106 protein-coding genes, 1 tRNA gene and 2 pseudogenes (2 of these 109 cut by a window edge) are annotated in these 113,479 nt (G+C 60.4%); 79 read left to right on the forward strand and 30 right to left on the reverse strand.

Annotation, left to right across the window (positions count from 1 at the left end; all coding sequences use genetic code 11):
• The 7 genes from flgG to fliP all read left to right on the forward strand — a co-directional run.
• Positions 1-18 carry the 3' portion of a flagellar basal-body rod protein FlgG gene (gene flgG / locus QN219_RS00320; RefSeq protein ID WP_283997090.1) on the forward strand. The gene continues 771 nt to the left of window position 1, outside the view, so 18 of the gene's 789 nt are visible here — the last part of the coding sequence; the start codon falls outside the window, past its left edge; the stop codon is at positions 16-18.
• Positions 19-40: 22 nt separating this feature from the next.
• Entirely contained in the window at positions 41-547 is a 507-nt protein-coding gene (gene flgA, locus QN219_RS00325) for a flagellar basal body P-ring formation chaperone FlgA (RefSeq protein WP_405052074.1), read from the forward strand.
• A complete protein-coding gene (locus QN219_RS00330; RefSeq protein ID WP_283997094.1) occupies positions 544-1,659 on the forward strand; it encodes a flagellar basal body P-ring protein FlgI in 1,116 nt (371 codons plus the stop codon). Before flgA ends, QN219_RS00330 begins: the two co-directional genes overlap by 4 nt.
• Positions 1,656-2,195: a MotE family protein gene (locus QN219_RS00335; RefSeq protein ID WP_283997095.1), complete on the forward strand. Its 540-nt coding sequence runs from the start codon at positions 1,656-1,658 to the stop codon at positions 2,193-2,195. The genes QN219_RS00330 and QN219_RS00335 overlap by 4 nt, the downstream gene beginning before the upstream one ends.
• Complete coding sequence (gene flgH / locus QN219_RS00340; RefSeq protein ID WP_173510897.1) at positions 2,192-2,902, forward strand: flagellar basal body L-ring protein FlgH; 711 nt, start codon at positions 2,192-2,194, stop codon at positions 2,900-2,902. The genes QN219_RS00335 and flgH overlap by 4 nt, the downstream gene beginning before the upstream one ends.
• A gap of 90 nt (positions 2,903-2,992) precedes the next feature.
• On the forward strand, positions 2,993-3,484 hold the full coding sequence (gene fliL, locus QN219_RS00345) for a flagellar basal body-associated FliL family protein (protein ID WP_283997096.1): 492 nt from the start codon (positions 2,993-2,995) through the stop codon (positions 3,482-3,484).
• Between the two features lie 49 nt (positions 3,485-3,533).
• Complete coding sequence (fliP, locus tag QN219_RS00350; RefSeq protein ID WP_283997098.1) at positions 3,534-4,271, forward strand: flagellar type III secretion system pore protein FliP; 738 nt, start codon at positions 3,534-3,536, stop codon at positions 4,269-4,271.
• Positions 4,272-4,442: 171 nt separating this feature from the next.
• Here the strand turns inward: fliP and QN219_RS00355 are convergent, their stop codons facing one another.
• On the reverse strand, positions 4,443-6,353 hold the full coding sequence (locus QN219_RS00355; protein ID WP_283997099.1) for a glycosyl transferase: 1,911 nt from the start codon (positions 6,351-6,353) through the stop codon (positions 4,443-4,445).
• Positions 6,354-6,763: 410 nt separating this feature from the next.
• Here QN219_RS00355 and QN219_RS00360 point away from each other — a divergent pair, with 410 nt between their 5' ends.
• The 22 genes from QN219_RS00360 to QN219_RS00465 all read left to right on the forward strand — a co-directional run bounded on the left by QN219_RS00360 (position 6,764) and on the right by QN219_RS00465 (position 27,545).
• On the forward strand, positions 6,764-7,708 hold the full coding sequence (locus tag QN219_RS00360) for a flagellin (RefSeq protein ID WP_283997101.1): 945 nt from the start codon (positions 6,764-6,766) through the stop codon (positions 7,706-7,708).
• 396 nt (positions 7,709-8,104) lie between these two features.
• Entirely contained in the window at positions 8,105-9,049 is a 945-nt protein-coding gene (locus QN219_RS00365) for a flagellin (RefSeq protein WP_173510893.1), read from the forward strand.
• A 304-nt stretch (positions 9,050-9,353) separates the two neighbouring features.
• Entirely contained in the window at positions 9,354-10,325 is a 972-nt protein-coding gene (locus QN219_RS00370; protein WP_283997102.1) for a flagellin, read from the forward strand.
• A gap of 529 nt (positions 10,326-10,854) precedes the next feature.
• A complete protein-coding gene (locus QN219_RS00375; RefSeq protein WP_283997103.1) occupies positions 10,855-11,508 on the forward strand; it encodes a hypothetical protein in 654 nt (217 codons plus the stop codon).
• Positions 11,505-12,713 (forward strand): MotB family protein, encoded by a 1,209-nt coding sequence (locus QN219_RS00380; RefSeq protein WP_283997105.1) that lies wholly within the window; start codon positions 11,505-11,507, stop codon positions 12,711-12,713. The genes QN219_RS00375 and QN219_RS00380 overlap by 4 nt, the downstream gene beginning before the upstream one ends.
• 4 nt (positions 12,714-12,717) lie before the next feature.
• Complete coding sequence (gene motC, locus QN219_RS00385) at positions 12,718-14,022, forward strand: chemotaxis protein MotC (RefSeq protein WP_283997107.1); 1,305 nt, start codon at positions 12,718-12,720, stop codon at positions 14,020-14,022.
• Positions 14,019-15,530: a flagellar hook-length control protein FliK gene (locus tag QN219_RS00390; RefSeq protein WP_283997108.1), complete on the forward strand. Its 1,512-nt coding sequence runs from the start codon at positions 14,019-14,021 to the stop codon at positions 15,528-15,530. Before motC ends, QN219_RS00390 begins: the two co-directional genes overlap by 4 nt.
• Complete coding sequence (locus tag QN219_RS00395; RefSeq protein WP_405052080.1) at positions 15,469-16,032, forward strand: transglycosylase SLT domain-containing protein; 564 nt, start codon at positions 15,469-15,471, stop codon at positions 16,030-16,032. The genes QN219_RS00390 and QN219_RS00395 overlap by 62 nt, the downstream gene beginning before the upstream one ends.
• A 270-nt stretch (positions 16,033-16,302) precedes the next feature.
• The gene (rem, locus tag QN219_RS00400) at positions 16,303-16,974 is read left to right on the forward strand and encodes a transcriptional activator Rem (protein ID WP_283997109.1); all 672 of its coding nucleotides are present in this window, start codon (positions 16,303-16,305) and stop codon (positions 16,972-16,974) included.
• Between the two features lie 90 nt (positions 16,975-17,064).
• On the forward strand, positions 17,065-18,294 hold the full coding sequence (locus QN219_RS00405; protein ID WP_283997110.1) for a flagellar hook protein FlgE: 1,230 nt from the start codon (positions 17,065-17,067) through the stop codon (positions 18,292-18,294).
• A 24-nt stretch (positions 18,295-18,318) separates the two neighbouring features.
• Positions 18,319-19,776: a flagellar hook-associated protein FlgK gene (gene flgK, locus QN219_RS00410; RefSeq protein ID WP_283997112.1), complete on the forward strand. Its 1,458-nt coding sequence runs from the start codon at positions 18,319-18,321 to the stop codon at positions 19,774-19,776.
• 2 nt (positions 19,777-19,778) lie between these two features.
• On the forward strand, positions 19,779-20,837 hold the full coding sequence (locus QN219_RS00415) for a flagellar hook-associated family protein (protein WP_283997114.1): 1,059 nt from the start codon (positions 19,779-19,781) through the stop codon (positions 20,835-20,837).
• Between the two features lie 34 nt (positions 20,838-20,871).
• A complete protein-coding gene (gene flaF / locus QN219_RS00420; protein WP_283997116.1) occupies positions 20,872-21,219 on the forward strand; it encodes a flagellar biosynthesis regulator FlaF in 348 nt (115 codons plus the stop codon).
• Positions 21,216-21,665, forward strand: a complete 450-nt coding sequence (gene flbT / locus QN219_RS00425) for a flagellar biosynthesis repressor FlbT (protein ID WP_153438395.1) — start codon at positions 21,216-21,218, stop codon at positions 21,663-21,665. Before flaF ends, flbT begins: the two co-directional genes overlap by 4 nt.
• Positions 21,656-22,072, forward strand: coding sequence for a flagellar hook assembly protein FlgD (gene flgD, locus QN219_RS00430; RefSeq protein ID WP_173510884.1), 417 nt, complete (start codon positions 21,656-21,658; stop codon positions 22,070-22,072). The genes flbT and flgD overlap by 10 nt, the downstream gene beginning before the upstream one ends.
• A gap of 6 nt (positions 22,073-22,078) precedes the next feature.
• Positions 22,079-22,345 carry a flagellar biosynthesis protein FliQ gene (gene fliQ, locus QN219_RS00435; RefSeq protein WP_136506065.1) on the forward strand — a complete coding sequence of 89 codons (267 nt, stop codon included), beginning with the start codon at positions 22,079-22,081 and terminating at the stop codon, positions 22,343-22,345.
• A gap of 199 nt (positions 22,346-22,544) precedes the next feature.
• Positions 22,545-24,632, forward strand: coding sequence for a flagellar biosynthesis protein FlhA (gene flhA / locus QN219_RS00440; protein ID WP_283997118.1), 2,088 nt, complete (start codon positions 22,545-22,547; stop codon positions 24,630-24,632).
• On the forward strand, positions 24,629-25,381 hold the full coding sequence (gene fliR, locus QN219_RS00445; protein ID WP_283997119.1) for a flagellar biosynthetic protein FliR: 753 nt from the start codon (positions 24,629-24,631) through the stop codon (positions 25,379-25,381). Before flhA ends, fliR begins: the two co-directional genes overlap by 4 nt.
• A 4-nt stretch (positions 25,382-25,385) precedes the next feature.
• Positions 25,386-25,778, forward strand: a complete 393-nt coding sequence (locus QN219_RS00450) for a hypothetical protein (protein WP_283997121.1) — start codon at positions 25,386-25,388, stop codon at positions 25,776-25,778.
• A 213-nt stretch (positions 25,779-25,991) separates the two neighbouring features.
• Positions 25,992-26,543, forward strand: coding sequence for a rod-binding protein (locus QN219_RS00455; RefSeq protein ID WP_283997122.1), 552 nt, complete (start codon positions 25,992-25,994; stop codon positions 26,541-26,543).
• Between the two features lie 64 nt (positions 26,544-26,607).
• Positions 26,608-26,976, forward strand: coding sequence for a hypothetical protein (locus QN219_RS00460; RefSeq protein ID WP_283997124.1), 369 nt, complete (start codon positions 26,608-26,610; stop codon positions 26,974-26,976).
• Positions 26,976-27,545: a hypothetical protein gene (locus QN219_RS00465; protein ID WP_283997125.1), complete on the forward strand. Its 570-nt coding sequence runs from the start codon at positions 26,976-26,978 to the stop codon at positions 27,543-27,545. The genes QN219_RS00460 and QN219_RS00465 overlap by 1 nt, the downstream gene beginning before the upstream one ends.
• 124 nt (positions 27,546-27,669) lie before the next feature.
• Here the strand turns inward: QN219_RS00465 and QN219_RS00470 are convergent, their stop codons facing one another.
• Complete coding sequence (locus QN219_RS00470) at positions 27,670-28,659, reverse strand: glycosyltransferase (protein ID WP_283997127.1); 990 nt, start codon at positions 28,657-28,659, stop codon at positions 27,670-27,672.
• A gap of 235 nt (positions 28,660-28,894) precedes the next feature.
• Here QN219_RS00470 and QN219_RS00475 point away from each other — a divergent pair, with 235 nt between their 5' ends.
• Positions 28,895-29,617 (forward strand): WecB/TagA/CpsF family glycosyltransferase, encoded by a 723-nt coding sequence (locus tag QN219_RS00475; protein WP_283997129.1) that lies wholly within the window; start codon positions 28,895-28,897, stop codon positions 29,615-29,617.
• Between the two features lie 264 nt (positions 29,618-29,881).
• The gene (gene folD / locus QN219_RS00480; protein WP_283997130.1) at positions 29,882-30,781 is read left to right on the forward strand and encodes a bifunctional methylenetetrahydrofolate dehydrogenase/methenyltetrahydrofolate cyclohydrolase FolD; all 900 of its coding nucleotides are present in this window, start codon (positions 29,882-29,884) and stop codon (positions 30,779-30,781) included.
• Positions 30,782-30,873: 92 nt separating this feature from the next.
• On the opposite strand, the gene QN219_RS00485 is transcribed toward folD, so the two are convergent.
• Positions 30,874-31,929: a substrate-binding domain-containing protein gene (locus tag QN219_RS00485; protein ID WP_283997132.1), complete on the reverse strand. Its 1,056-nt coding sequence runs from the start codon at positions 31,927-31,929 to the stop codon at positions 30,874-30,876.
• A gap of 296 nt (positions 31,930-32,225) precedes the next feature.
• On the opposite strand from QN219_RS00485, the gene QN219_RS00490 reads away from it, so the two are divergent.
• From QN219_RS00490 to QN219_RS00520, 7 genes are all read left to right on the forward strand, one after another.
• Positions 32,226-33,584 carry an ABC transporter substrate-binding protein gene (locus QN219_RS00490; RefSeq protein ID WP_283997134.1) on the forward strand — a complete coding sequence of 453 codons (1,359 nt, stop codon included), beginning with the start codon at positions 32,226-32,228 and terminating at the stop codon, positions 33,582-33,584.
• 162 nt (positions 33,585-33,746) lie between these two features.
• On the forward strand, positions 33,747-34,757 hold the full coding sequence (locus QN219_RS00495; protein WP_283997136.1) for a sugar ABC transporter permease: 1,011 nt from the start codon (positions 33,747-33,749) through the stop codon (positions 34,755-34,757).
• A 1-nt stretch (position 34,758) separates the two neighbouring features.
• Complete coding sequence (locus QN219_RS00500; protein ID WP_283997138.1) at positions 34,759-35,904, forward strand: carbohydrate ABC transporter permease; 1,146 nt, start codon at positions 34,759-34,761, stop codon at positions 35,902-35,904.
• Positions 35,905-35,933: 29 nt separating this feature from the next.
• Positions 35,934-37,589 (forward strand): alpha glucosidase, encoded by a 1,656-nt coding sequence (locus tag QN219_RS00505; protein WP_283997139.1) that lies wholly within the window; start codon positions 35,934-35,936, stop codon positions 37,587-37,589.
• A 70-nt stretch (positions 37,590-37,659) separates the two neighbouring features.
• Complete coding sequence (locus tag QN219_RS00510) at positions 37,660-38,748, forward strand: sn-glycerol-3-phosphate ABC transporter ATP-binding protein UgpC (protein ID WP_283997140.1); 1,089 nt, start codon at positions 37,660-37,662, stop codon at positions 38,746-38,748.
• 297 nt (positions 38,749-39,045) lie between these two features.
• Positions 39,046-39,456: a hypothetical protein gene (locus QN219_RS00515; RefSeq protein WP_283997142.1), complete on the forward strand. Its 411-nt coding sequence runs from the start codon at positions 39,046-39,048 to the stop codon at positions 39,454-39,456.
• 187 nt (positions 39,457-39,643) lie between these two features.
• A complete protein-coding gene (locus tag QN219_RS00520; RefSeq protein ID WP_283997144.1) occupies positions 39,644-40,009 on the forward strand; it encodes a GFA family protein in 366 nt (121 codons plus the stop codon).
• A gap of 40 nt (positions 40,010-40,049) precedes the next feature.
• Here the strand turns inward: QN219_RS00520 and edd are convergent, their stop codons facing one another.
• The 5 genes from edd to QN219_RS00545 form a co-directional block, all read right to left on the reverse strand.
• On the reverse strand, positions 40,050-41,870 hold the full coding sequence (gene edd / locus QN219_RS00525; protein ID WP_283997146.1) for a phosphogluconate dehydratase: 1,821 nt from the start codon (positions 41,868-41,870) through the stop codon (positions 40,050-40,052).
• A 250-nt stretch (positions 41,871-42,120) separates the two neighbouring features.
• On the reverse strand, positions 42,121-42,819 hold the full coding sequence (gene pgl / locus QN219_RS00530; protein WP_283997147.1) for a 6-phosphogluconolactonase: 699 nt from the start codon (positions 42,817-42,819) through the stop codon (positions 42,121-42,123).
• Positions 42,820-42,828: 9 nt separating this feature from the next.
• A complete protein-coding gene (zwf, locus tag QN219_RS00535) occupies positions 42,829-44,304 on the reverse strand; it encodes a glucose-6-phosphate dehydrogenase (protein WP_283997148.1) in 1,476 nt (491 codons plus the stop codon).
• 99 nt (positions 44,305-44,403) lie between these two features.
• On the reverse strand, positions 44,404-45,690 hold the full coding sequence (locus tag QN219_RS00540; RefSeq protein ID WP_283997150.1) for an FAD-binding oxidoreductase: 1,287 nt from the start codon (positions 45,688-45,690) through the stop codon (positions 44,404-44,406).
• A gap of 15 nt (positions 45,691-45,705) precedes the next feature.
• Positions 45,706-47,142, reverse strand: a complete 1,437-nt coding sequence (locus tag QN219_RS00545) for a glutamine synthetase family protein (protein ID WP_283997152.1) — start codon at positions 47,140-47,142, stop codon at positions 45,706-45,708.
• Positions 47,143-47,277: 135 nt separating this feature from the next.
• On the opposite strand from QN219_RS00545, the gene QN219_RS00550 reads away from it, so the two are divergent.
• The 3 genes from QN219_RS00550 (at position 47,278) to QN219_RS00560 (ending at position 51,817) form a co-directional block, all read left to right on the forward strand.
• Positions 47,278-48,462 (forward strand): NAD(P)/FAD-dependent oxidoreductase, encoded by a 1,185-nt coding sequence (locus QN219_RS00550; RefSeq protein ID WP_283997154.1) that lies wholly within the window; start codon positions 47,278-47,280, stop codon positions 48,460-48,462.
• 268 nt (positions 48,463-48,730) lie between these two features.
• A complete protein-coding gene (locus tag QN219_RS00555) occupies positions 48,731-48,871 on the forward strand; it encodes a hypothetical protein (protein ID WP_283997155.1) in 141 nt (46 codons plus the stop codon).
• A gap of 420 nt (positions 48,872-49,291) precedes the next feature.
• Positions 49,292-51,817 carry a methyl-accepting chemotaxis protein gene (locus QN219_RS00560; RefSeq protein WP_283997157.1) on the forward strand — a complete coding sequence of 842 codons (2,526 nt, stop codon included), beginning with the start codon at positions 49,292-49,294 and terminating at the stop codon, positions 51,815-51,817.
• 75 nt (positions 51,818-51,892) lie between these two features.
• Here QN219_RS00560 and QN219_RS00565 read toward each other — a convergent pair whose 3' ends face one another.
• Positions 51,893-52,066: a hypothetical protein gene (locus QN219_RS00565; protein ID WP_283997158.1), complete on the reverse strand. Its 174-nt coding sequence runs from the start codon at positions 52,064-52,066 to the stop codon at positions 51,893-51,895.
• An 88-nt stretch (positions 52,067-52,154) separates the two neighbouring features.
• Here QN219_RS00565 and QN219_RS00570 point away from each other — a divergent pair, with 88 nt between their 5' ends.
• Positions 52,155-53,036 carry a LysR family transcriptional regulator gene (locus tag QN219_RS00570; protein ID WP_283997160.1) on the forward strand — a complete coding sequence of 294 codons (882 nt, stop codon included), beginning with the start codon at positions 52,155-52,157 and terminating at the stop codon, positions 53,034-53,036.
• Between the two features lie 183 nt (positions 53,037-53,219).
• Here the strand turns inward: QN219_RS00570 and QN219_RS00575 are convergent, their stop codons facing one another.
• Together QN219_RS00575 and aceA are read right to left on the reverse strand one after the other, a co-directional pair.
• Positions 53,220-53,459 carry a hypothetical protein gene (locus QN219_RS00575; RefSeq protein ID WP_180940222.1) on the reverse strand — a complete coding sequence of 80 codons (240 nt, stop codon included), beginning with the start codon at positions 53,457-53,459 and terminating at the stop codon, positions 53,220-53,222.
• Positions 53,460-53,583: 124 nt separating this feature from the next.
• Positions 53,584-54,873, reverse strand: coding sequence for an isocitrate lyase (gene aceA / locus QN219_RS00580; RefSeq protein WP_283997161.1), 1,290 nt, complete (start codon positions 54,871-54,873; stop codon positions 53,584-53,586).
• A 230-nt stretch (positions 54,874-55,103) separates the two neighbouring features.
• Between aceA and QN219_RS00585 the strand changes: the two genes are divergently transcribed.
• A complete protein-coding gene (locus QN219_RS00585; RefSeq protein WP_283997162.1) occupies positions 55,104-56,513 on the forward strand; it encodes a helix-turn-helix domain-containing protein in 1,410 nt (469 codons plus the stop codon).
• On the opposite strand, the gene QN219_RS00590 is transcribed toward QN219_RS00585, so the two are convergent.
• Complete coding sequence (locus tag QN219_RS00590) at positions 56,507-57,460, reverse strand: fatty acid desaturase family protein (protein ID WP_283997163.1); 954 nt, start codon at positions 57,458-57,460, stop codon at positions 56,507-56,509. The two genes, QN219_RS00585 and QN219_RS00590, sit on opposite strands and share 7 nt — an antisense overlap.
• 340 nt (positions 57,461-57,800) lie before the next feature.
• Between QN219_RS00590 and QN219_RS00595 the strand changes: the two genes are divergently transcribed.
• The 4 genes from QN219_RS00595 (at position 57,801) to QN219_RS00610 (ending at position 62,043) form a co-directional block, all read left to right on the forward strand.
• Complete coding sequence (locus tag QN219_RS00595; protein WP_283997164.1) at positions 57,801-58,895, forward strand: polyamine ABC transporter substrate-binding protein; 1,095 nt, start codon at positions 57,801-57,803, stop codon at positions 58,893-58,895.
• Positions 58,896-59,159: 264 nt separating this feature from the next.
• Complete coding sequence (locus QN219_RS00600) at positions 59,160-60,302, forward strand: ABC transporter ATP-binding protein (RefSeq protein ID WP_283997165.1); 1,143 nt, start codon at positions 59,160-59,162, stop codon at positions 60,300-60,302.
• A gap of 4 nt (positions 60,303-60,306) precedes the next feature.
• Positions 60,307-61,218, forward strand: coding sequence for an ABC transporter permease subunit (locus QN219_RS00605; RefSeq protein ID WP_283997167.1), 912 nt, complete (start codon positions 60,307-60,309; stop codon positions 61,216-61,218).
• Between the two features lie 3 nt (positions 61,219-61,221).
• On the forward strand, positions 61,222-62,043 hold the full coding sequence (locus QN219_RS00610; RefSeq protein ID WP_283997169.1) for an ABC transporter permease subunit: 822 nt from the start codon (positions 61,222-61,224) through the stop codon (positions 62,041-62,043).
• A 31-nt stretch (positions 62,044-62,074) separates the two neighbouring features.
• On the opposite strand, the gene QN219_RS00615 is transcribed toward QN219_RS00610, so the two are convergent.
• On the reverse strand, positions 62,075-63,898 hold the full coding sequence (locus QN219_RS00615; RefSeq protein WP_283997172.1) for an AsmA family protein: 1,824 nt from the start codon (positions 63,896-63,898) through the stop codon (positions 62,075-62,077).
• A 174-nt stretch (positions 63,899-64,072) separates the two neighbouring features.
• On the opposite strand from QN219_RS00615, the gene QN219_RS00620 reads away from it, so the two are divergent.
• Entirely contained in the window at positions 64,073-66,025 is a 1,953-nt protein-coding gene (locus QN219_RS00620) for an acetoacetate--CoA ligase (RefSeq protein ID WP_283997174.1), read from the forward strand.
• Between the two features lie 343 nt (positions 66,026-66,368).
• On the opposite strand, the gene QN219_RS00625 is transcribed toward QN219_RS00620, so the two are convergent.
• Together QN219_RS00625 and QN219_RS00630 are read right to left on the reverse strand one after the other, a co-directional pair.
• A complete protein-coding gene (locus QN219_RS00625) occupies positions 66,369-68,051 on the reverse strand; it encodes an iron ABC transporter permease (RefSeq protein WP_283997176.1) in 1,683 nt (560 codons plus the stop codon).
• Between the two features lie 93 nt (positions 68,052-68,144).
• Positions 68,145-71,570: a PAS domain S-box protein gene (locus tag QN219_RS00630; RefSeq protein WP_283997177.1), complete on the reverse strand. Its 3,426-nt coding sequence runs from the start codon at positions 71,568-71,570 to the stop codon at positions 68,145-68,147.
• A gap of 230 nt (positions 71,571-71,800) precedes the next feature.
• Here QN219_RS00630 and QN219_RS00635 point away from each other — a divergent pair, with 230 nt between their 5' ends.
• Both QN219_RS00635 and QN219_RS00640 read left to right on the forward strand, forming a co-directional pair.
• On the forward strand, positions 71,801-72,250 hold the full coding sequence (locus QN219_RS00635; protein WP_283997179.1) for a phasin: 450 nt from the start codon (positions 71,801-71,803) through the stop codon (positions 72,248-72,250).
• 248 nt (positions 72,251-72,498) lie between these two features.
• Positions 72,499-72,575 (forward strand) — tRNA-His (locus QN219_RS00640).
• A gap of 83 nt (positions 72,576-72,658) precedes the next feature.
• Here QN219_RS00640 and QN219_RS00645 read toward each other — a convergent pair.
• A complete protein-coding gene (locus tag QN219_RS00645; RefSeq protein WP_283997181.1) occupies positions 72,659-74,263 on the reverse strand; it encodes a calcium-binding protein in 1,605 nt (534 codons plus the stop codon).
• A 167-nt stretch (positions 74,264-74,430) separates the two neighbouring features.
• Positions 74,431-75,312: a LysR family transcriptional regulator gene (locus QN219_RS00650; RefSeq protein ID WP_283997182.1), complete on the reverse strand. Its 882-nt coding sequence runs from the start codon at positions 75,310-75,312 to the stop codon at positions 74,431-74,433.
• A 114-nt stretch (positions 75,313-75,426) separates the two neighbouring features.
• Here QN219_RS00650 and QN219_RS00655 point away from each other — a divergent pair, with 114 nt between their 5' ends.
• From QN219_RS00655 to QN219_RS00665, 3 genes are all read left to right on the forward strand, one after another.
• Positions 75,427-76,923, forward strand: coding sequence for a CoA-acylating methylmalonate-semialdehyde dehydrogenase (locus QN219_RS00655; RefSeq protein WP_283997184.1), 1,497 nt, complete (start codon positions 75,427-75,429; stop codon positions 76,921-76,923).
• A 223-nt stretch (positions 76,924-77,146) separates the two neighbouring features.
• The gene (locus QN219_RS00660) at positions 77,147-78,271 is read left to right on the forward strand and encodes a YjgN family protein (protein ID WP_283997186.1); all 1,125 of its coding nucleotides are present in this window, start codon (positions 77,147-77,149) and stop codon (positions 78,269-78,271) included.
• Positions 78,261-79,322, forward strand: a complete 1,062-nt coding sequence (locus QN219_RS00665; protein ID WP_283997188.1) for a M48 family metallopeptidase — start codon at positions 78,261-78,263, stop codon at positions 79,320-79,322. Before QN219_RS00660 ends, QN219_RS00665 begins: the two co-directional genes overlap by 11 nt.
• Before the next feature lie 161 nt (positions 79,323-79,483).
• On the opposite strand, the gene QN219_RS00670 is transcribed toward QN219_RS00665, so the two are convergent.
• Positions 79,484-80,509 (reverse strand): Fe(3+) ABC transporter substrate-binding protein, encoded by a 1,026-nt coding sequence (locus QN219_RS00670; protein WP_405052081.1) that lies wholly within the window; start codon positions 80,507-80,509, stop codon positions 79,484-79,486.
• Positions 80,510-80,719: 210 nt separating this feature from the next.
• On the opposite strand from QN219_RS00670, the gene rirA reads away from it, so the two are divergent.
• A complete protein-coding gene (rirA, locus tag QN219_RS00675; protein ID WP_173510837.1) occupies positions 80,720-81,184 on the forward strand; it encodes an iron-responsive transcriptional regulator RirA in 465 nt (154 codons plus the stop codon).
• Positions 81,185-81,220: 36 nt separating this feature from the next.
• Here the strand turns inward: rirA and QN219_RS00680 are convergent, their stop codons facing one another.
• The 3 genes from QN219_RS00680 to QN219_RS00690 all read right to left on the reverse strand — a co-directional run bounded on the left by QN219_RS00680 (position 81,221) and on the right by QN219_RS00690 (position 82,296).
• Complete coding sequence (locus tag QN219_RS00680) at positions 81,221-81,424, reverse strand: hypothetical protein (RefSeq protein WP_283997191.1); 204 nt, start codon at positions 81,422-81,424, stop codon at positions 81,221-81,223.
• 171 nt (positions 81,425-81,595) lie between these two features.
• A complete protein-coding gene (locus QN219_RS00685; protein ID WP_283997193.1) occupies positions 81,596-81,934 on the reverse strand; it encodes a helix-turn-helix transcriptional regulator in 339 nt (112 codons plus the stop codon).
• A gap of 182 nt (positions 81,935-82,116) precedes the next feature.
• Positions 82,117-82,296 carry a hypothetical protein gene (locus tag QN219_RS00690; RefSeq protein WP_283997195.1) on the reverse strand — a complete coding sequence of 60 codons (180 nt, stop codon included), beginning with the start codon at positions 82,294-82,296 and terminating at the stop codon, positions 82,117-82,119.
• A gap of 539 nt (positions 82,297-82,835) precedes the next feature.
• Between QN219_RS00690 and QN219_RS00695 the strand changes: the two genes are divergently transcribed.
• The 8 genes from QN219_RS00695 to QN219_RS00730 all read left to right on the forward strand — a co-directional run bounded on the left by QN219_RS00695 (position 82,836) and on the right by QN219_RS00730 (position 90,381).
• On the forward strand, positions 82,836-84,431 hold the full coding sequence (locus QN219_RS00695) for an ABC transporter substrate-binding protein (RefSeq protein ID WP_283997197.1): 1,596 nt from the start codon (positions 82,836-82,838) through the stop codon (positions 84,429-84,431).
• Between the two features lie 113 nt (positions 84,432-84,544).
• On the forward strand, positions 84,545-85,549 hold the full coding sequence (locus tag QN219_RS00700) for an ABC transporter permease subunit (protein WP_283997199.1): 1,005 nt from the start codon (positions 84,545-84,547) through the stop codon (positions 85,547-85,549).
• 10 nt (positions 85,550-85,559) lie between these two features.
• Positions 85,560-86,468, forward strand: coding sequence for an ABC transporter permease subunit (locus QN219_RS00705; RefSeq protein ID WP_283997201.1), 909 nt, complete (start codon positions 85,560-85,562; stop codon positions 86,466-86,468).
• A 1-nt stretch (position 86,469) separates the two neighbouring features.
• A complete protein-coding gene (locus QN219_RS00710; protein WP_283997203.1) occupies positions 86,470-87,324 on the forward strand; it encodes an ABC transporter ATP-binding protein in 855 nt (284 codons plus the stop codon).
• Positions 87,321-88,145 (forward strand): ABC transporter ATP-binding protein, encoded by an 825-nt coding sequence (locus tag QN219_RS00715; RefSeq protein WP_173510830.1) that lies wholly within the window; start codon positions 87,321-87,323, stop codon positions 88,143-88,145. Before QN219_RS00710 ends, QN219_RS00715 begins: the two co-directional genes overlap by 4 nt.
• A 193-nt stretch (positions 88,146-88,338) precedes the next feature.
• Positions 88,339-88,683 carry a RidA family protein gene (locus QN219_RS00720; protein ID WP_283997205.1) on the forward strand — a complete coding sequence of 115 codons (345 nt, stop codon included), beginning with the start codon at positions 88,339-88,341 and terminating at the stop codon, positions 88,681-88,683.
• Between the two features lie 260 nt (positions 88,684-88,943).
• The gene (locus QN219_RS00725; protein ID WP_173510829.1) at positions 88,944-89,114 is read left to right on the forward strand and encodes a hypothetical protein; all 171 of its coding nucleotides are present in this window, start codon (positions 88,944-88,946) and stop codon (positions 89,112-89,114) included.
• A 139-nt stretch (positions 89,115-89,253) separates the two neighbouring features.
• On the forward strand, positions 89,254-90,381 hold the full coding sequence (locus tag QN219_RS00730) for an AI-2E family transporter (RefSeq protein ID WP_283997207.1): 1,128 nt from the start codon (positions 89,254-89,256) through the stop codon (positions 90,379-90,381).
• A 42-nt stretch (positions 90,382-90,423) separates the two neighbouring features.
• Here the strand turns inward: QN219_RS00730 and QN219_RS00735 are convergent, their stop codons facing one another.
• Complete coding sequence (locus QN219_RS00735; RefSeq protein ID WP_283997209.1) at positions 90,424-91,221, reverse strand: response regulator; 798 nt, start codon at positions 91,219-91,221, stop codon at positions 90,424-90,426.
• Positions 91,222-91,454: 233 nt separating this feature from the next.
• On the opposite strand from QN219_RS00735, the gene QN219_RS00740 reads away from it, so the two are divergent.
• Positions 91,455-91,592: a NepR family anti-sigma factor gene (locus tag QN219_RS00740; protein WP_283998218.1), complete on the forward strand. Its 138-nt coding sequence runs from the start codon at positions 91,455-91,457 to the stop codon at positions 91,590-91,592.
• A 226-nt stretch (positions 91,593-91,818) separates the two neighbouring features.
• Here QN219_RS00740 and QN219_RS00745 read toward each other — a convergent pair whose 3' ends face one another.
• Both QN219_RS00745 and QN219_RS00750 read right to left on the reverse strand, forming a co-directional pair.
• Positions 91,819-92,067, reverse strand: a complete 249-nt coding sequence (locus QN219_RS00745; protein WP_136506008.1) for a glycine zipper domain-containing protein — start codon at positions 92,065-92,067, stop codon at positions 91,819-91,821.
• 80 nt (positions 92,068-92,147) lie between these two features.
• A complete protein-coding gene (locus QN219_RS00750; protein WP_283997212.1) occupies positions 92,148-92,396 on the reverse strand; it encodes a glycine zipper domain-containing protein in 249 nt (82 codons plus the stop codon).
• A 466-nt stretch (positions 92,397-92,862) separates the two neighbouring features.
• On the opposite strand from QN219_RS00750, the gene QN219_RS00755 reads away from it, so the two are divergent.
• From QN219_RS00755 to QN219_RS00785, 7 genes are all read left to right on the forward strand, one after another.
• Positions 92,863-93,183, forward strand: a complete 321-nt coding sequence (locus tag QN219_RS00755; protein ID WP_283997213.1) for a hypothetical protein — start codon at positions 92,863-92,865, stop codon at positions 93,181-93,183.
• 31 nt (positions 93,184-93,214) lie between these two features.
• Entirely contained in the window at positions 93,215-93,412 is a 198-nt protein-coding gene (locus QN219_RS00760; protein WP_269277887.1) for a CsbD family protein, read from the forward strand.
• Positions 93,413-93,429: 17 nt separating this feature from the next.
• A complete protein-coding gene (locus QN219_RS00765; protein ID WP_283997215.1) occupies positions 93,430-93,639 on the forward strand; it encodes a hypothetical protein in 210 nt (69 codons plus the stop codon).
• A gap of 261 nt (positions 93,640-93,900) precedes the next feature.
• Positions 93,901-94,065 (forward strand): DUF1328 domain-containing protein, encoded by a 165-nt coding sequence (locus QN219_RS00770; protein ID WP_153438296.1) that lies wholly within the window; start codon positions 93,901-93,903, stop codon positions 94,063-94,065.
• A 151-nt stretch (positions 94,066-94,216) separates the two neighbouring features.
• Positions 94,217-94,717 (forward strand): TIGR00645 family protein, encoded by a 501-nt coding sequence (locus QN219_RS00775; protein ID WP_173510823.1) that lies wholly within the window; start codon positions 94,217-94,219, stop codon positions 94,715-94,717.
• 70 nt (positions 94,718-94,787) lie between these two features.
• Complete coding sequence (locus tag QN219_RS00780) at positions 94,788-96,041, forward strand: FAD-binding oxidoreductase (protein WP_283975531.1); 1,254 nt, start codon at positions 94,788-94,790, stop codon at positions 96,039-96,041.
• Between the two features lie 284 nt (positions 96,042-96,325).
• On the forward strand, positions 96,326-96,589 hold the full coding sequence (locus QN219_RS00785) for a hypothetical protein (protein WP_283997217.1): 264 nt from the start codon (positions 96,326-96,328) through the stop codon (positions 96,587-96,589).
• On the opposite strand, the gene QN219_RS00790 is transcribed toward QN219_RS00785, so the two are convergent.
• The gene (locus QN219_RS00790) at positions 96,586-97,143 is read right to left on the reverse strand and encodes an MgtC/SapB family protein (protein WP_283997218.1); all 558 of its coding nucleotides are present in this window, start codon (positions 97,141-97,143) and stop codon (positions 96,586-96,588) included. The two genes, QN219_RS00785 and QN219_RS00790, sit on opposite strands and share 4 nt — an antisense overlap.
• Positions 97,144-97,248: 105 nt before the next feature.
• Positions 97,249-97,659 (reverse strand): hypothetical protein, encoded by a 411-nt coding sequence (locus QN219_RS00795; RefSeq protein ID WP_283997219.1) that lies wholly within the window; start codon positions 97,657-97,659, stop codon positions 97,249-97,251.
• 292 nt (positions 97,660-97,951) lie between these two features.
• On the opposite strand from QN219_RS00795, the gene QN219_RS00800 reads away from it, so the two are divergent.
• Positions 97,952-98,146, forward strand: coding sequence for a hypothetical protein (locus QN219_RS00800; RefSeq protein WP_283997221.1), 195 nt, complete (start codon positions 97,952-97,954; stop codon positions 98,144-98,146).
• Entirely contained in the window at positions 98,143-98,508 is a 366-nt protein-coding gene (locus tag QN219_RS00805; protein ID WP_283997223.1) for a hypothetical protein, read from the forward strand. Before QN219_RS00800 ends, QN219_RS00805 begins: the two co-directional genes overlap by 4 nt.
• A gap of 159 nt (positions 98,509-98,667) precedes the next feature.
• Here the strand turns inward: QN219_RS00805 and QN219_RS00810 are convergent.
• Together QN219_RS00810 and QN219_RS00815 are read right to left on the reverse strand one after the other, a co-directional pair.
• A pseudogene (locus tag QN219_RS00810) lies at positions 98,668-100,211 on the reverse strand (calcium-binding protein).
• A 352-nt stretch (positions 100,212-100,563) separates the two neighbouring features.
• The gene (locus QN219_RS00815) at positions 100,564-101,493 is read right to left on the reverse strand and encodes a helix-turn-helix domain-containing protein (protein WP_309486536.1); all 930 of its coding nucleotides are present in this window, start codon (positions 101,491-101,493) and stop codon (positions 100,564-100,566) included.
• Positions 101,494-101,657: 164 nt separating this feature from the next.
• Between QN219_RS00815 and QN219_RS00820 the strand changes: the two genes are divergently transcribed.
• From QN219_RS00820 to QN219_RS00850, 7 genes and pseudogenes are all read left to right on the forward strand, one after another.
• Positions 101,658-102,506 (forward strand): DUF2092 domain-containing protein, encoded by an 849-nt coding sequence (locus tag QN219_RS00820; RefSeq protein ID WP_283997227.1) that lies wholly within the window; start codon positions 101,658-101,660, stop codon positions 102,504-102,506.
• Positions 102,503-102,823: a hypothetical protein gene (locus QN219_RS00825; RefSeq protein ID WP_283997229.1), complete on the forward strand. Its 321-nt coding sequence runs from the start codon at positions 102,503-102,505 to the stop codon at positions 102,821-102,823. Before QN219_RS00820 ends, QN219_RS00825 begins: the two co-directional genes overlap by 4 nt.
• A 46-nt stretch (positions 102,824-102,869) precedes the next feature.
• Positions 102,870-104,312, forward strand: coding sequence for a DUF1254 domain-containing protein (locus QN219_RS00830; protein WP_283997230.1), 1,443 nt, complete (start codon positions 102,870-102,872; stop codon positions 104,310-104,312).
• Positions 104,313-104,824: 512 nt separating this feature from the next.
• Positions 104,825-105,757 (forward strand): formylglycine-generating enzyme family protein, encoded by a 933-nt coding sequence (locus tag QN219_RS00835; RefSeq protein WP_283998220.1) that lies wholly within the window; start codon positions 104,825-104,827, stop codon positions 105,755-105,757.
• A pseudogene (locus QN219_RS00840) lies at positions 105,744-108,121 on the forward strand (arylsulfatase). Before QN219_RS00835 ends, QN219_RS00840 begins: the two are co-directional and overlap by 14 nt.
• A gap of 99 nt (positions 108,122-108,220) precedes the next feature.
• Positions 108,221-109,543 carry an alpha/beta hydrolase gene (locus tag QN219_RS00845; protein WP_283997232.1) on the forward strand — a complete coding sequence of 441 codons (1,323 nt, stop codon included), beginning with the start codon at positions 108,221-108,223 and terminating at the stop codon, positions 109,541-109,543.
• 111 nt (positions 109,544-109,654) lie between these two features.
• Positions 109,655-110,446 carry a hypothetical protein gene (locus QN219_RS00850; RefSeq protein WP_283997234.1) on the forward strand — a complete coding sequence of 264 codons (792 nt, stop codon included), beginning with the start codon at positions 109,655-109,657 and terminating at the stop codon, positions 110,444-110,446.
• Positions 110,447-110,884: 438 nt separating this feature from the next.
• Here the strand turns inward: QN219_RS00850 and QN219_RS00855 are convergent, their stop codons facing one another.
• The gene (locus QN219_RS00855; RefSeq protein ID WP_283997236.1) at positions 110,885-112,489 is read right to left on the reverse strand and encodes a calcium-binding protein; all 1,605 of its coding nucleotides are present in this window, start codon (positions 112,487-112,489) and stop codon (positions 110,885-110,887) included.
• 350 nt (positions 112,490-112,839) lie between these two features.
• On the reverse strand, positions 112,840-113,479 hold the 3' portion of the coding sequence (locus tag QN219_RS00860; RefSeq protein WP_283997238.1) for a hypothetical protein. The gene runs 221 nt beyond the window's last position; only the last 640 of its 861 coding nucleotides appear in the window; its start codon lies off the right edge, out of view; the stop codon is at positions 112,840-112,842.

Below are 113,479 nucleotides of genomic sequence, written 5' to 3' on the forward strand. Positions count from 1 at the left end.
AGCAAGAACCTCAGGTAAACGCAAAACAGGGGCAAACATGATGTTTCGCCGATCCGCCGCAAGGACAGCATCGCCAGTTCATTCCCCGTTCCGGGTGCGAATCGTCGCGTTCGTCGTGGTTGCCGCGGCCTTCCTGTCGCCGGCTGCCGTTTTGGCGGAGCGGCCGACCGCTGTCATCCCCAAGCAGACGATCTATCCCGGCGAAACCCTCGATGAGAGCCTGGTCGAGGTCGTCGACGTGACCAATCCCAATCTCATGGACGGCTATGTCCAATCTATCGAGGAGATCGAGGGCAAGGTTACGAAACGGACCCTCCTTCCAGGGCGTGTGATCCTCGCCTCGGCATTGCGCGAGCAATACGCGGTCGAGCGCGGTTCGACGGTTCGGCTCATCTTCAACAATGGTGCCCTGACGATCACGGCGGCGGGTTCGCCCTTGCAGGACGCCGCGGTCGGCGATCTGATCCGCGCGCGTAACGTCGATACCGGCGTCATCGTCTCCGGCACTGTGATGGCGGACGGCACGATCCATGTGGTGGCGAAATGAAGCGGCATGTCTGTAAGTGGTTCCTGACGCTTGCCGTGGCCTTTGCCGCGACGCTGACGCTTGCCCATGGTGCCTCCCGCATCAAGGACGTGGCAGCGCTGCAGGCGGGGCGGGATAACCAGCTGATCGGCTATGGTCTGGTGGTCGGCCTGCAGGGCACCGGCGACAGCCTGCGCTCCTCACCCTTCACCGATCAGTCGATCCGCGCCATGTTGCAGAACCTCGGTATCTCCACGCAGGGCGGCGAGTCGCGTACGCGCAACGTCGCGGCGGTGCTGGTCACGGCAACGCTGCCGCCCTTTGCAAGCCCGGGCAGCCGCGTCGACGTGACTGTCGGTTCTCTCGGCGATGCGACGTCGCTGCGCGGCGGCACGCTGGTCATGACCTCGCTTTCCGGCGCCGACGGCCAGATCTACGCGGTGGCGCAAGGTTCGGTGGTCGTGACCGGTTTCAGTGCGCAAGGGGACGCCGCCACCCTCAGTCAGGGTGTGACCACGGCCGGACGTGTGCCGAACGGTGCCATCATCGAGCGGGAACTACCGGCAAGATTCAAGGACGGCGTCAATCTCGTGCTGCAACTGCGCAATCCGGATTTTTCCACGGCCGTCGGCATGGCGGCTGCGATCAACAAATATGCCGCTGCGCAGTTCGGCGGGCGCATCGCCGAAGCCAAGGATTCGCAATCCGTGCTGGTCGAGAAGCCGAAGATGGCCGATCTCGCGCGCCTGATGGCGGACGTCGAAAATCTGGTGATCGAAACCGATGTGCCGGCGCGCGTCGTCATCAACGAAAGGACGGGCACGATCGTCATCGGCCAGGATGTGCGTGTCGCCGAGGTCGCGGTCAGCTACGGCACGCTGACGGTGCAGGTGACCGAGACGCCGACTGTCGTGCAGCCGGCGCCGTTCTCCCGCGGCGAGACCGCCATGGAGCCGAACACCACGATCGAGGCGCAATCGGATGGCGGCACGGTCGCGATCCTGAATGGATCGAGCCTTCGCTCTCTGGTCGCAGGCCTCAACAGCATCGGCGTCAAGCCTGATGGGATCATTGCGATCCTCCAGAGCATCAAAACGGCGGGAGCCCTTCAGGCGGAGCTCGTTCTGCAATGACCGGACACTTGGACAGACTTCTCGGGAAATCGCCGCGCATCCTCATGGTCGCGGCCGCCTGCGCATTGATGCTGGCGCTCCCGGGCGCTTTCGCGCAGGACGTGACGGCGCCGCCGGCGGAAAGCGGGAGCGTCAACGAAATCCAGCAATTCTGCACCAACATCGCCGATGCCGCGCGCGACCAGCGCTATCTGCTGCAACGCAAGGAACTGGAAAATCTTCAGGCCAGTGTCGACGAGCGTATCGCGACGCTGGAGAAACGCCGCGCCGAATACGAGGACTGGCTGAAGCGCCGCAACGACTTCCTGAAACAGGCGGAACTCGGTCTCGTCGACATCTACAAGACGATGAAACCGGACGCCGCCGCCGGCAAGCTCGAGATGGTACGACCGGAGATCGCCGCTGCGATCGTCATGCGGTTGCCGCCGCGCCAGTCCTCGCTGATTCTCAGCGAGATGAGCGACGACAAGGCGGCTGTGCTCACCAACATCATTTCGAGCGCGAGCGATCCCAACACCTCGAAGGAGCCATCATGAGAAAGCATTTTACGGCCGTTTTGGCCGCGGGCCTCCTTGCGGGATGTCAGAGCCAGGCGTTCAAGGAGATCGGTCAGGCGCCGTCCATGAGCCCGATCGGCAGCGGCCTGCAATATACGCAGACGCCGCAGCTCGCTGCATATCCGAAGCAGCCGCATCAGGTCACGAACGGATATTCGCTTTGGAACGACCAGCAGGCAGCGCTCTTCAAGGATGCGCGCGCGATCAATGTCGGCGACATTCTCACGGTCGATATCAGGATCGACGACAAGGCATCCTTCGACAACAAGACGGATCGCAGCCGCAAGAATTCCAGCGGCTTTAATCTCGGCGCCAGCGGGGCATCGCAGACCAGCGATTTCGAATGGTCGGGCGATCTGGAATATGGCTCCAACACCAAGACCGAGGGCGATGGCAAAACCGAGCGCTCCGAAAAGCTGCGCCTGCTCGTCGCCGCCGTCGTGACCGGGGTGCTGGAGAACGGTAACCTCCTGATCAGCGGTTCCCAGGAAGTTCGTGTCAACCATGAATTGCGCATTCTCAACGTCGCGGGGATCGTCCGGCCGCGGGATGTCGACGCCGACAACATCATCTCCTACGACCGCATCGCCGAGGCTCGCATCTCCTATGGCGGCCGTGGCCGCCTGACCGAAGTGCAGCAGCCGCCTTGGGGTCAGCAAGTCGTAGACCTGCTCTCGCCGATCTGATCGAGGGCAGATTGCAAATCAAAGTGCCACGACGTCGCCTGTCTCCTCGACGAGGCGTAGCGCCGTGGCCAACCGGCACGGAATGGCACGATGGAAGAAATCGATAGCGCGCAATCCTCCAAATCCAAAGTGATGACGATTGCCGCCCTGGCCGTGCTGACCGTCATCGCCGGCGGCGGCGGGTGGCTCGTCGGCCGCTTGCTGGCGCCGCCGCCCGCAGCGGAGAAGATCGAGGCCGTTGCCGAAGTTGCGCCGAACGCCACCGGTGCCGAGGGGGTTCCGAAAATCGCCACTGAGGCCAATGGTGTCGTGCAGCTGGAGCCGATCACGACGAACCTCGCTTACCCTTCCGAAAACTGGGTCCGCCTGGAAGTCGCGCTGCAGTTCAAGGGCATCCCGGACGTTGCCTTGGCCGAGCAGATACACCAGGACATTGCAGCCTATCTCAAGACCGTATCGCTGCAGCAGATCCAGGGGCCGCGCGGCTTTCAATATCTCCGGGATGACATTCAGGAGCGGGTTGACCTGCGCTCCGACGGACGCGTAACGAATGTGATGTTCCGAACCTTCGTCATCCAATGATTCGGCAGGGTCGGGACCTAGTAATTCATCCATTCTGTTCAGGCCCTCAATGCTCCGGATTGCTGCCTTCATAATCGCCATGATGGCGATGTCGGGAATTGCCGGGGCGCAAAGCTTTCCCGCCGATATTCTGAACACGCCGGTCGACGGTTCCGTCGCATCATGGATCATCCGCACCTTCGGACTGATCACCGTTCTGTCGGTGGCACCCGGCATTCTGATCATGGTGACGAGCTTTCCGCGCTTCGTCATCGCCTTTGCGATCCTGCGGTCGGGAATGGGGCTGGCGACCACGCCGTCCAACATGATCATGGTGTCGCTGGCACTGTTCATGACCTTCTATGTGATGGCGCCGACCTTCGACCGCGCCTGGCGGGAGGGTATCGACCCGCTCCTGAAGAATGAAATCTCGGAAACCGAGGCCATGCCGCGCATGGCGGAGCCGTTCCGCGAATTCATGCTGGCCAATACGCGCGACAAGGACCTGCAGCTCTTCATCGACATCGCCAAGGAGAAGGGCCAGACGGTCGTGGTCGACGACAAGGTCGATCTCCGCGCCGTGGTGCCGGCCTTCATGATCTCGGAGATCCGGCGCGGCTTCGAAATCGGCTTCCTGATCATGTTGCCGTTTCTGGTAATCGACCTGATCGTTGCGACGATCACTATGGCGATGGGTATGATGATGCTGCCACCAACGGCGATCTCGCTGCCCTTCAAGATACTCTTCTTCGTGCTGATCGACGGCTGGAACCTGCTCGTCGGCAGTCTGGTACGGTCCTTCACCTGAGCGGGTGAAACATTCCCTGCTGATTCTCGACAATCGATCGACGCATCGCGAGCCGCGCGTGCGGGCTGCTGCACCGCCAGGCGCGATCGTAGACGAGCGAACCTTTGCAATGAAAAAGAGGCAGTGGTTCCACTGCCTCTTCACCATTGGCCTTTCCGTGCCGCCGGCGATCTATCGTTTGAAGGACCCATCGCGCGGCGGAAGCGCCGGAACGTCGATGTGATCCGGTGCCAGTTTCTGCTTGGCGCGATCCACCATCATCTCGTAACCGCGCTCGAGATGACGGCAGAAGCGCTCCGCATCGAACAGCGGCATGCGGAAGCGGTTTTCCTCAAGCGCCTTCCTGTACTCGGCGATCTTTTCACGATTCTCATAGAGTGCGACAGCTTCTGCCACATAGGCTTCGGGATCGGCAGCCACGAGCTGCGGCAGCCCGATCGCGTTGAGAAGGCTTTCGCTTACGCGCGAGGCAAAGTTGGTGCCCTTGAACGTGAGCACCGGCAGGCCGGCCCAAAGCTGTTCCGAGGTGGTCGTGTGGCCGTTATAGGGATAGGTGTCGAGGCCGAGGTCGGCGGCGGGCAGGCGGTTGATGTGCTCTGCATAGGCCGTCTTGCTGCAGAGGATGATGCGTTTCGACGCGATACCGCCGCTCTGGAACTTACGCAGAATGTTGGCCTGCGCGTCCCGCTTGCACATGAGCCACAGAATGCTGTCGGGGGTTCGGCGCAGGATCTCGATCCAGAGATTGATGGTCTGGAGCGAGATCTTTCTGCTGGCGTTGAACGATGCGAAGATGAACGCTTCCTCCGGAAGGCCGAGGTCCTTGCGGCCGATGCCGTATGGCTGCGGGCGATGGTAGGGATCGTTCGGCTGGTAGGTTTCCGGCAGGCGGCAGAACTTTTCGTAATAGTGTTCCTGGCTTCCATCCGGCAGGACATACGGATCGCCGATGACATAGTCGACATCGACGTTTGCCGTGGTTCCGGGGAAGCCCAGCCAGGACACCTGAACGGGTGCAGCCTGATGGTTAAGTATCTTCAGCCGGTTGTCGAGCGTGTGTCCCTTCAGGTCCACCAGGATATCGATGCCTTCTGCACGAACGACGCGGGTGGCCTCCTCATCGGACATATCGTTGATGCGGATAATTCGGCCCCAATTGATGCGATTGCCCCGGTCGCGAGCCAGATTGCTTTCTTTGGTATGGCAGAAGAGCGTGACTTCAAATTTTTCCGGGTCGTGCAGCTCCAAAACAGCTTGCAGAAGCTTCATCGTTGCATGCTGGTCCCAGAAGTCCGCTGAAAGATAACCGATGCGGATTTTCTTCGCCCATTGATGCGGCATGTTGCGCCGCGCCTCGGTAATTGCGGAGGCAAAGGGCCGGTTCCGCGCACCAGCCCATCGATTGAGCTTTTCATCCCCGCACCAGGTGACGTGGTAGTAGGGGGACTCGGCGGTGAGAATTTCGTACCGGCCGGCATCCAGGGCTTTCTGGATATCCGGATAGTGTTTTTCAATCTCGGCGTAGTCGTTGGCCTCACGCGCAAAGACGAGATAGGCCGCCCGCAACACAGTGCTCTTCGGATTTTTCCGGAACAGATTCACGACCGCATCGCGGTCCTGCGCATCATCGATATCGGCCGTCAGAAGTTTGAAGGCGAGTGACTGATGTTGAATATTCGTACTCGTGGAAAGCGGTGCCTTGAACAGGCCGAGAATTTCCTTCTGGTCCCGCTTGAGGAAAATGGATGCGATGATGAACGCGATCTCCGGATCGGTCTTCGCCTTTTCCAGAAGAGGAAGGCCGATGCTGAGCGCCTCGTCCTCGTTGCCGCATGAAAAATACAGCTTCATCGCTTCGGTCAAATAATGTTCCGAACGCGAGCCCTTTTCCTCTCCTGCCAGCTGATAGGCGCGCGCGGCGTCCGTCTTGAAGCCGAGTTTCAAAAGAATCTTTGCCAGCAGGACGTATGTCTTCGCCTCCCTGCTGATGTTCATCAGGTGGTTAAGCTGGTTGAGCGCCTCGGTATACTGGCCTTTCTGATATTGCCGGGAGGCGGTCGTGAAGAGGGCATGCGCGTTCAAGTGCGGCTCCGTCGGATAGGTGACCGCGGCCGGCGTTCAGCCGCTCCGGTCCTGATTCGATCGACATGTTTCACGCAACAGTGTCGTCGTTGGACCTTGCCTCAGGCGTGACTCCGACAATGGTTGGGGAGGTCTGCGGCCGCCGCTGTCGAGGAGAGGCCGTGGAAAAAAAGCTACATGTGCTCAACCATTTAATCGTGCGTTAAGCATAAATCGAGCCATCCGGAGTGGGCACCTGCATTTAATGAATTCGCAAGCATTGGCCTCGATATTCGTCTCCACATGACGGGTTTGGTTTCTTCCAAAGGATGTTTGTTGGAACCGAGTGGCATGAAGCCGGTCCGTCATCACCGGTAGTGTACGCAGTCCGGTATGTCCCCACGGTATTCAGTAAAAAAGGGACAACTCAAATGACCAGCATCATGACGAACTCCTCGGCAATGGCCGCAATCGCGACCCTGCGCTCGATCAATTCCTCGATGGAAACGACCCAGGACCGGATTTCCTCCGGCTATCGTGTTGGTTCGGCCTCTGACAACGCCGCTTACTGGTCGATCGCGACCACCATGCGTTCCGACAACAAGGCGCTTTCGACGGTTCAGGACGCCCTCGGCCTCGGCGCCGCCAAGACCGACGTCGCCTACACGGCGATGAAGTCCTCGATCGACGTCGTCGACGAAATCAAGGCGAAGCTCGTTGCCGCCAGCGAGCCGGGCGTGGACAAGGGCAAGATCCAGAAGGAAATCAAGGAACTCCAGAACCAGCTCGTCAGCATCGCGAAGTCCGCTTCGTTCTCCGGCGAAAACTGGGTCTATAACGACAACAACAACGCCGCCGGCACCAAGTCGATCGTCGGTTCGTTCAACCGCGACGCGAGCGGCAATGTCAGCCTCACCACGCTTCAGTTCGATACGACGAAGAGCTCGCTCATCGAAGTCGACTCGGCTGGCGATTATGTCACCAACGGTTCGGGCCTGCTTTCGAGCGACCTCGAATACACCGACACGGACGGCACGACCACTGTCACGCTGAGCTATAACCTGCTCGAGATGGACATCAGCAGCATGACGACCGGCGATCTGGCCGAAGCCATCTCCGGTGTCGACGCAGCCCTGCAGACCATGACCGACGCAGCTTCCGATCTCGGCGCGCTCAACAGCCGCGTCGACATGCAGAAGGACTTCGTCGCCGACCTGATGGACTCGATCGAGAAGGGTGTCGGCAAGCTTGTCGATGCCGACATGAACGAGGAATCGACGCGCCTCAAGGCCCTGCAGACACAGCAGCAGCTCGGCATCCAGTCGCTGTCGATCGCCAACAGCAACTCGCAGAACATCCTGTCGCTGTTCCGCTAAGCGAAATTCTTCCAAGCGCGGAAGACTTCCCGCGCTTGGTCGCAAGTCGATCGAAGCCGCGTTTCGCAAGGGACGCGGCTTTCATTTTGGGTTCGACGTCCTACTGCATGATTCCTCAAATCGGAATCGATTTGAGGACAAAATCATGCAGCGATTCAAAGCGCTGCGGCGACCTTGCGCGTCTGTGCGGACGCGCGGCGCTGCGATCGAAGAAAAATCTGCGCGAGCCGTGCGCCGGCTTTAGCCTTCGTTAACTATGTTGGTGTTTGCTGTGGCCATCGAAACAGCGGGTTAACCAACAAATTTAACGCGTTAGCAGGCATGAAGCTGACCGCCGTTTCCCGGTAATCCCGGAATGTCCCTTCCATCTCAACTGTCACAAGGGGCACTCAGCCAATGACAAGCATCATGACGAACACCGCCGCAATGACGGCGCTCGCAACGCTGCGCTCGATCAACTCTTCCATGGAAACGACGCAGGACCGGGTTTCCTCCGGTTATCGCGTGGGCGCCGCTCAGGACAACGCCGCTTACTGGTCGATCGCGACCACCATGCGTTCCGACAACAAGGCGCTTTCGACGGTTCAGGACGCTCTCGGCCTCGGCGCCGCCAAGACCGACGTCGCCTATACCGCGATGGAATCCTCGATCGACGTTGTTGACGAAATCAAGGCGAAGCTCGTCGCCGCCAGCGAGCCGGGCGTCGACAAAAGCAAGATCCAGAAGGAAATCACCGAACTTCAGAACCAGCTGATCAGCATCGCGAAGTCCGCTTCGTTCTCGGGCGAAAACTGGGTTTATAACGACAACAACAACGCTGCCGGTACCAAGTCGATCGTCGGCTCGTTCAACCGCGACGCCAACGGTAATGTCAGCCTGACCACGCTTCAGTTCGACACGAACAAAAGCTCGCTTATCGAAGTCGACTCGGCTGGCGCCTATGTCACCAACGGCTCGGGCCTGCTTTCGAGCGATCTCGAATACACCGACACGGATGGCACGACCACGGTCACGCTGAGCTACAACCTGCTCGAGATGGACATCACCAGCATGACTGTTGGCGATCTGGCCCAGGCGATCTCCGGCGTCGACGCAGCGCTGCTGACCATGACCGATGCCGCTTCCGATCTCGGTGCGCTCAATAGCCGCGTCACGATGCAGAACGACTTCGTCGCCGATCTGATGGACTCGATCGAGAAGGGTGTCGGGCGCCTTGTCGATGCCGACATGAACGAGGAATCGACGCGCTTGAAAGCCCTGCAGACGCAGCAGCAGCTCGGCATCCAGTCGCTGTCGATCGCCAACACCAACTCGCAGAACATCCTGTCGCTGTTCCGCTAATAGGAACCGGTTACAGTCCAATCCGACAAGAAAGCCGCGCTGCTCGTCGAGCAGCGCGGCTTTCGGCTGTCTGCCTGCCGAGCGTTCGGTAAGCTTTTATCCATCTTTGTTTATTTTCGTTCATTTTTGTTACTCGCGCGTAACGCGCATTAACCATTTATTAACCATCAAATCGTTACATCTTCGTTAAGAGCGAAGGGCTGCCTCCCAGGGCAAAATCGGAGGCGGTTCGCATGACGCTGGTCCCGTCGCTGCCGGTGCACTCCGGAATGTTTTTTGCAAAATCACTCAGGGCAAACGATCCATGACCAGTATCATGACCAATGCCGCCGCCATGGCGGCGCTCCAGACATTGCGCTCGATCAACAGCAACATGGCCGAGGTGCAGAACCGAATTTCGTCCGGCTATCGCGTCCAGACGGCGGGCGACAACGCGGCCTACTGGTCGATCGCGACGACCATGCGCTCCGACAATGCGGCCCTTTCGACGGTTCAGGACGCACTCGGTCTCGGCGCCGCCAAGGTCGATACGGCATACGCAGCTATGGACACGTCGATCGAGGTGATCAGCGAGATCAAGGCGAAGCTCGTTGCCGCGCGCGAGCCTGGCGTGGACAAGTTGAAGATCGACAAGGAAATCAACGAGCTCAAGAACCAGCTCGTATCCGCAGCGCAGTCAGCATCGTTCTCCGGCGAGAACTGGCTCTACAATTCCAACGCCGCGGCGGTCGGAACCAAGTCGATCGTCGCGTCCTTCAACCGCAGCGGCAACGGAAATGTTTCCGTGACGACGCTCGACTTCGATACTGCGCAGTCGATGCTAATCGACACGGCGGACGCCACGCGGGGCCTGCTGACCAACAGCTATGACGCCGACCAATTGCAGGCGACGCCGTCGGGTACGGCGCGGCTCTATCACCTCATCGTCGCGCCTCCGGCAACGCCTGTCGCCGGCAGCACCGAGGTCAAGCTGACGACCGCGACGACCAGCGCGCAACTGGACGACATGATCCGCGTTGTCGACAAGATGTTGAGCAAGCTCACCGATTCCGCCTCCACGCTCGGGGCGATCACCACTCGCATCGACATGCAGGAAAGCTTTGTCGCGAACCTGATGGACGTGATCGACAAAGGTGTCGGACGCCTGGTCGATGCGGACATGAACGAGGAATCGACGCGGCTCAAGGCTCTGCAGACGCAGCAGCAGCTCGGCATCCAGGCGTTGTCGATCGCCAACACCAACTCCGAGAATATCCTGCGCCTCTTCCAGCAGTAACGCGCTGATACCATTCGGGCGACCGGGCAATTCCGTCGCTCCTACAGCGCCGCGCGTCTTATCAGACGCGCAAAGGACGCTGTAGCACTTTGAATTGCTGCATGTTTTTATCCCTAAATCGGCTACGATTTAAGGAAACATGCAGCAGCCGCTTGCATGGAAAGCAAGCGGCGTCGCCTTCCGCCGTGCCGCCGGTCATCGGCATCTGGTGGAAACCGTTGGACCGCGCTTTTTGCCCTGGCGCGGTCCAACCATTTTCGCGCAAGTTTGACCGAATAACCTCCCATCACAGTCTTGTCGGACTGTCGGCCAAGATGAGTTTTGTGCCGCCGCTTGCATCGGCTCTACCAAATCCGCGAACAGCCGTTGCGCATCGAGAATGTTGGGTCCTGCCGCTGTCTCGGGCTGTCTGGACCGAGGGAGACATTGCAAACGTGTCAGGCTCTTTGGATTTCCGGGCCGTGCGGCAGCGTGCGAGCGACAGGCAAAGCATGCCGACGCCATCCGTGCGACTGTCGGAGGGGCGTCGATGACGGCGTCGCTTTCTCGATACCTCAAGGATTTCAGCGCGCCGAAGATCGAGTTGTCGAGAATGCCGCCGAAATATTTCCCGGACATCGACACCGAGCTTCCAAACACGGATCTTCCGGGTGCGAGGCGCGCCATGCCGGAGATAGATATCGATGCCGAGCGTCGCGACGCCTTTGCCCAAGGTCGCGCAGAAGCCAGCGCCGAGCTCGTATTCGAGCATGAAAAAGAGATCGCCGAACTCAAGGCGCGGCACGCGGAGCAAATGGAAGCGTTGGCGCTACGCCTCGAAGAGGAAGTCGCAGCCAGACTGGCAGCCAAGATCGCGGAAATGACTGATCGGCTTGCTCTCGGCCTCGGCGACCAGACGGCGCGGGTGCTTGCGCCGGTCATGCAAGAGGCGCTGCTCAAGCGCGCCATCGAGGATCTGGCGCGGATGGTCCGGGAGGGTGTCGCAGCCGGTGAGGGCTGCGTGATCGCGGTCAAGGGACCGCTGTCTCTTTTCGATGCGCTGAAGCGGCATTTGCCGAACGACGCGACGCTGTTCCGTCATATCGAAACCAACGACATCGATCTCGCGGTCGAAATGGGTGACGCCGTACTGGTGACCAGAATGGCCGCCTGGTCCGATACCGTCCGGAAAGTTCTGGCATGAGTGACGAAAGCCATCATAACGGCAAGAACGAAATCATCATCGTCAAGCGTTCCTCGGAGGGGCATGGCGAGCATCACGGCGGCTCGTGGAAGATCGCCTATGCCGATTTCATGACGGCAATGATGGCCTTCTTTCTTGTGATGTGGCTGATCAATGCCGCGAACGAAGAGACGAAGGCGGCCATCGCTTCCTATTTCAACCCGGTGCAACTCACCGACCAGAAGCCCTCCGAGAAGGGATTGAAGGATCCCGCCAAAGACGCTCAGGGCGAGCAGACGCAGCAGCGGTCGAAGACCGACGGCGAACAATCGAAATCCGGTGGTACCGCCAAGAAGGGCGACCAGTTGACCGCGACCTCGGGCGAGGAAACCAAATACTCCGACGCCGATTTCTTCGAGAATCCCTATTCCGTCCTTTCCGAGATCGCCAAGGAAGTCGGTCAGCAGGCTAATATCAGCGTCAAGGGCGATGGCGGCGCGGCGGAGTCGGGGCCGGCAACCGGTGCCGAAGGTGGCGAAGCCTACCGGGATCCCTTTGACCCGGACTTCTGGACCAAGCAGGTCGAGATCAAGGAGGCCGGCAATACCGCAGCAAACGACGTGGCGGCCGTGTCGAACCCCGCGTCGGAGGGAACCGCCGAGTTGAAGCCGGCGGATGGCCGGGCGCCGGCCAACGTCGAAGACCGGACGGTGAAGAGCGTAGAGAACGCACTCGAGGCCGAAACGGACGGAAAGGACCGGCAGCACGAGGCAGATGCGCTCAAGGCCGAAATCGAAAAGGAGCTCGGCGGAAATGCCGGGCGGCTCATCGAAGGGCTGATGGTGACACCCGCCGAGGGCGGCCTCCTGGTGACGATCAGCGAGCAGACGGACGCGCCGATGTTTGCGGTCGGCTCCGCCGTGCCGCAGAAGGAACTCGTGCTCGCCATGGAAAAGATCGGGCGGCTGCTCGCGGCACGCGAGGGTGCCGTCGCGATCCGCGGCCACACGGACGGGCGGCCGTTCAAGGATGGAACCTACGACAACTGGCGCCTCTCGGCGGCGCGCGCGCAGAGTGCCTATTACATGCTCGTCCGCGGCGGCCTGAAGGAAGACCGTGTCAGCCAGATCAGCGGCTTCGCGGATCGCCGCCTGCAGGTGCCGGGCGATCCGTACGCGCCCGGCAACCGGCGCATCGAGATCCTGTTGCAATCGGGACAGGGTTGATCGGATGCTGAAGCGGCTGCACGCCATCCTCCTGACGTCGGTCCTGGCCATCCCGCTTGCGGCCGGGCTTGCGCGCGCGGACGAGACGGAAGAGCTCGCGCCTTTCAAGATGGTAAGATCGCTGCAATATGTTCAGGATTCGGTCGTCCTCGGGGATCATTCCGCAATCGAGATGCAGCGCTTCATGCTGGGAGCGATCGACAAGCGGCTAAGGGCGGCCGAACAATCGGCGTTCCGCGATCCGCGCAACGTCGATGCGGCGCTCGTCTACGTCATGAGCGGCGGCAATCCCGATACGCTCGACTACCTCGCCGACCGCGACATCGAGGGCAATTTCGATACCAGGGTGACCGAAGCGTTGCGGCAGTATCTGCGCGGCAAGGGTGCGCTGATCGTCGAAACGCTCTCCAAGGCCGCGCCGGAATACAAGAACGCCCGCATCGGCCCTTATCTTTTCCTGATCCTCGGCAATGCGAGCTCGCAGCAGAACCCTTTGGCGGCGATGAAGTATTACGACTGGGCCCGTCTGACTGCGCCGGGCACCATCATCGAGGAGGCGGCGCTGCGCCGCTCCGTCTTTCTGGCAGCGAAGGCGAACGAACCGGATAAGGGATTTCGTTATGCTTTGAGCTATGCGCGACGCTATCTGACGTCGCCTTATGCAAGCCAGTTCGCGGACGTGTTCGTCGAACTGGCCGTTGCGCATTTCAACCAGGCCGCCGAGCAAAAGGTCTCCGAAGTCCTCGCTTTCATGGATAGGCCGCGTCAGCGCGAGGTCTATCTTCGCGTGGCCCGTCGCGCGGCGATCGGCGGCAACCAGGCGCTCGCACGCCTTGCCTCGAAACGGGCTGAAGGTCTCGCTGACAGCGGCGCTTCGCAGGCGCAGGTACTCGCAAGCTTTTACGAGGGGGTTGCCGCGGTGCCTTCGGCGGACGTGTTTGCGGCCACCGAAACCATCAGTGCAATTCCTGATGAAAAACTGTCCGCGCGCGATCGGGCACTCCGCGACGCGGCCAAGGCGGTTGCGGACGCGATGGTGCGGCTACCACAGGATGAAAGCTCCGCGCAAGCGTCCGCGCCTACACCAGACAGGATCGCCTTGGAAGAAAGTCAGGCTTCGTCCGAGGAGACGGGAAGTGGGATGAGCCCATTCGACGAGGCGGCTGAGATGTCGGATCGGTCGAGCAATGGTGGCAAGCCCGGTGCAGGAACGGCCCAGCCCATGGACCCGGCACTCGATGGATTTCTCAGCAACGGGCGCTCGAAGATCGCCGAGATCGATGCTCTCCTGAAGGAGGAAGGACCATGAAGCCTCTTGACGAGAGTTTGCGCAGCCCGATTCCGGCGGCCACGGGCAAGGCCGGCTCGAGGCAGGGTGGACGGGAAGAGATCGGGGAAGCACCGCGTGCCTTCCAGGACGTCATTGCTGACACCGGCCGCCAGAAAGCACAGGGACAAGGCCCTGCCATCAGCGATGCAAACCGGCCAATCGACAATTCATCGGCGAACGGTTTGCAGGGACTCCTCGGCGATGACACGGCAACCGGCGGCCGTGACCGACGTGGCTCGATCGGACGCAACGGGATGGAAGGCACGTGGGACGCGGCGTCGTTGCAAGATCTCGGCAATAGTGTCGCGGAAGATGCAATCGCGGCGGACAAAGACCGGTCATCCGACAGCCTCTCCGTCCGCGAGCACGCGCTGAAGCGGCTCCGCCGCGTAGGCCTTGGCAAGGAACATGCGCCAGTGCGCAGTGATCCAGCCGCTGGCAGCGAGCAGCATGCGGATGCGCTACCGCAAAAGGCTGACGCCGTCGCGCGTGGGCAGGTAAGGGCAGCGGGTGGGGTGCCGGACGAGGTGCGCACAGAGGCCGGGCAAGAAGATCCTTCCGGACCGGCCGACCCGAAGGGGACCGTCGACGATCTACTCACGCTGCTCGGCGCGGCCGCCGCGGTAACCGCCGCGCTGCAGCAGCCGGAAGACGAGGCAGACCGCTCGTCGGGCGGTCGCCCGGTACCGGGCAATGCGGTCGGAATTGAAGGCGGCGAAGCCGTGACCGATATTGTTCCGGACGAAAGCTTGCATGCCGAGAAAGACGCATCCGAGTCCGATCAGCTCTTCCGCTTTGCTCGAGCCGACGGCAAGGGCCAGGCTATGTCGATGACCATTTCCGCCGATGGGGAGAAGGCCGTCGTCGACACCGGCAAGCCGGCCGCCGCATCCAAGGCGGAAAACGTCACGGTTCTGGAAGCGCGCCGTTATCTCGGTCTGGCCATGAACGCCAACGCCGCATCGGTTACCAGCGCGATCGCCGGCGACAGTGACTGGGCGCAGCTAATGCATTCGAGCGCGACCTTGGGACAACCCGAAGCCTCCGCTCAGGTCGGCAAAACGCTCAACACGCTCAAGATCCAGCTGCATCCGATCGATCTCGGTACTGTGACCGCCACCTTGCGGCTGAAGGACGACGAGTTGCAGGTGGACCTGAAGGTGGAGTCGGGCGAGGCGTTCCGCCAATTGCGCGACGACCAGGGCGAGATGGTGAAAGCGTTGCGCGCACAAGGCTTCGCGGTCGACCAGGTCAATATCGTGTTCAATGCCGGCGGCGACGCTTCAGGTGGCGGCGGTCAGCAGCAACAGGCGCAAACCGGCCCTGATCAGCAGGGGCGCGAGCACGCCGGCGAGGGGAGCGGGCAGGGGCGCCAGCGACAGAATGATGCGCAGGGTTCGGCAGCAGGAAGGTGGGCGGGCAATGATGGACTGGATGGTGCGCCGGTTGACGCTGAGCATCCTCGTGCTGGCTACGTCTACATGTAGCGCCTGGGCAAGCGCCGGTCTCTGCGAGCGCGAGATCATTTCCGCGGCTTCGAAATATGGCATCCCGACCGGAATTCTCTATTCCGTCGGTTTGACCGAGACCGGCCGCAAAGGGTCTCTCCAGCCTTATGCGATGAACATCGAGGGCAAGGCCTATTTCGGCACCAGCACGCGAGACGTCCTGGCGCGCTTCGGGACCGCCCGGGCAGAAGGGGCGAAACTCATCGATCTCGGCTGCATGCAGATCAACTATTACTTCCACGGAGAGAATTTCGGTTCGCCGGAGGAAATGCTTGATCCGCGCAAGAACGTCGAATATGCCGCCCGCTTCCTGTCCAATCTGCGCGCCAAGCACGAGAGCTGGACGATGGCTGTCGCGCGTTATCATGCCGGGCCGAACAACGATCCGGCGCAGAAGAAATACGTCTGCCGTGTGATCGCGAATCTCGTCGCGACCGGCTACGGCAAGTGGACGCCGAACGCGACGCAGTTCTGTCGGTAATCAACCTGAAGTTGTTTTCAAGGGGCAATCCCGCATTGTGGCGACAATGCGGGCAGAATGTGATCGCAAGCAGATTTGTCGCGCGCCGTTAACTTTTCCACACGATTTTAGTGTCATGACTAACGAGTACCCACTAGATATAGACCAAATCGGCACGCAATTCCTAATCAATTATTAAAATCCCCCATTAACTTCCTCTAGTTGTTCGTGAATCCCTCGATTCGTACCTCTTTATCAACGAGGCACCCATATTGATTCGGAGGCGGACGAATGATCGTGGTGGTTGACGATAGAGAGCTCGTAAAGGATGGCTACACGTCCTTGTTCGGGCGCGAAGGTATTCCCTCGACGGGCTTTGATCCCAGAGAATTCGGCGAGTGGGTAAACACGGCTGCAGACTCGGATATCGATGCGGTCGAGGCGTTCCTGATCGGGCAGGGCGACAGCGCGTTCAGCCTGCCGCGCGCGATCCGTGACCGCTCGATGGCGCCGGTCATCGCGATGAGCGACACGCCTTCGCTCGAAAACACCCTGGCGCTGTTCGACTGCGGCGTTGACGATGTCGTGCGCAAGCCGGTGCACCCGCGGGAAATCCTCGCCCGTGTTGCCGCGATCCGCCGACGCCTCAAGGCCATTACCAATTATACCGACATCGGACCGATCCGCGTTTTCGCCGACGGCCGCGATCCCGAGCTCAATGGCGAGGTTTTCGCACTGCCGCGCCGCGAACGGCGCATCCTCGAATATCTGGTCGCCAATCGTGGCCGTCGCGTATCGAAGTCCCAGATCTTCAACGCGATCTACGGCATCTTCGATGAAGACGTCGAGGAGAACGTCGTCGAAAGCCACATCAGCAAGCTGCGCAAGAAATTGCGCAAGAAGCTCGGCTTCGACCCGATCGATTCCAAGCGCTTCCTTGGCTACTGCATCGACTGGAATTGAGCGCGCGGTAGCGGGCCGGGGCCGGCTCAAGACAGGTTCACGCAAGGCCCGGCTCCTAGTGTCGCCGCAACGAGGAATTGAGGATCCGATATGAGTCTCTACGGTACCATGAGAACCGGCGTGTCCGGCATGAACGCCCAATCGAACCGGCTCAGCACAGTCGCCGAGAACATCGCGAACGCCAACACGACCGGCTACAAACGCGCCTCGACGGAATTCTCCTCGATGATCCTGCCGTCGAGCAACGGTGCTTACAACTCCGGCGGCGTGCAGACCCAGGTTCGCTACAGCATCTCCGAGCAGGGCGCGACGACTTACACCACTTCCGGCAGCGATCTTGCCATCGACGGCGGTGGCTTCTTCATCGTTGAAGGTGCCAATGGGCAGGAATACCTGACACGCGCCGGCGCCTTCGTCCCGGACAAGGAAGGCAATCTCGTCAATGCCGCCGGCTTCACGCTGATGGGCTACGAGTACCAGGCTGGCGCCGATCCGACGGTTGTCGTCAACGGCTTCGACGGTCTGACCAAGGTGAATCTCAGCTCGGAGGGCTTGGTCGCCCAGGGGTCGACGAGGGGTTCGATGGGCGCCAATCTTCCGTCGGGGGCGGCCGTGGGCGATACATCCACGACGTCGCTCGTGGTCTATGACAGCCAGGGCAACACGCGCATTCTCGATTTTGTGTACGAAAAGACCGCAGCAAACAATTGGTCGGTCGAAATCCGCGACCGTGCGACCTATACCGCCGGTCCACCAGCCACCGGCGTGCTCGGCACTGCGGCCTTGGCCTTTGATGCGAGTGGCGCGCTCACGACTTCCCCGGCAACGCTTACCACCACAGCGATAACGGGCCTACCCGGGACCGGCGCAAACCTTGCCGCAATCACGGTCGACCTGACCAAGACCACCCAGCTCGGCTACGCCTTCAACTCCGACGGAGGTACGATTGACGGCAATGCGCCGAGCAAGGTTGCCGGTTTTCAGATCGATTCCGACGGCATCGTCTACGTCAAATACGAAAACGGCAAACTCGATCCGCGCTACCGCATTGCGCTCGCCAATGTGCAGAGCCCGGACAAGCTGCTGCCGGAGTCCGGCAACGTCTATTCGCAAGGCGTCGATTCCGGCGTCATCATCACCGGCTTTGCCGGTGCCGGCAGCTTCGGCGAAATCCTTTCCGGCGCACTTGAAAGCTCGAACGTCGATATCGCCGAAGAACTGACGGCGATGATCGAATCCCAGCGCAACTACACGGCTAACTCCAAGGTCTTCCAGACCGGCGCCGAACTGCTCGACGTGCTGGTCAACCTGAAACGGTAATCGAAAAGAGAGACGGTCCGCGTCATGTCGCTGTCCACCGCAATCACGATCGCGCAATCGGCCTTCAACACCACGGCGGCCCAGACAGCCGTCGTGTCGAAGAACATCGCGAATGCGGGCAACGCCGACTATTCGCGCCGGATGGCGCTGTTGGGCTCCACCCCCAACGGAGCGCAAGTCGTCTCGATCTATCGGGCGCAGAACGAGGCGCTGCTGAAGCAGAGCATCGCCAGCATCGGTCAGTCGTCCGGCCAGAGCCGTCTCCTCTCGGGTCTGGAGCTCCTGAAATCCTCGCTCGGCGGCAACGACTACGAAACGTCGCCGGCGACATTCCTGGCGGCGTTCCGGGACAGCCTGCAGACATTCGCGTCGACACCCGGAAACCCGGCGATGGCCGCTTCCGCGGTATCGGACGCAGGCGATCTGGCCAATGCTATCAGCACGACGGCAAATGCAGTTCAAAGCCTTCGCGCCGATGCCGACAAGGAAATCGCGATCGAGGTCGAGAAGCTCAACAGCCTGCTTGCCGATTTCGAGAATGCGAACAACGCGGTCAAATCGGCGACGGCTCAGGGGCAGGACCCGAGCGAAGCCCTCGACCAACGCGACAAGATCCTGAAGCAGGTTTCGGAGATCATCGGCATCTCGACAGTCACGAGAGCCAACAACGACACCGTGATCTACACTGCGGATGGCACCGTGCTCTTCGAGACCATGCCGCGAACCGTGACGTTTGCTCCGAAAGCGGCCTATGACGCGACGATCACGGGCAACAAGATCTACGTCGATGGTGTTCCGGTGGCGGCCGGTGCCGGCGCCAACACGACGGCTGAAGGCAAGCTGGCGAGCTTGCTTCAACTGCGCGACGACGTCGCGCCGAAATTTCAGTCGCAGCTCGACGAAATCGCCCGCGGTCTGGTGACCCTCTTCCAGGAGGGCAATCCGTCCGGCGTGCCGCCGATCCCCTATGCCCCCGGGCTCTTTACCTGGTCAGGCGGTACCGTGCCGCCGGCAGGCACGGTCGTTCCCGGCCTTGCTGCAACGCTTGCCGTCAATCCTCTGGCAAAGGCCAATCCCATGCTGCTGCGTGACGGCGGCTTCAATGGTGTCGTGTCCAATCCGGGCGGGGCTGCAACGCCCGATGCGGGCTACACCGCCCTGCTTGAAGGTTTCATCGCGGCCATGGGCGAGGGCATGGCCTTCGACCCCGCAACGGGCCTCGACGGAAGCAGCTCGATCCTCGATTTCGCGACATCCTCCATTGGTTGGCTGGAGCAGTTGCGCAGCACCGCTTCGACCGCCAGCGACAACAAATCCGCGCTGCTCGCTCGCACCCAGGAAGCCCTGAGCAAAGAGACGGGCGTCAGCATCGACGAGGAATTGTCGCTGCTGCTCGACCTGGAGCAATCCTACAAAGCATCGGCCAAGCTGGTCAGTACGGTGGACGCCATGATGGCGGCCCTTCTCGAAGCCGTGAGGTAATCATGAAGACGTCCTTCGTTTCGAATCTGGCGATACAAAACGCCATGCGGCTGACGATCCAGCAGCAGCAGGCGGAAATGCTCGACCTTCAAAAGGCATTGACGACCGGCCGCCATGCCGATGTCGGCGTCACGCTCGGAGCGTCGACCTCGCGCTCGCTCAACCTGCAACGCGAACTGGCGCGCATGAATGCGCTGACAAGCACCAACTCGATCGTCAACCAGCGGCTCTCTGCCTCTCAGGAGGCGCTCGAAACGATGGCGAGCGCCGCCCAAAAGGTTCGCGACACCTTGATGACTTTCAAGGGCAACGATTCCGCCGACAAGCTTGCGATCCAGAAGACCGAAATCGACAGCGCTCTCTCGCTTTTCACGGCAGCGGCGAACACCTCGTTCAATGGCGAGTTCCTGTTCTCCGGCATCAATTCGGACGTAAAGCCGCTCGCGGATTACAATTCCGCTGCAACCTCGGCTGCCAAGACTGCGTTCAACACGGCCCTGTCGACATACATGGCCGCTCAGGTCCCGCCGCTGACGGCGATGGACCAGTTCTCCGTCACGCAGATGCAAGGTTTCATAACCACGGTCGTGGAGCCGATGTACACCGGCGCCCAATGGGACGCCGATTGGTCCGATGCGTCGAACCAGAACATGACCAGCCGCATCAGCACGTCGGAGATCATTGAAAGCTCGACGAATGTCAACACGACCGGCGTCCGGATGTTCGCGCTCGCAAGCATCATCGCGTCGGAGCTGATGGACAAGGGTGTCACGTCGGAGGTCCGCAGCGCCATCGGTGAAGCAGCCCTTGTTTACGTCGAACAGGGGATCACCGGCATCGACGCCGAACGCAGTGCCCTCGGTGTCGCCGAGGCTCGCGTGAAGAAGGCGAATGATTCACTGGCGGCGCAGATCAAACTCGTCACCACGCATGTCGGCGATATCGAGGGGATCGACGAGGAGGCGGTGTCGACACGGATAAACCTGCTGAAAACGCAACTTGAGACATCTTATACGCTCACGTCACGGATCCAGCAGTTGAGCTTGCTCAATTTCCTCTGACGAGAGGAACCGGACAAACATGAAGGATGTCTGAATGTATCAATTTTCGTATGCCGAGATCATGGAGGACGGCGTCGCCGATTCCAAGGATCGCGAACGGCAGGTACTCGATCGCTCGATCGCGCTCCTGGAGGCGGCGAAACAGCAGAAAGGGTACTCACGGGAGGCTATTGAGGCGATCTATTTTACCCGGCGCGTCTGGATCCGCTTCATCGAGGATTTGCGCACGCCGGATAACCAGCTCAACGAAGAGCTGCGCGCCAATCTGATTTCGATCGCCATCTGGGTCTTGAATGAGACGGAGAAGATCCGCAAACGCGAATCTTCCAACTTCCAGGGCATTATAGACATTACCACCATCATCAGGGATGGACTGAAATGAAGAGCACACTGCGTATCTCGCTGAAATCGGGCGAAAGAATTTTTGTAAACGGCGCGGTGCTTCGTGTTGACCGCAAGGTCGCGGTCGAGTTCCTGAACGACGTCACCTTCCTCCTGGAAAACCATGTGCTGCAGCCTGAAGATGCGACGACGCCGCTGAAGCAGCTCTACTTCATTGCCCAGATGATCCTGATCAATCCGGAAGGCGCCGAGCAGTCGACGGCGATGTTCCGCAAATCGATCGTCATGCTCCTGAACTGCTTCAAGAACGAAGAGGTTCTGGCCGAGCTGAAGCGCATCGATGGTCTCGTCACGCAGGGCCGCGCTTTCGAAGCGCTGAAGGCGATCCGGGCGCTCTATCCGATCGAAGATCGCATTCTTAATGCGCAGGAAATCACGCCGGCAACGGTCGAGCAGATTCGCAAGGAGATTGCCCCATGGCGGTAAGTGGTGTCAGCAATACCTCGAGCAGCTACACGCCGACCGTATCCGGCCTGGAGTCCGGGGCGGATCAGACCGCTGCAACGCTGAACTACGAGAGCTTCCTGAAGCTGCTCGTGGCGCAGATGAAGAACCAGGATCCGACCAGCCCGATGGACGCGACGCAGCAGATCGCCCAACTCGCGACCTTCTCGCAGGTGGAGCAGACGATCAAGACCAACAAGAACCTCGAAAGCCTGCTCCAGCGCACGTCACTCAGCGAAGCGGACGCGGTCATCGGCAAGACGGTCACCAGCGCCGACGGCAAGACGACTGGTGTCGTCAAGGAAGTGAAACTATACTCCGACGGAATCATCGCCGTCCTGGATACGGGCAAGGAGCTCGTCATTGGACCCGGCGTCAAAGTGAAGTGATGCCGTATGAACGAGGCGGACGCCCTTGATATTGTGCAGGCTGCGATCTGGACGGTGATCGTGGCCTCGGGCCCGGCCGTTCTCGCCGCGATGGTGGTCGGCGTCGTCATCGCCTTCATCCAGGCTCTGACTCAGGTGCAGGAAATGACGCTGACCTTCGTGCCGAAGATCCTGGCCGTCATGATTACCGTCGCCGTCTCCGCGCCCTTCGTCGGTGCGCAAATCTCCATCTTCACGGACATAATCTTCTCTCGGATCCAGTCCGGATTCTAGAGTGAGGTCCGATCCGAATTAGGCGCAGCGGCTTTCCCCGCGCGCTGCCTCTTCGAGCGCTCAGCGAAGCACCCCCCCTGCCCTGCCGGGCAGAGGGGGTATACCACCTTCACGCAAGCTTGGGCCTGTAGATCTCCGGCGACAGCTTGGGCAGCTTTCGCGGATCGCTGCCCGCCTCTCATGAAGAGACGGAAGAGACATGGCACAACAGGCAGCGCTGACTATCCCGAAACTCGCACCCAAGAGCCGGGACATCGGCTTTGCGCTCGGGATCGTGACGATCCTGTCGATTCTCTTCCTGCCGATTCCTCCGTTCCTGATCGACCTCGGGTTGGCGTTCTCGATCGCCTTCTCGGTGCTGATCCTGATGGTCGCGCTGTGGATCCAGCGGCCGCTGGACTTCTCGTCCTTTCCGACCATCCTGCTGATTTCGACGATGACCCGCCTGTCGCTGAATATCGCGACGACGCGCGTCATCCTTTCACATGGTCACGAGGGCCACGGCGCTGCGGGCGGCGTCATTTCCGGTTTCGCCAGCCTCGTCATGTCTGGCGATTTCGTGATCGGCCTGATCGTCTTCCTCATCCTGATCACGGTGAACTTCATCGTGATCACCAAGGGTGCGACCCGTATTGCCGAAGTCGGCGCCCGATTCACTCTCGATGCAATCCCCGGCAAGCAGATGTCGATCGATGCCGATCTTTCGGCCGGCCTGATCGACGAGAAGGAGGCACAGCGCCGCCGCCGCGAGCTGGAAGAGGAGAGTTCCTTCTACGGCGCGATGGACGGTGCCTCGAAATTCGTTCGCGGTGACGCGATCGCCGGCCTGATCATTACCGCGATCAATATCTTCGGTGGCATCATCATCGGCTATCTCCGCCACGACATGCCGATCGGCGAGGCGGCCGATGTCTTCGTCAAGCTCTCCGTCGGCGATGGTCTTGTCTCGCAGATCCCTGCGCTGATCGTCTCGCTTGCCGCCGGCCTGCTCGTCTCGCGCGGGGGGACCGCCGGCTCCACCGACCAGGCGGTTGTCGGGCAGCTCAGCGGCTACCCGCGGGCGCTGACGGTCGCCGCCGGTCTCATCATCCTGCTTTCGGTGATGCCGGGCCTGCCGTTCCTTCCCTTCGCGACTCTCGGTGGCGGCATGGCCTTCCTCGGCTGGGTCATTCCGAGGCAGCTCGCTGCTGCCGATGCGGAGAAGCGGGCACAGGAAGCGACGAAGGCCCAACAGGCGAAGGATAGCGACAAGGATTCCGTCAAATCGGTGCTGAAGACGGCGGAGATCGAACTCCTGCTCGGCAAGCAGGTCTCGACGCGGCTTCTCGGAGCCCATCAGGAACTCGCTTTCCGTGTCGGCAAGATGCGCCGCAAGTTTGCCGGCCAATACGGCCTCGTCGTTCCGGAGATCAAGGTCTCGGACGATATCTCGATTCCGGACAAGGCCTATCATATCCGCATTCATGGCACGACGATCGCCTCCAACACGGTGCGCGTCGGCGAGGTGCTGGTCGTGACCGGTGGCGGACGCCGACCGAGCGTGCCTGGCGACGAGATCAGGGAGCCCGCCTTCGGCATGCCGGCCGTCTCGATCCTGGAGACCTTCACGGAAGACCTTAAACGCGAAGGATTCCACCCGATCGACAACGTCTCGGTGGTGCTCACTCACCTCAGTGAGGTCATCCGCAACAATCTTCCGCAGCTTCTGTCCTACAAGGACGTGAAGGTGCTGATCGAACGGCTCGATCCGGAGTACCGGAAGCTCGCCGACGAGATCTGCACATCGCACATGTCCTATTCGGGGCTGCAGGCGGTGTTGAAGCTGCTGCTTGCCGAACGTGTGTCGATCCGAAACCTGCATCTCATTCTGGAAGCCGTGGCGGAGCTTGCGCCGCATGTGCGCAAGACCGAGCAGATCGTAGAGCACGTGCGCGTACGTATGTCGCAACAGCTCTGCGGCGACCTCGCCGATAACGGCATCCTCCGCGTTCTCCGGCTCGGCAACAAATGGGACATGGTCTTCCATCAGGCGCTGAAGCGCGACGCCAAGGGCGAGATCTTCGAGTTCGACATCGATCCCCGGCACCTGGAGGAATTCAGCGAACAGGCGACGAAGGTTATCCGTGAACATCTCGATCGCGGCATGCCCTTCGTGCTGGTAAGTTCCCCCGAATCCCGCTCTTATGTACGCATGATCATCGAACGCCTCTTCGCCACCCTTCCCGTGCTCTCCCATGTCGAGCTCGCCAAGGGTCTTGAGATCAAGATCATCGGCTCGATTTCATGATCTCCGATCCCGAGGGAACGGTGCTGGCGCTGTTTGCGGCCTTCTGCCGGATTGGCGCCTGCATCATGATCATGCCGGGGTTCTCCACGGCGCGCGTTCCCGTCCAGATCCGGCTGTTCCTTGCGGTTGCAATCTCCATGGCCATCTTGCCGATTATGTGGGACGACATCTACCCGCAGGTCACCGGGAAGGGTCACACCTACATTTATCTTATCGCGACCGAGACGATCGTCGGCGCCGTCATTGGTCTTGTCGCCCGTTACTATGTGCTCGGCCTGCAGTTTGCGGCCACGGCGGCGACCATGCTGATGGGGTTCAGCCCGCCGCCGTCGGCGGACGTTCTCGAAGACACGGCCGAAAACCAGGTCACTAGCTTGATCACCTTCGCCGGGCTGATGATCCTGTTCATGCTGGACTTCCACCATGTGATCATCGAGGCCGTCGCGCAATCCTACCGCGTGATGCCGATCAGCAGCGGCTTTGATCCGCAGGGCGTGTTGATCACGCTCGCCAATTCGCTGGGGCAGACCTTCATGATCATGCTGCGCCTCGCAAGCCCGTTCCTGATCTATGGCCTGCTCTTCAACGTCGCCATCGGAATGGTGAACAAGCTTGCCCCGCAGATTCCGATCTATTTCATCTCACAGCCCTATCTGATCATGGGCGGCATGTTCCTGCTCTATCTCGGGATCGCCGCAATGCTGCGACTCTTCGCCGACGGCTTCGCGCCGGTCATGCAGGGAGGCTAGGGGCGTGAAGACGCGGTCGGAAAAATTGAAGCGCCTGGTTGCCGTCCAGCGGCATCTTGAGCGGATGGCGGAAAGCGAACTTGCCGAGACCGCGCGCCAGCGCGCCGTCCTTGCAGAAACGATCGATGTGGTCGCCGATGCAATGGGTTCGGCTCACCCGATGCATCGCATTTTCTCGGGTCATTACGCCTCCCAGCTCGGGCGTCTCGCCCAGAAGGATCAGATGCTGCTCGGCATCCAGCAGGTGCACGAGGCCCGCATGCTGAGGGAGCGCGCAAAAGGCGATCGCTTCGAGGAAAACATGAAGGATGCACGCCTCGCGGAGGATCGCGAAGCGGCCGACAACTCGATCCTCGATCTGATCGACCAGCATCTCTCTACAGCGCCGCGCGTCTGATCAGACGCGCAAAGGTCGCTGTAGAACTTTGAGTTCTGCATGATTTTGTTCTTGAATCGATTCCGATTTAAGGAATCACGCAGTAGCGCTCCGCCAGCTTCCGGTAAGGTTGAAGGACGATAGTGCGCCATCGGGGCGTCCTTCCAAGGGGACAAGCCCGGTTCGGAATATTTGCGACCGCGCGCGACTGCGGGCGCTTCGAGAGGATGTGACATGGCAATTTCCCCGCCCAGCGATCTTGTGATGGACGTCGTCCGCGCGGCCGATCCGGCGGAAATCCAGGAGGCTCAGGCAAAGCTCAAGGCCAACCGCGCTGCTTTCCAGGCAACGAGCCTTGCGGAAAACGGCAATGGGTTTGCCGCGGCCGTTTCGGTTCTCAACCCGTCCGAGGGATCGACCGGACTGGGCGACATCAATAACCGTGTCGAGCAGAAGAAGATTCCCGAGACCTATCGGAAGTTCGAGGCGATGGTGCTGCAGAATTTCGTGAAGTCCATGCTGCCGAGCGAAAGCGAGAACGTCTACGGCAAGGGCACCTCCGGCGACGTCTGGAAAAGCATGATGGCGGAACAGATCGGCGACGTTCTCGCTGCGGGCGGCGGTATCGGCATTGCCGATCGCATGGTCGGGGACGACGCGACCGATCGGGTGAATGCGTCGGTCGACGGCAACAGCCACAACCTCGCGACGAGCATGGTCCAGGAGTACGAGCGCAAGGCTCTCTCCGGCTTTTTGACCAACGATGAAAAGAAAAAGCAAGCCTAGCGGATAAGCACACTCGGCGGGTTTCCGTCTGCATCGCGCTTTTGGATTATTTGGGAGTTGATTTATGGAAGCTGTGGCATCGAATGACGTACGAATTCGGAACGTTCTCGGCCGCCTGGAAATGATCATCGACAACGAGAACAGCCGTATCGGCGTGGACCCTGATTTCGATATCAGGACGTCGAACGCACACAAGAGCCGCTGCCTCTACGAACTGACGATGCTCCACCGCGATGCCGTTCCCGGCGAGATCTCGCCGGCCTTCGTTTCGCAGACGCGCCATCTGCGCAACAAGCTGCAGGTCAACTCCCAGAAGGTCGAGGCACATCTCGAAGCGGTGCGGTCCGTGGTCGATATTCTGAAGACGGCTGCCCAGGACGCGGATGCGGATGGCATCTACACCGAAGCGCAGTTCCGCTATAGCGATTTCTGATGCTGAAGCTCGTTCTCACCGGGGTCTGGGTCTGCGCCGTTACGCTCGGATCCGTCTACTTTTCGATGCAGTATGCTTCGGCGCCCGTCATATCGGAGGCCGAGGCGGATAGACGTGCATCCGAGGAATACATACCGGGAGAAATCATCACCGTCCCGGTCATCAAGGAAGGGGCGGTGCAGGGATATTTTCTTGCCAAACTGTCCTTCTCCGCAACGAAAGAAGGCATCGCGAAGCTGCACGCACCGCTCCGGCAGGTCGCGACGGATGAGCTTTACGACATGCTCGTCGGTTCGAAGTTCGTCGATCTCGCCGACACCGGGACATTCGACCTGCCGACCTTCAAGGTCGCGGTGAAGGACGGATTGAACAAGAAACTCGGCAGTGAAGTGATCACCGAGGTTCTGGTCGAACAGCTCGAATATCTCACCAAGGACGACGTCGAGCGCGTCGCCAACAGCCAGAACAGGCCATATCAAAAGCCGGTCCCTGTCGTCGACAAGAACGGCAACGTTGCTGCGGACAAGATTCCGGAAGGGGCGGTGAAGGCGAACAGCAGCGCCCATTGACCGGCTCTACAGCGCCGCGCGACCGGAGGCGCAGATTGCTGTAGCACTTTGAAAGTGCTGCATGACTTCGTCCCTTAAAATCGATTTAAGGAAACATGCAGTAGCGGCGTTTGCGAGCCGGCATTCAGGTGACGTTGTGCGTTCGGTCTTGCGCCTCTGCGGAGCCGATCTTCGCCGTCAGCCGGCCGACCGCGACATAGAGTGGATAGAGACTTGCCGCGGCGAGCCCGGTCTCTGCCCAAAGTTTGAGGCCGACCGGCAGAGAGGTGGCGATGAGCGCAAGGGATTTGCCGAGCGCTCTCAACCGACCGGAGAATGTCGGGTCGCGCTGATGCTCCAGGAGTGCCGAGATTGCGCCGTTCTCGAGACTGCGGGTACGGATCCACGACCTGGTGGTGTGATAAACAGGAACTGTTTCCGCGACCCAGGCTTCCGTTGCCCAGGCAAACGTGAACCCCTTCGCCCTGCATCGATCGAAGAAATCCGCTTCGCCGACGCCGACCACATTGAGCGCCGGATCCAGAAACGGCTGGGCCATCCCGTCGAGCGCCGCCCGGGCTATAAGGACGTTGCCTGCCGAATAGAGGATCGGTACCGGTCCGCTCTCATTGTAAGGAGGCGTGAAAACGGGGTGCCGCTTCCATTTCTGTTCGTGCGGATCCTCGAAGACGGGGAGTTGCGGCCCGCCGACGATATCCGCCCCATGGGTCTCCTGGACGGCAAGGAGGCGATCGAGCCACTCCGGAGCGGCAACTTCATCGTCATAGATGACCGCGAGCGCCCGGAGGTTGGGATAGAGATCGAGCGCTGTCGCCCATCCGGCATTGCACGCATGGGCGTGTCCGCGGCGGCGAACGACGACGATGGCGGAATCGGACGGGTGTCCGAGAAAGAAGCTTTTCGCCGGCTGGGCGCCAGCCAGCCCGTCCGCGTCGTTTTCGACGACCACAGTCGCCAAAGGAACGTCAGGCCGTTGGGAAACAATGGTTTTCAGCGTTTTGACGAGGTGATCCGGGCGGCGGAACGTCGGCACGACGACCACGAGTTCGATGTCGGCCGCATCTTCCCGTTCGGTCTGGAAATAGACGGTGATGTCCTGACCGTTCGGCGTCATCGTAAGACCTGTGCGCGCAGATAGCCGGCAAGCACTACAGCAAAATTTCCTAAACAGATGTTGAAGCCGGAAAACGGCTTTTGAATGAGAGCCTTAAACGGTGTTTTAGAGCAAGCAACTAAAGTGAGAAAAAATCGTCTCTCATCCCGTGCGGCAACATGTTTCCGATGCCCGTCTTTTTTGCGCCGATGGAAAGTCCTGCCTCGATCTTCGATACGGCGGGCCGGACCTGTCAATGGTTCGCCGCTTCGGCCGCCAGTACCGGAGGCAGGTCGCGATGAACGCCTTGTCGCGCATTGTCGCAACCGCGCCCAAGCGGATCGAATCTCGAGTGCCGAGTCGCGATTTCGGCTGGGCCGATGCTTTGGCCTTCGCCGATACAGTCGCCTCCCAGCCCACATGGCATGCGGTCGTGACCGAGCGTATGTTTCCGACCAGTCAGGATGCGGCGGCCTTCGTGCCCGCGCTGCTGACCTATATCGAGAAGCCGATGCGTGTTGCGCTGATCGGCTCGCATCATGACGTTGTGGAGCGCGCTGCCGAGAATTTCCGAAGCCACGCGCCCTGGCACGAATTCATAGCCGCCTGCGCCTTTTCCGGTCAGGGAAACGTTCTCGATGACGTACGCGCGCTCGAGCCCCACATTCTCCTCGTGGCGATCGAAAGCTCGAAACAGGAGAAATGGGTCGATCGAAACATTGCTCCCGAGCACGGCTGGCTCGTCATCGCCATCGACGACTTTGTGGTTGGAGAATTCTCCCCCACGCCCGCTCTCTTTCGTCTGCTGCGGCTCGATTGGCTCCATCGGCTCGCTGCCGAGGCAGGGCGGTGTCGCGCGTATCACGCCTTTCGGTGGAAACCGATCAAGCGCGGTCTCGATCTTGCCGGCGTTTCCGAACAGAAGCATTTCGAACCGCCGCAGGCGCACCGTGGTGCTAGCCGCATCTCGCGGGAATGATTCCGAGCGCTGCCGGTGATGTCTTGCTTGCGTCAAACACTGTCTTCGCCGGAGCAGTGGGGTGTCTCTGACACGACATTGCAAGTGGCGGACCCGGATCTTTCAGCGATGCAAGGAAATGCTGCTGACGTCGACGGAATGCTGTTCCGGTCCCGTCAGCTCTTGCATTTATGCGTTTGGAACAGCATAGGGCGCATGCAGGCAATCGCTTAATGCCGCGCGAACTAGAGTGTGCGGCGCGAAGGACAAACCGGGAGATACGCCGTGACGACTGTGATTGATGGCAAGGCCGTTGCCGCTTCGGTCATCGAAACCGTGAAATCCGCCACAAAGACGCTGGAGGCGGAAACCGGCGTCCGCGCCGGGCTCGCCGTGGTTATCGTCGGAGACGATCCGGCAAGCCACGCCTACGTATCGGCGAAGAGCAAGATGGCCAAGGAATGCGGTTTCCTTTCGGTCCAGCATACGCTGCCGCAGGAGACGTCGCAGGAGGAGCTGGCGGCGCTTGTCGCGGACCTTAACGCGGACGCCTCCATTCACGGCATTCTCGTGCAACTGCCGCTGCCGAAGCATCTTCAGTCAGAGCCGATCATCCAGTCGATCCTGCCCGAGAAAGATGTCGACGGTCTGCACGTCGTCAATGCCGGCAGGGTCGCGACCGGAGATCTCGAGAACGGGCTCATTTCCTGCACGCCTGCCGGGGCCATGGTATTCGTGCGCCGCACGCATGGGGAGGACCTTTCGGGGCTCAACGCCGTCGTCATCGGCCGCTCGAACCTCTTCGGCAAGCCGATGTCGGCGCTGCTTCTTGCCGCCAACGCAACAGTGACGACGGCACATTCCCGCACGAAGGATCTTCCCGCCGTCTGCCGCAACGCCGACATTCTGGTTGCCGCCGTCGGTCGCCCGGAAATGGTCAAGGCCGACTGGGTGAAGCCCGGCGCGACGGTCATCGACGTCGGCATCAATCGCGTGCCGGCGCCGGAACGCGGCGAGGGCAAGACGAAGCTCGTCGGCGACGTCGCTTTCGAGGAAAGCGCCAAGGTTGCAAGCGTGATCACGCCGGTTCCTGGCGGTGTCGGGCCGATGACCATTGCCATGCTGATGGCGAACACGATCATTGCAGCCTACCGCACGGCCGGTCGCAAGCCGCCGAAATTCTGACGAAGGCTCCAAAGATGTGAAATGGATGCGGGCGGAGGGCCAAACGCCTTTCCGTCCGTTTCAGCGTCCACGCGATTCCAGGCGGAAAACCGTCACACTCTTTTCCTGGAATTGATCTTTTTGGCGGACGCCGGTCCGGTCGACGCGCGAACGATCAGTTCCGCGCGCCAAAGTTCCTGATCCGGGTAGGCGCCGCGGTCCAGGATGCCGCCGATCAGCCGGCTTGCGACGCGCGCGCCGGCGGCCCTCAGCGACGAGCGCGTCGTCGTCAGCGGTACGCTGAAATTTTCCGGCTTCAGCATCGGCAAGACATCGTCATGAGCGATGATCGAGATATCCGTGCCGACCGTGAGACCGGCCTGATTGATCGCGCGCACGGCTCCGAGTGCGAGAGCCGTACTCGAGCAGAGAACGGCGGTAGGCGGATCCGGCTGCTTCAGAAAGCGCTGCATGCTGCGATAACCGTATTCATCGGTCATCACCGAGTGGTGGACCAATGTTTCGTCGAGTTCGAGGTCCCACTCCTTGAGGGCGCGCGTCACGCCCTTTTTCCGGCGAATGGCGAAGGCCAGGTGTTCCTGTCCGTTGATGAGAGCGATCCGCCGATGGCCGAGTTGGATGAGAAGCCTCGTCGCGTCGTAGAAGGCGCCCGTGTTGTCTATGTCGAGGAACGGGTAGTCTTTCGGGCCTCCGATCGATCGGCCATGCACGACAAAGGGGATAGACAGCGACTTGAGTATGGCGATGCGCGGGTCATTGGAGCGCATATGGGCAAGAAAGAGGGCGTCGACATTGCCGCTTGCCGCCAGGCGCCGGAACGTTGCTTCCTCGTCTTCGGGCGCACTTGGGTTCAGCACGAAATGAAAGTCGTGCTTGACGGCCTCTTCGGCGAGACCGGCAAGAAATTCGCCGAAATGAATGTCCGAACCGATGCCCGATGCAATCGGCATGACAAGGCCGATGGAGTAGGCCTTGCCCGTCGCCAGCCGTTGGGCGGCGCGGTTCGGCCGATAGCCGGTCTCGCGCACCGCTTTCAGGACCCGTTGCCGGGTCTTGGCGTTGACTTCCGGGTAGCCGTTGAGCGCTCGGCTGACCGTCGTCTGCGATAGGCCGAGCAACTCCGCTAGCTGCTTAAGATTGACCGGCATGGTCGGCATTCCTCCCAAAGCGCTTTGGATACCCTGTCCATTTAGGGTGTTCCGGCGAGCGCCCCCAAAATCCTGTACCACTCGCACTGCGCAGGAAAAAGCAAAAAGCCCTGTTTTCGCGCTGCAAAATGTTGATGCACGGCAATATCCACGCCAGTTTGAGACGGTCAGGAGGAAAGCGCTTGACTCTTCGTCCGCGGCGATGATTTCTTAGCAAACTCAAAGCGCTTTGAATTTTGCGCGTTGATGATCCGCCCGCGGCGCAACGTCCGGGTTCATGTTGGGAGGACAATAGCGTGAAGAGATCATTCCTGATGGGCGTGGCTGCGCTCGCCCTGGTAACGGGGGCTGCCGATGCTGCCGAGCTGAAATTCAAGCCCGGCGAGGATTCCAAATTCAATTGGGCGAGTTTCGAGGAATTCAAAAAGGGCCACGACCTCAAGGGACAAACGCTAACCATCTTCGGTCCATGGCGCGGCGAGGACGAGGCCTTGTTCAAGAGCGTTTATGCTTACTTCGTCGAAGCGACGGGCGCCGAGATCAAATATTCGTCCTCCGAAAACTATGAACAGCAGATCGTCATCGACACTCAAGCTGGCAGCCCGCCGGATGTCGCGATCTTGCCGCAGCCGGGTCTCATCGCCGATCTTGCTTCGAAGGGGTACCTGACGCCGCTTGGCGACGAAACCAAGCAATGGTTGCTCGACAACTACGCAGCCGGTCAATCCTGGGTCGATCTCTCCACTTACAACGGCAAGGACGGCGCACCGGCGCTCTACGCATTCCCTTACAAGATCGATGTGAAGTCGCTCGTCTGGTACGTGCCGGAAAACTTCGAGGACGCCGGCTACGAAGTGCCGAAGACCATGGAAGAACTGAAGGCGCTGACCGAGAAGATCGCCGCTGATGGTGAGAAGCCGTGGTGCATCGGCCTCGGTTCGGGCGGCGCGACCGGCTGGCCGGCGACGGACTGGGTCGAGGATCTGATGCTGCGCACGCAGCCGGCAGATGTCTACGACAAGTGGGTCAAGAACGAGATTCCGTTCACCGATCCGGCGATCACCGGCGCATTGGACGAATTCGGCTGGTTCGCACGTAACGACAAGTTCGTGGATGGCGGCGCCGCGGCCGTGGCCTCTGCCGACTTCCGTGACAGCCCGAAGGGTCTCTTCTCCTCGCCGCCGAAGTGCTACCTGCACCATCAGGCTTCGTTCATCCCGTCCTTCTTCCCGGAAGGCACCGTGATCGGCGAGGATGCCGATTTCTTCTACATGCCTCCCTATGAGAGCAAGAAGGATCTCGGCAATCCGGTGCTGGGTGCCGGTACGCTTGCGATGATCACCAAGGACACGCCGGCCGCACGCGCCTTCATCGAGTTTCTGAAGACGCCGATCGCGCATGAGGTCTGGATGGCCCAGACGAGTTTCCTGACGCCCTACAAGAGCGTCAACGTCGAGACCTATGGCAATCCGCCGCTGAAGAAGCAGGGCGAGATCCTGCTCAATGCGACGACCTTCCGTTTCGATGGTTCCGACCTGATGCCGGGCAAGATCGGCGCAGGCGCCTTCTGGACGGGTATGGTCGATTTCGTGGGCGGCAAGTCGTCTGCCGACGTCGCAGCCGGCGTGCAGAAGGCATGGGACTCCATCAAGTAAGACTAAAACAAAGACGGCGGACGATGCTAACCTCGTCCGCCGCTCCTTCGTTTCCGGATTGCCTTGGCAATCGGGGTAATCCCAATCAAGAGCGGTAGCCGCCATCACACGATGCGCCCGGAGCATCCTGCTTCGGAGCGCGTTTAAGGGGAGGGATGTGTCATGCAGCAGCTACTCGCTGCCATTCTGACGATGATTGCCGGTGTCCTGGCTTGTGCAGCATATTTCTGGGGCACAAATTTCATTCTCGACCGGATTTTCCCGTCGAAAGGTCTCTCCGGTAAGGCTGCGTCCCGCAACCTGCGCATCACCAACGCCATCCGGCCCTGGCTATTTCTGGCGCCCGCACTGTTCGCGCTGACGATCTACCTCATCTATCCGGTAATCGAATCCGTGTGGCTGAGCTTCCATGACCGCGGCGGCCAGAATTTCGTCGGCGCGCGCAACTACGGCTGGATGATTAACGACGGGGAATTCCGTCAGTCGATCTTCAACAATTTTCTCTGGCTGCTCGTCGTGCCTGCGCTGTCCACCTTCTTCGGCCTGGTCATTGCCGCACTCACCGATCGCATCTGGTGGGGCAACATCGCCAAGACGCTGATCTTCATGCCGATGGCGATCTCCTTCGTCGGCGCGGCCGTCATCTGGAAGTTCATCTACGATTATCGTGCGGAGGGAACAGAGCAGATCGGCCTCTTGAATGCCATCGTCGTCGCCTTCGGCGGCGTACCGCAGGCCTGGATCACGCTGCCTTTCTGGAACAATTTCTTCCTCATGGTCATCCTCATCTGGATCCAGACCGGATTTGCGATGGTCATTCTCTCCGCGGCTCTGCGCGGCATACCCGAAGAGACCATCGAGGCCGCGGTGATCGACGGCGCCAACGGCTGGCAGATCTTCTTCAAGATCATGGTGCCGCAGATCTGGGGCACGATCGCTGTCGTCTGGACCACCATCACGATCCTGGTGCTCAAGGTTTTCGACATCGTTCTGGCGATGACGAACGGGCAATGGCAGAGCCAGGTGCTCGCCAATCTCATGTTCGACTGGATGTTCCGCGGTGGCGGGGACTTCGGCCGCGGCGCGTCGATTGCCGTGGTGATCATGATTCTCGTCGTCCCGATCATGATCTGGAACATCCGCAACGCGGCCAAGGAAATGAGGAGCCACTGAGATGACCCCAGCCACGCGCTCCCCGCTGATGTGGGCCGTCCATCTCTCGGTGCTTCTCATCGTTGCGCTCTGGACGATGCCGACCGCCGGCCTGTTGATCTCGTCGCTGCGCGACAAGGATCAGCTCGCCGTTTCCGGATGGTGGACAGCGCTTGCCACTTCGTCGCGCAACGCCGTCGCGCGCGCTCCGTCGGCCGACAGCCAGGTCGAACGGAACGGCAAGTTCGTCATCTCCGGCAACGTTCTCGATGGTCAGGCCGGACAGGTTTCGGCCTTCGGCTTCTCCAGTCGTGAACCGGCGGCGTTCAAGGCCGGCGAAACCGCGGAACTGAACGACGGCGAGAAGCTGACGGTGCAGGCGGACGGCAGCTTCGAGATCGTTTCCGACACGAGGATGGAAGGCTCGCGCGGCCAGCGCATCTTTTTCACCGCCGCGGCACCGCCGCGTTTCACGCTCGACAACTATAGAGAGGTGCTGAGTGCGGAGGGCATTGGCGCGTCCTTCATCAACTCGCTGACGGTGGCCGTCCCATCGACGGTCATCCCGATTCTGATCGCGGCTTTTGCAGCCTATGCTCTGGCCTGGATGCCTTTTCCCGGGCGTGCAATCCTGATCGCCGTGGTCGTCGGCCTGCTGGTCGTGCCGCTGCAGATGTCGCTTATTCCGCTCTTGAAGCTCTATAACGGCGTCGGTGCTTTCCTCGGCGTGCCCGCCAAGACCTATATGGGCATCTGGCTCGCCCATACCGGCTTCGGCCTGCCACTCGCGATCTATCTCTTGCGCAATTACATGGCCGGTCTGCCGCGCGAGATCATGGAATCCGCACGCGTCGACGGCGCCAGCGATTTTGACATCTTCGTCAAGATCATCCTGCCATTGTCGTTCCCGGCGCTCGCCTCCTTTGCGATCTTCCAGTTCCTCTGGACCTGGAACGATCTTCTGGTCGCCATCGTCTTCCTCGGCACGGGCCAGGATCAGCTCGTCCTGACGGGGCGCCTGGTCAACCTCCTCGGCTCTCGCGGCGGCAACTGGGAAATCCTGACCGCTTCCGCCTTCATCACCATCGTCGTTCCTCTGATCGTCTTCTTCGCTCTGCAGCGCTATCTCGTGCGCGGCCTGCTCGCGGGGTCGGTCAAGGGCGGCTGACAGATTCAAGACAAGGACCTTTTACGCGAATGCACATGACAGAAACGACCGGCTCCATTCTGCAGCCCCACAAGGACTGGTGGCGTGGAGCGGTGATCTACCAGATCTATCCGCGCTCCTATCAGGATACGAACGGCGATGGCATCGGCGACCTTAAGGGAATCACCGCCCGGTTGGCGCATATTGCGGCGCTCGGCGTAGATGCTATCTGGATCTCGCCCTTTTTCACGTCGCCGATGAAGGATTTTGGCTACGACGTCTCCGACTACCGGGACGTCGATCCGATTTTCGGCAAGCTCGAGGATTTCGATGAGCTGATCACAGAGGCGCACCGGCTCGGCGTGCGGGTTATGATCGATCTCGTTCTGTCGCATACGTCCGACCAGCATCCATGGTTCGTCGAGAGCCGGTCGAGCCGTAACAACGGCAAGGCGGATTGGTATGTCTGGGCCGATTCCAAACCCGACGGAAGCCCGCCCAACAACTGGCTGTCGATCTTCGGCGGCTCGGCCTGGGCCTGGGATCCGACGCGGTTGCAGTATTATCTGCACAACTTCTTGACGTCTCAGCCGGATCTCAACCTGCACAACCCGCAAGTGCAGGAGGCACTGCTCGCCGTCGAACGCTTCTGGCTAGAGCGCGGCGTCGACGGCTTCCGTCTCGACACCATCAACTTCTATTTTCATGACAAGCAGCTGCGCGACAACCCGGCTTTGGCACCGGAGCGGCGCAATGCCTCGACGGCGCCGGCGGTCAATCCCTACAATTATCAGGAACACCTTTACGACAAGAACCAGCCGGAAAACCTCGAATTCCTCAGGCGTTTCCGAGCGGTGATGGACGAGTTTCCGGCGATCGCCGCCGTCGGCGAGGTTGGCGACAGCCAGCGCGGGCTTGAGATCGCCGGTGAATATACGTCCGGCGGTGACAAGATGCACATGTGCTATGCCTTCGAATTCCTGGCGCCGGAAGCCCTGACGCCGGACCGGGTGGCCGAAGTGCTGTTTGATTTCCAGAAGGCGGCACCAGAAGGCTGGGCCTGCTGGGCCTTTTCCAATCATGATGTCGTTCGGCACGCCAGCCGCTGGGCCGACGGCGTCAGCGACTACGGTGCGCACGCCAAGCTGCTGGCGAGCCTTTTGATGTCGCTGCGCGGTTCCGTTTGCCTGTATCAGGGCGAGGAACTGGGGCTGACGGAGGCGGAACTCGCCTATGAGGATCTGCGGGATCCCTACGGCATCCAGTTCTGGCCGGATTTCAAGGGGCGCGACGGCTGCCGCACGCCCATGGTTTGGGAGAGCATGCCGGACGGCGGATTCAGCGACGCTAAACCATGGCTGCCGGTTTCCGAGACCCACCTTGCCCACGCAGTTGCCATTCAGGAGGCCGACCCGGCCTCTATCATGCAGCATTACCGCCGCTTCCTGAGATTCAGGAAGGCGTATCCGGCATTTGCCAAGGGCGAGATCGAGTTTTTCGAGGCGCGGGCACCGCTCCTCGGCTTTCTGCGCACCTGTGGCAACGAGAAATTGCTTTGCGTGTTCAACATGAGCGAAGGACGCGCGACCGCCGAGTTGCCGAGCGAACGACTGGAACCACTCGAGGGCCACGGTTTCGTTTCGGAGATCAAGGACAACAAGGTTAATCTTCCTGCCTGGGGCGCATTCTTCGCGCGCCTCGGCTAAGCGTTTTCCGGCGAAGGACAACGGTTCGCATGAAGAGCGCCTTATGGAGAAATGGAGAGGGGAGGATGCGATGACAGGTCTGTTGCTTAAAGATATCCGCAAGTCCTATGGGGCGGTTGATGTCATTCACGGCATCAACCTCGACATCAAGCAGGGTGAGTTCATCGTCTTCGTTGGGCCGTCGGGCTGCGGGAAGTCGACGCTGCTCAGGATGATCGCCGGCCTTGAAGAGATAACCGGCGGCGACATGTTCATCGATGGCGAACGGGTCAACGACGTGCCGCCGTCCAAGCGCGGCATCGCCATGGTGTTCCAGTCCTACGCGCTCTATCCGCACATGACAGTCTATGACAACATGGCTTTCGGCATGCGGATCGCCAAGGAGCCGAAGGAGGAGATCGACCGCCGTGTACGCGCGGCGGCGGAAATCCTCCAGCTCACCAAATATCTGGACCGGCTGCCAAAGGCGCTTTCGGGGGGGCAGCGCCAGCGCGTGGCGATCGGACGCGCGATTTGCCGAGACCCAAAGGTCTTTCTCTTCGATGAGCCGCTTTCCAATCTTGATGCCGCCTTGCGCGTCGCCACCCGGATCGAGATCGCCAAGCTCAACGAGCAGATGGCCGATACGACGATGATCTATGTCACCCATGACCAAGTGGAGGCGATGACGCTCGCCGACCGCATCGTCGTGCTTTCCGCCGGTCATATCGAGCAGGTCGGTGCCCCACTCGAACTCTACGAGCGCCCGGCGAACCTTTTTGTCGCCCGCTTCATAGGCTCGCCGGCGATGAACATCATCCCGTCGACAATCTCCGCAATCGGCGCGCAGACCACCGTGACGCTCGCAGGCGGCAAGTCGGTGACGCTTGATATCTCCACGAACGCTTCCGAAAGCGGTAAGAAGGCGAGCTTCGGAGTGCGGCCGGAAGATCTGCAGGCGACGCAGAGCGAAGACTTCCTTTTCGAAGGAACGGTCTCGATCGTCGAGGCGCTTGGCGAAGTGACACTGCTCTACATCGAGGGACTCGTCGAAAACGAGCCGATCATCGCGAAGATCCCCGGCATCTCGCAGGTCAACAGGGGAGACACGGTGCGCTTTACTGCCGACAAGGCAAAGCTTCACCTTTTTGACGAAGCCGGGCGCAGCTATCGCGCCTAATGGAATTCCAGGAACAGAGTGTACCGGTTCTCCGTCCGGAATGCTCAGTTTCAAAGTGCTGCAGCGTCCTTTGCGCGTCTGATAAGGCGCGCGGCGCTGTAGTCCATGTCGCTGTGGTGCGGCGCAAGCGGAGGAACAACGCGCGCTTTCGCCTCGCATTCAGTCAGATGGATTTAACCATATCGGACTCGTCCGGCGCTGCCGCACGAGTTTTCCACACGTGCTTGGAAAGCCAAACTCTCTGTTAAATTTCATGAGTTAGCGTCGCCGCAGATAGAAATGCGAAAGGCGAATTCGATGAGCGGCGCGGCCCCCGTGGTGCACGAGCACTTCCTCAACAAGGAAGAATCCTTCATGTACGATCGGGAAACGAACTTCCCAATGGAGGAGACACGCAACGAGGCGCGCATCGAATTCACCGAGAAAGGCGTACAGAATCTTTCATCGCGTCGCTGCGAGATCATCAAGCTCTCCAAGAGCGGCGCCGTCATCGGTATCCTGACGAAGTTCAAGCTGCCGCAGAACTTCTATCTCGACATCCCGAGCGCGCGCATTCCCTTGATCGGGTGCCTGCTCAAGCGCGTCCATGCCAACAATATCATCGAGGCCCGCTTCCTGCGGCTTTTGACCGATCGCGACTTGAACCGGATTTTCGTCTACAGCACGCACCCGAACCATCGCAATCGCACGCTCGATATCTACCGCTGAAAATCGGAAGTGCGCCGTCTTGCAGCTATGCGTCTGCAGTTGTCATCTCTCTTGACGGGATTACCTTCGTCGTCGAAATTTGACCTGTAACTCAACGGCGCTGCGCGTCTTTTCTGGCGTGTCGCCCTTAATCGGCTCCGATAAGGAAGTGCAGCAGATCGACTGCGCTTGAAGCGAGAGAACCGCTATGCAGCGACCCTATCGTCTTTCCTGTCATTGCGGTGACATTTGTGTCGAGGTCGATGCTGACCTCTCAGGATTGATCGAATGCAATTGTTCGACGTGCCGGCGGTCGGGTTTCCTTCATTGGAAGGTGGATTCCGCCAGTGTCAGGCTCATCACCGAAAAGCGCCGTTTGTCGAGCTACATCTGGCGCGGCATTACCGAAGGCCATCACTTCTGCCCCACATGTGGCACCGCGATCATGCGAAGCGGCTATCCGGAGAACCGCGTTTCACTCAATGCCCGCTGCATCGAGGGAGTGGACGTGTTCACACTTGAAATCGAACATTATGATGGGCGAAACGATATGTATCCCGGGCCGCTCCCGTAGCTGGAGCGTCCCGGAACGGTGCGCCGGTGCTTCCGCCGCGTTACTGGAAAAGGACGCTTGCCCCGTGATCGGCCGTACCCGCGATCTTGCGAAACGGAGCGAAGAGCTCACGGCCCATGCCGAATTCGTTGTCGGAGAGGTCGATATGTGCCGGCACGCGCGTTCTCAGCGCAATGTCTTCGACCAGCACCTCGATCGTCCCGGCAACGGCGTCGATGCGGACGATATCGCCCTCCTGGATGCGCGCGATCGGTCCGCCATCCTTTGCTTCCGGTGTGACGTGGATTGCCGCCGGCACCTTTCCGGACGCACCCGACATGCGGCCATCGGTCAAGATCGCGACTTTCTGACCGCGGTCTTGGAGAATGCCGAGCACGGTCGTCAGCTTGTGCAGTTCCGGCATGCCATTGGCCTTCGGCCCTTGGAAGCGGACCACCGCGACGAAATCGCCTTCGAGCTTCCCCGCCTTGAATGCGGCGTTGAGTTCCGCTTGGTCGTGAAAGATCTTCGCCGGAGCCTCAATGACATGGCGCTCCGGTTTGACGGCCGAAATCTTGATCACGGCCTTGCCGAGATTGCCCGAGAGCATCTTTAGCCCGCCGGTGTGTTGGAACGGTTGGTCAATCGTCGACAGTACTTTCGGGTCGGCACTCTCTTGCGACGCCGGCTCGCGGTGGACGCCGCCGTTGGCGCCGAGCTTGACGTCGATCGCATAGGCGTCGAGGCCTTGGCCGAACACCGTCCTGACATCGTCGTGCAGCAATCCGTTCTTGAGCAGCTGGCTGATCAGGAAGCCCATGCCGCCGGCGGCGTGGAAATGGTTCACGTCCGCGAGTCCGTTCGGATAGACACGCGCGAGAAGCGGCACGATGTCGGAAAGTTCCGAGATATCCTGCCAGGTAAGCAGGATGCCCGCCGCGCGCGCCATGGCAACAAGATGCATGGTGTGGTTGGTCGAGCCGCCCGTCGCGTGCAGGCCGACGACACCGTTGACGATCGATCGTTCATCGATCATTTCGCCGGCGGGCGTGAACTCGTTGCCCATGGCGGTGATGGCGAGCGCCCGCTTCGCCGCTTCCTTCGTCAGCGCGTCACGCAGCGGCGTGCCGGGATTGATGAAGGAGGCGCCGGGCAGGTGGAAGCCCATGATTTCCATCAGCATCTGGTTGGAGTTGGCGGTGCCGTAGAAGGTGCAGGTACCCGGGCCGTGATAGGACTTGGATTCCGCCTCGAGCAGTTCGTCGCGACCGACCTTGCCTTCGGCGAAGAGCTGGCGGACGCGGGCCTTTTCGTCGTTAGGCAGACCCGACGTCATCGGTCCGGCGGGAATGAAGACCGCCGGCAAGTGGCCGAAAGTCAGCGCTGCGATGACAAGGCCCGGGACGATCTTGTCGCAGACGCCGAGATAGACCGCGGAATCGAACATGTTGTGCGACAGGCCGACGCCGGCAGCCATCGCGATCAGGTCGCGCGAGAAGAGGGAAAGCTCCATGCCGGGCTGCCCTTGGGTGACGCCGTCGCACATCGCAGGCACGCCACCGGCGACTTGCGCCACGCCGCCCGCCTCGCGAGCCGCCTCCCGGATCAGTGCCGGATAGGTCTCGAAGGGCTGATGCGCCGAGAGCATGTCGTTGTAGGAGGTGATGATGCCGAGGTTGGGGACGCGGTCACCCGCGAGCGCCGTCTTCTCGGCGGGGGAACAGACGGCAAACCCGTGCGCGAGGTTGCCGCAGCCGAGCACGCTACGGTGCGGCCCGTTTGCCGCCGCGCTACGGACGCGATCGAGATAGACTTCGCGCTGGGATTTCGAGCGCTCGACGATGCGGGCGGTGATTGTGGCAACGCGGGAATCGGCGGACATGATACATCCTGTTCCGGAGCTTGGGGCTCCTGTCTTCATCCTGTTATCGGTCTACAGCGGCCGCGCTCTTCGCATCGGCGGCTGCAACAGTTTGAATTGCTGTTGTAATTTACCCTCAATCCGATCGCGAAATAAGGACAAATCACCCAGCATGACCTTGCGCATTCGAGTGAGCGCGCAGGGAATGCTCCAGTTCGGAGCGCTTTCTATCCCCTCGGCGGATTGCCCGAACGGGTCACGCTCCGCCGTGTTACGGCGCCCAGTAGATCTGCAGCGGCGAGGCGGCCCGCCGCAACATGGCGCGGATCGGCATCTCCGCCTCGTCGCCGGGCGCCTCCGCTCGGGCAAGAACCTCCTTCTTGCCGTCGCCTTCGATATGCAGGACGAGCAGCCCGGCGTCCTGAAGACTGGAAAAGGTGAAAGTCAGGCGGATCTCGCCCGCACCTTCCGCTTCCATGGTGATCACGCCACGTGGCGTCGCAGGATCGATCGCCTCCTTGAGGCGCGTCCCACCCGGGAAGAACGACGCGGTATGCCCGTCCGTTCCCATTCCGAGAACGACCACATCGAAGGGCGTGCCGATGGCCGCCACCGATTGGCTCGCCATGGTCGCCGCCTCCTCGGCGGTCGCCGCGGCGTGATAGAGCGGCACGAAATTGGCCTCGGCCGCCTTGTTTTGCAGGAGGTTCTGAGCGACGAGGCCATGGTTGGAGCGTTCGTTTTCCTGCGGCACGAAGCGTTCGTCGACGAGGGTGACGGTCACTTTCGCCCAGTCGAGTTCGCGCTGGGACAGCACCTGGAAGAACGCTTTCGGCGTCGATCCGCCGGAGACCGCGATGCTCGCCGAGCCGCGCGCATCGATCGCCGCGGCGAGCCTGGCGCGGACGGCGTCCGCGAGCCCTTCCGCCAGTGCAGTTCCATTCTCGAATGTGTGCAGGATGGTGTTCATGAGCCGGTCCTAGATCGTATCGTTCCAGGTGCGGCCGTCGCGCTCGATCAGCGCGATCGACTGGCTCGGCCCCCAGGTGCCGGCCGTATAGCCCTGCACCTGCTGCCCGGTCGTTTCCCACGCCTTGAGGATAGGGTCGATCCATTGCCAGGCGGCTTCCACTTCGTCGCGGCGCACGAACAGCGTCTGGTTGTTGCGGACGACATCGAGCAGCAGACGCTCATAGGCGTCGGCGTTGCGCACGTCGAAGGCTTCGGCGAAGCTCATGTCCAGGGGCACGTTCCTGAGGCGCATGCCGCCCGGCCCCGGATCCTTGATCATCAGCGACTGCTTGACGCCTTCGTTCGGCTGGAGGCGGATCATCAGCTGGTTGGCCGAGATGCGTCCGGCACTGTGGTCGAAGATCGAGTGGGGGATCTGCTTGAACGTGATGACGATCTCCGACATGCGGCCGGCCATGCGCTTGCCGGTGCGGATATAGAAGGGCACGCCGGCCCAGCGCCAGTTGCTGACCTCGGCCTTGAGTGCGACGAAGGTTTCGGTGTTGGAAACGCCGCCTTCGAGTTCCTCCAGATAGCCCTTCACCGGGCCGCCCGCAGATGCGCCCGCGCGATACTGGCCGCGAACCGTCACCTGCTCGACATTGGCCGCGGTGATCGGTTTCAGCGCGCGAAGCACCTTGAGCTTTTCGTCGCGCACCGCCTCGGCGTCCATCGATGTCGGCGCTTCCATGGCGACGAAGCAGACGAGTTGCAGAATGTGGTTCTGCACCATGTCGCGGAGCGCGCCCGCCTTGTCGTAATAGCCGGCGCGATTTTCGAGGCCGACGGATTCCGAAACGGTGATCTGCACATGGTCGATGTGCGCCGAGTTCCATAGCGGCTCGTAAAGCGCATTGGCAAAGCGCAGAGCCATGAGGTTCTGCACCGTCTCCTTGCCGAGATAGTGATCGATGCGGAAGATCTGCTCTTCGCGAAACACCCGGCCGATCGTGTCGTTAAGTTCCGTCGCAGATGCGAGGTCGCGCCCGATCGGCTTTTCGACGACGATCCGGGTGTTCTTGGTGATGAGCTTATGGTCGCGAATCTTTTCCGAGATATCGCTGAAGATCGCCGGACCGACGGCCAGATAGAAGGCGCGGATGCGATCCTTTCCTTCTTCAAGGATCTTCTTCAGCGAGTCCCAGCCTTGGTCGGACTTGGCGTCGACCGAGACGTAGTAGAGCCGCGACGTGAACTTCTCCACTTCCGCTTCGTTGAATTCGCCCTGTTTCAGATGCTCTTTCAGGGCCTCGGTCGCAAATCCCCGGTATTCCTCATGGGTGAGTGCCGCGCGCGACGCACCGATGATACGTGTAGGCTCAGTGAATTGACCTTCGATCTGTCGGTGGTAGAGCGCGGGCAGAAGCTTGCGCTCCGCAAGATCGCCGGTGCCCCCGAACACGACGTAGTCAAACGGTTCGACGGGAATGATCTGGCTGCTCATGGGATATCTCGATCTCGTTCAGGTCAGGGGCACGTATAATCTAATCGATTTAAAAACGCTAGGGTGCGGCGCAACAAAATGAGGCCGCACCCGGCTTTTTTAGAACCGGTCGCGCAGGGCGTACCAGCTGAGCGCGAGGAACAGGAGCGCCGAGCGGAACCGCATTCCGCCCGGGAAAGCGGGTATTTTCAAGGCCTTGAGAAGGTCCAGTTCCGTCGTTTTACCCAAAGCCAGGTCAGCATAGAGCTTGCCGCAGTAGTTGGACAGCATGACGCCGTGACCGGAATAACCACCGATGCTTGTGACACCGGGCATGACCTCTCTGCAGAAGGGCTGGCGCGGCATGGTGATGCCGACCGACCCGCCCCAGGCGTGGGTGATCTCGATATTGGCGAGGGCCGGATAGATCTCGCTGATCTGTCGACGGATATGGCTGGAAATGTCGCGTGGGTTGTCGGCCGTATAGGCTTCGCGCCCGCCGAATAGCAGCCGTCCGTCCTTCGATTTGCGGAAATAGCGCACCACGAAACGAGAATCGTCGACGGATTCCCCGCCGGGCAGCACATTCGGATGGCCGGACAAGACCTTTGTCGCGCCGATGAACGAACGGATCGGCATGACGCGGCTGGCGGTTACCGGCTCGAGGTTGCCGATATGGGCGTTGCAGGCGATCAGGGCCCGGTCGGCTATTATCGTGCCCCGATCGGTATCGATGACGATCGCGCCCCCCTTTTTCTCGATCTTCAGTGCCTTTGTGTGTTCGTGGAGCTTGGCGCCGGCTCGCGATGCCTGCTTCGCGAGGCCGACGAGCAGCTTCATCGGGTGGATGTGCCCGGTGCCGGTGTCGCGTATGCCGAATTGATAATGATGCGACCCGAGCCGGCTTGCCGTCTCATCCCGTTCCATGAAGGAAAGATGCGGATAGCCGAACCGCTCCGCCATCGCTTCGACGTGTCTGCGGTAGTATTTCTCGAGGCTCTGCTTGTGGCTGACGGAGAGCTGGCCAGGGACGAACTCGATGTCGATTCCGTGTTCGCCGGCGAAGTCCAGCAGGTAGCGCTTGGCGTTTTCCGCCATCTCGAAAAGCAGCTTGGCGCGCTCGTAGCCGAGCGCTTCCTCCGCCTCGTCCGCCCAGGCACGCTGGCCGGTGCCGAACTGACCGCCGTTCCGGCCCGAGGCGCCGTCGCCAAAACGGCAGGCGTCGATCATCGCGACGTCGGCACCGTTCTTGGCGAGGTTGTAGGCGGCCTGAAGGCCGGTATAGCCGCCGCCGATGATCGCAACGTCAGTTTTGCACGAGCCTGCCAGCGCCGGGTAGTCCGGACGCTCCAGTACCGTCGCCTCGTACCAGGAAATTCCGGGCGAGATCGGACTTTGCCAGGACATAGAGGTGCCTTTCGGTCAGACGTTCAGAAGCAGGAACTCGCGTTCCCACGGACTGATCACCTGCATGAAGGTCTCGAATTCGCCACGCTTCACGCCGGCATAGATGGCGATGAACTCGGGCGTGAAGACGTCGGCGAGCGAGGGCGCCGATTCGAGCAGCGAAACCGCCTCGAGCAGGCCGCGCGGCAAATCGATTTCGCCTTCGTTGGCCGTGTCCTCGGTCGGTGGCGAGGGCTGCAGGTCTTCGATGATGCCGAGATAGCCGCAGCCGAGCGAGGCTGCGAGCGCCAGATAAGGGTTGGCATCCGAACTCGGCAGGCGGTTCTCGATGCGTCTCGCCGCCGCGTCCGAGACGGGGATGCGGAATGCCGTCGTTCGGTTGTCGTAACCCCAGGCGGTATTCACCGGCGCCGACATGTCGGGTGTCAGCCGACGGTAGGAGTTCACATATGGCGCCATCATCGCCAGCGTCCTCGGCACGTAATGCTGCATGCCGCCGATGAAGGAGAAGAATTCCTTCGATGGCGATCCGTCCGCATTCGAGAACAGATTGCGACCGGTATTGATCTCTACGACCGACTGGTGAATGTGCATCGCCGAGCCGGGCTGGCCCTGCATCGGCTTCGCCATGAAGGTCGCGTAGATGCCGTGCTTCAGTGCCGCCTCGCGAATCGTGCGCTTGAACAGGAAAACCTGGTCGGCAAGCTCGATAGGGTCGCCGTGCCGGAGGTTGATTTCGAGCTGAGCCGGACCCTCTTCATGAATGAGAGTGTCGATCTCGAGGCCCTGCTTTTCGGAGAAGTGGTAGATATCGTCGATCAGTTCGTCGAACTCGTTGATGCCGGCGATCGAATAGCCCTGGCCGCCGAGGATCGAGCGGCCGGAGCGCCCCTTCGGCGGACGCAGCGGATAGTCCGGATCGTCATTCTGGGCGACGAGATAGAACTCGATCTCGGGCGCGACGACCGGTTTCCATCCTTTCTGGCGATAGAGATCGACCACGCGTTTCAGGACGTTGCGCGGCGTATAGTTGATCTGCTCGCCCTGCGAGCCGACGATGTCGCAGATCACCTGCGCCGTCGGGTCGGTCTCCCAGGGAACAATAGAAAGGGTCGAAAGATCGGGCATCAGCTTGATGTCGCTGTCGCGCGAATCGTAGCGGAACTGTTCGGTTTCGTCGGGGTATTCGCCGGAAATCGTATGACGGTAGATCGCCGAAGGCAGAGCGAGCGAGGTGTTCGACGTGAACTTGGAGGTCGGCATCATCTTGCCGCGCGGTACGCCGGCAAGGTCGGGCGTGATGCACTCGATGTCTTCGATGCCGCGGATCTTGAGCCAGTCGACTGCTTCCTTCCAGGTCTTCACGCCTCGGAGCGAATGCAGGGCGACGGGTATTTTCGAACTCTTGCTGATCTTTGCTGCTTGTTGGGCGACACTTCTCTTGGAGGGCATAAATCACCGGTTTTGGCTTCGGATAGCGCATCATAGCCGGAGTTTGGCGATTGGCTAGAGCGGCTTCGGCGGTTCACGATTGACTTTTGGTTCTGCGGTCGGAAAGGAAGACGCAAACGCAAAAAAGGGTCTTCCGTGGTAGAAAAACACGATGTGGTAGTCATTGGAGCGGGCGCCGCGGGCATGATGTGCGCGATCGAAGCGGGAAAACGCGGACGCCGCGTGCTCGTGCTCGACCACGCCAAGGCGCCCGGCGAGAAGATTCGCATCTCCGGCGGCGGCCGCTGCAACTTTACCAACGTCCATGCCGGTCCGAAGAACTTCCTTTCCGATAATCCGCATTTCTGCAAGTCGGCGCTCGCGCGCTATCGGCCGCAGGACTTCGTCGCACTCGTCGAGCGGCATGGCATCGCATGGCACGAGAAGACCCTCGGCCAGCTCTTCTGCGATCACTCGGCGAAGGACATCATCCGCATGCTGCTCGCCGAAATGCAGGAGGCAGCCGTGGCACTTCGGCTTGCAACTGCGATCTCGACGGTCGAGAAGATTGCATCCGGCTTCCGCGTGATCACCAATGATGGTGCGGTCGAGGCTGCGTCACTGGTGGTGGCGAGCGGCGGTAAGTCGATCCCGAAAATGGGCGCGACGGGCTTTGCATACAGGATCGCGGAACAGTTCGGTCTGCCGATCGTCGAAACGCGGCCGGCATTGGTTCCCTTGACCCTCGATCCGGCACAGCTTGGAAAGATCGGCGAACTGGCCGGCGTCGCCGCCGATGCCGAGGCGCGCTGCGGCAAGGCCGCTTTTCGCGAAGCGGTGTTGCTCACTCACCGCGGCTTGAGCGGACCCGCCATCCTGCAGATATCGTCCTATTGGCGCGAAGGCGCGGAGATCGTCCTGCGCCTGATGCCGGACATTGACATTGCCTCCATTCTCAAGGGGATGCGTCGAACGAACGGTCGCCAGGCGACGCACACGGCCTTGGCCGACATCCTGCCGCGGCGGCTGGCCCAGTTTTTCACGGAGGAAGCAAAATTGACGGGACGGATGCTTGCCGACCTTTCCGACAAGGCCATCGATACATTGTCGGCCTCCATCCAGAGCTGGGCACTGAAGCCCGCCGGATCGGAGGGCTACAGGACCGCGGAGGTAACGCTCGGCGGCGTCGACACCCGTGCGCTGGACTCGCGGACGATGCAGGCGAGAGAGGTTCCCGGGCTTTATTTCATCGGGGAATGCGTCGACGTCACCGGGTGGCTCGGCGGCTACAATTTCCAATGGGCCTGGGCCTCCGGTTTCGCCGCCGGTCAAGAGGTGTGACCATCCGGAAAAATTGGTGATTTGCCTTTTCAGCCATTGTTAACGGAAATGGCTGAACCTGATTTTTGGCTGCACTGCCCGCGGAGGACTTGGGGGTGGTCCCTAAACGGAAACCACACTGTTTCCATTTCATGGACTTTCCTTGGCCGCAGGATGAAGGCACCATGATCAGCATGGTAGCCGGGTTGGCTGCCGGAAACTCAGACGGTTACAGCGGCCTTTGCGCGTCTGAAAGATGCGCGTCGCTGTAGGACAAGGACAGGATGCCATGACCCACTCACGCCGCCGTCCCCGCGCTGTTGCGGTTGCCCGCAGGGAGCAGAGCCACTTGCCCCATGAATTGATTGCCTTCGGTGCGGTCATCGCGCTCTTTCTCGTCGTGACCTTCACGGCATTCGCGCCCCTCTGAATCTGGGGGCGAGACAGGAAGGCGGCAAGCGCCTTCCCAGGTGAAGCCGACCAAGTGAAGGCGAGTTCGCGTTGCTTAATTTTGCGGTGCCTGTGATCCGGCCGAAGCCGATGGCCGCAAAATCGTCTCGGCCGCCACCGCCGCTCCAAAACTGCCGGCCGCTTATACAAATTTTAATCGTTCAAATCGACTATGGCGTCCAAGTGAGTTCCGTCAGGGCCTCGCTGCCTTAAGAGGTGGCGCGGGTCCCGCAATGATTGCCGGCGGACTGGCGGCGTGCGCCGCATGATTTCCCGAAAAACATCAGCCTGTTTGCGCATCGGGTGGCTTCCGGGCGTTTCTCCGCAAGTGATCACTTGGCGCGGGTACGTCCAGCCATCGGGGGAAGCGAAACGCGAGCTGCGAGCCAAGGTGTTTTCCATGTTCATTGATAGGATTCTCGCCCGCTTCAAGATTCAGACGAAGGTTCTGTTCTTCATCCTGCCGTTTGTCGTCAGCATCTCGGCTGTCGGCATCACCGGCCTCTACGCGTCGGGCCTGCTGCAGGGCCGCATGGAGATTTCAAACAGCGTCCTGCAGACGCTGAGCGGCTTCAAGGACGTCTATGCGGGCATGAACAATTTCCTGCACAAGACGACCGAGGAGAACCGCGATGCGGTTCGCGGCACGATCGCTGCGCAGAAGGATATCCTCACGCAGACCGCCGCACAGGTCGCCGGGCAGAACGGCCAGGAAGAACTGACCGCCGCGATCGCTGCGACCAGCGACATCGAAGCACGCATTGAGGGCCTTTGGACGCTGCACGTCGGCGAGAAGGAGCTGCGTGCGGCCATGACGGCCAATCTGGAGCGCCTGGTGGCCGAGCAGGCGAAGATCAACGAGGAGACGAACCGCCTGCAATACGCGGTGCGAAAGGACGAGAACGCGGCGAAGACGATGCTGAGGAACGCCGAAAAGCTCTTGCGCGCCAGCCGCTTCTTTGCGGAATTCGGCACCGAGGTCAGCAAGGCGACAACGGTCGAAGAGAAGATGAAACAGGTGCAGGACCGCTTCCCGAAGATCGGCCGCACGCAGCGCGAGATCTTCACTTTGCTGCCGAAGGGCGAAAAGTCTCTCGCCGATACCGTCAATTCCGCGGCAAGCGAGATCGGTGCCTTGATCAAGGCTCCCGTCGGACCTGAAACGCTTGCCGGCATTTCGAAATATGTCGATCGCTTCCGCACCGCGAGCTTCCGTCTGGAGGCCGCCTCCGTTGGGAAGATGCGCGAAGCCACGCAGATCTTCAGTGAACTCGATGAAAAGATCGCAAGCACCGAATCCGTGCTGACTGCGACACGCAGGCTCTCCACATCGATCACCGACATTCAGATCGCCGCGGCCGCCTTCCTGGGCAGTACGACCGAGGAAAATCGCAAGCGGCTCCTGGACAAGTTCCTTGCCGTTCAGGCCAATTTGACCACGCTGCGCGGCGTCGCCACCGGAATGAGCTTCTTCGACACGACGGCGGATGCGCTTCTGCCGATCATCAACGTGATGAAGAAGGATAGCGTGGCGCTGGTCACGAGCTCCGAGAAGCGAACGGCCGAGTTCAATGCTGCCGGTGAAACGATCAACGAAATCTGGGGAGACCTGACCCAGTTCGCCGAGCAGCAGAAGGTTGCTGCCGGTACCGAACGGGACGAAGCCAACCAGATCTCCGTCGCCGCGACCGTCGCCGGCGTCATCATCGCGCTGCTTGCCGGCATCGCGTTGACGCTGACGCTGAAGAAGCCGATAGGCCAGATCACCGCCGCGATGCGGCGGCTCGCCGACGGCGTGCTCGACACGGCGATCGACGGTGGCGCGCGGCGCGACGAGATCGGCGACATGGCGCGTGCGCTCGGCGTGTTCAAGGAAAACGCCCTTTCCAAGGTGCGCATCGAGGCCGAAAGCGAAGAGCAACGCGCTCGCGCCGAGGCTGAACGCAGCCGCAACGATGCCGAGAAGCGCGAGCTGGACCGGCAAATCGATCTTGCGGTCAGCGAGCTTGCTGCTGGCCTCGGACGCCTGGCGCAAGGCGATCTGTCGCGCCAGATCGAGGTCCCCTTCCACGGTCGGCTCGAGCAGCTGCGCACGGATTTCAACGGATCGCTCATCCGGCTTCAGGATACGCTGGCCCAGATCCGGATGAACGCCCAGGCGATCCAGCAGAGTGGCGCGGACATGCACCATTCCGCCGACTCGCTCTCCAAGCGAACGGAAGCCCAGGCGGCTTCGCTCGAGGAGACCGCGGCCGCTGTCGACCAGATCACGGCCACCGTGCGTTCCTCGGCAGAGCGTGCACATGAGGCAAACCTCGCCGTGTCGCAGACCAAGAAGAGCGCGGACAGCTCGGCGACGGTCGTCACCAATGCGATTGCCGCGATGGGGCGCATCGAAGAGGCTTCGCGCCAGATCGAACAGATCATCGAGGTCATCGACGACATCGCCTTCCAGACCAACTTGCTGGCCTTGAACGCCGGCATCGAAGCGGCACGGGCCGGAGAGGCGGGCAAGGGCTTTGCCGTGGTCGCGCAGGAGGTCCGGGAGCTGGCGCAACGGTCGGCCGAGGCGGCTCGGGAGATCAAGGGGCTCATCAACAAGTCGACCGACGAGGTCAATTCCGGCTCGCATCTCGTCAAGGAGACGGGTGCGGTGCTCGCCTCGATCAGTGCCCAGATTGTATCCGTCAGCCAGCATGTCGAGATGATCGCGACGGCAAGCCGCGACCAGGCGACGGCTCTGAACGAGGTCAACGGCTCCGTCAACCAGATGGATCAGATGACCCAACAGAATGCTTCGATGGTCGAAGAGGCGACGGCAACCAGCCGCGCGCTTGCAAACCAGGCGGATACGCTGATGATGCTCGTCGAGCAATTCCGGCTGGAGCCGGAAGTGGCGACCGGCCAAACCTATCGCGCCGCCTGAGACAACTACAGGAAACTCGACGCCGCGCGCTCAACGGAGCGCGCGGCGTCGTCTATTTGGCAGGAGGGCGAAGGCTCAGACCCTGCCACAATCTTCGCGGCATTTCTCCGGCGGCAGCTTGCGGGTGATCGTGGAAATCAGGCGGCCCATCAGGGCCCTGCGCCGCGGCTGGCGGGGTTCGAAGGACTCCTCCCAGCGGCGGTTCTTGGAAAGCATGTCGAATAGATAGGCCATTGCCATCATGTCCATGGTGATGCTCCTCGTTTTCGGGCATCAGCTTTTTTATGCATTTAAAACTGTTTTACATACAGTCGATTTCCCCATATGTTTTTCACACATGAAAAGCATGGACTGGGACATCTACCGTTGTTTCATGACCGTGGCCCGCGCCGGTGGCCTGACCGGTGCGGCTCAGGCGACCGGCTTGAGCCCGGCAACCATCGGCCGCCGGATGCTGGAGATCGAGGAGCGTACCGGGCGCTCGCTTTTCGTGCGCAGCCAGACCGGATATGTGCTCACCGCCGACGGACGCTTCCTCTTCGAGCAGTTGCAGGAGATGGAAGCGGCGGCGCGCAAGGTCGAGAGCTGGCAGAAGGAAGGCGAGGGCACGCCGGTCGTCCGCATTGCGGCCGGAACCTGGAATTCGTGGCTGATTGCGGAGAATTTCCCGGCGATCTGCACCGAGCGCGACGCCTTTGCCATATCGCTTTCGATCGGGGAGGCGCGGGCAAATCTTGCTTATCGGGAGAGCGATATTGGCATTCGCGCCTTCGAGCCGGAAGAGACCTATCTGGCCTCACGGCTGATTGGCGAAGTGGCCTATGCCGCCTATCGCCAGAAAAATGCGCCCGGCGGCGGGCCGGAGCGTTGGGTTGCGGTCGCGGAGGAGGAGGCGATCTCGGCCTATCTGCGCTGGCCGCACGATCAGGCGGCTGGGCGCATCGTTGCGATGGTCGGCCGCCCCCGGTCGTTACTCGATCTCGCGCGCGCCGGGGCGGGAAGGGCGGTTTTGCCCTGCTTCGTCGGCGATCTCGATCCGCTGCTGGAGCGGACGGGCGAGGAGATCGAGCCGCTGCGACATCGGCAATGGATCGTCATGAACAACGAGGACCGGCACAGGCGGGAAATCCGCACGGTTGTTGACCGGATGACGCGACTGCTGCGCAGCCACGTGGACCTGTTTGCCGGCAAGCGTCCACGGCGGACCTCCTCTGCATAAGACCGCAAACGATCACCGGCCGACTTGCGGTCGGCCGGTGACCTTGTTCTCTGGATGGAAGGCTATCTTTTCAGCCCCTGTCGCGAGTGACGGCCACGGGAACCCACCGTCTGCGGGACAGGGCATCGCGCCAGTACATGCCAGAGAGCGTCAGGACGAGCGCGACAGCCGCCAGCGCGAACATCACGACCGTCCTTGCGTGACGATGACCGGTATCAGAAGATCGCCCCAGTTCCCTTCGCCGCCATGATGGCGTGCCGAGCGAACGAGCTCGACGGATACGCCGGCGTCGACAGCCTTCATGACCGACTGGTTGAGGCGATGCAGGTCGTTTGCGACCATGCGAATTGCTGCTTGCTGGTCCGGGGTCATGGCCGACGACTGTTCCTCGGCCCGTTCCTTGACGCGTGTCTGTACTGTCATTGGCGTTGCTCCTTCGGAGGTTAGAGCCGGATGCGGGGGGTGTTTCGCATTCCATCCCGCTCGGTTCGAGGTTCCATGGCTTCCCGGGCGCGCGGCGGGCAGGGATGCCGCGCGCCCGGACCCTTTATTCTGCGGCCGGGCGGAACTGATCGTGCTCGGTCGATTCCTTCATGGCAGTAGTCGACGATTGGCCGCCGGTGATCGCCAGCGACACGACATCGAAGTAGCCGGTGCCGACCTCGCGCTGGTGCTTGGTCGCTGTGTAGCCATTCGCTTCGGCGGCAAATTCCGCTTCCTGCAACTCCGAATAGGCGGCCATCTGCCGGTCCTTGTAGCCGCGCGCCAGTTCGAACATGCCAAAGTTCAGCTGGTGGAAGCCGGCGAGCGTGATGAACTGGAACTTGTAGCCCATCGCACCGAGTTCACGCTGGAACTTGGCGATCGTTGCGTCGTCGAGGTTCTTCTTCCAGTTGAACGACGGCGAGCAATTATAGGCGAGCAGCTTGCCGGGATGCGCCTTGTGCACGCCTTCGGCGAATTTGCGTGCCTGCTCCAGATCCGGCTTCGAGGTCTCGCACCAGATGAGGTCGCAGTGCGGCGCATAGGCGATAGCGCGGGCGATGCAGGGCTCGAGCCCGTTCTTCACCTGATAGAAACCTTCGACGGTGCGGCCGGCATCATAGTCGACGAAGGGACGGTCGCGCTCGTCGATGTCGGAGGTCAGGAGTTTTGCTGCTTCCGCGTCGGTGCGTGCGATGACAAGGGTCGGCGTGCCCATGACATCGGCGGCAAGCCGCGCGGCATTCAGGTTGCGGATATGCGCGGCGGTCGGAATCAACACCTTGCCGCCGAGATGGCCGCATTTCTTTTCCGACGCGAGCTGATCCTCATAGTGAACGCCAGCCCCACCCGCCTCGATGAAGGCCTTCATGATCTCGAAGGCGTTGAGCGGCCCGCCGAAGCCCGCTTCGGCATCGGCAACGATCGGCGCGAACCAGGTCTCCACCGAAAGCCCCTTGCCTTCCGCGGTTTCGATCTGATCGGCGCGCTGCAGCGTGCGGTTGATGCGTTTCGCCAGCTCGGGCGCCGCATTGGCCGGATAGAGTGACTGGTCCGGATACATTGCTGAGGCCGTGTTGGCGTCGGCGGCGACTTGCCAGCCGGAAAGATAGATCGCCTTCAGCCCCGCACGAACCATCTGCATTGCCTGGTTGCCGGAAAGCGCCCCGAGCGCGTTGACGAAATCCTCCTCGTGGATGAGTTTCCACAGACGGTTGGCGCCCATTTCAGCCAGCGAATACCGGATCTCGACCGAGCCCCTGAGCCGCTTCACGTCTTCGGCGGTATACGGCCGCTCGACGCCATCGAAACGTCCCTGCGGCGCACTCGGAACGAGATTGTAAAAATCAGTCATTCTTTTCTCCTCGTCAAATCTGATCGCTCTTCGACTTTTGGTCTGTGCCAAGTTCAGGCCGTAAGATCATGTGACAGTTTTTACATTGCACCGCATAAACCCGCCACGAAAATCAAAGTTCCGACTGAATCAAAAGGGTTATCTTGTCTTGTGTTTGACAAGGCGAAGCAGTAAAGTTGTAAATGTTGTTAATACGACCCGCGGGCTTCGGTTTGTAAAGGGAGTTACAGATGGCGGAAAACAAGATCTTTGCCGGGCCGCGCGTCAGACGTATCCGCAACGGTCTTCAACTGACGCAGACGGCGATGGCAGAGGCGCTCGGCATCTCTCCGTCCTATCTCAATCTGATCGAGCGCAACCAGCGGCCGCTGACAGTACAGCTTCTTCTCAAGCTCGCCTCCGTCTACAAGGTGGACCTTGACGAGTTGCAGGGCGAAACCGGTAGCGGCCTGGCGCAGTTGCGCGAGGTTTTCGCCGATCCGCTCCTGGCCGGCGAACTGCCCGGGGATCAGGAGCTGATCGAAGTCACCGAGGCGGCGCCAAACGCCTCGGGGGGCATCGTCAAGCTCTACCGCGCCTATCGCGAGCAGGCATCGCGCCTGAAGGACCTCGCCGATCTCCTGGCGGGGCAGGGGCACATGGCGGCTCTTTCGGACACTCGACTGCCGATCGACGAGGTCCGCGAGGCATTCGAGGCCCGGCCCAACCATTTCGCTCGGATCGAGGAGGCGATGGAGGCCTTTCACGCCGCGCTCTCGCCCGGTGACGACCTTGCCGGAGCGCTGAAGGCCTGGCTCAAGAAGGAGCATGGCCTCGTCGTCAGGACACTGCCGGTGCATGCCATGCCGAACCTGCGCCGCCGTTTCGACCGACACTCGATGCGGCTCTTTATTTCCGAACGCCTGTCACCTTTCGACCAGGCGCGGGAAATCGCGATGGAAGTGGCCTCGATTGCCTGCCACGAGCCAATCGACGCCGAGTTGGAGCAATTCCGCTTCGCGACTGCCGAGGCGCGCCGTATCGGTCGCTTCGAACTCGCGCGCTATGCCGCTCATGCCGTCATGATGCCTTATCAGGCGTTCCTGGCCGCTGCGCAGCGCGCGAAATACGACATCGACGTCTTGAGATCCCGCTTTCAGGTATCATTTGAACAGGCGGCCAATCGACTGACGATGTTGCAGCGTCCCGGGGCCGCGGGCATCCCGTTTTTCCTGATGGAGATCGACAATGCCGGCCACCGGCTGCGTCGAGCGGGCGCGCTCGGCTTTCCAAATGCGCGCTTCGGCGGCGCCTGTCCGAAGCTCAACATCCATGCCGCCTTCGCCGTGCCGGGGCAGATTCTCGTCGATCGCGTCGAAATGCCGGAGGGCAGCGAATTCCTGGTCGTTTCGCGCACGCTCGACGGACCGCAGGCCGGCTTTCAGGAAAGGGTGAGGCGCACGGCGCTGCTCATCGGCTGTGACGTCGGCTTCGCGGAGGAGGTCGTCTACGGCGCTTCGAGGATGCCGGCGGTGCCGGTCGGTGCAGCCTGCCGCCTCTGCGAGCGGCAAGGCTGTCTGGCACGCGCCGAACCGCCCGTTACCCGCCCGCTTGGCCTGGACGAGATGGCGACGGGCCTCAGCGTTTTCGATTTTCAGTAACTGGCCGGGTGCTGATTGGGCAACAGCGGCGCCTCGGGCGCGAAGCATTCCGCGGGAAGCCCCGTGCTGTAGCCGCGGGTGATGTGGGCCTTGTCCGCATAGGCCTTGTTTCGCATCAGGATCGCATGCAGTTCCGGCAAATTGTAATAGGGCACGCCGGGATAGAGATGGTGCTCGAGGTGGTAGTTGATGTTGTGCGGCGCGAAAAAGAGCTTTTCCCACGCATGCGGGTAGACGGTCCGTGAGCTCGTCAACTCGTCGCTGTAGTCCATGCTGCCGAAATGTTCGGCGACGCTGCGCACGTAGAGAAAGAGGCAGAAGAACGTGAAGAATGGCACGAGCCAGTAGAGCACGAATTCGCGCCAGATACCGAGCATCGTAAAAATGGCAGCCGCCGCCAGATAGAAGCCGAGCCGCAGCGCCTTGTAGCCCCGCGTCGAACGGTCGCTTTTCGAGATCCTCTTGGCCATGTGAAGGAGGTCGCGGATCGAATTGACGGCGACGAGATAGCCGAGCAGCTGCGCGATACCGCGCGCCAGTTTTTGCGGGAAGGTGAACTGTGCCAGGTCGCGCTTTGCGGTCCAGTCCGGGTCGTCATCGGTATTGGCGTGCTGGTGGTGGGCGAGGTGGTTCTGGCGATAGCCGTCGACGGTCGCCAGTACCGGCCAGGCCAGCAGAATGTCGCTCATCCAGTCGCTAAGCTTGCGATTGCGGATGATGCGGTAATGGGCCGCCTCGTGAACCATGCAACCGAAAGCATGCATTCGCCCGGCGATCACAGCGACGGCGATCAGGTAGACGAGCATATTGTCGGCATATTCGCTGACGGCGATCGCCGCCGCGATGATGGCCCAGTCCGCGGCGATTGCCGTTAGTGATTTTCTGGGCTGCAGAACCGAGAGGCGCTTCAGTTCCCTCGGGTCGATCCTGCGGTTTCGCTCGCTCATAACGTGGTCCGGACGCTGATACACAACCGCCGGCAAAGTCGCACTTCCACTAAGGTTAATCAATCGTAAACAAAGCCGCGAATCCGCATCTTGGCACTATGGTTAACGCGCGTGAGCGTTCCGTATCGGGACGGAGGACCCCGGCGCGCTGCGCCATAAGTGCCCGTTTTTGCTTGCGCTTGCCAAAATGCGTGCAATCCGAGATGGTGCCTTTATCCGGCGCGAAAGCGCTTGAGGTTGGCAAGAAACATGCCTAACCTCGGCTGCGGACCGATCAAGACTGCGCTGGATCGCACGGATCAGCGGCTCTTGCCGAGAACCGATAATAATGAGGGAACTGATGTCCAAAATCATAATCGCAACACTGGCAGCCGCGACGCTCGCGGGATCGACCATGCTCGCGTCGGCACAGGAGCGGGTCGTCAACGTCTACAACTGGTCGGATTATATCGACAGCAGCATTCTCGAGGACTTTACCAAGGAGACCGGCATCAAGGTGGTCTACGACGTCTTCGATTCCAACGAAATTCTGGAAACGAAGCTGCTCGCCGGCGGGTCCGGCTATGACGTCGTGGTGCCGACCGCCACCTTCCTCCAGCGCCAGATCGCTGCGGGCGTCTTCCAGAAGCTCGACAAGTCGAAGCTGCCGAACCTGCCCAACATGTGGGACGTGATCATGGAGCGTACGGCGAAGTACGATCCGGGCAACGAGTATGCCGTCGATTACATGTGGGGCACCACCGGCATCGGCTACAACGTCGACAAGATGAAGGAAATCCTGGGCACGGACGAAAAGCCGAACTGGGACGTCATCTTCAAGCCCGAACTGGCCGCGAAATTCAAGGATTGCGGCATCCACCTTCTCGATTCCCCGACCGACATCGTTCCCTCGGCGCTCGCCTATCTCGGCCTCAATCCCGACAGTCACGAGCAGGCGGACCTCGAAAAAGCCGGCGAACTGCTGACGAGCATCCGCCCCTATGTCCGCAAATTCCACTCGTCGGAATACATCAATGCACTCGCAAACGGCGACATCTGCCTGGCCGTCGGCTTCTCGGGCGACGTCTTCCAGGCGCGTGACCGTGCGGCAGAGGCGAAAGCCGGTGTGACGGTCGATTATTCGATACCGGCACAAGGCGCGCAGATGTGGTTCGACATGCTGGCAATCCCGGCCGACGCGCCCCATGTTGCCGAAGCGCATGAGTTCATCAACTACATGATGAAACCGGAAGTCATTGCCAAGGCCTCGAACTATGTCTTCTACGCCAACGGCAACAAGGCCTCGCAGCAGTTCCTGGACAAGGAAGTCCTGGAAGACACGGCAATCTATCCGTCGGACGAGGTGATGCAAAAGCTGTTCACCGTCACGCCGTTTGAGGCCAAGGAGCAGCGGGTCTTGACCCGGCTCTGGACCAAGGTCGTCACCGGCCAGTAAGAGCGGAAGCGAATTGCCCGGCCTCAAAATCCGGGCAATTTTTTTGGAGCGGGGCGAGTGAAACGTGTCGTCGTTTTTCGCCCGTCTTCCGCTCGGCGTAAGATTGAATGGGCGCTACTGCATGTTTCCTTAAATCGCAGCCGATTCAAGAATAGAAACATGCAGCAATTCACGGTGCTACAGCGTCATTTGCGCGTCTGATAAGAAGCGCGGCTGTAGGGTCAGGACGACGCGCCCATCGGCTGTGTCATTCGGGGATAGATGATGAAGTCTCTCGGCAGTATCCGGCGGTCCTTCGCTCCATGGGCGGACCCGGCCTCCAAACCATTCATTTCCTTCAAAAACGTGACCAAGAAATTCGGGGACTTCACGGCGGTCGACGATCTCTCGCTGAACATCTATACCCGGGAATTCTTCGCTCTCCTGGGCGCCTCGGGCTGCGGGAAATCGACCTTGCTGCGCATGCTTGCCGGCTTCGAGCAGCCGACGTCGGGCGAGATCATTCTCGATGGCCAGAGCCTCGCCGGCATTCCGCCATATCGGCGGCCGGTCAACATGATGTTCCAATCCTATGCGCTGTTTCCGCACATGACGGTCGAAAACAACATCGCCTTCGGCCTGAAGCAGGACGGCATGCCGAAGACCGACATTGCCGAGCGCGTCGCGCAGATGCTGAAGCTCGTCAAGCTCGAGAAATTCGCCAAGCGAAAACCTCACCAGCTTTCCGGCGGCCAGCGCCAGCGCGTGGCGCTCGCCCGCTCGCTTGCCAAGCGCCCGAAGGTGCTCCTGCTCGATGAGCCGCTCGGCGCACTCGACAAGAAGCTGCGCGAGGAAACCCAGTTCGAACTGATGGACCTGCAGCAGGAACTCGGCCTGACCTTTGTCATCGTCACGCATGACCAGGAAGAGGCGATGACCATGGCCGACCGCATCGCCGTTATGAGCCACGGCAAGGTCATTCAGGTGGCGACGCCGGCGGAAATCTACGAGGCGCCGAATTCACGCTTCGTCGCGGACTTCATCGGCGATGTGAACATTTTCGATGGCACCGTCGCCGCCGCGGAAGACGGCCGCGTCCGGGTCGAGACGGCGAGTGGCGTGCCGATCCGCATGGCCTCGTCGGAGAAAGTCTCCACGGGAGCCAAGGCTGCGGTCGCCGTTCGGCCGGAAAAGATCCGGGTCAGCCGGCAGGCGCCCGCGCATGCGCCGCTCAACGCGGCCGAAGGCGAGATCTGGGACATCGGCTATCTCGGCGACATGACCGTCTTCCACATTCGCCTGAAGGACGGCAAGGTCATCAAGGCGTCGTCGCTGAATGCCGTGCGCGCGGTGGAGGATCCGCTTGGCTATGACCAGCAGGTGTGGATCTCGTTCGGTGAAGACGCTGGCGTGGTATTGAAGGATTGAAGCCATGGCAAGAATTGCGTCAGCCTTCGTCAGCCGCCTGGTCATCATCATTCCTTATGCCTGGCTGCTTTTCTTCTTTCTGATCCCCTTCTTTATCGTGTTCCGCATCTCGCTCTCGCAGACAGCGGTTGCTATGCCGCCCTACACGCCGGTCTTCGATCTTGCTGGTGGCCTTTCGGGCATCCTCGAGAAAATGCGCGAGTTCTCCGCCGACAATTATGTCTGGCTGACCGAGGACGTACTCTATTTCAATGCCTATGTTTCGAGTGTCATCATTGCGGCCGTTTCCACTTTCTTGACGCTCTTGATCGGTTATCCGATTGCCTATGGAATGGCGCAGGCGCCGCGTTCTGTCCGCCCGACGCTGTTGATGCTGGTGATCCTGCCCTTCTGGACGAGCTTCCTGATCCGTGTCTATGCCTGGATCGCCATCCTGAAACCCGAGGGCTTGCTCAATCAGCTCCTGATGTCGATTCATGTGATCGATCAGCCGCTGATCATCCTCAACACCAACTGGGCGATCTATATCGGTATCGTCTATTCCTATCTCCCTTTCATGGTGTTGCCGATCTATTCGGCGCTCGAGAAGATGGACCACACGCTGACGGAGGCTGCCCAGGACCTCGGCTGCACGCCGATCACCGCGTTCTGGCGGGTAACCTTTCCGCTATCCCTCGCGGGCGTCGTGGCCGGCTGCCTGCTGGTCTTCATTCCGGCGGTCGGCGAGTTCGTCATCCCGGATCTACTCGGCGGTTCGGAAACGCTCATGATCGGCAAGACGCTGTGGAACGAATTCAATGCCAACCGCGATTGGCCGGTGTCCTCGGCGGTGGCAACGATCCTCCTGCTAATCCTGGTGCTCCCGATCGTCTATTTCCAGAATGTGCAGGCGAAAGCCGATGGTGAGGGGAGATAGACGATGGCAAAATGGTCGCGCTTCAACATTGTCTCCGTCGTCCTCGGCTTTGGCTTCCTTTACCTGCCGATCGTGCTGCTCGTGATCTTCTCGTTCAACGAGTCGAAGCTCGTGACCGTCTGGGCCGGCTTTTCGACGCGGTGGTATGGTCAGCTCTGGCACAATCAGGGGCTGCTCGATGCGGCCTGGGTCACCATTCGCCTCGCGCTGCTGTCGGCGACCTGCGCGACGGTGCTTGGTACGCTGGCGGCGCTTGCGCTCGTACGTTACACGCGCTTTCGCGGCCGCGTGCTCTTCTCCGGCATGGTCTATGCACCGCTCGTGATGCCGGAGGTGATCACCGGCCTGTCGCTGCTGCTGCTCTTCGTTGCCATCGGGCTCGATCGCGGTTTCTGGACGATCACGCTCGCCCATATCACCTTCACCATGTGTTTCGTCGCCGTCGTGGTGCAGTCGCGTCTTCTGAGCTTCGACCAGTCGATCGAAGAGGCGGCGCTCGATCTCGGCGCGACGCCGGTCAGGACGTTCTTCGCAATTACCCTGCCGGTGATTGCGCCGGCAGTCTTTTCCGGGTGGGTGCTCGCCTTCACGCTGTCGCTCGATGATCTCGTGATTTCGAGCTTCACCACGGGGCCGGGCGCCACGACGCTGCCGCTGAAGATCTACAGCCAGGTCCGTCTCGGCGTGACGCCCGAAATCAACGCGATCTGCACGATCCTGATCGGTGTCGTTGCACTCGGCGTGCTCGTCGCGTCGATCGTGACGAAGCGGCGGGAGGTCCAACGGGAGAGAGACGAGCGCGCCGCATTTGCCGCGATAGGCTGACCCGCCGAGGGCAGGGGTTGACGCCTGCCGTCTATTGCGGCTCCACAAGCACGGAGAGCGGCGAGATAACCGCGTTTGGCCAGGTTCCACCGACGAAGAAGCGCAGCGGCTGATTGACCGTCGTCGGATTTTCGAGTGTTCCGGCGAGCGCGAGGCTGCCCGTGCGGTAAGGGATGACGCCGGTGATCGCCATGCCGCCCGACGGCCCGGTAAAATTCGCCCGGTTCAGTCGCGCCACGCCGGCGCCGAAGATCGCCTCGATATCGGCTGCCTGGAAGTCGAACGCCCCGGCGCTCGCCTCGGAAAGAGAGAAGAATTCTCCCCTTCGGACGAGGTCGATGAAGGCGTTCGCATCGAACCCGGCGAGGCTGCCATTCGCCAGCGAAAACGTCAGGCGACCTGAAAGATCGGACGCGCTGCTCGCCCAGACAGGATGGTCGGTCGCAAGATCGAGATTGAGGGTGCCCCTGCCGCTTGGTGTCGGGCCCTTCAGACCGAAACTGTCGAGTACGGCGGCAAAGTCGGCATCTTTCAGACTCATCTGAAGCTTGCCGCCATGTTCCAGCCCCTTCTCCGAGAGCACCGCGCGGCCGCTGAGAATGCCGTTTGCATAGGTGCTGTCACCGATATCGAGCGACACCCGGTTGCCATTGATCATGACGCCGGCTGCCACCTCTGTGAGATGCAGCGGACCGACGAGCACTTCCTGCGATGAAAGCCGCACGTCTGCACGCCAGGCGCCGAAGAGGGTTTCCGCCATTTGCCATTCGGGGTCGCTGGTGCCTGCGGACTTTGCATTCGGGGGAGTGATGCCGTTGAGATCGATGCGATCGAAGGCGAGCGTTCCTTCGACACGCGGCGTCTCGCCGGCCGGAAACGCGATGTCCAAGACACCAGTCGCCGTGGCGCCGCCCATCACCAGTTGCAGATCGTCGAGCTTGAGCGTCTTTTCGCCAGTTGCCACCATGGCATCGATGCTGAAAGCACCTGCAGGAAGCGTGCCCGACGAAGTGCCCCGATACCAGGCGAGAAGAGTAGACAGCGACGGCGCCGATGCCTGCAGATGACCGGAGGCAAAGGGATACATCGAAAGATTGCCGATGCCTTCGAAGGAGAAGGTCAATGGGGCCGAGGTCAGCGACGTCCTGAGCGACGCATTGCGACCGGCAAAGAGGGCGAGCGGTTCGTCGCAGATCAATGCCCAGTCAATCGCCTGCCCACCGATGGTCGTTGAAAGCTGGGCGCTCATGCGCTCAGCAAAGGATGGCCATTTGACGGTTCCGGAGATCGCCGGAAGGTCGATGTCCAGGGCGCCGTCGGCCATCCGGTCGAGGATGCGGATCCGGCCGTTTTCGATCGTTATGTCGCCGAAGGGTGTGTCCTCCCGGGTCGTCGTCTCAGGCAAGCTCAGCCAGCGCGGCCGTTTCCAGTTGACGGTTCCGTCGGCGGCGCGCTCGATGGTGACGACCGGATCGACGAAGCGGATATCGTCCAGCGCCGGTTCGCCGCGAAGCGCCGCAAGCAAGCTGAAGGATGCGGTAATGCGGCCGATATGCGCAAGCGGGCGCGGGGTTGCCTCGTCGGTTTCGATCGTCGCCGAGGACAGCGTCAGCTCAGGCTCCGGCCAGAAGTGGATTTCCGGTTCGCCGCCAATCCTGCTCTTGCCGCCCGACCAGCCGTCGAGCATCCGTTCCATCGTCGCGCGCGCATCGGTCGTGGAAATAACCAGCGGCAGCGCGGCGTTGTACGCGATGGCGAGGCCGATGCCGATCCCGGCGGACCAAACGACGTGACGCCGGCCGATCCGCGACCGAAGGCTGGAACTGAGCCATATATGCAGGAACTGTCTCGTCATTTCGGTCGGATTTTCGCTTGCTCTCGGGTCAAGCCGTCTGGATAGGCCTTCGGTTTTGATAAAGCAAATACGGCTGACAGGGAAATGTCGTCATCGCGACGCCGAACCTAGCCGCATGCTGTTTATTTTGCGTTGCAGCATGGTATAGAAACACGCAGAGGAGTGGAGGAAAGCATGCAAGCAGATCGACCTTTGTGGGTTCCTGGTGCCGAGATTCTCGAGCAAAGCCCAATGGCTCAATTCATGTCGTGGTGCGGGCAACGGTTCGGCCGGAATTTTGCCGACTATGACGCCTTCCATGCGTGGTCCGTGGCCGAGCGCGGCGACTTTTGGACCGCGGTCTGGGACTTTTGCGGGGTTGTCGGTGATCGCGGGGAGCGAGCGCTCATCAACGGCGATCGCATGCTTGATGCCCGCTTCTTTCCGGACGCCACGCTGAATTTCGCGGAAAATCTGCTGCGCAACAGCGGCGCTGGCGATGCGCTGGTCTTTCGTGGCGAGGACACGGTCAGCTATCGCCTTTCCTGGGATGATTTGCATGCCCTGGTATCGCGCCTCCAGCAGGCAATGAAAGCGCAGGGCATCGGTAAAGGCGACCGTGTCGCCGCGATGATGCCGAACATGCCCGAGACGATTGCGCTGATGCTTGCGACGGCGTCGATCGGCGCTATCTGGTCGTCCTGCTCGCCCGACTTCGGCGAGCAAGGTATTCTCGACCGCTTCGGCCAGATCGCCCCGAAACTGTTTATCGCCTGCGACGGCTATTGGTACAACGGCAAGCGGCAGGACGTCGCCGGCAAGGTGCGCGCCTCCGCATCTACCTTGGGCGCGCCGACCGTCATTGTTCCTTACGCCGGTGACAGCACCGCGCTGGCAGCGGCGATCGAAGGCGGCGTTACGCTGGCCGATTTCATCGCTCCCTTCGACGTGAAACCGCTGGCGTTCGAGCGGCTGCCATTCGGCCACCCGCTCTACATTCTGTTTTCGTCCGGTACGACCGGCGTGCCGAAATGCATCGTGCATTCTGCAGGTGGGACGTTGCTGCAGCACCTTAAGGAACACCGTTTCCACTGCGGCCTGAAGGAAGGCGAGAGGCTCTTCTATTTTACCACCTGCGGCTGGATGATGTGGAACTGGCTGGCATCGGGTCTGGCGGCAGGAGCCACGCTCTGCCTCTTCGACGGCTCGCCCTTTTATCCGGACGGTAACGTCCTCTTCGACTATGCGGCGGAGGAACGGTTCGCGATTTTCGGCACGTCGGCAAAATATATCGACGCCGTGCGCAAGGGTGGCTTCACGCCGATCAGCACGCATGACCTGTCCGCGCTTCGTCTGTTGACGTCGACCGGTTCGCCGCTTTCTCCGGAAGGTTTTTCGTTCGTCTACGAGGGCATCAAGTCGGACATCCAACTCGCCTCGATCTCCGGCGGCACCGACATCGTGTCCTGCTTCGTGCTCGGCAATCCCCTGAAGCCGGTATGGCGCGGCGAAATCCAAGGACCCGGCCTGGGGCTCGCGATGGACGTCTGGAACGACGAAGGCCAACCCGTGCGCGGCGAGAAAGGCGAACTCGTTTGCACAAAGGCGTTTCCGTCGATGCCGGTCATGTTCTGGAACGACCCCGAGGGCACCAGGTACCGCGCAGCCTATTTCGAGCGCTTCGACAATGTTTGGTGCCATGGTGATTTTGCCGAGTGGACGCCTCATGGCGGCATCATCATTCATGGCCGTTCCGATGCGACGCTCAATCCGGGCGGCGTGCGGATCGGCACGGCGGAGATCTACAATCAGGTCGAGCAGATGGAAGAGGTCGCCGAGGCCCTCTGCATCGGGCAGGACTGGGAGGATGACGTGCGGGTGATCCTCTTCGTCCGGCTGGCGCCGGGTGTCGAATTGACGGACGAACTGACGAAGGCCATCAAGAACCGAATCCGCACTGGCGCCTCGCCGCGTCACGTGCCGGCGAAGATCATTGCCGTCGCGGATATTCCGCGGACCAAATCGGGCAAGGTCGTCGAGCTTGCGGTTCGCGACGTCGTGCATGGCCGCCCGGTCAAGAATAAGGAAGCGCTGGCAAATCCCGAGGCGCTCGACCTCTTTGCGGGGCTCGACGCATTGAAAAACTGATCCTCGGAGCGGGATTGCGGCTTCTGCGCTATCCCGCTGCTTCCCGCCTGTTCCACCCCATGGATCACGTGCTCGCGCGTTAACCAGTCCGCGTCCGGCGAATTAACCAAATCGTCGGAGTTGCGCGCGATTGCTTAAGATTGTTGGGTCGAAAAGTAAGATCCTGTTTACATCTGGCGGTGCATGGTCGAACCAACTTGAGGCCGACCAGTCAAGGGCCGGTGCCGCAGCAGCGATGTTGCCGCAGACATGATGTCACCTTTTCTCGAGCATTTGTTGGTTAGCATTGACTCCAGAGGCGGCTTTCGGCTGCCTCTTTTTTTCGCGCAGCGGATTCGTACGGTCAGGGACGACGTTCAAGTGATCTCGACACCAGGATCACCGGGATCATGCCCGCGAGGACGATGATCATCGCCGCGACGGAGGCGTCCTCGACCTTGGCGCGCGAGGCATCCTCGTAGACCAGAGTGGCAAGCGTGTTGAAGTTGAAGGGCCTCAGCATGATGGTTGCCGAGAGCTCCTTCATCGTCTCGATGAAGACGAGCAGTGCCGCCGTCAGCACCGCAGGTCGCATCATCGGCAGAAGCACGGTCCGCAGCGTCTGGCCGCTCGTGCGTCCGAGCGCGCGCGCCGCCATGTCGAGATGCGGCGACAATTTCTGGAAGCCGGCCTCGAGCGTGCCTTCCGCCATGGTGAGGAAGCGGACGGCGCAGGCATAGACGATGGCAAAGCCGGTGCCGCTCATCAGGAGCCCGGTCGAAATTCCGAACAGATCTCTCGCCTGCGCATCGACGGCATTGTCGAGTGCTGCAAGCGGAAAGAGCACGCCGATCGCGAGAACCGTACCCGGCACGCCATAGCCAAAGGAGGCCAGGCGGCCGGCGGCATCCGTGATGCGGGAGCGCCCCGTCCGCGCGGCGTAGGCGAGGACAAATCCCAGAAGCACCGCGACAAGCGCGGTCAGGCCGGAAACCAGGATGCTATGCAACAGCGCATTCAGAAGGCGTGGCGCCAGAAACTGATCGAGACGTTTCAGCGCGTAGTTCCCCAGAACAAAGAAGGGAACGGCAAAGCCCGACAGCATCGGGAGCAGGCAGACGATCGTCGCCGCCCATTTTTTCCAGCCCGACAGCGTAAGCCTGGCAAGATCGTGCACGGCGGCCGTCGTCTTCTGACTGGCGAAGCGCTGCCGGCGGCGGGCGGCGCGCTCGACCATCATCAGTGCGACGACGAAGAGCAGCATGATGCAAGCGATCTGCGCGGCGCCGGCCAGGCTGCCGCGGTTGAGCCAGGTGTCGAAAATCGAGAAGGTCAATGTCTGAACGCCCAGAAACTCCACCGCTCCGATGTCGTTCAGCGTTTCCATGGCGACAAGCGTCAGGCCGATCATGATGGCCGGCCGCGCCATCGGGATCTGGATCCGGAAAAAGACCTTGAGCGGACCGGCGCCGAGGGTGCGCGCCACATCCGCGGCTGCGCGCCCCTGCATCAGGAACATCGAGCGGCAGGCGAGATAGATATAAGGATAGAGCACCGAACTCAGAACGAGCACCGCGCCGCCAAGGGAGCGTACATCCGGGAACCAGTAGTCCCGGCTCGTCTGGAAACCGAAGACCACCCGGATCAGCCCCTGGACCGGACCGGTGAAGGTGAGAAGTTCGCCGAACGCGTACGCGGCGAGATAGGCGGGTATCGCAAGCGGCAGCACTAGCGCGGCGGAAAGAAAACGGCGTAGCGGAAATTCGCAACTCGCCACCAGCCACGCAGTCAGAATGCCGATAAGGGCCGTTGTCGCACCCGTCAGCACAACGAGCAGCAGTGTTCGTCCCGTGGCGCGGGGGATGACGTTTTCGATGAGATGCGGCCAGTCCGCGCTGCCGCCGGAAACGGCAAGCCAAGCGATGGCGGTCATCGGCATCAGGACAATCGCCGAGGCGACTATGGCCCAGATCGCGAGCAGCGGGTGGCCAAGACCCGTTCCCGAGCGGGCAAAGCGTCTTCTGAGGCTCCTGGATGTGGACGGCAAGCGATCGGTTCCGAGGCGAAGCGGCAAGGTGAAGGCTGGCGGGAGCCGGCAAACTGGCTCCCGCGAGTCAACATTTCCTTACAGCATTCGTCCTCAGTTCGCCAAGACGCGTTGCGATGGGAAGGAAATTTCGACGAGCGTGCCCTCGTTCGGCGTGGAACTGATCGAGAACTGCGCACGGTTCGCCTCGGTCATGGCCTTGGTCAACGGCAGGCCGAGGCCGGTGCCGTCGCCACGCTTGCGCCCGCCTGTCGTTACCTGACGGAAGGGTTTCATCGCCTGATCGAGCTCGCTGCGCGTCATGCCGATCCCGGTGTCGCGGATCCGCAGGATCACGCTTCCATTCGCCTCATAGGATGTCGACACGACGATCTGGCCGCCGGACGGGGTGAAACGGATGGCATTCGCCAGGATATTGAGCGCGATCTGCTTGATGGATCGGCCGTCTGCTACGACCGTCGGAACAGACGCCGACAGCGACGTGCGGATGATCACGCGCTGACTGTTGGCCTGCGGCTGCACCAGCGAGACCGCCTCGGACACCGCGTCGTTGATATCCACGGCGCTGAAATCGAGGTCCATCTCACCGGCCTCGATCTTCGAGATGTCGAGCAGGTCGTTGACGATGTCGAGCACGTGCCTGCCGGATCGGCCGATATCTCCGGCATATTCGATGTAACGGGGATGGCCGACCGGGCCGAAATGCTCGCTCGCCATCATGTCGGAAAAACCGATGATGGCGTTCAGCGGCGTGCGGATCTCGTGGCTCACCCTCGCCAGGAACTCCGTCTTGTGGGCATTGGCCGTTTCGGCGGCGCGCTTCGCATTCCGCAATTCCTCCTCGGTCCGCTTCCACTGCGTGATGTCGCGGATGACGGCACAGTAGCCATTGGACGAAGAAAGCCGTCCAATGGTCATGAACAACGGGATGAAGCCTCCGTTTGCCTCGCGGCCGATGACTTCGCGGCCGTCATTGAGCACGCTTGCAACGCCATGGCCGGAGAGACCCTGCAGATAGTCGAGCACCGCCCTCTGGCTTTCATGGGCGAAGAGTGCGGCAAAGGGCTTCCCCCGGATCTCGTCTTCGTCGTAGTTGAAGAGCGCGCTCGCCGAGCGGTTCATCGTCCGCACGTCGCCTTCCTGCCCGAGGATAACGACGCCGTCGGTCGCGGTCTCCAGAATGGAACGAAGTTCCTCGATTTCCATCCGCAGGCGGCTTGCTTCGCTTGCCGCCATATCGTCGTCACGCGTTGTTTGTGCGTCTTCGCTTCCGCTCACCGGCGCCAGCGCGAGCATGAGCGCGCTTTTGCCCTCCCATCGGATCGAATGAAGATGCGCGTTGACCGATGCAAGCTGGCCGTTCCGGCGGATCAGCGTCATCGTCCCGTCGGGCTGCTTCTCCGGCTGCCCCTCCGGCTGCTTGTCGACCAAGTCGTCGGCGTGGGCGAAGAGCGCGTCGATGCCGCCCTCCCGCGACAGGCTCGCGAGGTCATCGTATCCCGTTAGTTGCAGGAATTCCGGATTGGCATGCAGCAGCTCGTCGCCATAGTGGACGAGAAGGCCGAGAGGCAGGCGGTCAAGAATCTCGCTGCTCATGCCGACGGGCATGCGCGAGGTCGAAGGCGCTTCATCGTCGGCTGAAGGCGCCGCCTCGTTCTGCTCGACGGTCGCTTCCGTCTCGTTCGCGTCGCCGGTACCGGATGCGACGACGACGGGAGAGGGCGTTTCCTTGGCCGGTGCGGATGTGGAGGCCGGTTCCTCGATTTCCCCGTTCTCTCCGTGCGCGCCGAAATGTTCGCCGAGTTGTCTCGCGATTTCGCGAAAGGCGGCCTGTTCGCCTCGCGTCAGCGTTCCGGCCGTTCCCGACCGGCGCTCATCGAGATCCACGATCTTGCTGGACGAGGGGCGCTCCGGTGCTTCGGCGACGTGCAGTGCCGGACGCTCGCCACGGAAGGGATCTTCCGGGCCGGGCGAATCCGTTGCTGCGGCGTCGGAGTCTGCCCATTTCTCATCGCGGCCGGACGGCTCGTCAGGGGCCGCGACGTCTGAACCGGATTCTGCTCCGGTCGCGACCGTCTCCTCGGCGGCCTCGCTCTCTTGGGCCGGGGCAGTCGGCCGAGGTTCGGCAGTGCGGCCGAGCGTCAACCCGCTTGCCTTGTCGTCGCTGATCGCGTCCGCGACCCTGACGATACCGAACCCGCGAAAGCCGTCGAATTCACGAGACCGCGAATAGGTGGGGAGGGCGGCAAGGTCAACGGGCACCTTGAGGCTCGTTCCCTCGATCGGCCAGAGGATCGTCTTGCCCGACCAGGTGTCGCGCCGGCGCAGGAGTTCGTTGATCCGGTTGTCGGGATCGAGATCATAGCGCGTGGCGAGGTCGGCAAACGTCTCGCCTATCACATCGGCGGCGCTCGGGCCGACGGCCGACGCAAACTCCTCCGAGATCTCGCTGAAACGTCCCTGCGCGTCTATTTTCCACACGAAGCGAACGGCTCGGCCGCCGGGTGTGAATACGAACCCGGGAGCGTCAGCCCCGCCGGCGTTGTCTTGCTTCCCGGGTACGGCGGCTGGCTCGCGCACTGCGGGAGGCTCGTCTTGATCGGCAGGCTCGGCCGACGCCGATATCGCTTCGTCGGACTCCAGGGCCAATACGCCTTGTTCACCCGAAAGGCTCGCGCCCTCGGGCGCATCTTGCTCTGCGTCCGCAGGCATCGATGCTGTGTCCGGAGCTTCCGGCAGCGATTGCTCCTGCATCGCCGGCAGATCACCGGCGTTCGGCTCGTCGACGCTTTCCATCGACGACGGCACATCGTCGTCCGCTACGTCCGGTGCCGCATCGGAGTCGATATCCTCGAGGACGGCTTCCACGGCAAACAGGAGATGCAGAGCCGGGTGGTCGGAGACCTTGCCGATGGCAGCGGGCAGTTCGCCCTTCTTTGTCGTGACCGGGCGCTTGATCAGCCGGTCCCTGTCGCGCCCGACATCGGAAACGAGTGTGCGGCGAACCTCTTCCGACAAACCCAACTCATCGAACCCGGAAGATTGCGCAAGGATCGCGCCGTCACTGTCGAGCACGGCCATGTGCGTGTCTGGCCCATCGAGCCCCGCGATCATCCGGGCGGCCCGCTCCTCCGTCGTCAGTGCCTTTCCGTTATGCGGTGTGGTGAAGAGGACCGCGTCTTCGCCCGGCCGGATGCGGATCAATTCCACGGACGCATTCAAAGGCAGGCGCCGGAATCCGGAGGACATTCGGATCAGCAGTTGCCGCCGGTCGCCGACGGCTGAGAGCTGCGTTGCCGCCGCCCGCAACTGGCGAAGCGAGAGATCGTTTTGATCGAGGGCGGCATCGATGAAATCGTAGACGGATGCCACGCCGAACAGGCTCGCACCCTGGTCATTGGCCCACAATACCCCGCCGAGATCCTTCGAAAACAGGACAGAGGCATCCCCCTTGGCAAAATGATCCCGCACCCGTGCATGCACGGCAATGTCGATGAAAGGATACTGTCTCTCGGGCATGGGCAGGCCTATTGACGGATCGCTTGCGCGTTAACACTCTATTAATACCCGGCCCATCTGCGAGGGTCCAGTTAAGGCGCGGGGTCGACAACGCCTTTCGCCGCGCAAGGTTAATAGTAGTTGGATTGTGCAATGCACAATTTTTGTTGCAATGCACAATGAACTCGATTATACGAGGGGCAGTAACAAACCGGCGCCTCTTAAGAGGGCCACACCAAGGAGCGCTTACCATGGCTACCAAGAAGACCGACGACGCATTTTCCCTTTCCTCCTTCGATCCGGCCAAGCTTACCGACAGCTTCCGCGAGTTCGCCGAAAAGGGCGCCGCGCAGTCGAAGGAAGCTTACGCCAAGATGAAGACCGCTGCCGAAGAAGCGACGAAAACCGTCGAAGCGACGTTTGAAAGCGCTCAGACCGGCACCGTCGAACTCGGTCTCAAGGCCATCGATGCGCTCCGCACCAATGCGGAAAATTCCCTTACGCACATGGAAGCGCTGCTCGGCGTGAAGTCGCTTTCGGAACTGGTCGAACTCCAGACCACCTTCATCCGCAAGCAGGCCGAGCTGGCCGTAGAGCAGGCGAAGACCATGCAGGAAGCGACCAAGAAGGTCGCGGAAAACGTTGCGAAGCCGGGCAAGGAAGCGGCCGAAAAGGCAATGTCGAGCTTCAAGAAGGCCTGATCCGGTAGATCGCCGCGCCTACGGCGCCGTGCGTCTCTTCAGACGCACAAAGCTCGCTGTCGCACTTTAGGTTGCTGCATGTTTTCATCCTTCAATCGGTTCCGATTTGAGGAAACATGCAGGAGCACCATCGGAAGACCGGATGGCTTGCCATCCGGTCTTTTTGCAGGATAATCACAAGTTAAGGCTTGCAAATCAGCGGGAGTGCCCGTATGTGAGCCGCCAAGCGACACATGTCGCATCCGCGTGCGGTTGTAGCTCAGTTGGTTAGAGCGCAGGTTTGTGGCACCTGAGGTCGGTGGTTCGAGACCACCCAACCGTACCATTCTTGCTCATCTCCATTCGTCACCCTTCAGATTGCAGGCCTTTGGCCGATCGCGAAACCGTTGAACCGCGCGAACGTCCGTCTCAGATGATAAAGAAATCGGCTGCCGTAAGCGCAAGATTGGTTCCTGTCGTCGCAAAATGAACGGATCCACCAGTTGCATTTCCGTTGCTGTCGTAGAGCAGCTTTCCGGTATCGCTCTCGTAGATGATGCGGTCGTTGGCGTCAGCGGCCAAACCCGTCGTGTTCTTGACGAACTGTGCCGCTGTCAGCGTGCCAGTGCCGAGGATTGCGGAGAAGATCGCGTTTTCCAGCCGGATTGTGTCGTCCGCGACGATAAAGCTGTTGATCGTGTCGACATTCGTCGTGGCGCTGAGCGCAGTATTGAAGAAAAACGTGTCCAGACCGGTAGAGCCCGTCAGGCTATCGTTGCCGAGGCCACCGTTGATGAGGTCGTTGCCGGCGGCGCCATTGAGACCATTGTTGCCTGAGTTCCCGCTCAAGACATTGTTCAAGCTGTTCCCGGTGCCGCTGATGTTGCTGGTGCCGAGCAGGGCGAGGTGCTCGACGCTGCCACGGACGACGGTGGCAATGCTGAGATTGAACGATATGAACGAGCGAACCGTGTCCGCGCCTGCGCCGCTATCGGCGCTTTCGTCAACGATGTCGCCGGTGCTGTCTACGAAGTAGGTGTCATTCCCTTGACCGCCTCGCATTTCATCGGAACCGCCGGCGCCGTTGATCGAGTCATTGCCAGCGCCGCCTCTGAGAAAGTTTGCAGCGGAACTGCCGACGATCGTGTCGGCGAAAATGGTGCCGCGCACGTCCTCGATACTTGTCAGCGTGTCCTGACTGCCAAAGCCGTCCTTTGCAACGCCAGTGGTGAGATTGACGTTGACGCCGGCATTTCCGCCGCGATCAACGTCTCTGTCGTATCTCACGGCGTCGATGCCGCCGCCGCCGTTGATCGTGTCTCTTCCTCCAAGGCCCATGAACTCTTCGTCCACGGCCGAGCCCGTCAAAATGTCAGCGAACTGCGTGCCGCGAAACTGTTCGAAACTCGTGAAAGTTTCGGAGAAACCGTAAGGGTCGCTCACGATCCCGGTGGTGGCGTTGAGATTGACGCCGCGAAACGCTTCTGGAGTGTAGTAGGCGTCCTGGAAGCTGAGCACGTCGAAGCCGGCGCCGCCGTTGTAAGTGTCGTCCCCTTCGCCTCCGGTAATGAAGTCGTCGCCGCCGTTGCCGTTCAGGATGTCATTGCCGTTGCGGCCTTCCATCGAGTCATCACCGGCGGATCCGTTGAAAGTATCTGCTCTGTTGAAAAGCCAATCCTCCAGGCCCCAGTTATCGAACCCGATGGCCGCATCCTGAAACAGCTCGAGAGACACGCTCAGACCGCTTATTGCCTGGACCAACGTCGTTCCATTGTTTTGAAGAATCTGGATGGAGGAGATCATGCCGCCAACAGCATGTCCGTTGGCGTCGAACGCGAATCCGGTGCCGACCAGCTTCAATTTCAAGCCGTTGCCAAGTCCGAAGACGACCTGCGTCGTGCTTGTGCTCAAGCGCGTGGCCGTACTCATGTCGACCAGCTCGCCGAACGAGGCGTTGTAGTCGATGTCGACGAGCGGCGGGTTGTATTGGTTGGGATATACTCCCCCAGGGAAGCTGTAGGTAACAGTGGCCATGTGTGCCCCCATGCCGGGGGCGATCCCCGGCTCAACGTTGAGTTTGCGGGTGAAGGATGGAATTTCTCATATGCGGGTGGTCAATTTTAGGTTGTTCTAAATAGCAGATCGGGATTGTTCTGTCACATCGCCCATTTGGGTAACGCACCCGCGTGCACCAGCTGCATCTATACGAAGATCTGGTGCTCCGCCGTCACAAGCTCCTGAAGAAAAGAAACGACCGTGCGCACGCGCACGAGATCACGCGCGCTTTCGTGATAAGTCGTCCAATAGGCGCGCCGGATGGTCGTTTCCGGCAGGATGCGTTCGAGCTCCGGCACCTGGCGGGCAATGTAGTTGTGCAGAATGCCGACGCCGGCGCTGGAGCGGACCGCCTCCGTCTGCCCCGTCGCGCTGGAAATCTCGAAAGAAGCGTCCCAGCTTCGCATGATTTCGGCGGAGAAATTGAGCGAAGGCGTGAAGATCAGGTCTTCGACATAGCCGATCCGGCGATGGTCCTTGAGGTCGTCGATCGTTCGCGGCGTGCCATGGCGAGCAAGATAATCTGCCGATGCGTAGAGCCCGAGTGTATAATCGGTCAGCTTGGATGAAACGAGACGCCCCTGTTCCGGTCGCTCGATGGTGATCGCGATGTCGGCCTCGCGCTGTGACAACGAGAAGGAACGCGGGACCGGAACGAGCTGGAGTTTCAGTTCCGAATAGCGCGCGGTCAGCGCCCCGAGGCGCGGCGCAAGAAAGGAGACGCCGAAACCGTCCGGGGCGCCGATGCGAACTGTGCCGGCGATCGCCGTATCGATCCGGCCGATCTGCGATTGCGCCGCGAGCATTTCGGTTTCCATGCGCTCGGCGGCGGCAAGGAAGACCTCCCCCTCGGCGGTCAACTCGCAGCCGTTCGGACTCCGGATGAGAAGTCTCGTCTTCAGGGTTTCCTCAAGCGCCGTCACCCGGCGGCTGAGGGTGGCGTGATTGATGCCGAGCCTCTTCGAGGCAGCGAGGATCTGGCCTGTTCGCGCCACCGCGAGAAACACTCTGACATCGTCCCAGTCCATGCTGTAGCTCCAGGGGCTTTAATTTTTGCACAACGGTTCCTGAATATCGGAAATTGAATTGTCTAAATCGTAGTGCGATCATGCAGCCACAATCAAGATCAGGAGGAGCATCCAATGTACGAAATCGGACATTTCATCGATGGCAAGCGCGTTGCCGGCAAAAGCGGCCGCACGAGCAACATCTTCAATCCTGCGACCGGTGAAGCTCAGGGGACCGTGGCGCTCGCAAGCGAGGCGGAACTCGCAGTAGCGGTGGAAAGCGCAAAGGCCGCACAGCCGAAGTGGGCGGCCACCAATCCCCAGCGCCGCGCTCGCGTTTTCATGAAATTCGTCCAGCTTCTCAACGAACATATGAACGAGCTGGCGGAGATCCTTTCGCGTGAGCACGGCAAGACGATCGAAGACGCCAAGGGCGACATCGTTCGCGGTCTTGAGGTTTGCGAATTCGTTATCGGCGTTCCGCACCTGCAGAAGAGCGAATTCACCGAAGGCGCCGGCCCGGGCATCGACATGTACTCGATCCGTCAGGCGGTCGGCGTCGGCGCCGGCATCACCCCGTTCAACTTCCCGGCCATGATCCCGATGTGGATGTTCGCCCCGGCGATCGCCTGCGGCAACGCCTTCATCCTGAAGCCGTCGGAGCGTGATCCGTCCGTGCCGATTCGTCTGGCTGAACTGATGATCGAGGCCGGTCTGCCGGCCGGTGTGCTCAATGTCGTCAACGGCGACAAGGGCGCGGTCGACGCAATCCTGACGCACCCGGATATTGCAGCCGTTTCCTTCGTAGGCTCGACGCCGATTGCCCGCTACGTCTATGGCACCGCCGCGATGAACGGTAAGCGTGCCCAGTGCTTCGGCGGCGCCAAGAACCACATGATCATCATGCCGGATGCCGATCTCGACCAGGCTGCCAATGCGCTTATCGGTGCCGGCTATGGCTCCGCCGGCGAGCGCTGCATGGCGATCTCGGTCGCCGTTCCGGTCGGCGAGGAAACCGCAAACCGGCTGATCGACAAGCTGGTTCCGATGGTCGAAAGTCTGCGAGTTGGTCCCTACACGGACGAAAAGGCCGACATGGGCCCGGTTGTCACAAAGGAAGCCGAGCAGCGCATCAGGAGCCTGATCGACAGCGGCATCGAGCAGGGCGCGAAGCTCGTCGTCGATGGACGCGACTTCAAGCTGCAGGGTTATGAGAACGGCCACTTCATTGGCGGCTGCCTGTTCGACCACGTGACGCCGGACATGGACATCTACAAAACCGAAATCTTCGGACCGGTTCTCTCGGTCGTCCGTGCGAAGAACTACGAAGAGGCGCTGTCCCTGCCGATGAAGCATGAATACGGCAACGGTGTCGCGATCTACACCCGCGACGGCGATGCGGCGCGCGACTTCGCGTCCCGCGTCAACATCGGCATGGTCGGCGTCAACGTGCCGATCCCGGTTCCGCTCGCCTATCACTCGTTCGGCGGCTGGAAGTCCTCTTCCTTCGGCGATCTTAACCAGCACGGAACGGATTCGTTCAAGTTCTGGACCAAGACCAAGACCATCACCTCCCGTTGGCCGTCCGGCATCAAGGATGGTGCCGAGTTCTCCATCCCGACGATGAAGTGAGGAAACAAGAAAGATCCTCCCGTCTGGGCCTCCTTCCGGAGGCCCTTTTTTGTTGCATCTCGCGCGGTGGTACAACTAACGTGCCAATGCGCATCGTCCGAAGATTCGCGGCTCGGGGGACTCTCGGGGGATAGTGGGTCGCTCCCGGACCTATGCATTCTGTTGTGCCAGGCGCTGCCAATGTCTCTGCGCTGGCGTTTCGAGCTTGATACGGGGGAAGATCATGGCCTTGAGCGAGCCACCAACGGCGCCGGCATTTCGTGACGGCCGCAACAATTTCGGGCGTTCGGCCGCTGGCGATTTCCAGCGCCTGTCCTTTCGCGGCAGCGCCAGCGAATATTTCGGGATCTGGATCGTCAATATCCTGCTGACGATTGTCACTCTTGGCATTTATTCGGCCTGGGCGAAGGTTCGCCGCAACCGTTATTTCTACGGCAACACCGTCCTGCTCGGCCGTGGCTTCGAGTACCACGCAAAGGGTGGCCAAATCCTCATTGGCCGCTTGATCGTGCTTGCGTATCTCGCTTTTTACAACGTGATGCTGACTGTCATGCCGCTCGCCGGCATCGTGCTCGGCCTGTTGTTCTTCCTTTTCGTGCCGTGGCTTCTAGCCCGAGGTCTGCGTTTCAGCGCCCGGGTTACGAGCTACCGCAACGTGCGCTTCGACTTCGCAGGACGGGCCGGCGGGGCGTTTGTGGCCTTCATTGTCGGGCCGGTGCTTGCGGCGCTGACGCTCGGCCTCCTTGCGCCACTAGCCAGCCGCTGGTCCTACCGGTACATCGGCAACAACCTGCGCTATGGAGGGAAAGCCTTTGCGACCGATCCGTCCGTAGGTGCGATCTACAAGACGTGGCTGCTCTCGGCGGCGATGATACTGCTGGGATTGTTGATCATCGGAGTTATCTTCGCAATCAACATTACCGCAATGGCGCCCTTGATCGACGACCCCGATTCGATTTCGGGTGAGCTTCAAGCCTCAATCGGCATGCTGGCGGTGCTCATCTACGTTTTTATGCTTGCCGTCTTCGGGACAGCGGCGCTCTTCTACCGTGCCGGGGTGCGCAATGTCGCCTGGTCCGCCACGACCTTCGATGGCAAGCATCGCTTGATGAGCGATCTCTCGCGGGTTCGCTACACTTGGATTGCGGTGTCGAACTTCGTCATCACGCTGGTAACCCTTGGGTTGATGCGGCCATGGGCCGCGGTTCGCATGGCCACCTACGTCAACGAGCACACGGCTATCCGTTTTGCGGGCGACGTCGGCGAGATTTTCTCGGCCATCCAGCAGGAGGGATCACCGGTCGGCGCGGAGTTCATGGATATAGAAGGCTTCGACTTTGGCTTCTGACAATTCGGCAATTGCGCTTGGCGAGTGGCATCCGGGCGGTTCTAGCCGTTCGGTGCCCTCAACGCTCGCCGAGACTGGGGAGCGCTTGGTCGTGCACGACGAAACAGGCGCGGCACTCAGCAGCGGCAAATCGTCGGCTGTCGAGATTTCGCCGCGGGTCGGCGCTGTCCCGCGTCGGATCATCTTCCCCGATGGATCGCTTTTCGAGACAAGCGACAACGATGCGATCGATCGGTTCCTCGCGCGGAAAGGGCGGGGCAGGGAAGGGATCATCTACCGGATGGAGCGGTTTCATCCGCGGCTGATCGCCTTCGTCGCGGCTGCCATCCTCCTTGGCGCGTTGATCTATCGTTTCGCCCTGCCCGCCCTCGTCGAAGTCGCCGTAGCCGTCACCCCGCCCGTCGTGCCTCGCATTATGTCGGCGAGCACGCTGGAGGCCCTGGACAGGACAGTGCTGAGCGACTCGGAGCTGGACGAGGCACGGCGCGGCAGGATTCTCGAGGGCTTCCGGGCTATAGCGGCGCTCTCCGGCGGAGGGGAAAAGGACTACACGCTCAACTTCCGCAAGGGTGGCGCGATCGGCGCCAACGCCTTTGCCTTGCCGGACGGTACCCTGATCCTCACGGACGAACTGGTCGAACTCGCCGAAAACGACACGGAGATGATCGTCGGTGTGCTCGCCCATGAAATCGGGCACGTCGAACTCAAGCACGGTCTCCGGCAGATTTACCGCGCCGCGGGCGTTGCCGCGCTCATCATGCTGATCGCCGGCGATATCGGCTCCGGCGCCGAGGACGTGCTCGTGCAAGGCGGCGGCCTCCTGTCACTTTCCCACTCGCGCTCAGCGGAGGCTGCGGCCGACCGGCATTCGGTCGAACTGATGATGAAGGCTGGCCGCGATCCGGCGGCGATCGCTCGTTTCTTCCAACTGCTTGAAACGAAGCTCGAAGATCACTCGGAAACCAGCATGTTTTCAACGCATCCCGGCACGCCGGAGCGGCGCGAGGCGATTCTGGATCTGATAGCCGAATTGCGGGCGCAGCCGCGATAGTCGCGCAAATGAAAACAGCGGGCGTTCAGGCCCGCTGTTGTGTCACCGTCTGCTGCGTGTTTCCTTGAATCGTGGTCGATTTAAGGAAACATGCAGCAATTCAAAGAGCTACAGCGCCGCGCGTCTGACTGACACGCGCGGCGCTGTAGAGGTTCCTCCGCTCAATCCTGCGGCCCGTCGTTGTAACCGACCTTGTCGACCAGTTCCGACGCTTTCTTGCGGTTGGCCGCGATGTCGGCGAGCGGCAGCGTATCCGGCTTGATCGTTCCGAAGGACTTGACGATTTCGGATGGCTCGGCGCCGGCGAGCACCGGGTATTCGAACACCTGCTCGGCATAGATCTTCTGCGCTTCGCCTTCGGACAGGAACTCCATCAGCTTGATGGCGTTGTCCTTGTTCGGCGAGTTCTTGGCGAGGGCCATGCCGGAGATGTTGACATGGGTGCCGCGGTTCTTGCTGTTCGGGAACAGGACCTTGATGGCCGCTGCCCATTCCTTCTGCTCCGGCTCCTTTTCGTTGGTCATCATGAGACCGACGTAGTAGCTGTTGCCGAGGGCGAGGTCGCATTCGCCCGCGAGAATGGCCTTCGCCTGGTCGCGGTCGCCGCCGTCCGGCTTCTTGGCGAGGTTGTTCCTGAGACCCGTCAGCCATTTCTCCGCTTCCGCTTCGCCGTGATGGGCGACCATCGAGGCGAAGAGGCCGACATTGTAGGAATGCTGGCCGTCTCGCGTGCAGATCTTGCCCTTCCACTTCGGATCGGCGAGTTCTTCGTAGGTGATGTCGTTCTCGGCGACGCGCTCCTTCGAGGCGTAGACGACGCGGCCGCGCGTCGTCAGGCCGAACCAGTTGCCCTCGGGATCGCGGAAATGTGCCGGAATGTCCTTGTTGATCGTCTCGTTCGTTACAGGCTGGGTGATGCCGGCGTCCTTCGCCTCGGTGAGGCGGCTGATATCGACAGTCAGGATGACGTCGGCAGGGGAGTTTGCCCCTTCCGCCTGGATGCGCTCGACAAGACCCTTGTCAAGGAAGAGCACGTTGGTGGTGATGCCGGTTTCCTTGGTGAAGGCATCCAGCAGGGGCTGGATGAGATCCGGCTGGCGATAGGAATAGATGTTGACCTCGCCGTCTGCCCAGACGGGCGCCGTCGAAGCAAATAGTGTCGCCGTTACCGACAGCGCCCCGATCATCAATCTTGACATGCGCATGTTGCCCTCCGCTTTCGCTTTGCATGTAACTTAACAAAATCGGTCATCTTTCTGACGCTGCGCGCACGGACAGTCAACAGCGAAACGGTGGCCGTCAACCAGAAGTGATTTTTTGCTGTTTTTTGGAATTGTTCCAAACTGTGATCCGTCCTATATGATGAAAAGATGAATTTCTCGATCCCGGAGTGAATTATGCGTCTGACGAAGCAAACGAACTACGCTGTTCGCATGCTGATGTACTGTGCAGCGAACGGCGAGAAGCTCAGCCGCATCCCTGAGATCGCCAAGGCCTATGGCGTCTCCGAGTTGTTCCTGTTCAAGATTTTGCAGCCCTTGACCAAAGCGGGTCTGGTGGAAACGGTGCGTGGCCGCAATGGCGGTGTACGACTGCCGAAGCCGGCATCGGAAATCAGCCTCTTCGACGTCGTCAAGGTCACCGAGGACAGCTTTGCCATGGCGGAATGCTTCGAGGCTGGTGAAATCGACTGCCCGTTGGTGGATAGTTGCGGCCTCAATTCGGCTCTGCGCAAGGCGTTGAATGCTTTTTTCGAAGTGCTTCAGGGCTATTCGATCGACGATCTGGTCAAGGCCAGACCGCAGATCAACTTCCTTCTGGGCCTTGACGAAACGGCACAGGTGCGGACCACGGCGGCCTGATTGGCGCGTCATGGCGGCCGTGCCTTGCGGCCGCGATTAGTCCGGCAAGTATTCCCTTAGAATGAACTCGATAGCCGTGGGATCGATTTCCGATTTGTCGATGCGGAAGTCCGCGCCGTATTCTTCCAGGCTCTGGAAGTAAGGGTCGCCCGGCGACGACGATATGACGCCGATCGGGCCAATGAAGCCCTGATGCCTCAGCGCGGGAACGGTCTCGCGGAAGTCGCCCCGAGGATGCACGAGATTGTTTGCTGATCAGTCCGCTGAGGATCAGGTTCGCCGCAGGGTCATCGTCAACGAGCAAGATGTGCGCTTTCATGGCCGTTCACATCCCTGATTGATCGGCTGCGCATGCGGGGAGCATGTGCGCCAGGATCTACCGGCGGCGCGCCGGCAACTTCACTGGATAATTTATTCTCGTATCGCTTTCGCGACCATTTGTGTCCGGTTGACCACGTCGAGCTTCTTGAGGATCGTCGCGGTATGGGAATTCACGGTGTGTTCCGGGACCGAGACGATCAAGGCGATTTCACTGGCCGTTTTTCCGTGGGAAATCCACTTGAGTATCTCAGTCTCGCTGGGGGTCAGGCCGATGCCAGCCTTGTTGGTGAGTGTTGCCCGATAGAAATGGTCGAAGGCCGATGCCGCGCTGTAGCATAGCTCGTAGTGCGCGGCCTGCCCGACGTCCTTGCCATCCCCAAGGAAGAGCACAGCGTAGCGCGCTCCGGTCGTTGCCGTGCTGACAGGCACGCAAAGCAAAAGCTCGAAACCGAGTTGGGCAAGCAGATTCTGGCCTGACCCGAGGACCGGATCATCGGCCCGCCATACCGACGAGATATTCGAGGCATGCAAGGCCTTGTAGACTATGGAATCGCTGAAACGGTGACGTTTGTCGTATTCCTCGGCGAGGCCGGAGGGAAGGTCGTGGAGGATCAGTCGAGCGGAAAGTATGCAGGATCGTTCTCGTTGCCGAGTTGCAGGACGCCGAAATGCCCGAAGCCGAAACGCAGCGCCAATGTATGGAAAATACGGAAGAAATCCACGCGGTTGAGAGCCCTCTCCAGCTCCTCGTGAAGATCGTATCGTCTGTGATTTTTCTCCAAGTCCGCCACGCGCCGGCTATCTCCCCATGGCCGTGCGGCAGCTTGCCAGCCAACATGACATGGACAGCAGTTCCATGTCGGCGGCGAAGCCCTCTCTACGGAATTCATCCACGCCGAATATCCCTCCGGTATCCGTGTGCATTCTATTGCACGCCGGGCGCTGCGTTTCTACCGCACTATTTTGGGGAGGCTGCACGCGATGTCGAACCGCGACAAGCGCTTGCCCGGAAGGCCGAATAGCCCGCGCCACGGTGCGTCTTTCTGGCGCGCCAGGTGCATCGTTGCCGGAAAGCGCTGTCAATTCTTGGGCACAGGCAGTAAATGCCCGCGCAAGATGCCACCGCGGGAGGGGTACCGAGGTCGTGTTCGAAAGTCGTGGACAGTCGCGCAGGCTCTGTTTGCGGAAGAATTTTTCGCATAGACAAATTTCTGCAGTGACTTATTGCATTGCGACGCCAAATGTCGTTCCATCCGCCCTTGACCGGGTGTAAAACGCACTCCGCGTCAGGCAAATACGAGAACAAAAAACAAATCTGGGAAGCAAGCTCATGAAAAAGCTCACTACTCTCTTCGCAGCGACGGCGCTTGCCACGCTGATGGCCGGCTCCGCCTGGTCGAAGACGTTCGTTTACTGCTCTGAAGGTTCACCGGAAGGCTTTGATCCCGGCCTCTACACGGCCGGTACGACATTCGATGCTGCCGCGCATACCGTTTACAACCGCCTTCTCGAATTCAAGAAGGGCACGACGGAGACCGAGCCGGGGCTTGCTGAGAGCTGGACGATTTCCGACGATGGCCTCGAATACACGTTCAAGCTGCGTCCGGGTGTCAAGTTCCAGACGACCGAGTTCTTCACTCCGAGCCGTGAACTGAACGCCGACGACGTGATCTTCTCGCTCGAGCGTCAGTGGAAGTCCGACCATCCGTGGCATGGCTACGTGACCGGCGGTTCCTGGGAATATTTCGCGGGCATGGGTCTGCCGGATGTGCTCGAGTCGATCGAGAAGGTCGACGACATGACCGTGAAGATCAAGCTGAAGCGCAAGGAGGCACCGTTCCTCGCCAACCTGGCGATGCCTTTCGCTTCGATCATGTCGAAGGAATATGCCGACAAGCTGCAGGCTGAAGGCAAGATGAACCAGCTTAACCAGATGCCGCTCGGCACCGGTCCGTTCGCCTTCGTCGGCTATCAGCAGGATGCGGTCATTCGTTACAAGGCCCATCCGGACTATTGGGGCGGAAAACAGAAGATCGACGATCTGGTATTCGCGATCACTACGGATGCAGCCGTTCGCTTCCAGAAGCTGCAGGCCGGCGAATGCCACCTGATGCCCTATCCGAACGCGGCCGATGTCGAAGCCATGAAGGCCGATCCGAACCTCAAGGTGATGGAGCAGGCCGGCCTCAACGTCGCCTATCTCGCCTACAACACGACGCAGCCCCCCTTCGACAAGGTTGAAGTCCGCAAGGCGCTGAATAAAGCGATCAATAAGCAGGCGATCGTCGACGCCGTCTTCCAGGGTCAGGCCACCCCGGCGACGAACCCGATTCCGCCGACGATGTGGTCCTATGACGACACCATCGAAGACGATACCTACGAGCCGGAAGTCGCCAAGAAGATGCTTGAGGATGCCGGCGTCAAGGATCTCTCGATGAAGGTCTGGGCGATGCCAGTTGCGCGGCCGTACATGCTGAACGCACGCCGCGCTGCGGAACTGATGCAGGCCGACTTCGCCAAGGTCGGCGTCAAGGTCGAGATCGTCTCCTATGAGTGGGCCGAATATCTCGAAAAGTCCAAGGCGAAGGATCGCGACGGTGCGGTGATTCTCGGCTGGACCGGTGACAATGGTGATCCGGACAACTTCCTCGACACCCTGCTTGGCTGCGACGCTGTGGGCGGCAACAACCGCGCTCAGTGGTGCAACAAGGAGTTCGATGACTTGGTGACCAAGGCCAAGGAAGCAACTGACGTTGCAGAGCGCACCAAGCTCTACGAACAGGCTCAGGCCGTCTTCAAGAAGGAAGCGCCCTGGGCAACGCTCGACCACTCGCTCTCCATCGTCCCGATGCGCAAGAACGTCGAAGGCTTCGTGCAGAGCCCGCTCGGCGACTTTGCTTTCGACGGCGTTGATATTGTAGAGTAATCTTACCGACTGACCCGAAGGGGGCGTTTGCCGTTGGGCGAGCGCCCCTCTTCCTTTTTGCCAGTGCCGCCGCTTAAGCGAGTCCGCGGGCACGAGTGGCATGAGGTTTGACTATGTTCCGATTCCTCCTGGGGCGCTTGGCAGTGCTGATTCCGACATTCATCGGGGTCTCTATCATCGCCTTTTCCTTCATTCGTCTGCTTCCTGGTGACCCGGTTGCGCTGCTTTCCGGCGAACGGGTGATGTCGCCGGAGCGACACGCCGAAATTTCTCACCAATTGGGCTTCGACCGCCACATCGTCGTGCAGTACCTGGATTATCTCTGGGGCGTTCTTCGCGGTGATTTCGGACTGTCGATCGTCACCAAGAAACCCGTGATCGATCAGTTCCTGGAACTCTTCCCGGCGACGGTCGAGCTATCGCTCTGCGCTATCATCTTCGCCGTCGTCGTCGGCATCCCGGCGGGTGTCATTGCGGCGATCAAGCGCGGGTCCATCTTCGACCAGATCATCATGGGCACTGCGCTCGTCGGCTTCTCGATGCCGATTTTCTGGTGGGGCCTGCTTTTGATCATCGTCGTCTCCGGCATGTTGCAGTGGACTCCGGTGTCCGGACGTATCTCGCTGATGTTCTTCTTTCCGTCGGTGACCGGCTTCATGCTGATCGATTCGCTGTTGTCGGGGCAGGAGGGAGCGTTCCAGTCGGCCTTCAATCACCTCATTCTGCCGACGATTGTGCTCGGCACCATTCCGCTCGCCGTGATCGCGCGCCAGACCCGCTCGGCGATGCTCGAGGTGCTTTCCGAGGACTATGTGCGCACGGCACGGGCCAAGGGACTTTCCACGTTCCGGGTGGTCGGCATCCACGCCTTGCGCAACGCGATGATTCCGGTGGTAACCACCATCGGCCTGCAGATCGGTGTGATGCTGGCGGGCGCGATCCTGACGGAGACGATCTTCTCCTGGCCCGGTATCGGCAAATGGATGGTCGATTCGGTGTTCCGGCGCGACTATGCCGTCATCCAGGGCGGCCTCCTGATCATCGCCGGCGTCATCATGCTGGTAAACCTTGCCGTGGATCTGCTCTACGGCCTGATCAACCCTCGTATCCGGCATTGAGGAGGGCGATATGACCGAAGTTACCGTAACAACCGCTATATCGACCGATCCGTCCCGTCGGGCGAGGCTCGCCGAATTCTGGTACTATTTTTCCGAAAACCGCGGGGCCGTCATCGGCCTAGTCTTCTTCGTGTTCCTGGTGCTGCTTGCGCTATGTGCTCCGCTAATCGCGCCGCATGATCCGACCATTCAGTACCGCGAGTCCGTCCTGCTTCCGCCCTTCTGGGAGGAGGGCGGTCGCGCTGCTTTCCTTCTCGGAACCGACGCGGTCGGCCGTGACATGCTCTCCCGTCTCATCTACGGCACGCGCTTCTCGCTGTTCGTCGGCGTTATCGTGACGACATTGTCCCTTGTCGGCGGCATCCTCGTAGGCGTCATTGCCGGCTACTTCCGCGGCTGGGTCGACACCGTGATCATGCGCATCATGGACATCATTCTGGCCTTCCCGTCCCTGCTGCTTGCGCTCGTTCTGGTGGCGGTGCTCGGGCCGGGTCTCACCAATGCGATGATAGCCATTGCCCTTGTCTTCCAGCCTCACTTCGTTCGCCTGACGCGAGCAGCCGTGATGACGGAGAAGACCCGGGATTACGTCGTGGCGGCAAAGGTCGCCGGCGCGGGCCACTTGAGACTGATGTTCAAGACCATCCTGCCGAACTGCATGGCGCCGCTCATCGTCCAGGCGACGCTCTCCTTTTCGAGCGCGATCCTCGACGCGGCGGCACTCGGCTTTCTCGGCATGGGTGCGCAGCCGCCGACGCCGGAATGGGGAACGATGCTCGCGGAAGCGCGCGAGTTCATTCTACGTGCCTGGTGGGTCGTCACGCTCCCCGGTCTCGCTATCCTCGCGACCGTGCTCGCAATCAATCTGATGGGCGATGGCCTGCGTGATGCTCTCGACCCCAAGCTGAAGAGGTCCTGACATGGCGCTTCTCGAAATTGAAAATCTCGTCGTTGAATTCCAGACGGCCACCGGGCCGTTCAGGGCCGTCGACGGCGTTTCGCTCAAGGTTCATGAGAGCGAAGTCCTGGCGATCGTCGGAGAATCGGGCTCGGGCAAATCCGTGTCCATGCTTGCCGCAATGGGGCTTCTGCCTTGGACCGCGAAGGTCACGGCGGACAAACTTGCCTTCAATGGACGGGATCTCCTGAAAATGTCGGCGGCGGACCGTCGCAGGATCGTCGGCAAGGACATTGCAATGATCTTCCAGGAGCCGATCGCCAGCCTCAATCCGTGCTTCACGGTCGGCTTCCAGATCGAGGAAGTGCTGCGCATCCATATGGGGCTCGACCGTAAGGCGCGACGCAAGCGCGCAATCGAGCTCTTCGAGGCCGTCGGTATTCCTGAGCCGGCCGAACGCCTCGGCCATTTTCCGCATCAGATGTCGGGCGGGCAGTGCCAGCGCGTGATGATCGCCATAGCCCTTGCCTGCAATCCGAAGCTTCTCATCGCGGATGAGCCGACGACCGCACTGGATGTCACGATCCAGAAGCAGATCCTCGACCTTCTGATGAGACTGCAGCAGGAATACCGCATGGGCCTCATCATGATCACCCATAACATGGGCGTGGTCGCGGAAACGGCGGATCGCGTCGTCGTTCAGTACAAGGGCCGCAAGATCGAAGAGGCAGATGTGCTGTCGCTGTTCGAATCGCCGAAGAGCAACTACACGCGTGCGCTGCTTGCTGCCCTGCCGGAGAACGCGACGGGAGACCGGTTGCCGACGATCTCGGAGCTCTTCAATGAACAGCAGATGCTGGAGGGAGCCACTCGATGACCCATGTTCTCGAAGCTCGCAACCTGGTGCGCGACTATCACATTCCCGGCAACCTGTTCCGCAAGGCGCGCACCGTTCATGCACTGAAAGGCGTAAGCTTCACGGTGGACGAAGGAAAGACGCTGGCGATCGTTGGCGAAAGCGGCTGCGGCAAGTCGACGCTTGGCCGCATCATCACGCTGATCGATCCAGCGACCGCTGGCGAATTGCTGATCGACGGAAAGAAGGTCGATATCGCCAGAGACGGCCTGACCTCGGAAATGCGCCGCAAGGTGCAGATCGTTTTCCAGAATCCGTATGGTTCTCTCAACCCCCGGCAGAAGATCGGCGACATTCTCGCGGAGCCGCTGGTCATCAACACCAAGGCGCCGGCCGACGAGCGGCGCGACCGCGCCATGACGATGCTGAAGAAGGTGGGTCTCGACGAGAAACACTACAACCGCTATCCGCACATGTTCTCGGGCGGCCAGCGTCAACGTATCGCCATTGCGCGCGCGTTGATGCTCAATCCCAGTCTCCTCGTGCTGGATGAGCCCGTCTCCGCGCTCGATCTGTCGGTCCAGGCCCAGGTGCTCAACCTGCTCGCGGATCTGCAGGACGAGTTCCATCTGACCTACGTCTTCATCAGCCATGATCTGTCGGTCGTGCGCTATATCGCCGACGACGTGATGGTGATGTATTACGGCGAGGCGGTGGAATACGGCAGTCGGGACGAGGTCTTTGCGGATCCCAAGCACAGCTATACCAAGACCCTGTTTGCAGCCACGCCGCGCGCAGATGTCGCCAGCATCCGGGCGCGTCTCGCACGGAAAGCCGCTTAGGATATTCGCCCTGTCCCTTATCCGGGGCAGGGCGCAGCCGCCCTTCAATTTTCCATCTCTCGGGTCGAGCGCGGCTCCTTGGTCTTCACTTCCCTTTCGTGTAGAGCTTCATCGCCGCCATCATCACTCACCTTCAGCGGCGGACGCCATCGGCCGGACGGTAAGGTCCGGCCCAAACTTCAGGATGACGACAATGGAAATCAAGCGCTTTGAAACCGGCCCGCGGATGAGCCAGGCCGTGGTTTACAACAACACGGTTTATCTGGCCGGTCAGGTCGGCAACGCCGGCGACGACGTCGTCACCCAGACGAAGCAGGCCCTCGCCGAAGTCGATCGTCTTCTCGCCCTCGCAGGCACAGACAAAACGCGCATCCTGTCGGCAACGATCTGGCTCTCGGACATGGCGGATTTTGCCAAGATGAACTCCGTTTGGGATGCCTGGGTTCCGCAGGGCCATACCCCCGCTCGCGCAACCGGCGAAGCCAAGCTCGCAACGCCGGAATACCTCGTCGAAGTCATCGTCACCGCGGCCGTCTAAGCTTCTTCCTTTTTTGAGCTTTTGTTGGCCACATTGAAGCGCGCCGTCGTGCCCTGTGCACGGCGGCGTTCTGCTTCGGCCTCTCGCGCTCCGGCCCGACTGCATGTTTCCTTAAAGCGGAGCCGATTTAGGGATAAAAACATGCAGCAATTCAAGGTGCTGCAGCGACCTTTGTGCGTCTGGGAAGACGCATGGCGCTTTAGGAACCAAGCACTCGCTCGGACGTTTATCGGTCGTTCCGCAGTTGGAAGGAATGACCAATGCTCTACTGGCTGCCGAGGCTTTGTGTGCTGGCGCTCGCCGGGATCCTTATCGGTTTCGGCCTCATTCCGCAGACAACGGATGAAGTGGCGCGCACGCTGCTGATGATCGTTCTGGGGCTGGGCCTGCTCTCCCTGACGCTCCACATATTTCCACCCGGGCAATATTGAGCGCACCATGGGCGGAAGGCTGGTGTGCCGAGTGCGCGGGGCGACGGTGTACGGTTCCGGATTTGCTTCACGGCAGCGGCATCGCCCGGTCGATGGCCGTGGCAATGTTGCGAACCGGTAGCGAAAGCGAAGGACGCCGATGGAGACAGCGAGGCATGTCACGACCGATCGCAAACGGAAGCGTCGCGCGGAGGAAATCGTCCTGATCGCATCGCCGACGGCCGCCGCGCCAAAGCGCAACGGCATCGAGCTGCTGGTTGCCTTGAGCACGATCGGGCTCTTCATCATCGCCTGTTCGGCCGCGGTCTATTCCATGGAAGCGATACTGATGCCGATCACGCTGGCGATTATCGTCGGCATCGTGCTCGGCAGGGCGGCCGACGAATTGGAGAGGTTCGGCCTGCCGCCGATCTTCGGCGGCCTGTTGCTGGCGCTTCTCTTCGTGCTCGGGCTGTCCTCGTTGGTGAATGCGCTTCTTGCCCCGATCACCGACGTCGCGCGTGAGGCGCCCCGGCTTGCCGAGGGCGTCGTGGAGCGCATATTGCCGTTCATCGAGCGGTTCACCTGGTTGAGGATGGCCCTGCTGCGCAACGCCGACGAGGCGGCCCTGGCCGACACTTTCGTGAAGAACGCGGGGCCGTTGCTTGGAGCCGTTGCGGCGGGCTTGACGCCGGCACTCGTCCAGACACTGATTTTTCTGGCGGCCCTTGTTCTTTTCCTTCTCGGCCGCCTTCAACTGCGCAGCACAATCATCCTTGCCTTTGCCGCCAGAGAGCATCGCTTGAGCGCGATCCGGGTCATGAATGCGACCGAGGATGCCCTCGCTCAATATTTTTCGACAGCGAGCCTCATCTATCTGGCGCTCGGCATGATGACGATGGTGATCGCGCTTGTCGGCGGATTGACCATGGCGCCTTTGTGGGGGCTCTTCGCCTTCGTATCGAGCTTCATTCCCTATCTGGGCGTGACCTTCATGACGCTGTCGCTGCTCGTTGGCGGATTGATGACGCATGACGCGCTGCTTCTGGGAATTGCGCCCGCTGCTGCCTTCTTCCTCGTGCATCTGGTCATGGAAAATCTTGTCGCTCCGGCGATCCTGGGCCGCCGGTTCGAGGTCAATCCGTTTCTGATTTTCGTCGCGATCATCTTCTGGACATGGATGTGGGGCGCCGTCGGGGCGATTCTGGCGCTGCCCCTTTCGCTTATCGCGATGACCATTTTCGAGCAGGTGCGCGAACTGCCGCCGGAGCGACAATTGCCGGATTGATTTCGGATCCGTACCCGATCACCGGTGATGGAAGCCTCGAGTTTACGAGCGTCCGGCCCGTGCCTGTTCTTCGAAGAACAGAGCCTGGCTGATCAATGCCTTCACCATTTCCGGATTGAAGGGCTTCGTTACCAGAAAAGCCGGCTCCGGCTTCTTGCCCGTCAGGAGCCGTTCGGGGAAGGCAGTAATGAAGATCACCGGAACGGCAGTTTCGGCCAGGATATCGTTGACGGCGTCAATACCGGAACTGCCGTCGGCGAGTTGGATGTCCGCAAGAACCATTTTTGGCGATGTCGTCCGATAGAGTTCGAGCGCCTCGCGATAGGTTCGGGCGATGCCGGTGACGCGATGTCCAAGGCTCGTCACCATGTCCTCGATATCCATGGCAATCAGCGGTTCGTCTTCGATGATCATGACGTCGGTCGCCACCTGCCGCGAGATCTCCTGTGACGCCGCGGCGAGGAGGTTGGCGAAGGCGCCTGTGTCGAGATTCATGATCTCGGCCGCTTCCGCTGTGGAAAAGCCTTCGACGGCGATCAGCAGGAATGCCTGGCGCGGCGCCGGTGCGATCAGCGACAGGTTGGCCGCAGCCTTGCGCTCCCAGGCGAAGGGTGACGTCAATTGCGTGCGATCGATGTCCAGCTTGTCGAACAGGGAGCAGAACAGCTTGTAGAGAGCGATCCGGTCGTGGGAGGTGGTCGGGAAGAGGCTGACGTCCTCGATCAGCGCCTCGAGAACGGCGGCCACATATGCGTCCCCCGCGGCTTGCGAGCCCGTCATGGCGCGAGCGTAGCGTCGCAGATAGGGAAGATGTGGCGCAATCCTGGTCGAAAGTGACATTTAGGTTTTCCTAAACTATTGTGCCGGTATGGTCCCGGTCTTGCGGACAATGGGCGTGCAGCAAGATACGTCAATGTTTTGAGCACGTCTTTCGGATTATGGAAAGCCTAGAGTGAGCAGATGACGGGCATATGGGACAGGAATGGCCGGAACAGGGGGAAAAGGCTTTCGGCGCGTGGAAGCGGCAAATGAATGAGCCTTCCGGACGGCGCAGGGCGCCGGGCGCTGCCTCGATGACCGATCCGAGTGCACAGATCGCATCGAAATTGAGGGCGCGTTACCAAGCTTTGGAAAACGAACCAGTTCCGCGGCAATTTATTGATTTACTCGAGCGTCTTGACGCGGCCGAGAGAGCGCAGTCGCGGCGCTGATGCCGCCCTTGGATGGGCGGCATCGCATGGGTACGTCACGATAGGCGCGGGCGTGCAGGGGCCTGCGTGGCAACCCGGTGGCATTGGTCCCTACAGCGCCGCGCGTCCAATCGCACGCGCATAAATCGCTGTAGGGCCTCGAGTTGCTGCATGATTCTGTCCTCAATCGATTCCGATTTAAGGCGTCATGCAATAGCCGGCCGGATTTTGCTCTGGGCTATCCCAATCAGCAACGCGCGGTATAGCGGCGACCGTACTGGTCGCGATAGTAGCAATAGCCGGGTTCATTCGCACGTCCGATAAGTGCGCCGGCAACACCACCGACTGCTGCACCGACGGCGGCTCCTCTGACATCGTTCGTTACGGCCCCGCCAATAATACCGCCGGAAGCGGCACCGATTGCAGTACCCCTCTCAGTTGCCGTGCAGGCTGCAAGGGGAAGGATCAGGCTTGCGACAAGAAGTATCTTTTTCATGATGGTTCCTATCCGGGTTTGAGGTCTTGTGGAACAGGGAGTTGCCTGAACATGAGTTTTGGGCAATCGCGCTTGTCCCATCAGCAACGCGCGGTGTAACGCCGCCCGTAGCGGTCACGATAGATGCAGCGCCCAGGTTCGTTTGCCCTACCGATCAGTGCGCCGGCGACGCCACCAACAGCCGCGCCGACCGCAGCACCCCCCACATCGTCGGTGATTGCTCCGCCGATGATCCCGCCGCTAACGGCGCCAATTGCCGCACCTTTTTCCGTCTGCGTACAGGCCGTCAGGGGAAGGATCAGGGCTGCTGCAACAAGTATCTTCTTCATGACACGTTTTCCCTATCCAAGGTTGGTTTACCAACAGCGGGAGATGCTAAGCGGGTCTTTTCCGATCGAAAGACGGGGGGCCGATAAGAATGCCGTTCACGAGGCGAAGTCACCCGTAGGCGATTGCTGGTGCGGCCACGATCATAGCATGTTTCTGACTTTGCTTGGCTGGTCGCTGCAGGCGCAGTTGGATCACGCATACGTCGCTCCCTTGAACCCGGCCGCCGCCTGCCGCGCTTTGTTATTGTTGCCAAAACGCTGACTGCCGCCATTTGTTCCGCGTGCTCAAGCGCCGTTGCGCCCGACAGTTGTCCCCCGTCCGCATCCTGATCGCAAAAGCCGCTGATTAATCGGGTACGTCTCCAAATCTCCTCAAGTATTCCCTAAAACAATCGTCGCGCGAGCGAGGAACCTGCGACGCGTCTGTTTCGTTTGTTTCTCGCCTCAGCGTCGAAGGAGCGCGAAAATGGAACACGTTGCCGCCATCATGGTTCTTGTCGGTTGTATGCAGAGTACGGCAGCGTGCCGCGAGGTGCCGTCGCCGGTCGTTGCATTCGAAACCGCGGAGGAATGCGAAACGTTGCTTCCTCCGGCGATGGAGGAGGTCGGCAAGGTCTTCAAGGCGGCATACGGAAAGTGCGCCGCGATCGACCCTGCGCTACTCGTCGAGAGTGCCGCAATCGAATGGACGGTCACGCCCGCGAAGAAGCTTGAAGTGACGGTCACGCCGGATGAGGAGCCTTATGAGGTTGCGGGTGGTATCCGTCCTCCGTCCGGCAAGGAGTGATTTCCGCATCACTGAGTGAAAGGAGCGTTTCATGAACTGGGACATGATTGAAGGCCGTTGGACCGAATTCAAGGGCAAGGCGCAGGTGCAGTGGGGAAAGCTCACCAAGGATGATCTTGACGTCATCAACGGCAACCGGAAGGAGCTCGCCGGGCGCATTCAGGCGCGCTACGGAATTGCCAAGGAAGAGGCGGAGCGCCAGATCGACGAATGGGCATCTCGTCATTGACGGGACGGGAAAATTCGTTGGACGCGAAGGGCGTGTATCTTGCGATGCACGCCCTTCTTTCATTGTCAGTGGGTATCGCGTTCGGCTCTTTCCAGAGCCTCAAGCAGGGTCTTGAGCCGTTTGTTGCGCTTCTCTTCCGTGTGCATGTGAAGGTCGCGAATGGTTCTGCCGATATGCAGATTGTGGTTGCGCAAGGCCGCTTTGTGCCGGGCGAGCTCGGTCACTGATTTCCATATATGTCGCGACGGGATCTTCATTGCATTCCCAAGAGCTTTCGTTACCGGGACAACGCCAAGCCCTATCGAAGGTTCCTGGCAAATTTTGTCCAGGTGTGCCGATCTTGGACTGTTTCCCGTTCTTTGGTTAATGAAAGGTTTTCTTTCGTCTCAAAAGTCTTTCGAGGTAGCGCCAACAGAAACCATCGAAATGGGAACAAAGGCGACGAGCTGGGCGTTTCAGTTTCACTAACGCAGACATGGAGATAATAGATGCTCTACTATGCTCTCGTCTTTCTGATCGTTGCCATCATCGCCGGGATTCTCGGTTTTGGTGGTATTGCCGGCGCTTCGGCGGGCATTGCCCAGGTCTTGTTCTTCCTGTTCCTCGTATTCTTGGTGATTTCGCTTATTGCCGGACTGATGCGTAGGACCTGACACAACAAGTCTGCGGGCTCGTGGGTGAGATAAGGGCGAAGCACGATGCTTCGCCCTTTCCGTTGTGCGCAATGTTCTGTCGCTTGCTCTGGCCAATGCGCTTGGCTATTCATGCGGGGTATCCGCCATTGGTCAGGAACAACACGATCCCATGAAGTCCCTGGAACTTATCGTTGAGCGCATCATTCTCTCGAGCCGCTGGCTACTGGTCGTCTTTTATCTGGGGCTGGTTGCAGCGCTTGCTCTCTACGGCGTTTCCTTCATTTACAAGTTCCTGAAGGTTGCAGGCCTGGTCTTCTCCTACGACGATGCCGAGATGATTCTCGCAATGCTCGGCCTGATCGACGCCGCGCTTGTCGCGAGCCTGATCGTCATGGTGATGATTTCCGGATATGAAAATTTCGTCAGCCGCTTCGACGAGGGGGAGGGCGAGGTCTCTTTCCTGGGCAAGCTCGATGCCGGCAGCCTGAAGATCAAGGTCGCCTCCTCCATCGTGGCGATCTCGTCGATCCATCTGCTGCAGATCTTCCTCAATGCGCAGCAGTTCACGAGCGACAAGCTGATGTGGGCGACGATCATGCATCTGGCCTTTGTCGTTTCGGCTCTGCTCCTTGGTTCCCTGGAGCAGATTATGAGCAAGTTGAAAAAGTAGCGGCGCAGATGCCGTGGCCGGCTTCCGGCGGCCGCGGCGGATTCCGAGTGAGTAAGCGGGGCATCGGCATATGAAGACTGACGTAGTGGTTCTGGGCGCCGGCATCGTCGGCATTTCCGCGGCCATCCACCTGGCGCGACGCGGGAAATCGGTGGTGCTTCTCGATCGGCGCGGCCCCGGAGAAGAGACGTCCTACGGCAACGCCGGCCTGATCCAGCGCGAAGGCGTTTTTCCCTACGGTTTTCCGCATGATTTCGGTGCGCTCTTCCGCTATGCGCTGAACAACACCATCGACGCGAGCTATCATTTCCGTGCGCTGCCGGGGCTGGTGCCTTTTCTGGCGCGCTATTGGTGGCACTCCGGCTTCACCCAGCACCAGAGGATCGCGCATCTCTATGCGCCGCTGATCGAGAATTCGATTGCCGAACACAAGGACCTGATCGACGCCTCCGGTGCCGGCGACCTCATCCGCAAGGACGGCTGGATGAAGGTGTTTCGCACGGAAAAGGAGCGCGATGCCGCCTACAAGGACGCGGAGAAGCTCTCCGCCGGTTTTGGCGTCAACCATCAGAAGCTTTCGACGAGCGAGCTCAAGACGATCGAGCCCTCCATCCGCGTCGAACTCGCCGGCGGTCTGCGCTGGACCGACCCCTGGTCGATCCGCGATCCGCATAGCCTGAACAAGGCCTATCTCGGCTATTTCCAGTCGCTCGGCGGCCGGCTCGTCTCGGGCGATGCCGCGACGTTGGAGCACATCCTCGAGGGTGCCGGCTGGCGGGTCGCCACGCCGGAAGGTCCGCTGGAGACCCGCGAGGTCGTCGTGGCGCTCGGGCCTTGGGCCGATACGGTGACGCGCAAGCTCGGCTATCATTTTCCGCTCGCGGTCAAGCGCGGCTACCATATGCATTATGGCGTCCAGGAAGGGGCGGCGCTCAACAACTGGGTGCTCGACGCCGAAAAGGGCTATTTCCTGGCGCCGATGCTGCGCGGCATTCGCTTGACGACTGGTGCCGAATTCGCGCTTCGCGATGCGCCAAAAACGCCGGTGCAGTTGACTCGGGCCGAAAGGGTTGCACGCGAGTTCTTCCCGCTGGCCGAGCGACGCGACGAGGAGCCGTGGCTGGGCGCGCGGCCCTGCACGCCGGATATGATGCCGATCATCGGCAAGGCCCCCCGGCACGAAGGTCTCTGGTTCGCCTTCGGTCATGCGCATCACGGTATGACCCTCGGCCCGGTCACCGGCCGTGCGTTGGCGGAGGCCATGACGGGCGAGAAGACTGTGATCGATATCGCGCCCTATCGGCCAGAGCGCTTTCTGGCCTAGACCCTTTCATCGTTCACCTGAAGCGGTCATAACGCTTTGAAATACGCCTTTATTGGCCTTAGCCAGCGCATACGAGGTTCGTCCCTCCTGGAGCTGTCTTTGCGCCTGGAAGCTGCGCGATGGTTTCTCCCGTCGCGGATAGCGCGCTGCCGTTTTGTCCCTTGTGGAACCAAAGACCCGCTCATGTGTTTCGCTGATGGCTGAAGGCGAGGGTTCGGTCCGCTAGCGCGTGCGGCGAAGAATGCCCGTCGCTCCGCGACCCGCCTCGAGGGAGTTTCACACCTATGAGCAAGCAGACGATAGAATTCGCAGGCGAGGCGGTCGGCGCACTGATGCCTGACAACGGGCAATTGCGTTTTGTCGCTGTTAAATACAGCGTCTGGCCGCTCGACGGCCGGGTATTCGAAACGCCTGAGGATGCTCGCAGGGCGGTCGCCATGCTGCAGGCACTTCGACAGCCGGCTGTGCGGAGGGATCCGCGTGCAGGCGCAACATCTTTCGCAGGTCGCTCTGAAGCAAGAAATTCATCAGTTGTTTCCAGCAGTTAAGGCTCTTTCGAAACGGCCGCGGCATCGTGCGGGACGGCGGCGTGTTCATTGCCGCCCTCGCTTTCGGACGGCTCCGGCGGCTTCCATTGGAGCGCGACCTCCAACCGCCAGAGGATGAAAAGCACGGCAAGGCTGGCGCAGGCGGCGAAGGCGGCGATAAACCAGAAGCCGAAGCCGACAGAAAGCCCCACCGCCCCGGCGAGCCACATGCCGGCGCCGGTCGTCAGCCCTTTGACCTCTCCCTTCGAGAACACGATCATGCCGGCGGCGAGAAAGGCGACGCCGGCGGTGACGGCCTCCACGACTCGAATCGGATCGATCCGCACTTCGGGCCCCGAAAGGCTCATCATGTGCACGCTTTCGACAGCGATCACGGCGAAAATTGATGAGGCGAGACTGACGAGAATATGCGTCCTGAGCCCTGCCGGCCGCTGCCGCTTTTCCCGCTCGATGCCGATGAGCGCACCGAACAGGATAGCGCCGCAGAACCGGGCGAAGATCACAGGATAGGGGATCTGCGTTGCGACGAGAATGTCGGCGAGAATCTGTTCCATGAGCAGCAAAGGCTAAGCGAGATTTCGCTCATCTCCCCCTTCGGTCGTCGCCGAAAAACGAGGAGAGCTGGCTCTCCCCGTATTTGCTAGCGCGCTTCGCCAAGCTTATTGCGCTGGTTGTGCCGGCGCGGTCTGCGGCTGCGGGGCCGGGGTTGCCGGTGGTGTAGCCGGGGCTGCCGGGGTTTCCGGTGCGGGTGGCGTCCCGGGGGTCGCTTCTCCGGCCGGAGGCGTTGCCTGGTCGGTCGGTGCCGGCTGCGTCGTCGACTGATCGGAGGTTGCCGGTGGCGGCGTCGCCTCCTCCGTATCTCTGGTCAATTCCGCAGGCAGCCAGGCAATCAACGCCAGCACCAGACCCGCGAGCAGAATGATCAGCAACGGCCAACTGCTGCGGCCCGACCATCTGCCGCGCGTCTCAGGTTCCCGGCTTACCTCGGGGTCCCGGGGTGTCGGCTGGCCCGTCACGGGATCGATGAGCGGCTTGTCCTTCAATTCTTCACGCTGATTCATCGCATTCACATCCTTTCTGGACGTCATCCATCGCCGGCCGGTAAGAAATTGCCGGCATATGGCTCCCTAAATCAGCGGTGACTTAAGGAGGGACTCCGTACCATCGCAAGTATAGTTGCGACCCTGCCGTGGCCGGGTGGACCGACGGTAAAATATTAAACGCTCCAGATCTTGCCAGGTTCCGTTGCGGGCCGGCCAAGCTACAATTTGTCTCGCAAAGGTGCTTTACAGATACGTATCGTAACTGCAAAAAAGCTCGTCTGGATGCGGCAAAGACGCTGCATGCATCGGGAATGGGGAAATGACTGCTGCATATGAAACGGGAACCTTCTTCGGCCGGGTTTGGTGTGCGAACATCGGCAGGCCAAATCTTGTGACCCTCGGAGAGGGACAACTCGTCGACATCACTTCGAAGGCCGTGCCGACGATGCGCGATCTCCTCGATCTCGATGATCCCGTGGCCCATCTCCGCTCCGCGCAGGGTTGGGTGATATGAACGCTATCGTCAGAACGGCTCTTGCCGGAGCGCTTCTCCTTTCCGCAACGGATCAGGTCCGGGCGGAACCACTGAATTCCGTGGAAGACCTGGGCGCAGCACTCAGCAAATGCTGGACGCCACCGGCCGGTATCAGGAATTCATTCGTCACACTGAGGTTCGGCTTCAGGGGCGACGGAACGCTGATGGGCCCCCCGCAACCGACCGCCATCAACGTCACCGGCGACGCAACCCAACGAAAGGCCTTCGTCGCCGCGGCGACCGATGCGCTGCAAGGCTGCACGCCGCTGGAGTTTTCCAAGACACTCGCCGACGAGATCGCCGGGAATGTGTTCACGCTGGAATACAGGTCTGCCGAGTAGCGGGGCTCACGTACGGCAATGCGCATTGCTGCCCCGTCGTGTGTCACCAAATGTTTGAACATTCCTTGACTTTGGGGCGCGAAGGGCTGGGGAGCCTATTTTCCGCGCCTCGCAATGTTCTCAGTCTTTCTACGGGCGCGGCCGAAGCCACGCCCGATATTAGATTATGAAGAAGTCCGCAGCGGTGAGCGCAAGATTTGTTCCTACAGTCGCGAAATGAACAGATCCTCCGGCGGCATTTCCATTGCTGTCGTAGAACAGCTTGCCGGTATCGCTTTCGTAAATAATTCGGTCGTTGATGTCGGCGGCCAGCCCGGTCGTGTTCTTGACGAACTGCGCCGCGGTCAACGTTCCTGTGCCCACAACCGCGGTGAAGACAGCGTTCTCCAGTCGGATCGTATCATTGACGACGCTGAAGTCGGTAATCGTATCGACGTTGGTAGAAGCATTCGGCGTGGAGTTGAAGAAGAACGTATCGTTTCCAAGGCCGCCCGTCAGCTTATCTTTTCCGGTGCCGCCATTCAGAATGTTGTTTGCGCTGTTGCCGACCAGCGCGTTTGCGAGGGCGTTGCCTACGGCGTTCGTGTTTCCAGTCCCAACTAGCGTCAGATTCTCGACGGCTCCCACGAGCCTTGCGCCAGAGACGAGGCTGAAAGAAATAGAAGATCGAACGGTGTCGATGCCGCTTCCTCCCTGGGCGATTTCATCGATTACATCTCCTGCTTCATTCACCACGTATGTGTCGTTGCCGCTGCCGCCGTTCATGGTGTCGGCGCCGAGGCCGCCATCAATATAGTCATTGCCGGCTTCAGCCCGGAAGAAGTTGTTGCCGGCGTTCCCGGTCAGTTTGTCGGCGAAGCTTGTGCTGTGAACTGCTTCGATGTTTGCAAACTTGTCGGTCTTTCCAAACCCATCGATGGCGACGCCGGTTGCAAGATTGACGGTGACACCGAGCGCGCCGCCATTATCGGCGTCACGATGGAAACGGATCACGTCAAAGCCGCCCCGACCGTCGATATAGTCTCGGCCTCCGATCCCGTCGAACTCTTCATCCGCGGCTGAGCCCCGCATCGTGTCCGCGAACTGTGTTCCACGGAACGATTCCATGCTCGTGAATGTCTCGGCATTCCCATAAGGGTCGGTCACGGTTCCAGCCGCTGCGTCGAGAACAATGCCCTGGAATGCGGCGGGGTCATCGCTGAAGCTCAAGTAGTCGTAACCCGTACCCCCGTTATAGGTGTCTTTTCCTTGTCCTCCGACCATATAGTCGTCGCCCGAGCCTCCGGAGAACGTGTCGTTCCCACCCCAACCAAAAATATCGTCGTCGCCGGCGGAGCCAACAAGCGTATCGCTTCGGTTCATCAGCCATTGTTCCAGCTGGTACGGGTTGTAGGTCGCCGCGTTTTCGAAGGCGATCAGCGACAAATTCAGGCTTTCGAGCCTCTGGACGAGCGTCGTTCCGTTGTTTTGGAGTAGGTCGATTCTGGCAATCGTGCCGCCCGTGGCTCCATCCGAGTCGAACGAGAAGCCCGTGCCCACGATCCGAAGTTTGAGCCCGTTGTCGAGCTCGGTGTCCCGACCAGGGTGGCGGTTTCGAGATTGATTAAGTCCGCAAACATTGGGTTGAAATCGAAGCCGTCAACGGATGGCGTGTAGTCCATCGGATATTGTCCGCCCGGAAAGAAATACGTCAGCTTGGCCATGGTCCCCTCAAGTGCGCCCCACGCGACTCGCCTATAACGAGTGCGGCTAGAAGTTGTGCACCCGGTGAATTAGACCAGATCCGGAGGCGAGTCATTCACCCAAGCGGGGTATCGCGTGGTGAAAAAGGAGTTTTCAACACGAACGCTTCTTCCTGGCGCGTGAAGACACGTTCTCGTTTCACAAAGTTGTCTAATGGATCGCCTGGAACGGATGCTTCAGGCGCGGATTCAAAGGTCAGCAGTTCGAGCCCGTTGACGCGAGGGATGGGGCTGCAGTTGCGCTTGGGACAAGGTTTGGTTGTTCAAAACCCCGCAGCCTCTGCACGACCGTGTCGCTGGAGGGAGCCGCCTGTCATTCCCGATCCGTCTGAAAGCGTGATGGCGCTACTCCCGTCCAGCGTTTGAACGCGCGTGTGAAATGCGCGGAATCGCTGTAGCCCACCTTAAAGGCGATGTCGGTCATGCTGTGAACGCCTTCGCAGATCAGCCGGATGGCCTCGTTGCGGCGCGTGTCATCAAGCAACTCCTCGAAATCAACACCGCAAAACTTCAGGCGCCGCTGCAGGGTCCGAGCCGACATGCCAAGACGTCTCGCTACGGCCTCCAATCCAAGCTCATGACCGTCGGACAGCCTTTCGCTGAGCATCTTCGCCGCCTCTGTCGCGGCAGCCAGTGCCTCCGTCACCTTCGAGGGCCGATTTCCGGGGGTTTTCAGAGGAAGGTCGAGCAACTCCCGATCGAACTCGATCACATCGTGGTCGCATCCCGTTTCGATGTTGGGCCCAAAGCACTCCTCCAGCGCCTCGCTTCCACGCGTCCTCGAAGCTGTCAGCCGAACCCTTATTGCGGAGGGCTCACCCGCCAGAAGCGGCACCTTCCGCAGTACAGCGAGGCTGCCGAAGATGAAATGCCGGGGATCGAACTCGAAACGATCAGCGAAGCGGAAGATGATGCGAGCGGTTCCGCCTTCCACCGAGAAGCGTATATCCGATCCGTGGTGGATCGATGACACATTGGCTGCCGCGAGCATACATGCATCAGCCACATTCTCTGCTGCGAGGACCGACTGTCCCCATGGGCCGAGATCACGCAGTTCGGTCAAGCGCCCGACACGCGCGCCGGCGAATGGGTCCCCCAGGAGGGCGGCCATCTCGTTGGCCATGTGGAAGCATCGGGCGCGCGGAAGCCAGCCGTCCGCGTTCTGGAACACGTTTGGCGAGATGCCGAGACGCGCGCAGAACTCGATGGCCGAAACATCGTTCTTGGCGAGGTAGGGCGCCATCGTCAGGAAGGCCCTAACCCTGATCGAGGGTGCAGAATGTAACATCCGAGCAGCAAAGTTGGCATGAAAAGGCAAGACGTAAGTTGAGTACTATAGCAGTATGCAACCGACTGGGAAGAGCTTCGCGGGAAGTTGATCGGAGCGGGCCGGAACTGTCCTCCGTCTTGGGCGGCGAGCGAAGTCAGAAAGAAACGAGTCCTCTAGGTGAGCAAATGAATCGACGCATGATGAGATGGCCTCGCGCGGCATGGCGCTCGTGCACACTGATATCGATGCTCGCAGTCGGCGCGGTTGCATGGCCCGTCTCGGCACGAGATGGGATAGACCCGGAGGCCGATCGAATCCTCGCTGCGGCAAGCGAAAATCTCAAGTCGATGCCCACCCTTAGTGTCGACTACGACGCGGATCAGGAAATCCTCACTCTGGATGGCCAGAAGATCCAGTACAGCGCATCCGGCTCCATCGCGCTCGATCGCGCGAAGGGTTTCCGGATGAAGCGTATGGGCCCCTTTGCCCGGGCGGAGGTGATATTCGACGGCAACACGATATCGCTTCACGACCAGATCACAAACGCTTACGCACAACTGCAAAGTCCTGGCCGCAGCGTTGAAGATGCGACAGAGGAGCTTCGCGCCACCACCGAACTTGATGCTCCGGGAGCGGACTTGTTGGCAAGCGACCCCTATGCCGTCCTTACCGACGGCGTCACCGAGGGAACCCTCGTCGGATCGGCCTTCGTCAATGGTGTCGAATGCGATCATCTCGCCTTCAGGACCGATGTCGTCGACTGGCAAATCTGGATCAGCAAGGGCAGCAAGCCATTGCCGCTCAAATACGTCATCACGACCAAATGGATGACCGGTGCGCCGCAATACACGCTGCGGCTGAGCAACTGGAGCTCGAAAGCGGTCGAAGCAGCGCAGTTTAAATTCACTCCGCCAGCGGACGCGAACAAAGTTGAGCACGTCCATGCCGACGTCGCCGGCGAGCTTTCAATGGAGGCGGGGCAATGAAGAGGCGCAAGGTGAAAGTCGTTTCAGTCGCCATCGCCGGTCTGGCCACACTTGCGGCAGACAATCTCGGCCCCACGCCGTTCGGCTCGTTCGTATCCGAGGCGCACGCAATCATAGGACGACCAATAACGCCGGGAAGTGTGGCCGGGGTCGCCCGCCGTACCACGCGTCGAGTGATCCGCCGCTCCACGATATATGCCGCGACGCTGCCAGCCGGCTGCGTCAGGACCAGCGTCAACGGTGCCGTGGTGTGGCGTTGCGGCGGGGTCTACTACCAACCATACGATGGACGCTACGTCGTCGTTTACATCGACTGACCTCGGTGCATTGCGTCGCAACTCAATTTTTCGCTGGAGAGATAGCATGGATATTACGCGTCGTGACTTGACGGCCGCCGGTCTTGGGGCGCTGGCAGCTGGGTCTCTCGGTACGCCGGCGATGGCCGCAGAAGGGTTAGTGGCAGATTTGCCGGAAGGGCTCGATGAGTTCGCGCTGGCTGTGGAGGCCTATATTTATGCATATCCTCTCGTGACAATGGAAATGACCAGGCGGGTGATTACCAACGTCGCCGAGGCGGAGGGAAGCCGTGGCCCCATGGGGCATCTGATCAAGTTGCGCCAGTATCCTGACGCCGAGTTCCGAGATGTGACGGCGCCCAACGCCGACACCCTCTATACGACCGCGTTCTTCGATGTGGGGGATGAACCTTGGGTGGTTAGTCTGCCCGACCTGAAAGACCGCTATGCCCTGTTTCCGATGCTGGATGGCTGGACGACGGTGTTCGACGTCCCCGGAAAACGCACCACGGGCACGGACGCCCAGACGTTCGCGGTCACCGGCCCAGGTTGGGAGGGGACGCTCCCGGAGGGCGTAACCCAATATAAGTCTCCGACGAGCATCGTTTGGCTGCTTGGACGCATCTACTGCACGGGCACCCAGGAGGACTACGCTGAAGTTCATAAGCTGCAGGATGAAGTGAAGCTCTATCCTCTGAGCGCATGGGGGAAGGACTGGACTCCACCGAAGGGCAAGGTCGATCCGGCGATCGACATGAAGACTGCCGTTCGCGAGCAGGTCAACAATATGGACGCCATCGAGTACTTCACGCTCTTTGCCGAGCTCCTGAAAAGAAATCCGCCGACCGATGCGGATGCGCCCATGGTCGCCAAGCTCGCTGAACTTGGCATCGTTCCTGGCCAGGACTTCGATAAGACCAAGTTCGATCCGGCGTTCGTAAAACGCGTGCCGCAGCTCGGTTTCGCACGCATCATGACGCATTTCAAATTCAGCGGCGGCGACGTGCAGGATATTGATGGCTGGGGCTTCACGACGAAGACCGGTATCTACGGCCCCAACTATATCCAGCGTGCCCTGATCACCGCGATCGGTCTCGGGGCAAACCGGCCGCAGGATGCGATTTACCCAACATCGCTGAAGTCCGACAGCGGAGTGATCAAGCGGGCATATAACGGGTCCGAGAAGTACGTTCTGACGTTCAAGAAAGGCCTCACGCCCCCCGTTTCGGGCTTCTGGTCATTGACCATGTATGATGCGGACTACTTCTTTGTCGACAATCCGCTGAATCGCTACTCGATCAGTGCACGGCAGCCACTCAAGGCAAATCCGGATGGCTCGATCGACCTGTTTATCCAGCACGAAACGCCGGGGGCGGACAAGGAATCGAATTGGCTCCCGGCGCCCAAAGGAAAATTCATCCTCATGATGCGTCTCTATTGGCCCAACGAGAGCAATCCGTCGATCATTGACGGTTCTTGGACGATACCGCCCGTGAAGAGGGTGAGTTGATATCTGTATTGACGCGCATGCAGCCGCGGCGGCTCTGTCCGTGGCGGCTGCAAAAGCCAACCATCCGATTTCTCACGTCTCACACGGAAGCATGGTGCGATTGAGATACAGCGATAATGATCCCTGTGCCTCAGCGGGCCTTGTGAACACCCACGCCACTCGCCTTGGAAGCTCACCGATACCATCGCTCGTTGCATTCTCGTTTGAATTGCTTATCGCCGGACGGGACTTGTTGCGGCAGATCCGAACGGGCAGAACAAGACTGACTGATCTCCCCGCTATCGAGATCGCCGAAAGTACAGCGTTTCCGGCGGCTCTCACTGGTGCCCGTCGAGACTACTTGAACAGGCCGTTTCTGCCCGTAGTTGGCATCAAATGGCAAGCGCCGCACTTGCGCTTATTGTAACGCTGTGACCAAGCGTTGTGAACGCGTTGTCGCCACGGGGCAAGGGGGAAGCGTGACCTTGGAAGCGGCTCACCGAACCGGCATTGCTGGGTGCGCGCGTGCCGGCATGATCTTCATCGAGGGCGGAACCTTCTCAATGGGGTCCGACGCACACTATCCCGAAGAGGGGCCGGTGCATCGCGTTCGTGTCGATGGCTTTCTAATCGATGAAACGCCTGTGACGAATGCCGAGTTTTCCGAGTTTGTTGAAGCGACCGGTTATCGCACCTTTTCGGAATCTCCTCCTGATCCACGGGACTACCCCGGTATTTTACCGGAGATGCTGTATGCCGGTTCATTGGTATTGCATCAGCCGAACGGGGCCGTTGACCTGCAAGACTGGACTCGATGGTGGTCCTTTCTAGAGGGAGCCTGCTGGCGTCAGCCCTACGGCCCCGGAAGCAACATCCAAGGATTGGATGACCATCCTGTCGTTCATGTTTCCTACCATGACGCGCTCGCGTACGCGCGGTGGAGGGGCAAGGATCTTCCAACGGAGGCTGAGTGGGAGTTTGCTGCCAGAGGCGGCCTCGATGGCGCCGAATATGCTTGGGGCTCGGAATTTATCCCCGCCGGACGTCATCTGGCCAATACCTGGCAGGGGGCCTTCCCGATAGCCAATGACGTTGAGGACGGTTATTCGCGCACCTCTCCGGTCAAAGCCTTCCCGCCGAACGGATACGGCCTCTACGACATGATCGGGAACGTTTGGGAGTGGACGTCCGACTGGTTTTCGCCGCGGCACGAGGCAGACCCCTCGAAGGCGTGCTGTATTCCCAGAAACCCGCGCGGCGGGCGCGAAACCGACAGCCATGATCCCTGGCAGCCCGAGATACGAATTCCGCGCAAGGTGTTGAAGGGCGGATCGCATCTATGTGCGCCCAACTACTGCCGCCGCTATCGTCCCGCAGCGCGGCATGCCGAGCCTATAGACACCTCGACATGTCACGTGGGCTTCAGATGTGTTGTCAGACCAGGAGAATCGCATGAAGTCACCTAAGCACGCGAGAACACGTTGGTTGGGAGTGAGCACGGCGCTCCTTCTTTTGAGCGCTCCCGCAATGGCTCAGGAATCACTGCCTTTTCCGCCGAAGCCTTCAGGGAGCAAAGCCGGCCCGACGATAGCTCAGTCCACCTACAGCCCGTTGCCTGCGCAGCCGCGCCTTCCCGCGAACGCCCCGAATATCGTCGTTATCATGCTCGATGACGTCGGCCCGGCGTTGCCGGACACCTTCGGCGGAGTGATCGAAACGCCGACGTTGAGCCGTCTTGCGGAAGACGGCGTGTCCTACAATCGCTTCCACAATGCCGCCATGTGCTCCCCCTCGCGGGCGGCATTGCTGACGGGGCGCAACCATCATCGCGTGGGCAATGGCCAGATCGCCGAGTTGGAAAACGATTGGGACGGATATACCGGGAGGATACCACGCACCTCCGCAACCGCCGCGAAAGTCCTTGGCTATTATGGCTACGCGACCGCAGCCTTCGGCAAATGGCACAATACCCCGGCCAATGAAACGACCGCCGTCGGGCCGTACACGGACTGGCCCGCTGGCGAAGGAATCGGGTTCGATTATTTCTACGGTTTTCTTGCCGGGGAATCCTCGCAGTGGGAACCCGCCGTTGTCGAAAACACCGTTCGCGTCGACCCGTCCCACGGGAAGGAAGGCTATCACTTCACCGAGGACATGACCGACAAGGCGGTATCGTGGGTGAAGCAGGTGCACGCGCTGACGCCGGACCGGCCCTTCTTCATGTACTGGGCGCCCGGCGCTGCGCATGGTCCGCATCACGTCTTCCAGGAGTGGGCGGACAAGTACAAAGGCAAATTCGATGACGGCCGGGATGCCATGCGAGAGCGCATCTATGCCCGCCAAAAACAACTCGGATGGATTCCGGGGGACACGGAGCTAACGCCCCGTCCTGATACGCTTGCGGGATGGAAGGACATTCCAGAAGACGAGAAGCCGTTCCAGCGCCGGCTGATGGAGGTTTTCGCAGGGTATACCGAACATGCGGACACTCAGGCCGGACGGTTGCTCGAGGCCCTCGATGAACTGGGAATTCGCGACAATACCCTCATCTTCTATGTCTGGGGCGACAACGGGTCCAGCGCGGAAGGCCAGAACGGCACGATCAGCGAGCTTCTGGCGCAGAACGGCATCGCTACGGAAATCAAGGATCACATCCGCACGATGAATGAATTGGGTGGGATGGACGTTCTCGGATCGCCCAAGGCCGACAATATGTATCATGCCGGCTGGGCCTGGGCCGGTTCCACGCCGCATCGGTCGACCAAGCTCGCCGCTGCCCATTTCGGCGGAACGCGAACGCCGCTCGTGGTCTCCTGGCCGAGCAGAATCAAGCCGGACAAGAAACCGCGCTCTCAGTTTCATCATCTCAACGACATCGTGCCCACCATCTACGACGTTCTGGACATCCAGCCGCCGAAGCTCGTGGACGGCATCACCCAGACCCCCTCGATGGTGTCAGCATGACCTATACCTTCGACTCTCCTGAGGCTGCGGGGCAGAAGAGGGAGCAGTACTTCGAGATCATGGGCAGCCGTGCCATCTATCAGGACGAGTGGATCGCATCCGTCTTCGGGCCCCGTACACCATGGACTCCCGGCTTTGATCCCGCCATCTTCAAATGGTCGCCGGACAATGACGTCTGGGAACTTCACGATCTCAGCAAGGACTACTCGCAGGCGAAGGACGTCGCGGCCGACCATCCCGAAAAAATCGAGGAACTGAAAAAGGCGTTTGGCGTGCAGGCCGAAGCCAACAAGGTGTTTCCCGTCGGGGGAGGGCTATGGTCTGCTGTCTTCCATCCGGAGGATGCGCCGTCCAATCCCGCGACCGAGTTCCAGTTCACGCAGGACGTCGTCGGTGTTCCCGAATTCACGGCGCCGAAAGTTGGAGCCCGCAGCAACCTTGTAACCATCGAGGCGGAACTGAAGCCGGACTCGGAGGGCGTGCTCTACGCATTGGGTGCCTTTTCGGGTGGCGTCGCTTTGTGGGTCGAGAACGGCAAGCTCACCTACGAGTACAATCTGTTCGAGATCGAGCGGACACGTCTTGAATCCTCCGAACCGTTGCCAAGCGGCAAGGTCAACATAGAGGTCGAAACACGCAGAGCCGGCAGCAATCGCGACGCACCGCTGGACGTCCTTATTCGCATCGATGGCAAAGAGGTGGCGAAAGGGCGTGTGCCGCGCTCCGCTCCGCTCGCTTTTACCGCCAATGACGCCTTCGACGTGGGGAGAGACAGCTACTCTCCAGTCTCCCTCGCATACTTTGACCGCAAGCCGTTCGCCTTCAACAGCAAGATCGAACGTCTGAAGGTCGAATACTTGAAGTGAGCACCGGTTTCAGTCGAAGGTGATGCTGAAGCCTTGGAGCGGCAAACTCTTCGTTTGCCGCTCCTCTTTCCGCCGGCGTGTTGAACAGGAGTCATTGAATTGACGCGGCACTTCTCCCGGAACGCCAAGGTCGGAGGACCACCATCATGGCCGCTGTTGCCGTGCGTCGTAGCCATGAGCGTCACGGTGCTCTCCGCATGTGCGGGCCGCCCGACAGGGGTCCTCGAGCCGGTAGCGGCCAATCCGTCAGCCGCTCAAGTCGAGATGCTGGTCACGACGACCCGAAGCCGGGCGGAAAAGCCGGGCGAGATGTTCAGCGGCGAGCGCGCGCTCAGCCCGACATTCGCGGAAATTACAGTGTCGATTCCGCCTGAGACCGCACGCAAGGCGGGTGAAGTCGCTTGGCCACGCAAGCTCCCGCCGGATCCGGGGACTGATTTCGCAACGCTGAAGGCCGCGGAAGTCGATCGCGGTGCGGCCGAGAAATGGCTGAACAGTCATGTGCGCAAGAGCCCGGACGGCAGCGTTCTCGTCTTTATCCATGGGTTCAACAACCACTTCGAGGATGCTGTTTTCCGCTTCGCGCAGATCGTGCACGACTCGGGGGCGCGCAGCGTGCCGGTGCTCGCGACGTGGCCGTCACGCGGGAGTCTGTTGGCCTATGGCTACGATCGCGAAAGCACCAACTACACCCGCAACGCCGTCGAACGCCTGTTCCAGTATCTGGCGCGTGATCCCGAGGTTAAGGAAGTATCGATCCTGGCGCATTCGATGGGCAATTGGCTGGCATTGGAATCCTTGCGCCAGATGGCCATTCGCAATGACGGGCTGCCGGCAAAGTTCAAGAATGTCATGCTGGCGGCGCCGGACGTAGACGTCGACGTCTTCGGTTCGCAGATCGCCGACATGGGCGAGCAACGACCGCGCTTCACCCTCTTCGTCTCGCGCGATGACCGGGCACTCGCCGTTTCTCGGCGCGTCTGGGGCAATGTCTCCCGGTTGGGAGCAATCGATCCGGAGCAGTCGCCCTACAAGGAAGAGCTGGCGGCGAATGGGATCACCGTCGTCGATCTCACCAAAATCAAGGCAGGCGACAATCTGCACCACACCAAGTTCGCGGAGTCGCCTGAAATCGTGCAACTGATTGGCAGTCGCCTGTCCAGCGGCCAAACCTTGACCGACAGTCGCTTGGGGCTTGGCGACCATATCGTGGCGGCGACCGCCGGGGCCGCGCACACCGTCGGAACCGCTGCGGGCCTGGTCGTTGCCGCCCCTACTGCCATCGTGGATCAGAACACACGGCAGAATTACGCTCACCATGTCGAGACACTCGTCGGACCATCCGGCGGAGCGAGATCAAACACGGCGGCCATTGCGTGCGGGAAGGAGAGCCAGGCGAGGTCCGGAAACTGCAACCAATAGGCTGCAGACAACGGCATCCCGAGTACACTTGATCAGCCCGGTCCTCCGCCGGGTTGAACGAAGGCCTACAACAGAGGTGGCTCGCAACAGCGATCGTCACAGGGAGATATCATGAAGATTTGCATCGTTCGCACTCTAGCGGCAATCGGAACTTGCCTCGTTGCCGGCACGGTCAAAGCCGCGGACATTTATTCGCCGATGACGCCGGAGCTTCAGCAGACGACCACCGAAAGCGGATGGACCTTTTCCTTCGCCCCTTATTTCTGGGCGGCCGGCTTGTCGGGCGACGTTGCGCAGTTCGGGCTGCCGGCGGTGGATGTCGATGCCAGGTTCAGCGACATTTTCGACCACCTCGAGTTCGGTGCGATGGCGATAGGCGAAGCCCGCAACGGTCCGTACAGCATCTTCGCTGATGTCATGTATACGAAGATTTCGGGGCAGGCGGGCACACCAAGAGGTATTCTTGCGACCGACGTCGAGCTCACATCGGAAACCTTCGCCGGGCTGCTCGGCGCGGGATACTCTGTCTTCGAGAGCGATACAGCTCGGTTGGACATCGTCGGCGGCCTCCGCGTCTGGTCCGTTGAAAGCGAGCTTTCCTTCCACGGCGGCCTTCTCGATGGGCGCTCCAGAAGTGATAGCGCAACGTGGGTAGACGGCTTGGCCGGCTTTCGCGGAACCTATTCGCTGACACCTGAAATCTACCTGACGGGGTGGGGGCTCATTGGTGCCGGGTCGGCCGATCTCGACTGGGACGTCGCCGCGGCGATCGGCTACCGGTTCAGCGACACGATTTCGGCGGTCGCCGGCTACCGCGCACTGGGGGTGGACTATAGCAACAACGGGTTCGTGTTCGACGCTGTTCAGCAGGGGCCGATTCTGGGGCTCGTACTGCGGTTTTAAGAATGCTCGTGCATCCGGGGAGAGCGTTGCCCTAACCGTGCTCGTTTGGCCGGAATTTAGATTCCCGCTCGCAAGCGCGCATGATCCGAAGTCAGCAACACAACGTACGCCAGTGTAAAGGACGCGGTAGACCAGATGACGCTGCGCGTCGATCGTATCGTGGAGAACCAAGCGCCGAAGCGGGCGACGAGGGGCGGCTAGAATATCAATGACAATATTTCACTGGATTATGTGTTAGTCATGCTTGAGACGTGCAACTGCAAATGGAAGGCTTCGGGCGCCAAAAGCGTCTGTTTGGCTGATCATGTGCTTTACAATGCGGCTAAAGGCCAGTGCGACGGCGCGCAGCTGCGGCGCTGATTGGGTTCGCGAGAGCCTGTCACAGAACTAACACAGCGCCCCAGTTGCGAGGCGCTGTGTGTGTACGATACCGGCAGACTAGACGACAAAGAAATCGGTTGCGGTCATGCTGAGATTGTTGCCTAATGTCGCAAAATGCACTGCTCCGCCTCCACCGTTGCCGTCGCTGTCGTAATACAGTTCACCGGTGTTGACGTCATAAATTATCCGGTTTTCGGCTGTCTCCGCAGTGCCGGTTGCGTTCGCGACAAACTGTACTTCGGTGAGCGTTCCTGTTCCCAGGATTGCTGTAAAGATGGAACCCTGCAACTGTATCGTATCATCGGCAACGATGAAGTCCGTGACGGTGTCTACGTTGGTCGTTTCATCGAGGGCAGTAGTAAAGCGGAACGTGTCCAGACCGACAGAGCCGGTCAAGATATCGTTGCCGAGATCTCCATTGATTAGGTCGTCGCCATCGCCGCCATTTAGACTATTGTTGCCGGAGTTTCCGGACAGCGAATTGTTCAAGCCATTTCCGGTACCGCTAACATTCCACGTGCCGGTCAAAACTAGGTTCTCGACGCTACCTTTGACTGCCGTTGCGTTTCCGAGATTGAATGATACCGTCGACCGAACCGTGTCGATCCCGGAACCGCTGTCGGCGCTCTCATCAACAATATCTCCGGTCCGGTCCACGCTGTAGGTGTCGTTACCTTTGCCGCCCCGCATGGTGTCGGACCCGGTGCCGCCATTGATCCAATCGTTGCCGGCGAAACCCCTGAGAATGTTTGCCGCCCAATTGCCAACTATCGAATCCACGAAATCGGTGCCGCGCACATGCTCGATGCTGACCAGGGTGTCTTCGCGCCCAAAACCGTCTCTTGCTGTGCCGGCCGCGAGGTCAACCTTAACTCCTAAGTTCCCGCCGAACTGAGCATCCCGGTCGTATCTGACAAGATCAGTGCCCGTCCAACCATTGAACGTATCGCGCCCACCCAGGCCCATGAAAGTCTCATTTGCCGATGACCCGATCATCGTATCCGCGAACTGGGTACCTCTGTATTCTTCGAAATTCTGGAATGTTTCCGAGAACCCGAATTGGTCGACTACCGTTCCGGTCGCGGTGTTCAGATTGATTCCGTTCGTGGCCAAGGGAGAATTGTAGGTGTCCTGGAAGCTGAGAACGTCATGCCCGGTTCCGCCATCGTAGGTGTCGTCGCCGTCTCCTCCGGTGATGAAATCGTCGCCACCATTGCCATTGAGAATATCGTTGCCTGCGTGGCCGGATAGATTGTCGTGCCCCGCAGAGCCGTTGATTGTATCGGCGCGGCTCAAAAGCCATTCCTCAAATTCAAGGTTGTCGAATCCCGCTGCGGAATTTTGAAAGTCTTCGAGAGATAGGCTGAGACCGCTTAAGGTCTGCACTAAGGTTGTTCCGTTGTTCAGGAGGACTTGGATGGAGGTGATCGTACCGCCTATAGCGTCACCACTCGGGCTGAAGCTGAACCCCGTGCCGACCAGCTTCAACTTGAGACCGTTATCCAGGCGATAAAGCACGTCTGTGCTGGTGGTAGTCGACCGGGCCGACTCGCTCATATCCACGAGTTCGCCGAAAGTCGGATTAACGCTGACGCCGCTCAGAGGCGGGTTATATTGGCTAGGATAGAGTCCGCCTGGGAAATGATACGTAACTGTAGCCATGGTTTCCTCCGGGGGCCGGGAGTCTCCGGCCAAAATGATTATTGGTATGAATAAAATAGACGCATTACGGGCAATTATACGTTGTCACAATTAGCAGAATAGCTTGTTTCCGTCGATCACCCAAATGGGTGATCACTCTTGATTAAGACGCGCTGTTGCTGTTGCTAAGGCGCTCAACTGTAGCCGTGACCAGTTCTGGCAGGGCGAAGCTACGGTGGGCGTTCCTACACAGAGCGATGATGCCATGATGGTAGCAAGGAACTTCGACAGGATACCGTCGCCAGCGCAGAGAGACGCGATCGCAAGCCTGATTGCGACGCTTGCTCGGCCATGATAGGTCTTCTTGGAAATTAACGTTGGTGGCTCGCTGATGGCAGCCGGCGGCCGAGCTGCGCTCTAAGTTCATCGCCGTCGTATATTCCTGTGAATCCATCCAATCCGCCGACGCGATCCAATGCGGCATGCAAATACGAGTCCTTTGGGGGAGCGATGTCCTTGTTGTATCCGGACAATTCGAACCGTTTATGCCAGAGATGCAGGAGCTTAGACGCGTGCACGGCTGCTTCAACGCTTTCCCGCTCGTCTGGCAATATCAGTTTCCAGAAATGAGCGGGAGGAATCGGATAATAATCGACGATTGGACTGGCAAATTCTGCCAGTCCGGCCTCATAAAATTTCGCGGTGATCAGCTGGGGGCCGATGGCACCCCAACCCTGGTCCAAGTCCACAACATCGCGCGCATGTTGAATCAAGTCCGCCAAGACAGGGTGTTCACGAGGGAGCTTTAGAACTGCTCCGTTAAGCGCGAACCGATGTTCCTTCGGGTACTGATATCCGAAAGCCATCTCATCATGTTGAAATTCAGGTGGCCTTAGACAAAGGAGATCGCAGTCGACCCAACAGCAGCCAGTTTGCTTGATTAGCAAATAACGAAACAGATTCGAGAATTTCGCGAACTCCACTTTTCCATCGGCGATATATCGCCCGATC

It is taken from the genome of Sinorhizobium sp. 8-89 (assembly GCF_030124325.1).
Classification (GTDB): Bacteria; Pseudomonadota; Alphaproteobacteria; order Rhizobiales; family Rhizobiaceae; genus Sinorhizobium.

What these genes read in the sequence shown, in the direction of transcription:
- flgA (WP_405052074.1), top strand. Translation starts at nt 41, where the DNA reads ATGTTTCGCCGATCCGCCGCAAGGACAGCATCGCCAGTTCATTCCCCG.
- QN219_RS00330 (WP_283997094.1), top strand. Translation starts at nt 544, where the DNA reads ATGAAGCGGCATGTCTGTAAGTGGTTCCTGACGCTTGCCGTGGCCTTT.
- QN219_RS00335 (WP_283997095.1), top strand. Translation starts at nt 1,656, where the DNA reads ATGACCGGACACTTGGACAGACTTCTCGGGAAATCGCCGCGCATCCTC.
- flgH (WP_173510897.1), top strand. Translation starts at nt 2,192, where the DNA reads ATGAGAAAGCATTTTACGGCCGTTTTGGCCGCGGGCCTCCTTGCGGGA.
- fliL (WP_283997096.1), top strand. Translation starts at nt 2,993, where the DNA reads ATGGAAGAAATCGATAGCGCGCAATCCTCCAAATCCAAAGTGATGACG.
- fliP (WP_283997098.1), top strand. Translation starts at nt 3,534, where the DNA reads ATGCTCCGGATTGCTGCCTTCATAATCGCCATGATGGCGATGTCGGGA.
- QN219_RS00360 (WP_283997101.1), top strand. Translation starts at nt 6,764, where the DNA reads ATGACCAGCATCATGACGAACTCCTCGGCAATGGCCGCAATCGCGACC.
- QN219_RS00365 (WP_173510893.1), top strand. Translation starts at nt 8,105, where the DNA reads ATGACAAGCATCATGACGAACACCGCCGCAATGACGGCGCTCGCAACG.
- QN219_RS00370 (WP_283997102.1), top strand. Translation starts at nt 9,354, where the DNA reads ATGACCAGTATCATGACCAATGCCGCCGCCATGGCGGCGCTCCAGACA.
- QN219_RS00375 (WP_283997103.1), top strand. Translation starts at nt 10,855, where the DNA reads ATGACGGCGTCGCTTTCTCGATACCTCAAGGATTTCAGCGCGCCGAAG.
- QN219_RS00380 (WP_283997105.1), top strand. Translation starts at nt 11,505, where the DNA reads ATGAGTGACGAAAGCCATCATAACGGCAAGAACGAAATCATCATCGTC.
- motC (WP_283997107.1), top strand. Translation starts at nt 12,718, where the DNA reads ATGCTGAAGCGGCTGCACGCCATCCTCCTGACGTCGGTCCTGGCCATC.
- QN219_RS00390 (WP_283997108.1), top strand. Translation starts at nt 14,019, where the DNA reads ATGAAGCCTCTTGACGAGAGTTTGCGCAGCCCGATTCCGGCGGCCACG.
- QN219_RS00395 (WP_405052080.1), top strand. Translation starts at nt 15,469, where the DNA reads ATGGACTGGATGGTGCGCCGGTTGACGCTGAGCATCCTCGTGCTGGCT.
- rem (WP_283997109.1), top strand. Translation starts at nt 16,303, where the DNA reads ATGATCGTGGTGGTTGACGATAGAGAGCTCGTAAAGGATGGCTACACG.
- QN219_RS00405 (WP_283997110.1), top strand. Translation starts at nt 17,065, where the DNA reads ATGAGTCTCTACGGTACCATGAGAACCGGCGTGTCCGGCATGAACGCC.
- flgK (WP_283997112.1), top strand. Translation starts at nt 18,319, where the DNA reads ATGTCGCTGTCCACCGCAATCACGATCGCGCAATCGGCCTTCAACACC.
- QN219_RS00415 (WP_283997114.1), top strand. Translation starts at nt 19,779, where the DNA reads ATGAAGACGTCCTTCGTTTCGAATCTGGCGATACAAAACGCCATGCGG.
- flaF (WP_283997116.1), top strand. Translation starts at nt 20,872, where the DNA reads ATGTATCAATTTTCGTATGCCGAGATCATGGAGGACGGCGTCGCCGAT.
- flbT (WP_153438395.1), top strand. Translation starts at nt 21,216, where the DNA reads ATGAAGAGCACACTGCGTATCTCGCTGAAATCGGGCGAAAGAATTTTT.
- flgD (WP_173510884.1), top strand. Translation starts at nt 21,656, where the DNA reads ATGGCGGTAAGTGGTGTCAGCAATACCTCGAGCAGCTACACGCCGACC.
- fliQ (WP_136506065.1), top strand. Translation starts at nt 22,079, where the DNA reads ATGAACGAGGCGGACGCCCTTGATATTGTGCAGGCTGCGATCTGGACG.
- flhA (WP_283997118.1), top strand. Translation starts at nt 22,545, where the DNA reads ATGGCACAACAGGCAGCGCTGACTATCCCGAAACTCGCACCCAAGAGC.
- fliR (WP_283997119.1), top strand. Translation starts at nt 24,629, where the DNA reads ATGATCTCCGATCCCGAGGGAACGGTGCTGGCGCTGTTTGCGGCCTTC.
- QN219_RS00455 (WP_283997122.1), top strand. Translation starts at nt 25,992, where the DNA reads ATGGCAATTTCCCCGCCCAGCGATCTTGTGATGGACGTCGTCCGCGCG.
- QN219_RS00460 (WP_283997124.1), top strand. Translation starts at nt 26,608, where the DNA reads ATGGAAGCTGTGGCATCGAATGACGTACGAATTCGGAACGTTCTCGGC.
- QN219_RS00465 (WP_283997125.1), top strand. Translation starts at nt 26,976, where the DNA reads ATGCTGAAGCTCGTTCTCACCGGGGTCTGGGTCTGCGCCGTTACGCTC.
- QN219_RS00470 (WP_283997127.1), bottom strand. Translation starts at nt 28,659, where the DNA reads ATGACGCCGAACGGTCAGGACATCACCGTCTATTTCCAGACCGAACGG.
- QN219_RS00475 (WP_283997129.1), top strand. Translation starts at nt 28,895, where the DNA reads ATGGTTCGCCGCTTCGGCCGCCAGTACCGGAGGCAGGTCGCGATGAAC.
- QN219_RS00485 (WP_283997132.1), bottom strand. Translation starts at nt 31,929, where the DNA reads ATGCCGGTCAATCTTAAGCAGCTAGCGGAGTTGCTCGGCCTATCGCAG.
- QN219_RS00495 (WP_283997136.1), top strand. Translation starts at nt 33,747, where the DNA reads ATGCAGCAGCTACTCGCTGCCATTCTGACGATGATTGCCGGTGTCCTG.
- QN219_RS00500 (WP_283997138.1), top strand. Translation starts at nt 34,759, where the DNA reads ATGACCCCAGCCACGCGCTCCCCGCTGATGTGGGCCGTCCATCTCTCG.
- QN219_RS00505 (WP_283997139.1), top strand. Translation starts at nt 35,934, where the DNA reads ATGCACATGACAGAAACGACCGGCTCCATTCTGCAGCCCCACAAGGAC.
- QN219_RS00510 (WP_283997140.1), top strand. Translation starts at nt 37,660, where the DNA reads ATGACAGGTCTGTTGCTTAAAGATATCCGCAAGTCCTATGGGGCGGTT.
- QN219_RS00515 (WP_283997142.1), top strand. Translation starts at nt 39,046, where the DNA reads ATGAGCGGCGCGGCCCCCGTGGTGCACGAGCACTTCCTCAACAAGGAA.
- QN219_RS00520 (WP_283997144.1), top strand. Translation starts at nt 39,644, where the DNA reads ATGCAGCGACCCTATCGTCTTTCCTGTCATTGCGGTGACATTTGTGTC.
- edd (WP_283997146.1), bottom strand. Translation starts at nt 41,870, where the DNA reads ATGTCCGCCGATTCCCGCGTTGCCACAATCACCGCCCGCATCGTCGAG.
- pgl (WP_283997147.1), bottom strand. Translation starts at nt 42,819, where the DNA reads ATGAACACCATCCTGCACACATTCGAGAATGGAACTGCACTGGCGGAA.
- zwf (WP_283997148.1), bottom strand. Translation starts at nt 44,304, where the DNA reads ATGAGCAGCCAGATCATTCCCGTCGAACCGTTTGACTACGTCGTGTTC.
- QN219_RS00540 (WP_283997150.1), bottom strand. Translation starts at nt 45,690, where the DNA reads ATGTCCTGGCAAAGTCCGATCTCGCCCGGAATTTCCTGGTACGAGGCG.
- QN219_RS00545 (WP_283997152.1), bottom strand. Translation starts at nt 47,142, where the DNA reads ATGCCCTCCAAGAGAAGTGTCGCCCAACAAGCAGCAAAGATCAGCAAG.
- QN219_RS00555 (WP_283997155.1), top strand. Translation starts at nt 48,731, where the DNA reads ATGACCCACTCACGCCGCCGTCCCCGCGCTGTTGCGGTTGCCCGCAGG.
- QN219_RS00560 (WP_283997157.1), top strand. Translation starts at nt 49,292, where the DNA reads ATGTTCATTGATAGGATTCTCGCCCGCTTCAAGATTCAGACGAAGGTT.
- QN219_RS00565 (WP_283997158.1), bottom strand. Translation starts at nt 52,066, where the DNA reads ATGGACATGATGGCAATGGCCTATCTATTCGACATGCTTTCCAAGAAC.
- QN219_RS00570 (WP_283997160.1), top strand. Translation starts at nt 52,155, where the DNA reads ATGAAAAGCATGGACTGGGACATCTACCGTTGTTTCATGACCGTGGCC.
- QN219_RS00575 (WP_180940222.1), bottom strand. Translation starts at nt 53,459, where the DNA reads ATGACAGTACAGACACGCGTCAAGGAACGGGCCGAGGAACAGTCGTCG.
- aceA (WP_283997161.1), bottom strand. Translation starts at nt 54,873, where the DNA reads ATGACTGATTTTTACAATCTCGTTCCGAGTGCGCCGCAGGGACGTTTC.
- QN219_RS00585 (WP_283997162.1), top strand. Translation starts at nt 55,104, where the DNA reads ATGGCGGAAAACAAGATCTTTGCCGGGCCGCGCGTCAGACGTATCCGC.
- QN219_RS00590 (WP_283997163.1), bottom strand. Translation starts at nt 57,460, where the DNA reads ATGAGCGAGCGAAACCGCAGGATCGACCCGAGGGAACTGAAGCGCCTC.
- QN219_RS00595 (WP_283997164.1), top strand. Translation starts at nt 57,801, where the DNA reads ATGTCCAAAATCATAATCGCAACACTGGCAGCCGCGACGCTCGCGGGA.
- QN219_RS00600 (WP_283997165.1), top strand. Translation starts at nt 59,160, where the DNA reads ATGAAGTCTCTCGGCAGTATCCGGCGGTCCTTCGCTCCATGGGCGGAC.
- QN219_RS00605 (WP_283997167.1), top strand. Translation starts at nt 60,307, where the DNA reads ATGGCAAGAATTGCGTCAGCCTTCGTCAGCCGCCTGGTCATCATCATT.
- QN219_RS00610 (WP_283997169.1), top strand. Translation starts at nt 61,222, where the DNA reads ATGGCAAAATGGTCGCGCTTCAACATTGTCTCCGTCGTCCTCGGCTTT.
- QN219_RS00615 (WP_283997172.1), bottom strand. Translation starts at nt 63,898, where the DNA reads ATGACGAGACAGTTCCTGCATATATGGCTCAGTTCCAGCCTTCGGTCG.
- QN219_RS00620 (WP_283997174.1), top strand. Translation starts at nt 64,073, where the DNA reads ATGCAAGCAGATCGACCTTTGTGGGTTCCTGGTGCCGAGATTCTCGAG.
- QN219_RS00630 (WP_283997177.1), bottom strand. Translation starts at nt 71,570, where the DNA reads ATGCCCGAGAGACAGTATCCTTTCATCGACATTGCCGTGCATGCACGG.
- QN219_RS00635 (WP_283997179.1), top strand. Translation starts at nt 71,801, where the DNA reads ATGGCTACCAAGAAGACCGACGACGCATTTTCCCTTTCCTCCTTCGAT.
- QN219_RS00645 (WP_283997181.1), bottom strand. Translation starts at nt 74,263, where the DNA reads ATGGCCACTGTTACCTACAGCTTCCCTGGGGGAGTATATCCCAACCAA.
- QN219_RS00650 (WP_283997182.1), bottom strand. Translation starts at nt 75,312, where the DNA reads ATGGACTGGGACGATGTCAGAGTGTTTCTCGCGGTGGCGCGAACAGGC.
- QN219_RS00655 (WP_283997184.1), top strand. Translation starts at nt 75,427, where the DNA reads ATGTACGAAATCGGACATTTCATCGATGGCAAGCGCGTTGCCGGCAAA.
- QN219_RS00660 (WP_283997186.1), top strand. Translation starts at nt 77,147, where the DNA reads ATGGCCTTGAGCGAGCCACCAACGGCGCCGGCATTTCGTGACGGCCGC.
- QN219_RS00670 (WP_405052081.1), bottom strand. Translation starts at nt 80,509, where the DNA reads ATGATCGGGGCGCTGTCGGTAACGGCGACACTATTTGCTTCGACGGCG.
- rirA (WP_173510837.1), top strand. Translation starts at nt 80,720, where the DNA reads ATGCGTCTGACGAAGCAAACGAACTACGCTGTTCGCATGCTGATGTAC.
- QN219_RS00695 (WP_283997197.1), top strand. Translation starts at nt 82,836, where the DNA reads ATGAAAAAGCTCACTACTCTCTTCGCAGCGACGGCGCTTGCCACGCTG.
- QN219_RS00700 (WP_283997199.1), top strand. Translation starts at nt 84,545, where the DNA reads ATGTTCCGATTCCTCCTGGGGCGCTTGGCAGTGCTGATTCCGACATTC.
- QN219_RS00705 (WP_283997201.1), top strand. Translation starts at nt 85,560, where the DNA reads ATGACCGAAGTTACCGTAACAACCGCTATATCGACCGATCCGTCCCGT.
- QN219_RS00710 (WP_283997203.1), top strand. Translation starts at nt 86,470, where the DNA reads ATGGCGCTTCTCGAAATTGAAAATCTCGTCGTTGAATTCCAGACGGCC.
- QN219_RS00715 (WP_173510830.1), top strand. Translation starts at nt 87,321, where the DNA reads ATGACCCATGTTCTCGAAGCTCGCAACCTGGTGCGCGACTATCACATT.
- QN219_RS00720 (WP_283997205.1), top strand. Translation starts at nt 88,339, where the DNA reads ATGGAAATCAAGCGCTTTGAAACCGGCCCGCGGATGAGCCAGGCCGTG.
- QN219_RS00725 (WP_173510829.1), top strand. Translation starts at nt 88,944, where the DNA reads ATGCTCTACTGGCTGCCGAGGCTTTGTGTGCTGGCGCTCGCCGGGATC.
- QN219_RS00730 (WP_283997207.1), top strand. Translation starts at nt 89,254, where the DNA reads ATGGAGACAGCGAGGCATGTCACGACCGATCGCAAACGGAAGCGTCGC.
- QN219_RS00735 (WP_283997209.1), bottom strand. Translation starts at nt 91,221, where the DNA reads ATGTCACTTTCGACCAGGATTGCGCCACATCTTCCCTATCTGCGACGC.
- QN219_RS00740 (WP_283998218.1), top strand. Translation starts at nt 91,455, where the DNA reads ATGACCGATCCGAGTGCACAGATCGCATCGAAATTGAGGGCGCGTTAC.
- QN219_RS00745 (WP_136506008.1), bottom strand. Translation starts at nt 92,067, where the DNA reads ATGAAAAAGATACTTCTTGTCGCAAGCCTGATCCTTCCCCTTGCAGCC.
- QN219_RS00750 (WP_283997212.1), bottom strand. Translation starts at nt 92,396, where the DNA reads ATGAAGAAGATACTTGTTGCAGCAGCCCTGATCCTTCCCCTGACGGCC.
- QN219_RS00755 (WP_283997213.1), top strand. Translation starts at nt 92,863, where the DNA reads ATGGAACACGTTGCCGCCATCATGGTTCTTGTCGGTTGTATGCAGAGT.
- QN219_RS00760 (WP_269277887.1), top strand. Translation starts at nt 93,215, where the DNA reads ATGAACTGGGACATGATTGAAGGCCGTTGGACCGAATTCAAGGGCAAG.
- QN219_RS00770 (WP_153438296.1), top strand. Translation starts at nt 93,901, where the DNA reads ATGCTCTACTATGCTCTCGTCTTTCTGATCGTTGCCATCATCGCCGGG.
- QN219_RS00775 (WP_173510823.1), top strand. Translation starts at nt 94,217, where the DNA reads ATGAAGTCCCTGGAACTTATCGTTGAGCGCATCATTCTCTCGAGCCGC.
- QN219_RS00780 (WP_283975531.1), top strand. Translation starts at nt 94,788, where the DNA reads ATGAAGACTGACGTAGTGGTTCTGGGCGCCGGCATCGTCGGCATTTCC.
- QN219_RS00785 (WP_283997217.1), top strand. Translation starts at nt 96,326, where the DNA reads ATGAGCAAGCAGACGATAGAATTCGCAGGCGAGGCGGTCGGCGCACTG.
- QN219_RS00790 (WP_283997218.1), bottom strand. Translation starts at nt 97,143, where the DNA reads ATGGAACAGATTCTCGCCGACATTCTCGTCGCAACGCAGATCCCCTAT.
- QN219_RS00800 (WP_283997221.1), top strand. Translation starts at nt 97,952, where the DNA reads ATGACTGCTGCATATGAAACGGGAACCTTCTTCGGCCGGGTTTGGTGT.
- QN219_RS00805 (WP_283997223.1), top strand. Translation starts at nt 98,143, where the DNA reads ATGAACGCTATCGTCAGAACGGCTCTTGCCGGAGCGCTTCTCCTTTCC.
- QN219_RS00815 (WP_309486536.1), bottom strand. Translation starts at nt 101,493, where the DNA reads ATGGCGCCCTACCTCGCCAAGAACGATGTTTCGGCCATCGAGTTCTGC.
- QN219_RS00825 (WP_283997229.1), top strand. Translation starts at nt 102,503, where the DNA reads ATGAAGAGGCGCAAGGTGAAAGTCGTTTCAGTCGCCATCGCCGGTCTG.
- QN219_RS00830 (WP_283997230.1), top strand. Translation starts at nt 102,870, where the DNA reads ATGGATATTACGCGTCGTGACTTGACGGCCGCCGGTCTTGGGGCGCTG.
- QN219_RS00835 (WP_283998220.1), top strand. Translation starts at nt 104,825, where the DNA reads ATGATCTTCATCGAGGGCGGAACCTTCTCAATGGGGTCCGACGCACAC.
- QN219_RS00850 (WP_283997234.1), top strand. Translation starts at nt 109,655, where the DNA reads ATGAAGATTTGCATCGTTCGCACTCTAGCGGCAATCGGAACTTGCCTC.
- QN219_RS00855 (WP_283997236.1), bottom strand. Translation starts at nt 112,489, where the DNA reads ATGGCTACAGTTACGTATCATTTCCCAGGCGGACTCTATCCTAGCCAA.